Source organism: Streptomyces sp. NPDC002926 (assembly GCF_053591755.1).
The window spans coordinates 1-81,760 of sequence record NZ_JBSFUK010000025.1; the positions used below are offsets into that span (position 1 = coordinate 1).

Below are 81,760 nucleotides of genomic sequence, written 5' to 3' on the forward strand. Positions count from 1 at the left end.
CGTGGACTTCCGCCCCGGGACGCCCGATCTCTCGCTCTTCCCGCGCGCCGCGTGGGCCGCCGCGCACAAATCCGTACTCGCGCGGCTGCCGCACCGTGCGCTCGGCTATCCCGATCCGCGTGGGCTGCCGGAACTGCGCACCGCGCTGGCCTCGTTGCTCACCCGGCGGCGCGGCGTGGTGGCCGATCCGGAATGCCTGGTGGTGTGTTCGGGCGTTGCGCAGGCGATGACGCTGCTCGGTTTCGTACTGCATGGGCGCGGATTGCGGACAGTGGGGGTCGAGGACCCCGGGAGCCATGAGCACGGAGCGCTGTTCTCGGCGGCCGGGCTGGACATGACCGCGTTGCCGCTCGACGGCGAAGGGCTGGCGACCGGGCCGCTCGAGGGCACCGGCATACGCGCGGTGGTGACCACACCGGCCCACCAGTTCCCGACCGGAATCGCCTACTCCGCTCAGCGTCGCACCGAACTCCTCGACTGGGCGCGCGCCGTGGACGGTCTGATCGTGGAGGACGACTACGACGGCGACTTCCGCTACGACAGGGCTCCCGTCGGCGCCCTGCAGGGTCTCGACCCGGATCGCGTCGCGTACACCGGGTCGGTGAGCAAGTCACTCGCACCGGGGCTGCGACTGGGCTGGCTGCTCGTACCGTCCCGCCTGACGGACGAGGTCGTCGAGCGCAAACGCACCATGGATCTCGGCAACCCGGCCCTGGACCAGGCGCTCCTTGCCGACTTCATCGACCGGGGCGGGTACGACCGGCAGCTGCGCCGCTGCCAGCGCGCCTACCGGGAGCGGCGCGACGCACTCGTCGGCGCCCTCACCGACCACTTCCCCGGCACGGAGGTCAGCGGTATCGCCGCCGGTCTGCACATCATCGCGCGGCTGCCCGAGCGGTGCGGTCCCGAGCCGCGCTTCGTGGATCTGGCGGCGCGGTCCGGGGTGGCCGTGCGTCCGCTGGCCGACTACAGGATGGCCGACGCGGGGGACGCCGGAGTGCGGCTGGTCCTCGGATACGCGCATCTGGCGCCGACCGAAATCCGGCGCGGCGTGCGGCTGATGGCGGAGGCGGTGCGGAAGGCGCCCTGAAGTGCCCCGGTCCTGCGGGCCGTTGGACTGTCCTCGTACGCCGCGGACTGTCCTCGTACACCGCGCAGGGCCGGCTGTTCACCCGGGGTTCGCGTGGCCGCCGCAGCCGGGCAGTAGGCATGGCACGGCACACCGGCCGACCTGCCCTGGAGGCACAGCGATGTCACACAGCCCGCGGATACCCTCCCCCGACCGCCGTTCCGTGCTGCGCGGCACGGTCGCCGCCTCGGCGGCACTGGCTCTGCCCACGATGACAGCGGCGCCCGCCCTCGCGCTGTCCGGCCGCCCGCGGGCCGCATGGGGTGTGCAGACCGGCGATGTGACCTCCTCGTCCGGTCTGGTCTGGGTGCGCTCCGACCGGCCCGCCCGGATGATCGTGGAGACGTCCGCGACGGAGTCCTTCCGGCATGCGCACACATGGCACGGCCCGCTGGTCGGGGCCGACACGGACTTCACCGGACGGACGGCGCTGCGCGGACTGCCCGCCGGTGAGCAGGTGCACTACCGGGTCAAGCTCGCCGACCCGGAAGACCCCCGCCGCACCGGAGAACCGGTCTGCGGGACCTTCCGTACGGCGCCCGCGAAGCGCCATGAGGGAGTGCGCTTTCTGTGGTCGGGCGACATAGCGGGGCAGGGCTGGGGCATCAACCCGGACATCGGCGGCTATCGCGCGTACGACGAGATGCGCCGCCTCGACCCGGACTTCTTCCTCTGCAGCGGGGACACGATCTACGCGGACGGCGTGATCGAACCGAGCGTGACGCTGCCGGACGGCCGGATCTGGCGCAACATCACCACCGAGGAGAAGTCCAGGGTGGCACAGACCTTGGCGGACTTCCGCGGAAACTTCCGCTACAACCTGCTCGACGAGAACGTCCGGCGCTTCAACGCTCAGGTACCCACGGTCGTGCAGTGGGACGACCACGAGGTACGCAACAACTGGTACCCGGGCCAGATCCTCGACGACCCGCGCTACACCGAGAAGAACGTGAATGTGCTCGCGGAGCGCTCGAGCCGCGCCTTCGGGGAGTACTTCCCCATCTCGACGCTCGCCGCCGCCGGGCGCGAAGGCCGTGTGCACCGGGTGGTGCGCCACGGACCGCTGCTCGATGTGTTCGTCCTCGACATGCGCTCGTACCGCAATGCCAACTCCCCCGGCCGGCAGCCCGACGACGCACAGGGCATCCTCGGCGCCGAGCAGCTGGCCTGGCTCAAGCGTGAGCTGTCGCGGTCGCGCGCGGTGTGGAAGGTGATCGCCTCGGACATGCCGCTCGGGCTGGTCGTAGCGGACGGGACGGCGAACTTCGAGGCCGTCGCGCAGGGCGATCCGGGGGTGCCGCTCGGGCGCGAGCTGCAGATCGCCGAGCTGCTGAGGTACATCAAGCACCGCCGGATCACCGGCACGGTGTGGCTCACCGCGGATGTGCACCACACCTCGGCGCAGCACTACGACCCGTCGCGGGCGGCTTTCAAGGACTTCGCACCCTTCTGGGAATTCGTCTCGGGGCCGCTGGCCGCCGGCGGCTTCCCCGCCAACGCGCTCGACGCCACCTTCGGCCCTGAGCGCGTCTTCGTCCGGGCGCCGGAGCGCGCCAATGTCTCGCCGATGGAGTCGCCGCAGTACTTCGGAGAGGTCGACATCGACGGCGGCAGTGGCGAATTGACCGTCCGGCTGCGGGCGGAGGGCGGAACGGTCCTGTTCAGCAAGGTGCTGCAGCCCGGGCGCGTGGGGCAGTAGGACACGCGCCCGGCAATTGCTTGCCACTGTGGAAAGTACATGCCACTCTCGCAAGCATGAGTGAACAGACGGATGCCGCGGCGGCGTTGAAGCGCGCGAACCTCGCGGAGAGCGCCACACGCCGCCGCGGCAGCGGTTGGTACGCGCGGTATCTCGTCGTCTTCGCCGCCGGCCAGCTGCTCCTGGTACCGATGGCGGTGCTCTGGCAAGGGCGGTCCGCGGCACTCGTCTTCGCGGTCGTCAATGCCGTACTCGTCGGGGGGCTCAGCATGTACGCCGCCCGGCAGCGCGTCATCCGCCGGGGGTTCGGCGCCCGGCACGGCACTCTCATCGGCAGCTGGGCGGTGGCCTACTCCCTCACGGTCGCGCTCAGCGTCTCCGCCTTCAGGGGCAGCGCGGTCTTCGCCGTGGTCGGTGCCGTGTGGTGCGCACTGCCGCCGGCGGTCGGCGCCTGGCAGGAGACGCGGCGGTCGGCATGACGGGGAGAGCGCAGCAGACCGGGCAGGCCGGGAAGGAGTCGGGTACGCATCCGCGCCATGCGCTCGCCCCGCTGCTCACCTCGCCCGTCCGGCTGTCGATCGTGGCGGCCCTGGCACCGCTGGACAAGGCCGAGTTCGGATTTGTGCGCGACCTGGTCGAGGTCACCGACTCGGCGCTGTCCAAGCAGGTCGCGGCCCTCGAGGAAGCCGGCTGGCTCGGGGTGGACAAGGGCAGGGTGGGGCGGCGGACGCGGACCTGGCTGTCTCTGACGGACGAGGGGCGCGCCGTCTACCGGCGGCATCTGGACGCGCTACGGGCCATAGCCGGCGCCTGACCGCTCGGCACGGTGAAGCGCGATCGGCCCGGCCGAGTCCGCGCATGCGACCGCCGCGACCGGTGCGTACGCGACGGCCCGGCCCGTTCAGGCCGCCGCACCCGCCGGACCGCTGACCGCCGGGGCACCGGCGCGTCCCGGCCGTCGGCCGCGTTGTGTCAAGGAAGCGATCACTCCACGCCAGAAACGGCTAAAAACAACCGATAGCCGTCCACAATGACGCTTAACCCGTCAGTCACAAGCCGTTCGTGATCACGCAACACCGTTCGGTCACAGTGTTGGCATGACAGATGTGACTTCTGCGAAGAGTGCCCGCCGTCCACACCACTGGCGGCGGGATCTCGTCGAACTGGCAGCCATGTTCACCGCCGTCGCGGTCGCCGACGCCATCGCGAACATGATCGGGCACGGACCGGACGGCCCGTTCCTGCTCATCGCCTCGGCCGTGGCCCTCGTCGGCACGGCCGCCTTCCACACATGGTGGGCACGACGCCACAGTCATGCCCCACCGGCGACCCACACCCGCAACAGCGCCGACGTCATCGCGGACGCCGGGGCGACGGCGTCCCCCGCGACCAGGATCGCGGCGCCCGGCGAGCTGAGCGAGACGGCGCTGTGGCGGATGCGGACCACCGTGCGGGACACACCCGGCAGCCTGGCCGCGCTGTGCACCGCCCTGGCACGGCACCGGGTCGACATCCTCACCCTCCAGACCCATCCGCTGGCCGAGGGCACGGTGGACGAATTCCTGCTGCGCGCCCCCGCGTCCCTGCAGGCACAGCAGCTCACCCGGGAGATCTCCAGGGCGGGCGGCAGCAGCACCTGGATCGAGCGGGCCGACGCCCACGATCTCGTCGACACCCCTACCCGGGTGCTCGGCCTCGCCACCCGTACCGCCCTTGACGCAGCCGAACTGCCGCTTGCACTGCGCCAGTTGCTGGGCCGCTGCACGATCCACTCGCTGCCCGCGGTCTCGCTGACGGGCCGGCCCACCGGAGAGCTCCCACCGGTGGAAGGCGTGCTGGAGGAGACGGTAATGCGGCTGCGCGACCCGAGCGGTGGCGCGATCACCGTCGAGCGGCCCTATCTTCCTTTCACGCCCACCGAGTTCGCACGGGCCCGCGCCCTGGTGGAACTGGACGCGCGCCTCGGCCCCCGTATCCCCCGCAGCCAGGACGTCCTCACCCTCCCCGAGGGAAATGAGATCACCGTGCGCCGCGTCGACCAGAGTGACGTCGAAGCCGCCGTGGCCATGCACGACCGCTGCTCCGAGCGCACCCTGAGCCTGCGCTACCACGGCCCGGTCGGCGACGCCGACCGTTACCTCAACCACCTGCTCAGCCCGCGCTTCGGCCGCACCCTCGCCGTCCAGACCGCCTCCGGCCGTCTCGTCGGCCTCGGACATCTCCTCTGGGACGGGGACGAGACCGAGGTCGCGCTGCTCGTCGAGGACGAATGGCAGGGCCGCGGCATCGGCTCGGAGCTGCTCGGCCGACTGGTCGCCCTCGCTGTCGAGGCGGGCTGCGGCAGCGTCTACGCCGTCACCCGCTCCTCGAACACCGCGATGGTGGCCGCCATGCGCGGGCTGAGCCTGCCGCTCGACTACCAGATCGAGGAGGGCACGCTGGTCATCACCGCCCGACTCGACGCGACTCCCGTACGCCCGCTCTTTCCGTACGAACAGGCTGAGCGCTGAGGGCCTCGGTCAGATCACGCCATAGATCCTCGACGTCCTCAAGACCGACCGACATCCGCAGCAGCCGGTCGCTGACGCCCGCCGAGCGCCGGTCTCCCTCAGCCACGATGCGGTGGCTGATGGAGGCCGGGTGCTGGATCAGGCTGTCGACACTGCCGAGACTGACCGCCGGCGTGATCAGCCGTACGGCCGAGATCACGCTGCGCGGGTCCCCGTACACCTCGAAGGAGACCATCGCCCCGCCCACACTCGGGTAGTGCACCCGGGCGATCCGCGGGTCGGCGCCCAGCCGGCGGGCCAGGTCGGCCGCGGTGGTGGATGCGGCCCGTACCCGTACCGGCAGTGTGGACAGTCCGCGCAGCAGGAGATATCCGGCCATCGGATGGAGGACGCCGCCGGTCGCGAACCGCACCTGCCGGAGGCTGCGGGCGAACTCCTCGTCGCAGGCCACCACTCCGCCCATCACATCGCCGTGCCCGCCCAGGTACTTGGTCGCGCTGTGCAGCACGATCCGCGCCCCGTGCTCCACCGGCCGCTGCAGCACGGGCGTGGCGAAGGTGTTGTCGACGAGCAGCGGCACGGAGCCGCAGGCATGCCGGACGGCTCGCAGATCGACCTCGGCGAGCGTCGGGTTGGCGGGCGTCTCCACCATCACAAGGCCTGTTTCCGGCCGGATCGCCTCCGCGATGCCCGCGGGGTCGGTCCAGGTCACCTCGGTCCCGAGCAGCCCCGCGTTCAGCAGATGGTCGCTGCACCCGTACAACGGCCGGACAGCGACCACGTGGCGCAGTCCCATACTCGCCCGTACCAGCAGTACGGCGGTGAGCGCGGCCATCCCGCTGGCGAACGCGACCGCGCTCTCGGCACCTTCCAGCCTGGCGAGCGCTGTCTCGAAACGGGCCGTGGTCGGGTTGTCGAGCCGGGCGTAGACCGGCGGTCCGTCCAGTCGCGCGCCGGTGGCGGCGAAGGCGTCGATACGGGCGGCCTCACCTGCGGCGTCGTACGACGGGTAGGTGGTGGACAGGTCCAGCGGCGGGGCGTGCACGCCGAGCTCCGCGAGGTCCTCACGTCCGGCGTGTACTGCTTCGGTGGCCAGGGCCCGGGGTGCGGGAGTGACCGAGACTGCGTTCTCCATGCCCGCACTGTGAACACCTACCGGGAAGTAATGGCCAAAGGCCGTGTTACGTTCGGCGAATGGCTGAATCTGTCGCACTCGACCCGGTAGATCTGCACATACTCCGCCTGTTGCAGAACGACGCCCGGACCACCTATCGCGAGCTGGCCGCGGAGGTCGGAGTGGCAGCTTCCACCTGCCTGGACAGGGTGGCGAGGCTGCGCCGCTCCGGCGTGATCCTCGGGCATCGGCTGGCCCTGGATCCCGCCCGGCTGGGGCGCGGGCTGCAGGCGCTCCTCTCCGTGCAGGTCCGGCCGCACCGGCGCGAACTCATCGGCCCGTTCGTGGAACGGATCCGCGCGCTGCCCGAGTCCCGGGCGCTGTTCCATCTCACCGGTCCCGACGACTATCTCGTGCACGTGGCCGTGGCGGACACGGCCGATCTGCAGCGTCTGGTGGTGGACGAGTTCACCTCACGGCGAGAAGTCGCCAGGGTCGAGACGCGACTGATCTTCCAGCAGTGGGACTGCGGACCGCTGCTGCCTCCGGTGCCGGACTGCACCCAGGATGCTTGACAGGCCACTGTCAGGCCACTGACAGGCGACTGAGATCCAATGATGGTGACGCGGAGGCCCCAGTCGTATGAGGATGTGCGCATGCCAGTCTCTTCCAGCAGCGCGCTGCCACGACAGGTCGCCGACTCCTACGTCGACGCACTCATCGAACTCGACCCGACCATCGGCACGTATCTGGGACTCAAGGAGAGCTCGGGCCTCCTTCCCGACTACTCACCTGCCGGGCAGGAGGCTTTCGCCGAACTCGCCCGCGAGACACTCGCCAGGCTCGACGCCGCCGAGAAACAGCCGGCCGCGGAGAACGATGCGGAACGGCGCTGCGGCCGACTGTTGCGAGAGCGTCTGACAGCTGAACTCGCCGTGCACGAAACGGATGAGGGGCTGCGCACGGTGAGCAATATGCGCTCCCCGGTGCACACGGTGCGCGAGGTGTTCACCGTGACGCCGACTCAGACCGATGAGGACTGGGCAGCCGTGGCGCAGCGGCTGCGAGCGGTGCCGCGGGCCCTGGAGGGCTACCGCGCCTCGCTGGCGCTGGGACTCGAGCGGAAGCTGCTGGGCGGCCCGCGCGCGACCCGGACCAATATCGACCAGATGACGGAGTGGCTCGGCACGGACCGCAGCTGGTTCCAGGAGTTCGCGGCGGGCGGCCCCCTCACGCTCCGCACCGAACTCGGCGAGGCGGCCCGCAGTGCGACCGAAGCGCTCGCGGAGCTGCGGGACTGGATGCGCGACGTCTACGCCCCCGCCGTCGCGGACGCCCCCGACACGGTGGGCCGCGAGCGCTACGCCCGCTGGTCGCGCTATTTCAATGGCACCGACCTCGATCTCGACGAAGCCTACGCGTACGGCTGGTCCGAATATCACCGGCTGCTGGCCGAGATGAAGACCGAGGCCGACAAGATCCTTCCAGGCGCGGGGCCCTGGGAAGCGCTCGCACACCTCGACGAGCACGGCGAGCACATCGAAGGCGTCGAGGAGGTGCGGGTCTGGCTGCAGACGATCATGGACGAGGCGATCGAGGCGCTGGACGGGACGCACTTCGAACTGGCCGAGCGGGTACGGAAGGTGGAGTCCCGGATCGCTCCGCCGGGCGGCGCGGCGGCGCCGTACTACACCGGCCCGTCCGAGGACTTCAGCCGCCCCGGCTGTACCTGGCTGCCGACCATGGGCGCCACCCGATTCCCTGTGTACGACCTGGTGTCGACCTGGTACCACGAGGGCGTTCCCGGCCACCATCTGCAGATCGCGCAGTGGGTGCATGTCGCGGACCAGCTCTCCCGCTACCAGGCGACGATCGGCGGGGTCAGCGCCAACGCCGAGGGCTGGGCGCTGTACGCGGAGCGGCTGATGGACGAACTGGGCTTCCTTCCCGACCCGGAGCGCAGGCTGGGCTATCTGGACGCGCAGATGATGCGGGCCTGCCGGGTGATCGTGGACATCGGCATGCATCTGGAGCTGGAGATCCCGGCGGACTCGCCGTTCCACCCGGGTGAGCGCTGGACACCGGCTCTCGGGCAGGAGTTCTTCGGCAGCCACAGCGGCCGTCCGGAGGACTTCGTCGAGAGCGAGCTGACCCGGTATCTGTCGGTTCCGGCACAGGCCATCGGCTACAAACTGGGTGAGCGGGCGTGGCTGCTGGGCCGGGAGAACGCCCGCAAGGCGCATGGCGACGCGTTCGACGCGAAGGCCTGGCACATGGCGGCACTGTCGCAGGGCTCCCTGGGGCTGGACGATCTGGTCGATGAGCTGTCGAAGCTCTGACCGCGGGTGGCCGGACCCGTGTACGGCCTGCGCGGGGGCCGGGCTCAGCCGAGAGGCATGAGCCCGGCCGCCGTCGGCCCGGAAACCCGCGGCGCCCGGACACCGCAGCGCCCGGACCACCGCAGCGTCCGGACCACCGCAGCGGGCGCAGCAGGAAATTCCTGCGCCCCTCCCCTCGTCCGTCGTGCGGTAGCGGGCGGCCGATACGGATCAGCAGCCGCAGTCGTCCGTGCCGAGAGGCGCGGTCAGCGGGTCGACGTCGCGCTTGCGGCGGCCCTCCCACGTATCGAACTCGAAGCCCTCGCGGGCCCAGTACTCGAAGCCACCGAGCATCTCCTTGACCTGGTAGCCGAGTTCGGCGAGCGCCAGAGCCGCGCGGGTCGCGCCGTTGCAGCCGGGGCCCCAGCAGTACGTGACGACCGGCACCAACCTGTCCAGCAGCTGCCCCGCCTGCTCTGCGATCAGCGCGGTCGGCAGATGGACCGCACCGGGCACGTGCCCCTGGTCCCAGGACTCGGTGGAACGGCAGTCGAGGACCACGAAACCCGGGTCGCCGCCGGCCGCCAGCGCCGAGGCGACATCGGAGACATCAGCGTGAAAGGCCAGGTGGGAGGCGAAGTAGGCGGCGGCGGCCGCGGGCGGGGCCGACGACCCGCGAAGGACGGGGTTGGTGTGGAGCTGCGTCGTAGTCACGAGTGAAAATCTACGGTCGCCGCTCGATTCCCTGAAGTGAGATTCCCCGGCACCTCTCTTGATCGGCCGGGGATTTCCCTGCTATCTCTCGACCATGACCGGATATTCACCGGACGCCACGGACTGGCGCATCCTCGAGGCCCTGCAGAGCCAGGGCCGGGCCAGCTTCGCCGAGCTGGCGAGGGTCGTCTCCATGTCGTCGAGCGCCGTGACCGAGCGGGTCCGCAGGCTGGAGGAGGCCGGGGTGATATCCGGATATACCGCGGTGGTGGAACAGGAGCGGCTCGGGCTCCCGATCCTCGCGTTCGTGCGACTCCGCTATCCGAACGGCAATTACAAGCCGTTCCACGATCTGCTGGAGACCACGCCCGAGATCCTCGAGGCCCACCATGTGACGGGCGACGACTGCTTCGTACTCAAGGTCGCCACCCGCTCGATGAACCATCTCGAGGAGGTCTCCGGGAAGATCGGCGCGCTCGGCTCGGTCACGACGAGCGTCGTCTACTCCTCACCACTGCCGCGCCGGGCGATCAGCCGCTGAGCGGCGCGGCACGCAGCCGCACCGCAGATCCGTGCCGGTCCTTGACGACCTCCAGCTGGGCGGGGATCCGCCGGCGCAGATCGGCGACATGGCTGACGATGCCGACGCTGCGGTCCCGCTCGCGCAGCGAGTCGAGCACGTCGAGCACGTCGTCCAGGGTCTGGTCGTCCAGGCTGCCGAAGCCCTCGTCGATGAAGAGGGTGTCCAACTGCACGCCGCCGGCCTCGTCGGTGACAACGTCGGCGAGACCGAGCGCGAGCGCGAGCGAGGCGAAGAAGGTCTCCCCGCCGGAGAGGGTCGCGGTGTCGCGCTCGCTGCCGGTCCAGGCGTCGACGACATGGAGTCCGAGACCGGAGCGCTTGCCCCCGACCCTGGCGTCGGAGTGCACCAGGGTGTAACGGCCGGACGACATGCGTTGCAGCCGTGCGGTGGCGGCGGCCGCGACCTGTTCGAGGCGGGCCGCGAGGACATACGACTCGAGCCGCATCTTGCGCTCGTTGTCCGCGGAGGTGCCCGCGGTGAGGCCGGCGAGGCGGGCCACCCGGTCGTACTCCTCGCGCAGCGGGCCGAGCCTGCGGACTTCCGCGACGGCCTGCCGGGAGAGCCGGGCCAGCTCGGCGCACCTGTCGCGGGCGGCGGCGAGCCCGGACGCGGCGTCTCGCAGAGCACGCTCGGCGGCATCATGGGCGGCCCGAGCGGCTTCGGGGTCGGCAGCGGTGTGCCCGGCGGCGCTCCGGGTGTCCGCTTCGGCCAGCCGGTCGGCGACCGCGGCGGCCTCGGTCTGCCAGGCATCAATCCGGTGCTGCAGGTCACGCTGCTGCGCGTCGCCGAGCAGCGCGGCGGCCGCGGCGCGCGGTGTGTCGAACCCGGCCCGGAACGCCGCGTCGGCCAGCCGGTCGTCGGCCTCCCTCAGGCGCTGCGCGGTGGCCTCGGCAGACCGCACGGCCTCGGCCGCCTCGGCGAGCAGCCGCACCCTGCGCTCCAGCAGCGCGGCGTGCTCGGCCACGCTGCCCGCGCCGCCTCGGGCCCTGGCCAGTTCGCTTTCCAGCGCGGCCTGTTCGCGGTCGAGCGCTTCCCGCCGCGAGGTCCGCGCGGCGGCGCGCCGCTCCGCCTGCTGCTGCGCGCCCAGCCGCTCCTCACGCTCCCGCTCGGCCCGGTCGAGCGCCTCGCGGGCGGCATGCATACCGGCGGCGAGGCCGTGCGCTTCGGTGTGCTCGCGCTCCATCTGCTCGACGAGCGTACGCAGTTGGCCTGCGTCGGGATCATCCTCCTCAGCGGTCACGCCTGCATACGGCGCGGAGCTGTCGGCACGGTCCGGCCCCATGACGCCATCGAGACCGGCGCTCTCCACGCCGCGGCCGACGTCACCGCGCGCGACACCCGAAGGCCCGGCGTCGTCCTCGGCGGCCACGTCGGCACGCCGCACCGAGCTGCCGGCCGTGTCCCGCCCGTCGCCGGTCACGGACTCGGCTCGACCCACCCCGCCGCGACTCGTATCGAGCTCCCCATCGGCGGGCCCCCGTCCGGCGTTCGCCCGCTCGATCGCGCCGCCGGGCCCCGCGCCCTCCGGCCCTCCGGCAGCCCGGCTCCCCGCCTCGCCCCGCGCCCCGGCCGCCGTCGGCGTGAGCCGCGCTGCGTGCCGGGCGGTCGTGAACGCCTCACGTACCACCGCCAGTTCACGTTCGGCGTCCGCCTTCGTCCCGTCCGCCCGTGCCGAGTCCTGGTACGCCGCCTCTTCCGCCGCGCGGTCGACATGCCCGTCCCCGGCGCGGGCCGGCGCAGGGTGTTCGGCCGAGCCGCAGACGGCGCACGGCCGACCGGTTACCAGTCCGGCTGCCAACTCCGCCGCGATGCCCCGGAGTCGGCGCTCCTTCAGGTCGAGCCAGTTCTCCCGTGCGCTGTTCGCGCGGTCCCGGGCCGTACGCAGCTGTTCCTCGGCCTCCTCGGTGCGCGTCGCGAGCCGGTCCCGTTCGCTCGCCGCCCGCAGCCTCCGGCGGGCCGGTTCGAGCCGCCCGGCCAGACTTTCGGCGCGGGTGGCGGCCTCCTGCGACGCCACGATCCGCTCCTGGTGGCTTCGCCGGACGCCCTCCCAGCCGGACAGCCACCCCGCCGCGTCCTGGATGATGTCGTCGTCCGCACGGGCCTGGCGGTCCAGGTCCGCCCGTTCTCGGGTGATCTCCGCGCTCCGGCGCTCCGCGCGCCGGGCGGCTTCGAGGCCGCCCAGGTCCTGGCGCAGCTTGCGTTCGAGCCCGGCCAGCTGTTCCGCACCGGCCTCCGCGAGGTCCGGCGGGAGTGCGGATCGCGCGCGCTCCCGGTCGGCGTCGGCGCCGCGGTGGTCCCGTTCGGCGTCTTCGCGCAGCCTCAGCGCGGGCTCCACCAGCTCCGCCTTGCGGGCCCGCGCGAGCCGGGTCTGCAGTTCTTCCCGCTCGGGGCGCCGCGCCTCGAGCGCCTCGGCCCGCTGCCGTGCGTCCTCGTACCGCTGCTGCAGCCGAGCGAGTTCACGCTCGGCGTCCAGGGCGTGCCGGGCCGCTGCCTGCCGGCTCTCCGTCGCGGACAGCGCGCAGTCGGCGATGTCCAGCGCTTCCCTCGCGCCCCCGCGGGCGACGGCCGCCCAGGCGAGGACGGCATCGGCGAGCCCGGGGTCGCCCGGCTGCCGCTGCGGCAGCGGCCAGTCGCCGGCCGCCGCGCCCGCGGCCTGTTCCATCCGGTGGGCTATCGCGAGCAGCCGCTCGTCACCGGCGCGTACCTGCTGCTCGGCCACGCGCCGCTGTTCGGCGAGGCGCTCCTCGACGGCGGCGAAACGGCGGGTGTCGAAGAGCCGTCCGAGCAGCCTGCCGCGCGCCTCGGCGTCGGCGCGCAGGAAGCGCGCGAAGTCGCCCTGGGGCAGCAGCACCACCTGGCAGAACTGATCGCGGCTCATCCCGACGAGCTGCGTGATCTCCTCGCCGATCTCCTGGTGCGAGCGGCTCAGCGACTGCCACTCTCCGGTCCCGGCGTCGTACTCGCGCAGCCAGCTCTGGGCCCGCTCGGTGGTGAAGCCTTTGCCGTTCTTCTTGCGACGGGGCTGGGCCGGACGGCGTTTGATCTCCAGTCGCCGTCCGCCCACGGTCAGTTCGAGGCACACCTCGGTGGAGGTGCCCGGCGGGGCGTGGTCGCTGCGCAGCGAGGCGCCAGGGCTCTGCCGTGCGCCCGGCACCGCGCCGTACAGGGCGAAGCAGACCGCGTCGAGGACGGAGGTCTTGCCGGCGCCGGTCGGTCCGTGGAGCAGGAAGATCCCGGCGGTGGACAGCGTGTCGAAGTCGATCTGCTGGCTGGAGCCGAAGGGGCCGAAGGCGGTGACGGTCAGCTGGTGCAGTCTCACCGGGCCACCTCGCGCACGCCCTCGTCCACCCGTACGTCCTCGAAAACTCCGCGCAGCACGGTGCGTTCCCGGTCGTCGGGTCCGCTGCCGCCGCGCACATGAGCCACGAAGTCCTCCGCGATCTGCTGGTCGCTGCGTCCCTTCAGCCGCTGTGCGTACGAAGTGACGGTGTCCTCCTCGGAGCGCTCGGGCTCGAAGACGAGACTCAGGGTGTGCGGGAACCGCTCGGTGAGGCGCGCCATCGGTTCGGCCGGGCGCACCGGATCGGTGAGGGTCGCTTCCACGAACGACTGCTCGTGCCGGACCAGCGCCGGTTCGCCGAGCAGTTCGTCGAGGGTGCCGCGCAGCCGGGCGAGGGCCCGCGGCACGGGACAGTCGATGCGCTCGGCGGTGAGTTCACCCTGCGCCCCGAGGTCGATGAGCCACATCGTCTTGCGGTGGTGGGTCTCCGAGAAGGAGTAGGCGAGGGGTGATCCTGAGTAGCGCACGCGCTCCGTGATGGTCTGGCAGCCGTGCAGATGCCCGAGCGCGACATAGTCGACGCCGCGGAACACGGCGGAGGGCACGGCGGACACCCCTCCGACGGTGATGTCCCGCTCACTGTCGCTCTCTTCACCGCCCGCGACGAAGGCATGCGCGAGGACGACGGATCTGGTGCCCTCCTCACGCGTCGAGAGATCGGCCCGTACGCGCTCCATCGCCGCACCGAGTACGGCTTCGTGTGCCGCCTTCTCCGTCCTGAACTCCCTCTTCACCAGGGAGGGTTCGAGATACGGCAGTCCGTAGCAGGCGACCGTGCCGTGCGCGTCGCCCAGCAGCACGGGGGTCCCGCACCCCGCCGGATCGGTGCGCAGATGTATTCCGGCGCGCTCGATCAGCCCCGCGCCGACGCCGAGTCTGCGCGCCGAGTCGTGGTTCCCGGAGATCATCACGGTCGGCACGCCCGCAGCGGCCAGCCGGTGCAGCGCCTCGTCGAAGAGCTCGACGGCCGCGAGCGGCGGCACGGCCCGGTCGTAGACATCTCCTGCGACCAGCACCGCGTCCACGTCGCGTGCGCGCACCGTCGCCACCAGGTGGTCGAGGAACGCGGCCTGGGCGTCGAGCATGCTCACCCGGTGGAACGACCGCCCCAGGTGCCAGTCCGACGTATGCAGGAATCTCATGATCCTCGAGAGTAGTGGTGAGGTCGGACATCACAGGCGGCTTCAGGCATCTCCGTACGCTTCACCGCCGAGCTCCAGTCCCGCCGTCCCCGCCGTGGCGTCGGCCAGCCAGGAACGGAAGTCGTCGATGCCGGCGTCGGGCAGCCCGATCTCGACGGTGACGGACTCCGCGTACCGCACCTCGCGCACATCCCGCCCGGTCGCCCGCAGATCGTTCTCCAGTTTCCCCGCCCGCTGGTGGTCGACGGTGACGGTGGCCAGGCGGAAGCGCTGCCTGGTGAGGGTGCCGAGCGCGTCCAGGGCTTCGCCGACCGCCCCGCCGTATGCCCTGATCAGCCCGCCCGCGCCGAGTTTCACACCGCCGTAGTAACGGGTGACGACAGCAACGACATAACGGACTTCTCGCCGCAGCAGCATCTGCAGCATGGGTACGCCCGCCGTGCCGCCCGGTTCACCGTCGTCGCTCGCTTTCTGCACGGCGGCGTCGGCACCGATGACGTAGGCGAAGCAGTTGTGGCTGGCGGCCGGGTGCTCCTTGCGGATGCGTGCGACGAAGGCCTGCGCCTCCTCCTCGGTGGCGGCCGGGGCGAGCGCGCAGATGAAGCGCGATCTGTTGACCTCGGTCTCGTGCACGCCCTCGCGGGCGACCGTCCGGTACTGCTCCTGCATTCCGCCACCCTATGCGCCGCCCGGAGGGGAATGCTCCGCGCCGGCCGTCCGTTGTCCCGGGCATGCACGCAGACGCAGAGACGATCCGCAGAATCCTTACCTCGACGGGCGACACCTGGGCGGTGGTCGGCCTCTCCAGCAACGAGGCGCGGGCGGCACACGGGGTCGCCGACGTCCTCCAGCGCTACGGCAAGCGCATTGTGCCGGTGCACCCCAAGGCCGAGACGGTCCATGGCGAGCAGGGTTACGCCACGCTCGCCGACATCCCCTTCGAGGTCGATGTGGTCGATGTCTTCGTCAATTCCGGCCAGGCGGGTCCGGTCGCGGACGAGGCCGCCGCGATCGGCGCGAAGGCGGTCTGGTTCCAGCTGGGTGTGATCGACGAGGATGCGTACGAGCGCACCCGCGCGGCCGGACTCGACATGGTCATGGACCGCTGCCCGGCCATCGAGATCCCACGGCTCGGCTGAGCGCCGACCGGCGGAGGGGGAACCGCATTTGAGCACGATCCACAGCACCGGGCAGCTGGCCGCACAACTGGCGGGGCTGGGTGTCGAGCCGGGCGGCGTCCTGATGGTGCACGCGTCGCTGCGCACGGTGGGCGCGGTGGAGGGTGGTTCCGTGGGGGTGGTCCGCGCCTTGCGCACGGCCCTCGGCCCGCAGGGCACGCTGGTGGTGCCCTCCTTCACCACGGAGAACTCCGACACCTCCCCCAGCTACCGGGAGCGGGTGCGCGGTCTCGGCGAGGAGGACCTGGCGGCCGTACGGGCGAGCATGCCGCCGTTCGACAGGGCGGCCACACCCGCACCGCTGATGGGCGCGCTCGCCGAGACGGTCCGGCTGTCTCCTGGGGCACTGCGCAGCGGCCATCCGCAGACATCGTTCGCGGCGCTCGGACCACGCGCCGGGCGGATCGTCGCCGACCACGACGCGGACTGTCACCTCGGCGAACGGTCGCCGCTGGCCCGGCTGTACGACGTGGGGGCCCAAGTGCTGCTCCTGGGTACGGGCTTCGACACCTGCACCGCCTTTCATCTCGGCGAGTACCGGCTGCCGGGGCCGCCGAGGCGCAGCTACCACTGTGTGGTGTCCGCGAACGGCGGACGCCGGTGGTGGGAGTACGAGGACGTGGATCTGGACGACAGCGATTTCGCGGCTCTCGGGGCGGACTTCGAACGCGGCCCGAGCGGCTCGGGCGTACGGACGGGTCCGGTGGGCTCGGCGCACAGCCGACTGCTGCGGCTGGTCGACGCCGTCGACTTCGCGCAGGGCTGGCTACGGGAGCACCGGACGGCGCGGGCGGTGCCGCCGACGGGCTGAGCCGGCTGAGCAGGGGGCCCGCGGAACCCCATCGGGGTTGTGGGGGGGTGTATACCAAGCCCCCGGCGTGCGCCCATACTTGCCGCACATCGGTCCTCGTACGGGGGAGGCACCAGTTGGGCCAGCTGATTCGCACCCGGGACGGCCGCGACCTCGCGGTGGAGCAACGCGGCAATCCCCGCGGCAGACCCGTGTTCCTGTTGCACGGCACCCCGGGCAGTCGGCTGGGACCGGCTCCGCGCAGTGCCGTGCTGTACCGGCTGGGGGTACACCTGATCACCTTCGACCGTCCTGGGTACGGCGCTTCGGACCGATTACCGGGGCGGCGGGTGGCCCATGTCGCGGCCGATGTCGAGGCGATCGCCGACGAGCTGGGGTTCGGTGAGTTCGCCGTCGTCGGACGGTCCGGCGGCGCGCCGCACGCACTCGCCTGTGCCGCCCTGATTCCGGAGCGCGCCGTACGGACGGCGGCGCTCGTCGGCCTGGCGCCGCGGGACGCACAGGGCCTCGACTGGTTCGAGGGCATGACCGAGTCCAATGTCCGCGAGTACGTCAACGCGGCAGCCGGGCATCACCAGCTGACCGCCGCGCTGGAGTTCCGTACGGTGACGATCCGGGCGGACCCGACGGGCTCGGTCGCCGATATGCGCCGCGGACTGACGGAATCGGACCGCGAGATCGTCGCCGACGCGGGCATCCGGGCGATGCTGGTGCGCAACTTCGCGGAGGGGCTGCGCAGTTCCGCGGACGGCTGGATCGATGACGTCATGGCGTTCAGTACCGACTGGGAGTTCAGGCCCGAGGACATCAGCTCACCGGTGCTGCTCTGGCACGGCGAGGACGACGTCTTCGCACCGGTGCAGCACACCCGGTGGCTCGCCGAGCGTATTCCGGGTGCGCAGTTGGTGGTGGAGCCCGGAGCGGCGCACTTCGCGGCCCTGCGGGTGCTCACCCGCATACTGAGCTGGGCCACTTCGTGAGCAGGCTGGCCCGCTTCGACGCGGACCGGCCGCCCCTCAGACCGGCTGTGGCTCGAGGTCGCGGTTGACGCGCCGCCAGGCGCGGGCCGCCTCGGTGATCGGATGCTCGATACCCAGCTGCTTGGCGGTCAACTCGAGAACTTCAGCCCGTAGTTGCCTGCTCTCCTCCTCCCGGCCGGCCGAGCGCAGGGTGATCGCGAGGTTGGACCGGCAGGCCAGTACATCCGGGTGAGTCGGCTTGTACCGCCGCAACAGTCCCTCCAGCGCGGCGCGTTCCCAGAGCTCTGCCCGGTCCTGCTGACCGAGGTCGCCATAGGCGTTGGCGAGGTTGATCGCGGTGCACAACGTGAAGGGATGACGCGGTCCCAGTGCTGCCTCGAGCGCAGTACGGACGAGTTCGCCGGATTCCGCTGCCTCTGCCGCCGCACCGAGGCCGCGCTGATAGATGGTCACATTGTTGCGGCAGGCCAGCGTGAAGGGGTGGTCCTCGCCCAGCGTCTCCCGGTACCCGTCCAGGATCTGGTGGGCGAGATCCAGGGCCGCCTGCTTGTCGCCGACCGCCGAGTAGTCGGCGGCCAGATTGAGACCGCAGGCGAGGGCGTCGGGCACCTTCGTTCCGTACCGCTCCCGGTAGCGGCTGTACGTCTCCTCGGTGATGCGCTTCGCCTCGTGCGGGTAGCCGGCCTTGCGAAGGGAGACCGCGAGGCTCTTGGCGGTACGCAGCACCTCGGGCACATCCGCGTTCAGCACCCGCTCGAACGCGGCCACCACCTCCCGCAGGACCTGCACGGAGGACTGGTACTCGCCGGTCTCCCGCAGGTCACGGGCGAGATGCCCCTTGGTCGTCAGGGTGAATGGATGGTCCACACCCAGCAACTCGCTGCGGCGCTCCACCGTTTCCTCGTCCAGCCGTCGTGCTCTCTCGCTGTCGCCGGTGAGCCGGTAGTCGATCGCGAGGTTGTTGGCCGCGATCAGGGTCCGCGGATGGTCCTCCCCGAAGATCCGGCGTAATCCGCGGTAGATCCGCTGGTCCCGTTCCAGCGCCTCGTCGAACCTCCCGAGGGCCCGCAGATCGGCGGCCAGGCTGCCCGTGGTGATCAGAATGCTCGGGTGGTCGTCGTTGGGGTGGGTCTCGTGGAGCACACGGGTCTGCCGGGCGAGTGTGTCCTCGTCCATTTCGCGGGCCTCTTGATACTTGCCCTGTGCCCGCAGCGCGTTGGCGAGTTCGAAGCGGATGTTCAGGGTCTGGAGGTCGTTCTCTCCCAGCTCACGGGTCCAGGTCTTGTTCAGCTGCAGGCCCAGCAGCCGGGCGCCCTCCAGTTCACCGCGCTTGAGCAGATAGCGGATTCGGTCGACCATCAGCTGCCGTACGTTCTCCTCGTCGCAGTCCGCGATACCGGACGGACCGAGATGGGGCCAGATCAGGTCGAAACTCGGCCAGCTCTTCGGGTCGTTCACCGGATTGTCCCGTTCCACCTCCTCCGCGGGCCGGGCCTCCGCGAGAACGCGGTGCACTTCGTGCTTGGCCAGATCCTGTTCCTCCGGCGTGAGTCCGGCCCGCACGGCCGCCTGCACGAGCCGGTGGACCTGGATGCTGCTGTCCGCCGGGTCCACCTTGGCCAGTGCGAACCGGTTCAGCGTCTGGATGACCTTGCCCAGCATGTACCTTTCGCGAAGGTCGGGGTCGTAGGGCAGGAGCGACTGGAACATGGAGTCACTGCCGATGAGCTTCATCGAGATCGGCTCCGCGGAGAAGAAGGAGCAGAGCTCCAGCAGCCGCACCGCCGCCCTGGACTCCTTGCGGAGCCGCGCGATGGAGATGTTCCAGGTCGCGCCGATCTGGTCCTCGGGATCGCCGAGGGACAGCACTTTGGTGCTCTGCTCCCTCAGCTGCTCCACATAGGAGTCCACCGGAGTGGCCGTCTCGGCGAGCCAGGCGGCCGCCACTTCCACCGCCAGCGGGAGGTCACCGACCGCCTCGGCGACCCGGTCGGCGTCCCGGGCAGGCAGTTTCGACACTCTTCGGCACAGGTGCTCCACGCTCTCGGCGCGGGTGAAGACCTCCACCTCCATCGGTTCCAGCCGCGTCGACACCGGCTTGTTGCGGCAGGTGGCGAGGATATGGCCGTAGACGCCGTCGGACAGCGGGCCGGTCTCCTCGGGCAGCAGGTCCAGCGCCCGGTCGAGATCCTCCACGTTGTCGAAGATCAACAACCAGCGGGAGTACGGCACTCCGCGCCGCAGTGCCAGCAGCGCCGCCTGGGCCGCCTCGGCGACCACATCGCCGGCCCGCAGATCCAGCTCGGTGGCCAGCTCCGCGAGCGACGAGACCACTCGGTCGGGCTGTTCCGCCTCCACCCACCACACAAGGTCGTAGTCGGCGCGGAATCGGTGCGCGTACTCTCTGGCCACTTGCGTCTTGCCCACGCCACCCAGCCCGTACAGGACTTGGGGGAACCGCCGGGCGGAGCGGATGTCGCCGCGCAGCTGGTCGCGCAGCCGGTCCAGTACGGGAGCACGGCCGGTGAACCAGGCATGGCGGGGCCGCACATTCCACACCTTGGGTACGGCCCCCGGGTAGCGCACCCCGGAGTCCGTGTCCGTCGGCAGGGGCGAGCCGGCCCTATCCCCGCGGTCCAGCGCGGACAGCAGGGCCGTGGCCGCGTCGGCCTCGTCCAGCCGTACGAGGTCGACGACACCCCGGCTGCTGATGGGCAGACTCAGCCGTACGTCGCCGACGCGTATCGGGAGCAGCTGACGGCGGCTGCCGGAGGAGTCGAGGCTCATGAACGACTCCCAGAGGTTCCCGGCCCGGCGCGAGCTGAGGAAGGCCTGCGAGACGACGGGGAGCACGCGGTACGCCCCGCCCGACGCGAATTCCCTTTCGACCAGGGCCGGATCCGCCGAACGGACGTCCACGGACATCACCTGGACCCCGTCGCGGGTGAGCACCCATTCCAGCCAGTCGGCCCACATCTGGTCCTCGGCCACATACGGCACCACCACATTCGCCGGCGGCACCGGCCGTCGCCGCGTATAGGCCGCCACATGGGTGAGCCGTTCCGCCTCGTCGATCGGCGGCAGCGTACTCACCAGCCCGTCGGTGAGCACGGAGGCCAGCCGTTCGCAGGCGGTGAGCATCGAACTGGAGATGTTCGGAGCGTCTCCGAAGGTCGCCAGAATCTCTTCGTAGGCATAGAACGGGCGGTACGGAACCTCCACCGATCCCCAGTAGCCGGCGAGTTCTTCTCTGCTCAGTCCGGCGGGAAGCCCGGGAAAGCTCTCCCTGGCCAGCGCCCGTCCGGCATCGGCCTTCTCCTTCTCGCCGTCGTCGATCCGCATCGGCACCGGCAGGATGCGGATGCGTTTGTCGTGGAAGCGCTCTTCGATGTCCCGGGCCACGGCTGAGGCACCGTCGATACTCTGGTCGCTCAGGGTGAAGCAGACCACCAGGACCTGCGGCATCTGAACGGTACAGATATCGGCGATATCGCTGAGTCCGGTCCTGCTGTCGATCAAGGTGTAGTCGTAGTGCCGGCGCATGTCCGCGCGCATGGCGTCGAAGAACTGGCCGCCTCCGAAACGCTCGTAGAAGTCGTCCCAGTCCATCCTGCCGACGGTCGACGAATAGTCACGATTGCGCCGGCCGGCGGAGAGGAAGTCCAAGCTGCCGCCTTGCGGGAAGGCCCAGTTGAGGGAGGTCGCATGTGGCCTGACCCGCGCGTATTCACGGTGCCAGTCGGGTTCACGCTCCGCGGCCCGCCGGGCCTCCTCCTGGTATTCGGTGATCAGATTGATCAGCCCGGGAGTGGCCTCCAGGTCGGAAAGATCGAGGAACGGGTGGAAGAAGCGGTGCAGTCCCGGTGCTTCCAGGTCCCAGTCGACGGCCAGTACCCGATAGCCGTTCGCCGCCAGAATCCAGGCGACATTGGCCAGCGCCATGGTGCGGCCCGTGCCGCCCTTGTACGAGTAGAAAGTGACAATGGTCCCTTGACGGTTCTCCATCATGACGACCCCTCCCCGTTGTCGGCGTTGTCCTTTGCCTGGTCACCTGGACGAGCGGTGGATGCGCGAACTCCGGAGCCGTAGCCGATTCCCGACGGAAGAACGCGTGGGATCGGATCGCTGGGCCCTTCCGGCGGATAGGTCGGCGCATGAGCCGCGTAGTGTCTGCCCGCCGCGTTCACCGCGCCCGGCAGCTCCTGGCTGAAGGCCTCCAGGGTGGGGAGTCCGCCACCCGGTGACCGGTGGCCGCCGCTCTCCTCCGGCCGCGGCGCCAGGGACTCCTCGGTCGCCGCACGTAACTCGTCCTCCCGCTGCCGGGACACCGGGTCCTCGCGGTTCCAGGGGATCATGACGCTGATCCACGGCCGCTCCTCGGCACACAGCCGCCGCACCAGTTCTCTGCGATGCGGGGAGTCGAGCGCCCAGCGGTCCAGCAGCAGCAGTCCTGGCGCCTGCGGCGGGCCGGGGGCCAACAGCCGCTCGGCCTCGGCCTCGAACTCCCCGACACGCACCCGGTAGTCCAGGTTCCGGACGAGATCGACGGCGTGGTCGGCGAGCGGCCTGGACGACTTCGGATGGTACGGATTCCAGTCGCGCGGGCGCGGGCCATAGCAGTCGGGGCCTCGGTCCTCCGGCAGATCCGACCGGGAGCAGGCGAGTACCGATACCTCCATCTCCCGTGCCGGTCCGGGCGGCCCGAACGCGCTCGGCATCGCGCCGTAGTCCTGGTGCGGGTCACCCTCGGTGATGCGGGTCTGCTCCGCCACGCTGACTATGCGCTTCGCCAGGAGGTAGACCGCGCGCTCGTACTGGTCGCGGAGGTATCTGAGCTTGATCAGCCCGTAGAACCCCTCGTCGGCGTAGTCGTCACCGAAAGCCGCATGGTTGAACTGCAGCCGCTCCGCGGGCTGCGGCAGCTGCCTGGCCGGTACCGGCACCCAGAGCGCCGGAACGATCCCGCTCACCGAGCTGCCATTGCTCCGCGCCTGGTGGTGCGCCGCCCGCGTCGAGAACACGAACCATTCCCGGCCGCACTGCTCACTGAGGAAATAGCGTGGCGAATAGAGCGGCACAAAGACCCTGCAGGAGGCCAGAGCCTCCGAAAGCCGCTCCTGCCATCCTTCGCCGGGCTGCATCTGCTGGTCCATGAAACCGGCCGGCACCCCGGCCGGAAGCGACGTCAGCTGCAGCACATGGGCGCACAGATCACGATAGAACCTCTCCACCCAGATGTTCGGGTCTTTGTCCTTCGGATGATTCTTCGGCGTATGCGCATAGCTGAGGAAGAAGTACGGTTCTGCCCCAACTCCCCCTGCCCCCATGGCTCCAAGCACCAACATCTCCCCCGGTCCATGTGAATGGATCCTCAGTGTAGGAAACGTCGATTACTCGGCGGAACAGCGCGAACACGCCTGCTCCTCAAGGGGTCACGTTCCGAGCCTGCCAGTCGGCGCGATGGGACTCGGCCGCGCGCCGAGCCTCGGACAGGGCGTCGGCCGAGACCGGTTCCGCCGACCACCCCTGCGCCGTGCTCGCCATCCCTGCCACGAATCGCTCCCCGAGGGGCGTCAGGAGACCGGACGTGGCCAGCACTTCGACCGCCTCGGAGGTCTGCTGCCGCCAGCGGGCGAACTGCGCCTCCGCCGTTCGCGCCGCTTCGCCCTGCGCCGTGTGCCGTCGTACGCGCCAGAAGTCCGTCACCGCGATATGCGCGTACGTCCCCTGGATCAGCCCGGCCAGTGGTCTTGGATCGTAGCGCCACGGGGCGTAGAACGTCCGGGTGTCCGCGGGATCGTAGAGATCGTGACTGTCCAGTACCGCACCCAGCTTCACATGCTGGAATTCATGGACGATGAGCAGCGCCAGCAGATCCGGGGAATCGGGCCGGGCCGCCCCGACGGCTCCGAAGGCTTCTCTGGAAGCGGCACTGACATCGCTGCCGTCCGGTGAGTGCAACGGCGTGATGGCCCGGAGACCGGCGGCCACGCCCGGCGCGTACACGGGCAGTTCACGCCCGATGAGCGACCATGCCTCGGTCAGGTCCTCCGCCCACATCTTGGCCTCACCCGGGGAGAGACGGGGCGCGACGGGCCATTGATGGGAGTCGCGCAGTGGGTCGGTGTCCTCCAACGCCACCGTCCAGCCGGGCAGTTCGACCAGTCGTACGGGCTGCCAGTGCGGAGTGAGTCCGTCCACCCCTTCGTCCCATCCGATCCACAGCTCACGACCCGCGGCCCGCACGGAGAAACCTTCGGCGCCCGCGGTGACTTCGGCGTGGTCCGCACATGTGGTGAGTGACACCGAGCCGAGGCCGGGAAGGCGCAGCATTCCCTCCCGCAGCGGGACGACGACACTGTCGCCGCGTCGGGCCCGGAGCGCGGCGGCAGCAGCGAGCTCCGCAAGACCGCCCACGACGGTCGCCGGTGCCGAACCCTCCAGGATTCGCAGGGCCCACGGCCGCAGGTAGGGATGAGCCACCACCGCGTCCAGCGCGTCGGGCGCGGCGGCATCAAGTTCAATCAGCAGTTCCCCGGCCTGCGCGGCGATGCGGTCTTCCCGGGGGGCATGCTCCAGCACAGCCGCCAGCAGATCGCCGTTGAACTCGAGTTGAGCGGCCGCCAGCCGCCCCACGGTCTCCTCGCCACCGAAACCGGCGGCCAGCTCCTCGAGATCACCGGTGTGAACGGAGAGGCCGGTGTCCGCCGGCCGCGCCGGGGCGGAGGCTTCCCTGTCACGGATATTCATGATGAGTTCCATCAGGTCGGGGCAGAACACGGAGGGATTGTCGAAGCCGCTGCCGCTTCGATAGCGATGGGCGTAGAGGCCCCCGCCGCAGGACTCGACCACCGGGCAGGCACGGCACTCCTGGCTCAGCTGCTCGGCTCCCTGCTGGCGGGCGAGCATTCCGGGATGACGCAGAACCTCGTCAAGCGAGTGCGCAAAGACGTCCATACCCGTCACAGGCGCGCCGTCGTAGGCCGTTTTGAGGCTGTCGGCCTGCTCGAATGTGCCGTCCGTCTCGATCACCACGAGATCCGCCGGCGCCAGCCCCAGGGATTCGGTGAGACTGCTTTCACCGCGCAGCGTGCGCAGTACGGAGTCGAAGATCCGCACGGGGACCGGACGGCCCGCGTCGTCCCAGCGCCGGTATATGACATCCAGCCAGTCCGCGTAGGGAGTCGCCGATCCGTCGGGGCGGGGCGGCGGTGCGTCCCACGTCGCGTGCGGCAGGAGGAAGTCGAGACGCGGTGGATCGAGAGCGACCAGAGCGTCGTACACGGCCACCGGATCATTCTCGACATCGATCGTGCACAGCAGCCCGGCGAACAGGTGCCTGTATCGGGGCTGATTCAGCAGAGCGACCGCACGCAACACCTGCGGGTGGCTGCTGCGGCCGTCGGCATAGCGGCGATGACGGTCGTTGGAGGCCTTGTCACCGTCCAGGGAAACGCCGACCTTGATGCCTGATTCAACAAAGAGATCGCAGAACTGCTCGTTGAGGAGGACGCCGTTCGTGTGAATCCTGAGATCGAGCGCACTGACACCGCGTAACGCGCGCTGGAGCTCCTCCGCCGCCTTCCGCAGCCGGCCGGGACCGGCGAGCAGCGGCTCCCCGCCGTGGAGTACCACGTGGACCGTCGGCAATCGGTGAGCCCTGGCGTGTTCGGCGATCCGGTCCGCCGCTTGCTCCAGAACAGCTTCCGGCACCGCCTTGGGCCGGCCACGCCAGCTCGTATCCGCGTGTTCGTACACATAACAGTGGTCACATGCAAGGTCGCATCGACTGTGCACCTTGAGTACGAACTGTGTAAGAGCTGGCAATGGCCGGTCCATGATGTGGATCTATCCGGCCACTCAGATCGAAGACTGGAAGGTCGCGACCACCGGACTCGACCCCGTACCGGTCGACAGCAACCGGCTGACAGTCGCCGGCAGCTCCCTGCCATGGACGGGGGCCCGCTTGGCCAGCGGCACACGAGAGGCCGCCTGCCGGAGGGGTGCGGGCCCGGGCCTACCGGCCGCGGAGACAAGAGCGGTGTTCATTGAGCCCCTTTTCGGGTGAGTGACATAGACGGGCGCCAGTGCCCGACATAGAAATACGACCCACCCATCCCATTTTGCACAAATTCGGGCTTTTCGGGCGGACTGCATACGCGCGATCCCCCCGGAGCCAGAACGAAAGTCGACGGTCTCAGGTACGCCGGCACCCGCACAAGCCACCCTTTCGGTCGACCCGTCCGGACGCCGGCCGGCCCATCTGTCGCATTCGGCGTACGCCACTCAATCACGCTGCCCGGTGGGCCGAGAGCAGGGAATGGGTGACCGTAGACAGAATCCCTCGACGTCGTCAAGGATGGCTACTCTTCGGCGAGTTCGGCAAAAAAATGGTGCTGGATCGAGATCTTCAGCCCCTCTCCCCGCGACGGCTATACACCCAAGCCCGCGAGAACCACCGCTCCCGGAAGCGCCGCGAAGGCCTTGCCCGGGAGGATCAACTTGCCGCGGCGCCGCCCACTGCCGATCAGGACCCACTCGGTGTCGACGACGGCCGAGTCCACCAGCAGCGGCCAGTCGGCCGGCAGCCCGATCGGTGTGATCCCGCCGTACTCCATACCGGTCGCGCCGGTCGCTGTGTCCATGGAGGCGAACGAGGCCTTGCGTGCGCCCAGTTGCCGGCGTACGACGCCGTTCACGTCGACGCGCGTCCCCGAGAGGACGACGCAGGCAGCCAGCGTGGACCCGCCGCCACGCCTGCCCGCCACGACCACGCAGTTCGCCGACTCGTCGAGCAGCTCCTGCCCGTAGTGCTCCACGAAGGCCGCGGTGTCAGCGATCTCCGGGTCGGTGTCGACGTAGATCAGCTGCTCGAGGGGGACCTCGCCACTCCAGCGGCCGACCGCGTCGACGACCGGCCGGGGCAGTAGGCCGAGACAGTCGACGGCGGCCCGGGCGTCGTCGAAGCTTCCGATGGGGGCGCGCATGCGCGCAACGCTAACAGCCGTCGTACCGCCCGCGATTGGCCGTCTCAGCGTACGGGCGGGATGGAGACCGCCATGGTCATCTCGACCGTCTCCTCGCCGTCGTTGCGGTAGGCGTGCGGCACGTTCGCCTCGAAGGTCGCGGACGTCCCGGCCGGCAGGGAGTGCGGCTCGCCGTCGACGAGGAGGGTGAGCTCGCCCGCGGTGACATGGAGCAGCTCGACCGTCCCGTCGGGATGCGGATCGGAGGCGCTTTCGTCGCCCGGCATCAGCCGCCAGGCCCACAGCTCCAGCGGCCCGCGGCGCTCGGTGCCGACCAGCAGCGTGGTGTAGCTGCCGGTCGAAGTGGACCACATGCGTACGGCCTGCTCCGGAGGTACGACGCGGACCTGCGGGCCCTGCTCGTAATCGAGGAGCGTGGTGATGCTGACGCCCAGAGCGTCGGCGAGTTTCACTGTCGTACCGACGCTCGGATTCGTACGCGCCTGCTCAATCTGAATGATCATGCCGCGACTGACCCCCGCCCGAGCGGCGAGGGCGTCGAGAGTGAACCCCCGCTCGCCGCGCCAGCGCTTGAGATTACGGGCGAGCGACTGCGTGAGCTGGTCGAGGTCCGACACTTTACGTCCAATATCATGGATGGCAGAGTTCAATAGACTGCACTACGGTGTGGTGCACCCAAACGTTCACTGCACTGTACTGCGAGGGCCTGTCATGACCGCACTCTTCGCCCTGGCCACCAGCGTCCTCTGGGGGCTGGCCGACTTCGGCGGCGGGCTGCTGACGCGACGCGTCCCGGCACTCACGGTTGTCGTCGCCTCGCAGTCGATCGCGGTCGTGGTGCTGGGTTCGATCGTCCTCGCGACCGGCGGCAGGCAGGAAGCGGGACCGCAGCTCTGGTACGCCGTCGCGGCAGGCACGGTCGGCCCGGTGGCGATGCTGTGCTTCTACAAGGCACTCGCGCTGGGCCCGATGGGCGTGGTCTCACCGCTCGGATCGCTGGGCGTCGCCGTGCCCGTCAGTCTCGGGCTGATCATCGGCGAACGGCCCGGACTGCTCCAGTTCGCCGGTATCGCGGTGGCCGTGGCCGGCATCGTACTGGCGGGCGGCCCTCAGCTGCGCGGCGCACCGGTGCAGCGGCAGGCGATCCTGCTGACGCTGCTCGCCGCCTTCGGTTTCGGCGCGGTGATGGCCCTGATCTCCGAGGCCTCGACCACCATCACCGGGCTCTTCCTCGCGCTCTTCGTCCAGCGCGTCACCAATGTCACGGTCGGCGGCACGGCTCTGTACGTATCGGTGAAGCGCGGCGCCCGGGCCCTGCCCGAGAACGGCGGGATACGGGTCGTCCGGTCCTCGCTGCCGGCTCTCGCCTTTGTCGGCCTCGCCGATGTCGCGGCCAACGGCACCTACTCCATCGCCGCTCAGCACGGGCCCGTCACCATCGCCGCCGTCCTCGCGAACCTCTACCCGGTGATCACGGTGCTCGCCGCACTCATGATCCTCAAGGAGCGTCTGCGCGTGGTCCAGGCGACCGGCGCCGGTCTCGCACTCGTGGGCACAGTGCTGCTCGCGAGCGGCTAAGAGCCGTCCGGCTCCAGGTCCCCGAGCGCCAGCAGCTGCTCCGGAGTGACGCCTTCCGGAATCGGTACGGGAGTGGGGGTACGCAGCGGAGGCTCCCAGCCGCGAACCGGATCCCAGCTCCGTACGACCCGGGCGGGCGCGCCGGCCACCACCGAGTGGTCGGGCACCTCGCCTCGTACCACCGCGCCTGCGGCCACCACCACATTGCGGCCGAGCCGCGCGCCGGGCAGCACCACCGCGCCGGTACCCAGCCAGCAACCAGGGCCGATTTCTACGGCTTCGGTGCGCGGCCACTGCTTGCCGACCGGCTGGTGCGGGTCGTCGTAGCTGTGGTTGGTCGAGGTGATGTAGACGTACGGGCCGCAGTACGTGTCCGAGCCGATGATCACCCTGGTGTCGGCGATCACATGGCTGCCGCGGCCCAGGACCACACCGTTGCCCAGGGTCAGGATCGGGTCGGCGCCCAGATCGAGTCCCGGCATCATCCCCGCGGTGAGGGTGACCTGCTCGCCGATGATGCAGTGGTCGCCGAGCTCGATCCAGGCCTCACCGAAGACGGTGCCCTGCGGGAAGGCGAGCCGGGTGCCGGAGCCGAGCCGGCGGAAACGCAGCCGTCCGGGGTGCTCGGCGGTGACGGCGCCCGCCTCCTGCACCCAGCGCCAGCCGCGGTGGACGGCGGACGCGAGGACGCGACGCCGCCAGGTGGTGAGCGATGAGAACGTGTTTCTGTTCTTCGGCACCCGCACACGGTAGTCGGTGCACGTGAACTGATCATCACGGCGTGCTGTGATCTTCCCCCCACGCGTCATCCGGTGTGGCGGACGACCGATCCGGTGCCCTCGTGCCGAGGCGCGGGCGAGTGTCTCCCCGGGCCGGCCGGGTACCCCTCCCGTGAGTGCCGCCCGACCGGTCGCCTACGGTGCATCTACGCGCGACCGGTGAGCACCAAGGAGCAGGCATGGCGGAGCGGGCTTTGATTTCAGGCGTGGGCGGCCGGACCCCGAAGGTCGACCCGGGGTCGTTCACCGCACCGACGTCCGTGGTCGTCGGCGATGTCACCCTGGCCGCCGGGTCGAGCGTCTGGTACCAGACCGTGCTCCGCGGCGACGGCGGGCCGATCACCATCGGCGCCGGCAGCAATATTCAGGACAATTGCACCGTGCATGTCGACCCTGGGTTCCCGGTCACCGTCGGCGAGCGCGTCTCGGTCGGCCACAACGCCGTACTGCACGGCTGCACCGTCGAGGACGACGTACTGGTCGGCATGGGCGCCACCGTGCTGAACGGCGCGCACATCGGTGCCGGTTCGCTGATCGCGGCTCAGGCACTGGTGCCGCAGGGGATGCGCGTCCCACCGGGATCGCTGGTCGCGGGCGTACCGGCCAAGGTCAAGCGGCAGCTGACCGAGGAGGAGCTCGAGGGCATCAAACTCAACGCCGCGGTCTATGTGGATCTCGCCGAGGAGCACCGCGCGGCCCACGAGGCCTGACCGGTCCGGCCGCGGGACCGGTTCAGTCGGCGGTGGGCACGGGCTCCGGCTCGGTCCCTGCCGGCTGGGTCTGCGACTGCGCGGCGGCCTTCTTGGCGCGGTTCTTCAGGACGAGCATCGAGGTGAGCCCGATCAGGACCGCGAGGACCAGCCCCAGCCAGGAGAACCGCTTGAGCCAGGCTTCCGCGACGACACCGACGGAGTAGATGACGGCGGTCGTGCCGCCGGCCCAGAGGATCCCGCCGAGGACATTGGCGATGAGGAACTTCCAGTACGGCATGCGCAGTACGCCCGCGAGCGGCCCCGCGAAAATGCGCAGCAGCGCGACGAAGCGGCCGAAGAAGACGGCCCACATGCCCCACTTCTCGAACGAGCGCTCCGCCATGGCGATCTGGGCCTCGCCGAAGTGCTTGGGGAACTTCCCGCCGAGCCACGCCAGCAGGGGTCTTCCGCCCTTGCGGCCGATGGCGTACCCGATGGAGTCACCGATGATGGCGCCGGCGGACGCGCAGCCGCCGAGGATGTACGGATTGATGTCGCCGTGCTGGGAGGCGAGCAGCGCCGAGCTGACAAGGACGATCTCGCCCGGCAGCGGGATGCCGAGGCTCTCGAGCCCGATGACCACCCCCACCAGGAGATAGACGCTCACCGCGGGGACGGTCTCGAGCCACTCCTGGACGTGCAACGCCGGTTCCTCCTGAGTTCGCAGGGCATCGGCTGCCCGGCGTGCGCCCCGTCGGCACACGCCGGGAAGCCTACCCGGTCGGCATGTGACCAGCCTCAGGCGTTGGGGCGCAGCGTCCAGACGATGGTCATCTCACCGGTCACCGCGCCGTCCTCGCGCTGGATGGCGATGACGACCGGGAACTCGGGGCGCTTGCCCGCGTCCAGTTCCGCGACAACGTCCGCGACGGGACGGCCGAGGGTGGCGGTCGCCGTGACGACGCCCATCGCCAGCTTCTTGTAGCCGATTTCCGCCCTGACGGCGAGCGGCACGGCACGGGTCATCTGGTCGCCGAAGGCGGCGATGACGATGGCGCCGCTGGCGGTCTCGGCGAGCGTGAACATCGCTCCGGCGTGCGGTCCGCCGACGTGGTTGTGGAAGTCGGCCTGGTCCGGCATACGGACGACGGCACGCTCGGCCGTGGTCTCGAGGAACTCCAGGTTCAAGGTCCTGGCCATGGGAACCGTCGCGGCGAGCATCTCGCCGACGGACATCTGATCAGCGCTCATGGAAGGCGATGTTACCCATGAGTAGCTCGGCTTGGCCATCCCCTGCCGGGGGCGGCCGTGGCAACGGTGGGGCGGCACCTCTATCGTTGCTCGCCATGTGGCCAGGACAGCAGCCGCCCGGGGGCGAGCAGAACCCGCAGGACCAGAACCCGTACCAGCAGCCGGGGTACCAACAGCCGAATCCCTACCAGCAGCCGGGATACCAGCAGCAGGGGTATCAGCAGCCCAACCCGTACCAGCAGCCGACCGCGCCGCAGTACGCCGTGCCCGGGCAGCCGCCGGGTGGGCCGCAGCCGCCGCAGGACAACAAGAAGACGACGACGATCGTCGCGATCGTCGCGGCCACCGCCGTCGTCGCGGCCGCGGTGATCACCGGCGTCTTCGTGCTGAACGGCAAGGACGAGGGCACGACCGACAAGGGCGGCAAGGAGGCCGGCGCTTCCAAGACGCCGGGGTCCGCGAACCCCGGTCAGGTTCCCGCTTCGCCGACCGAGAACCCGCGCGGGAGCGAGGAAGCCAAGCCCACCATCGCGGGCTGGAAGGTCGTCACCAACCCCAAGCACGGTACGCAGTTCGACGTCCCGCCCGCGTGGGAGGTGTCCGGATCAGGCACGAGCACGTTCTTCGAGGACGAGAAGAAGAAGGACGGCAGTCCGGTCGTCGTCATGTCGTCCCCGGCGCACTACAAGAGCAAGTGGTGCACGTTCGACACGGACAAGGACGGCAAGCCCGAGCAATGGGGCCTGGGTACGGTCGGCACCAAGGGGGGCAAGGGTGCCACCGACAGTGCCACGGCCGCCTACAACGAGGCCGGCAACTGGGTGTGGGCCGGCTATGCGCAGACGGAGCCCAAGGGCACGGTCAAAATCACCAAGGCCAAGCCCTACACCTCCAAGTCCGGTCTCTCCGGCAGTGTCGCGACGGCCACCGCCCTCGGCGTCAAGAAGGACAACAAGTGCGAGACCGACGGTAAGTCGATCGCGTTCTCCTTCAAGAACAGCAAGGGCGACTTCACCAGCTGGGTCCTCTACGCCAACAAGGGCGTCCCGGACGAGGTTCCGGACGCGACCATCGCACAGATACTGAGCACCGTGCGGCTGGCGGACACTCCGGCCGGGTAAGTCGGGAGCGCCACCGGAACCGACGTCCGGAGCGCCATCGGAACCGACGTCCGAAGCGCCGTCGGAGCCGACGTCGGCCTGAGGTCCGAACGGGCGCGGGGTCACGTGACTTGCCCGCACCACCCGCGCCCGCCCCGGACCTACCGGTCCGGCTCGCCGTCCTCAGCCGTCCTCCGGCATCGGTGCGGGCCGGGCCTGCTTCGTCCGTTCCGGCGTCCAGTAGTCCCGCACCTCGTCGGGGCTCTGCCGCACATCGCTGCTGGTGGTCCCGGAGTCCGGCTTCGGCTTGGGGGCCTGGGCGGCCGCGGCGCTGCGCCATGCGGCCGCCGCCACGACAGCGGCGAGCAGGACGAGGGCGGTGCCCCATCGGCTCAGGCTACTGCGACGCATCGGACTGCTCCTGTCGGGTTGTCAGGTGACGCCGCCCTGGGCGTCGAACATCGCCTTGACCGCGTCATCGAAGTACGAACTCCGGTTCCAGCCGCCCGTGGCGAGCGTGCTCATCGCTCCGTTGACATACCCCAGGCCGTTGGAGTCGTTGAACTCCCGCAGCCACGGGCCGCCGCTCGATCCGCCTCCGAAGTCACACTGGAGTTCGATGCGGCCGTCGCTGACCGCTCGCGTCGTGCCCGTACAGGCCCACTGGAGCTCGCCGCCGTCGCGGTTGCCCGGGTAGCCCATCACGGTCATGGCCTGGGTACGCGAGTAGTTCCAGCTCAGTCCGTGACCGCCGGTGACATTGACGATCTTGTTGCCGTTGAGCGGCCAGGTGGTCACCATCGCCACGTCCCGGCCGAGGTCGCTGCTGCTGATCCAGGAGTTGAAGGTGCGGAACTGCTTGGCGGAGAAGGTGCCGAACGGACGGGCACCGGAGCGGTAGCGCGGGGCATACGTCCAGTTCGTCATCCACGTGCCGCCGCTGCCGCCGTGTACGCAGTGCCCGGCGGTGATCAACATCTGCTTGGAGGCGCTGTTGAGGGCACTGGCGGAGCAGGTGTAGTTGAGTCCGTTGCTGGGGTTGGTGAAGAACACCTTGCCCACCGCGGCGGATTCGTTGATCAGCGTCCTGACCGTGTCCGACCGCCCGCGGGCGGGCGGGGTCGATCCCGGCTTTCCGGTGGGTCCGGCCTTGCTCTCGGCGGCGCGCGGCAACCCGGCTGTCCGGTCGAGCGAGATGGCTGTTCTCATCCGCTCCGGTGTCCAGTAGCGGGCCAGTGCCGCGGCGGCGGCCGGCGAGTCGACCGGCGCACCTCCTGCAAGTCGCGGGGTGGAGGTGGTGGTCGCGGCTCCGGCGGGGACCGCGGCGGAGCCGGGCCCGGCGGGGGCGGGTTCCGCCATGGTGGGACCCGCCCCGACCAATGCCAGCAATGCGGCAGTGGCCAACGGCAGAAGTGCGTGTCTCAGACTGCGCACGGGTGAAACCCCCAAAGGTCGATTCGGACGCGCATTGCCGGAATTCGCCGGTCAATGGCGGAGCAGTTGCGACCGTAGGTCTGTCAACTGCCCCCGAGACAGTCCGAAATCAGTCCCTCCGCTATGCGCAACCGCGCCGCGGATTTCGGTCAGTTCGGATACACCGCTTGATTGCCGAGTATTTGTGTGCGGGGTGTTGACGAGTACCGATGACGTACGGAGCCCCGGAGCGGCGTCAGCAGACAGGGCGGGCCGCCTCTCTCCGGCCTTCGCGGCACTGTGTGAAAACCCGCTGCACAGTGGGCATTTCCGCGATGCGCCGCCGGGCGTGGCGGCCGAGGGGGCGCAGAATGCTTTCAACTCCACCGGAAAGCGTGACACTTGCCGGGCGCGCGATTCAGGTGACGCGCGGCTAATTCAGCAGCCCCGTGGCTATTCGACCTTGTGCCACTCGATTGGTCATCGCCGCAGGCACGGCCGCGGCTCGCAGGCACGGCCGCCCGGAGGCTCTCAGCCGATACTGAAGGCGCCGTCGGGCGGCTCGGGTGAGGCCACCGCGTCCGTGTCCCGCACCGCCGTCGCGTTCCCGATCAGCCGCCTCAGCGACGGTCCGTGCTCGACCCGGGCCGGGAAGGCGTCAGAGGCGGTGCGGCGGGCCAGGGCCGCCGTGTCGATGGGGGCCTGCGAGGCGAGCAGCACGGCGTTGCCGAAGCGGCGGCCGCGCAGTACGGCAGGTTCGGCGATCAGCGCGATCTCCTCGAACACGGCGGCGAAGGTGGCCAGTTGGGAACGGAGAAAAACGAAGGGCGCGCCGTCGGCGAGGTTCGCGGCGTAGACACCCTCCGGCCTCAGCACCCGTTCCGCCGCCCGCGCGTACGCGACCGAGGTGAGATGGGCAGGCACCCGGGAGCCGCCGAAGACATCGGCGATCAGCACATCCGCCGAGTCCTCAGGAGCCGCTTCGACCCAGGCGCGGGCGTCCGCGCCGTGCACCTCGATGCCCGATCCGTCCGGCAGAGGCAGCTGCTCGGCGACCAGCGCCAGCAGCCCCCGGTCCACCTCCACCACGTCCTGGCGCGAGCCGGGGCGGAGCCGGGCCACATAGCGGGGCAGCGTCAGCGCCCCGCCTCCGAGGTGGAGCAGATCGAGCGGAGCGCCCTCGTCCGCGACGGAGTCGACGATATGGGCGAGCCGCCGTACGTACTCGAACTCCAGATGCGTGGGCGCGTCCAGGTCGACGTACGACTGGGGCGCGCCGTCGACGGTCAGCAGCCAGGCCCGTTCCCGGTCCACATCGGGCATGAGCTTGGCGGTGCCTCCGTCGACCTCGCGGATGACGGGTATTTGCTCGTTCACGCTCTCATTGTGCCCAGAGCGCGGGGCCCGCCCCGACGGCCCCGGCGGTCTGGGCCGGCCCCCCGCGGGCGGCGCCCGCCCCCGGGGCCGTATCCGCCATCCGGTCAGTCCGGCGCGCAGCGCAGTACCCGCCTCCCGTGCGGTACGGGAGGCGGGTGCGGCAGGTCGGACCAGCGGGTAGGCAGATCAGACCAGCTCGACCACCGTGCCGGCGCCGACGGTGCGGCCGCCCTCACGGATCGCGAAGCCGAGCCCGGCCTCCAGCGGCAGGTCACGGCCCAGCTCGACGGTCATGGTGACCGTGTCGCCGGGGCGCGCGACGGCCGTCCCGCCGAGGTCGACGTCGCCGACGACGTCCGCCGTGCGGATGTAGAACTGCGGCCGGTAGCCGGTGGAGACCGGAGTGCTGCGGCCGCCTTCCCGCGCCGACAGGACGTACACCTGCGCGGTGAAACGGCGACTCGGTACGACGCTGCCGGGCGCGGCCACCACATGGCCGCGGCGCACCGCGTCCCGTGGCACCCCGCGCAGCAGCAGCGCGACATTGTCGCCCGCCTCGGCGGAGTCCATCGGCTTGCCGAAGGTCTCAAGCCCGGTGACCACCGTCTCCGTGTCCGCGCCGAGTACCTGCACGCGGTCGCCGACGCGGACGGTGCCGCGCTCGATGGCGCCGGTGACGACCGTGCCGCGCCCGGTGATGGTGAGGACGTTCTCCACCGGGAGCAGGAACGGCGCGTCCGTGTACCTGACGGGCATCGGCACATAGGTGTCGACGGCGTCGAGCAGCGCCTCGACAGCGGCGGTCCAGCGGGGGTCGCCCTCCAGCGCCTTCAGCCCGGAGACCCTGACGACCGGCGCGGCGTCACCTCCGTAGCCGTTGGCCGTCAGCAGCTCGCGTACCTCCAGCTCCACCAGGTCGGTGAGCTCGTCGTCGCCCGCGTCCGCCTTGTTGAGGGCGACGACGATGTGGTCGACGCCCACCTGGCGGGCGAGCAGGACGTGCTCGGCGGTCTGCGGCATGACACCGTCGAGCGCGGAGACGACGAGAATTGCCCCGTCCAGCTGGGCGGCTCCCGTCACCATGTTCTTGACGTAGTCGGCATGGCCTGGCATGTCCACATGCGCGTAGTGCCGGGTGTCGGTCTCGTACTCGACGTGCGCGATGTTGATGGTGATGCCGCGCAGGGCCTCCTCCGGGGCCCGGTCGATGCGGTCGAAGGGCACGAAGGTGCCGGTCCCGCGCTCGGCGAGGACCTTGGTGATGGCGGCGGTCAGCGTGGTCTTGCCGTGGTCGACGTGGCCCATGGTGCCGATGTTGAGGTGCGGCTTGGTGCGTACGTATGCCGTCTTGGGCATGGCTGATTCCCTCGGAACTCGAAGCGTGATGGGAACCCCTGGGCCTTGCCGACCCTCCCCCTGCGGGGTCCGCCGGACGATCCGGGAAGGGTCAGCTTCGGGCGCCGCCGAGGGGCGCTGCGACAGCGGCCGCGGCCGCTGCGGGGAATGCGGCAGCCTTCGGCGCGCCCGCGACTGCGGACGGCGCTGCGAGGAAGGCGTACCGGAACATGTCGTTGATATTCGCTCACGGCCGTGGCTGCGTCGAATGGTTTTCCGCGTACGGGAGTTCAGCAGGTCACAGGTGCTTCATGGCTTCCCGGACGGACAGCGGCGAAAGGCGGTCGCGGGCGCCGTCGACGAAGTCGCGTACCGCGTCCGGATCGATCTTGGCGTACTCGCGCAGACACCAGCCGATCGCCTTGCGGATGAAGAAGTCCGGGTCGTCGGCGCGGGTCAGGCAGTAGCCAAAGAGCCGCTCGGTGTCGGTCGCGTCCTTGTAGCGGAGCTGGTGCAGCAGCGCGGTGCGTGCGACCCACAGGTTGTCGTCGTCGATCCAGGTGTCCATGGCGGACTTCAGCTCGGTGTCGGCTGTCACCAGCGGGCCGACGACGTGCGAGGCGAGCGCGTCGACGGTGTCCCACCAGGAGAGGGTGACGACGAGCCGGCGAACGACCGGCAGGAAGCCGGACGAGCAGCGCCCCACATACCGGCGCAGGTAGTCGACGGCGAAGTACTGGTACTCCCGCTCGGGCAGCTCCCAGCAGCGCAGCGCGATCGCCGTGCAGTCCGCCTCGTCGGGGCGCGGGGTGCCCCGGAGGACAGTGCGTGAGAGGGCGCGGCGGGCCGCTGTGTAGATCCCGAGGTGGGGCGCGATGTCCTTCATATAGGCGGCGGCCTCGGCGGCCCGCGTCGGGTCCGCGCCGGTCGGGTACACCGCGGTCAGCCGCACCATGACGGTGTCGGCGAGATCGCTGCGGGGGACGGCCGGGCTCATGAGGCTCACATTACGGCGATCAGGACCCTGTGTCGGTTAGTCTCCCCGGATGCTCGAGCCCGTCCCCAGACCGTCCTCCGGCCTCGCCATCCGCTGTACCAGGGCGCTGTTCTCGCCGTGGTCGCGGCTGTCGCTGCTCGTCGCCGTGCTGGCCGCGGCGGCGGTGACGGTGGTGCTGTACGAGCCGCAGCGGCTGCTCTCGGCAGGCTGGCCGCCGCAGTTGAGCGGCGGCGCCGCGGTGGTGATGTTCGGTGTCGCGTACGGGGCGTGCACGGCGGCGTTCGTACCGAGGCCGCTGCTGAACCTGGCGGCAGGAGCGCTCTTCGGCTCCCAGGCCGGTTTTGTCTCGGCGCTGGCGGGGACGGTGCTGGGGGCAGGTATCGCGTTCGCGCTCGGCCGGGTGCTGGGCCAGGACGCGCTGCGGCCGCTGCTGCGGGGCCGCTGGCTGAAGGCCGCCGACACTCAGCTGAGCCGGCACGGCTTCCGTTCGATGCTGGCGCTGAGACTCTTCCCGGGTGTGCCGTTCGCCGCGGCCAACTACTGCGCGGCCGTGTCCCGCATGGGCTGCATGGCCTTCCTGCTGGCGACGGGCCTCGGCTCGGTCCCGAACACGGCGGCGTATGTGGTGGCCGGCAGCAGGGCGGGTTCGCCGACGTCACCGGCATTCCTGATCGCGATGGGTTTCATCGTGCTGACCGGTGCGGGGGCTGCCGTGGTCGCCTGGCGCAAGCGTCACGGGCTGCGCGGCGCCGCTCCCGCCGAAGATCACCGAGCCGTGGGCGCAGCCGCGTTGGAGGCATCCCGGCGGACGGGACCGGGCACCGGCTGAGGTGCCGTCCGCCGGATCCCGCAGGGGCTGCCACATTGCGCGTAACCCAAGGACGCTACGCTCCTCGCAACTGGCGCATGATCGGGAACGCTACGCGCCGTCAGACCGTGATCTTTTCTTGGGTGGCGTAGTTTTCGATGTCTTGGTTCGAATCATTCATCCTCGGGCTCGTCCAGGGGCTGACCGAGTTCCTTCCGATCTCCTCCAGTGCACATCTGCGGCTCACCGCCGCGTTCGCCGGCTGGCAGGACCCGGGCGCGGCATTCACGGCGATCACCCAGATCGGCACGGAGACGGCCGTGCTCATCTACTTCCGCAAGGACATCGTCCGGATCGTCTCCGCCTGGTCGCGTTCGCTCACGAACAAGGCGATGCGCAGCGATCATGACGCCCAGATGGGCTGGCTCGTCATCGTCGGCTCGATCCCGATCGGTGTGCTCGGCGTCACCTTCAAGGACCAGATCGAGGGACCCTTCCGTGATCTGCGGCTGATCGCCACGACCCTGATCGTGATGGGCATCGTCCTCGGCATCGCCGACCGTCTGGCCGCCCGCGACGAGGCGGGCGGCAAGCACCGCGCCGCCAGGGAGCGCAAGACTCTCCAGGAGCTGGGCGTCAAGGACGGTCTGATCTACGGCCTCTGCCAGGCGATGGCCCTGATCCCCGGCGTCTCCCGCTCGGGCGCCACGATCAGCGGCGGTCTGCTGATGGGCTACACCCGTGAGGCGGCGGCCCGCTATTCGTTCCTGCTGGCCATCCCGGCCGTCCTGGCCTCCGGCGTCTTCGAGCTGAAGGACGCGAGCCAGGGCGGGCATGTGTCCTGGCCGCAGACGATCTTCGCGACGGTCATTGCCTTCGCGGTGGGCTACGCGGTGATCGCGTGGTTCATGAAGTTCATCACTACGAAGAGCTTCATGCCGTTCGTGATCTATCGCATCCTGCTGGGAATCGCGCTGTTCATCCTGGTCGGAAGTGACGCGCTGAGCCCGCACGCGGGTGAGTCGGCCGGTTGACGCCCGCGGTCGCGGTGAAGACGGCCGTGGTACCGAGGCCGTACCTTGTGGGCATGTCCCCCTCTCCTCGCCCGTCGGAAACCGTGTTGTCCGCCACCGAGCTGAACGCCCGGATCCGTGAGCTGTGGGCGGACGGGGAGCTGCCCGACGACCGGCGTCAGGAGTACGAGGCGCTCGTGGTGGAGTGGGCCGCGGTGGCGCTCGATGACGTCCACCCCGCGGCATGACCATGGACCCGCACCGCGCGCGCACCCCTCGACCTGCGGTCCCGGCGGCTCCGGGGCACTCTGGGGACATGGCCTGGCAGGCACCGATCGTCGTGGATCCGCCGTCCCCCGGAGGTGGGCGGCGTGTCACGGTGCGCGGAGAAGACGTCGGTCTCGCGCACAGCGACAAGGACCTCATCGAGTTCCTGCGGCGGGCCGGGCTCGAGGACGCGGACATGATCCTCGACGATCCGCACCTTGTCGAATGGCGCGGCGGCCGCGCGCACCAGGGGTACGCGGCTTGAGGAATCACTCGGCTAGCCTGAGCGCACAATGAACCGTTTGACGACGTCATGGGGCGGGTTCGACCTCGCCCGCTTCCCCGAGGACCCTCGCGACCAGCTCCGGGCCTGGTCCGCCGCCGATGAGTACCTTCTCCGGCGGCTCGAGGGGATCGACGACGCCGGACCCACCGACCTCTCGGGCACCGTGGTCGTCGTCGGCGACCGGTGGGGCGCCCTGGTCACCTCGCTGGCGGAGCACCGTCCCGTACAGATCACCGACTCCTTCCTCGGCCAGCAGGCGACCCGGGCGAATCTGGAGCGCAACGGGATCGACGCGGACGCGGTGCGGCTGGCGTCGGTCAGGGACCTGCCGCCGGAGCGGATCGACGTACTGCTGATCCGGGTGCCCAAGAGTCTCGCGCTGCTGGAGGATCAGCTGCACCGTCTCGCGCCCGCCGTCCACCCGGACACCGTCGTCATCGGTACGGGGATGGTCACCGAGATCCACACCTCCACGCTGAAGCTGTTCGAGCGCATTCTCGGTCCGACACGGACCTCGCTGGCGGTGAAGAAGGCGCGGCTGATCTTCTGTACGCCCGATCCGCAGCTCGCCCGGGTCCCCAGCCCCTGGCCGCTGCGGTATGCGCTGCCTGCCGACGTCGGCGCGCTCGCGGGCCGGAGCGTCACCAACCACGCGGGCATCTTCTGCGCCGAGCGTCTCGACATCGGCACGAGGTTCTTCCTCCGCAGCCTGCCGGAGCGCCGCGGCACCGAGCGGGTTGTGGATCTGGGCTGCGGCAATGGCGTGATCGGGACGGCCGCCGCGCTGGCCAATCCGGAGGCCACGGTGACGTTCGTCGACGAATCGTTCTCGGCGGTGGCCTCGGCCGAGGCCACCTACCGGGAGAACGTCACTTCGGACGCCGAGGCGGAGTTCGTGGTGGGCGACGGGCTGTCCGGTGTGCCGGACGCGACCGTGGACCTGGTACTGAACAATCCGCCGTTCCACTCGCACCAGGCGACGACGGACGCGACGGCCCGCCGGATGTTCGGCGGATCGCGCCGTGTGCTGCGTCCCGGAGGCGAGCTGTGGGTCGTCGGCAACCGCCACCTCGGCTACCACGCGAAGCTGCGGCGCCTCTTCGGCAACTGCGAAGTCGTCGCGAGCGACCCGAAGTTCGTCGTCCTGCGAGCGGTCAAACGCTGACGGAGGCTGCGGGTCCGGTCATCGGGCCGCGTCCTCCGCGTCCTCCTGCCACTGCTTGTAGGGGACACGGGCGATCTCACGTACGCCGCCGAACGTGCCCCACTCGTTCTTGCCCAGCCGGGTGAGCGGCGCGAGCCTCGTCACCTCGGGGTGCCCGTCCACGACGGCCTCCTCCCTGATCGCCGCGTGCACCACCCGGCCGAAGACGACGGTGGAGTCGCCCAGCCGTACGGTGCTGTGCAGCTCGCACTCGAGCGCCACCGGCGAGGCGGCGACACGCGGCGGCTTCACGCGCAGGCTCGCCTCGCGGGCGACGCCGACCGCGTCGAACTCGCTGATGCCGCGCGGGAAGTCGGTGGCTGTCGCATTGATCTGCTCGAAGAGCGGTTCGGGCGCGAAGTTGACCACGAAGGCGCCGGTGTCCTCGATATTGCGCAGCGAGTCCTTACGGCCGACCGACGTGAACTGCACGATGGGCGGCGACACGCACGAGATGGTGAAGAAGGAGTGCGGGGCGAGGTTGTCGGTTCCCTCGGCGGACGTGGTGGAGACCCAGGCGATCGGCCTCGGGACGACGGTGGCGGTGAGCAGCCGGTAGAAGGTGTCGCGGTCGCACTGGGCGGGGTCGTAATCGATGCGCATGGGGGCAGTATGGCGGGTGCCGCGCACGATCCGCGGGTCCGCGAGGGGCCGCCGGTGGCCGGGGGCACGGCGGATGACGTACCTCCCCCGAGGACGACCGGCGCGCCGGAACGGCCTGGTCGGACTCCCGCCTCTCGCGCGGCGGGCAGTTGACCGACCGTCGCGTAGCGGCAGTTGACGGACCCCTTGTCCCACCGGAGTGCCGGCCGATTCGCGGATGGCCGCCGGACGCTGTCCGACCCCCGATGTCCTCACGGATGAACGGCGGGAACCGCTGCGGGCCCTGAAGGCCTCGACGCGCCCGGCTTCCCGGACGCCGAACCGACAGAGATCGACCGTTTGCCGACCAAGTGCGGGTGACTGGCGTGCACAGCCCTTGGCGTGGGGCCCGCGCTGCCCGAAACTGACCCGATGACGCAGCGCGTGGATCTCGCGACCGTGATGGACCGGCTGACCATCGATGAATTGATCACCAGTTACGCGGTGGCCGTGGACGATGCCGACTGGGGCGCCTACCGGGCCCTGTTCGCAGACGAAGGGCGTGCTGACTACCGCAGCTCGGGCGGTATCGAGGGCCCGGCCGCCGACGTCGCGGACTGGATGGCGGAGACGATGCGGCTCTTTCCCGTACGCCAGCACCTCATCGTCAACCGGCGGCTGCACATCCAGGACCTGGGCGGCTATCCGGGCGACCGTGCCGAGGTGCAGGCGGACTATGTGAACCCGATGCGGCTGGAGTCGGGCGACGACTTCGTCTCCGGCGGGCGGTATGCCTTCAGCCTGCTGCGTACGGACGCGGGCTGGCGGCTGCGCACCGTGGTGATCCACGAGAAGTGGCGGCGGGCCGCCGGGGCACCCGCGGGGAGCTGACACACCAGGGCGCACTGTCGGTGCCGGTCCCGCTCCCGCACACTGGAGGGGACACTGCTCGCGGGCCCTTCCAGGCAGGACGAGGAGGCGCGGCATGCGGATTCCGCCCGCCCGGCGGGAGCGGTTCGATGGGCGCGACCGGTGGGAGCGCCCGCTGCAGAAGCTGTCGTCTCCCTGGTGGCGCGGCGCGGCCGCGGTGGCGGCAGGGTCGCTGCCGGTGCTTGCCTTCCCGGAGCCGTCCCTGTGGTGGTTCGCGTACATCGCGCTGGTGCCGTGGATGCTCCTTGTCCGGTCCGCGCCCACAGGTCGCCGTGCGGCGGTCGACGGCTGGCTGGGCGGCATCGGTTTCATGATCGCCGTGCACCACTGGCTGGCGCCGAGCCTGCATGTGTTCCTCGTGGTGCTGGCGGCGCTGCTCGGGCTGATGTGGGCTCCGTGGGGGTGGCTGGTGTGGCGGCTGCTCGGCGGGTCGCCGTCGCCGGTCCGCGCAGCGGCCGCCCTCGCCGCTGTCCCCTCCGGCTGGCTCATGATCGAACTGGTCCGGTCCTGGGAGGGTTTGGGCGGCCCCTGGGGTCTGCTCGGGGCCAGTCAGTGGGAGGTCTCTCCTGCTCTACGGCTCGCTTCGGTGGGTGGCGTGTGGCTGGTGAGTCTTTTGGTGCTCGCGGTGAATACGGCGTTCACCGTGCTGGTGGCGGTGCCGCGGGCCCGTACCGCGGCGGTGGGCGGAAGCGTCATCTGCGCACTCGCCACAACCGCGGTCTGGATCTGGGTCCCGCAGCCCGAGCAGTCGGGCCGGGCACGGATCGCCGTCGTGCAGCCGGGGGTCGTCGTCGACGGCATCGGCAGCACTGACCGGCGCTTCGCCCGCAGCGAGGAGCTCACCCGCCAACTGGTGGGCCAGGACGTCGATCTGGTCGTCTGGGGCGAGAGCAGTGTCGGCGCGGATCTGCGCGAACGGCCCGATCTCGCGGCACGGATCGCCGTTCTCTCACGCGCCGTCGGCGCCGATGTGCTGGTCAATGTGGACGCCCGCCGTCAGGATGCTTCCGGCCGGACCGGCATCTTCAAGAGCTCGGTCCTCGTCGGTCCCCAGGGCCCGACGGGCGACCGCTACGACAAGATGCGGCTCGTCCCCTTCGGTGAGTACATACCGGCCCGTGCCGTCCTGGGCTGGGCGACCTCGGTGGGCAAGGCCGCGGGCGAGGACCGGCTGCGCGGCAGCCGCCCGGTGGTGATGGTGCTGCCGGGCGCCGGTGAGAGCGGGCTGCGGCTCGGGCCCCTGGTCTGCTTCGAGTCGGCGTTCCCCGACATGAGCCGGCGGCTCACCCGGGACGGCGCGCAGCTGCTGATCGCGCAGTCGGCGACCTCGTCGTTCCAGGGGAGTTGGGCGCCGGAGCAGCACGCCTCGCTGGCGGCGCTCCGGGCGGCGGAGAGCGGTCGTCCGATGGTCCACGCGACGCTCACCGGCGTCAGTGCGGTGTACGGTCCCGGCGGCGGCCGGGTCGGCCGGCCGCTCGGCACGGACAGCAGCACCAGCGCCGTCTACGACGTCCCACTGGCCGGCGGCAGGACGCTGTACGTCAGGTTCGGCGACTGGCCGGTCTACGGAGCGCTCGCCGTCCTCGCCGCCCTGTGCGCCGCCGAGGGCACGCGGTCCTTCAGGCGGCCCGGTCCAGGGACCGCCGTACCACCTGTTCACACAACTCGTGAGTCCGCAGCGCATCCTGCGCGGTGAGCAGCTTTCCGGCCCGCACGGCGTCGAGGAAGGAGAACACCGACTGCTCGATGCCGCGCTGCCTGGCGACGGGCACCCAGTCGCCGCGCCGCCGTACGCTCGGCTGACCCTTGTGGTCGACGACCTCCGCGAGGTTGCGGACCTCCCGCTTGGTGTCCTGTCCCGACACCTCGAGGATCTCCTCGGTGGAGCCGCTCATACGGTTCATCGTCCCGATGGCGGTGAATCCGTCGCCGGACAGCTGCAGCACGACATGGTGCATCAGCCCGTCGACGATCCGCGCCCTCACGTCGGTGTGGTCGACCGGTCCCGGCACCAGGAAACGCAAGGTGTCGACGACATGGATGAAGTCGTCGAGGACGAGGGTGCGCGGGTCCTCGGCGAGGCCCACGCGGTTCTTCTGCATCAGGATCAGCTCGCGCGGGTGCTCCAGGCACTGGGCGTAGCCGGGCGCGAGACGGCGGTTGAAGCCCACGGCCAGGCTGGTGCCGCGTTCCTCGGCGAGGCCCACCAGCCGCTCCGATTCGGCCAGTTCGTAGGCGAGCGGCTTGTCGACGTACGTCGCCACTCCCGCCTCCAGGAGCCGGGTGACGATCCCGGCGTGCGCGGAGGTCGGAGCGTGCACGAAGGCGGCGTCCAGGCCCGCGGCGAGGAGGGAGCCGAGGTCTGCGTGGCGCCGCTCGGCGGGGATGTGATGGGTATCGCCGACCCGTGCCAGGGTGGCCGGAGTGCGGGTCTGCAGGTGCAGTTCGACCCCGGGCAGGGTGGTGAGCACCGGCAGATAGGCCTTCTGCGCGATGTCGCCGAGCCCGATGCAGCCGACCTTCACAGGGGCCTCCCTTGGCGCTGTGCCGATTGTCCTTCTGCTGCGTCCTGTGCTCCGGCAGCATACGTGCGCTGCGGCGGCTGCCAGTCTGCGATGCCGTCGAAGGTCTGCAGGACGAGGCCGGGGGCGAGCCGGGAGACCGTGGACATCAGGGTGTCGCGCACCGCGACGGCCGGGGTGCCGGTCAGGGACACCAGCCGGGCGATCCGGGCGGACTTGCGGACGACGGCGGTGGTGCGCGGCAGCCGTTCGGCGCTGTAGGCGGCCAGGCCGGCGGCCAGGTCGCCGTCGGGCACCGCGTGGTGGGCGAGGACGATGCCGTCCTCGATGGCCTGGTTGCCGCCCTGGCCGAGCGTGGGCGCCATGGCGTGGGCGGCGTCGCCCAGGAGCACGGTGCGGCCCCGGTGGAAGGCGGGCAACGGCTCGATGAGGTGGTGGACGTCGTGGCGCAGTACGAGGCCGGGTTCGGCGGCCGAGATGATCGCGGGGATCGGGTCGTGCCAGGAGCCGAAGCGGCGCAGCAGCTCTGCCTGCTCGTTGTCGGCGGCGCGGACTCCGGCAGGGGCCACGGCCGCCGCGTACGCGTAGATCCGGCCGTCCTTGAGCGGCTGGGTGCCCCAGAGCGCGCCGGGTCCCCAGGTCTCGTGGGGTTCGAAGGGCAGGTCGGGCGCGGGGACGACCACTCGCCAGGTGGTGAGTCCGGAGTAGGAGGGTCCAGGGTGCCCCGGGAACAGAAGACGGCGTACGGCGGAGTTGATGCCCTCGGCGCCGATGACCAGGTCGGCCTCGATCTCTTGGCCCGCAGTGGTGACCCGGGCGGGGCGGCCGCCCGCGACTCCCGGGTCGGCGAGCGCGGCGGGGCTGTCGGTGCGCACGGCGTCGGCGGGCAGCCGGGCAGCGAGCCGGTCGATCAGGGTGGCGCGGTGGACCATGACCAGGGGTCCGCCGAAGCGTTCGGCCGCGGCGGCGCTGTTCGTACGCGAGAGCCGGCGGCCGCCGGGACCGAACATGCCTCCGTCGCCCTGCCAGGCGGCCAGATCGCGGATGTCGTCGCCGAGGCCGATGACGTCGAGGGCGCGCTGGGCGTTGGGGGCCAGACCGATGCCGGCGCCGACCGGTTCCAGGGATGCGGCGCGCTCCAGGACGGTGACCTGCCAGCCGCTCTGGCGCAGGGCCACGGCGGCGGTCAGTCCACCGACTCCGCTTCCGATGACGACGGCTCGCGGTGCGGACATCGGCTCCTCCTCGATGCGTTGAGGCGCATGACGCACGTGATGACCGATGCGCCAACTACATCTGTAGTGTCCCACACTGTACTACAGCTGTAGTCGAAGGGGTAGGTTGAGCTCATGGCCGCACGCACCACGAAGAGCACCTCCCGTGCCGAACTGATCGCCGACGCCGCGCTGGGACTGCTCGCCGAGCGCGGGATGCGCGGACTCACCCACCGGGCGGTGGACGAGGCCGCCGGGCTCCCGCAGGGCTCGACGTCCAACCACGCACGCACCCGGCAGGCGCTCCTCGAAGCCGCGGTACGGCGGCTGGCGGAGCGTGAGGCGGCCGTCCTGACCCCGGACAGGCTGCCGGTACCGGACGGCGGCACGGACGGCCTGCCCGACGCGCTCGCGCTCGCGCTCCACCGCTATCTGACCCGCCATCGCGAACTGCTCGTCTCCCGCTACGAACTGGCCCTCGAGGCCACACGCCGGCCTGAGCTGCGAGAGTTCTACGACGCGGCCGGCAGGCAGTTCCGCGAGCAGCTCACAGCACTGATGGCCGCGGCGGGCTCCGCCGAACCGGACCGCCACGCACTGTCGTTGACGGCCTGGTGCGAGGGGCTGATGTTCTCCTGCGCGGCTGGGTCGTACCACGCGGCCGTCCCGGAACCGGCGGAGCTGCGCACCGGATTCCGTGAGCTGCTGCGCGGGATGCTCGGCGGATAAACCCGTGGCGGCACGAGGTCCGGTGGTTCAGGATGACCGCCATGACGACACCTGAACGCACCGAACCTTCGACCAACGCGGGCGAGCGCGACATGCTGGAGGGCTGGCTCGACTACCACCGCGGGACCTTGGCAGTGAAGTGCGCCGGGCTGGACGACGAGCAGCTGCGGCAGCTGTCGGTGCCGCCCTCCGAGATCTCGCTGCTCGGACTCGTACGGCACATGGCGGAGGTCGAGCGGGGCTGGTTCCGCAACGTCCTTGCCGGGGAGGGTGCCGAGTACCTCTACTCCAACGACGACCGGGACGGCGACTTCCACGTCACGGAGCAGGACACCTATGCCGAGGCGTACGCGACCTGGCAGGCCGAGATCGCACGGGCCCGTGAGCTTGCCGCGTCCCGGACGCTCGACGATGTGGGTGCAGGCAAGCACCACAGCGGGGAGACCTTCAGCCTGCGGTGGATCATGACGCACATGATCGAGGAGTACGCGCGCCACAACGGACACGCCGACCTCGTCCGCGAGAGGATCGACGGCGCCACCGGCGAATGACGCCGACCCGACCTGCGGCGTACGACCCGCACGGACCGGTGTCACCCGTGCGGACCACAGAGTGCCGGTCCGCCTTTGAAAGTGCCCCCGCGCACAGCAGAGTTGCGCGGGTGCACCGAACGAGAATCGCCGCAAAGGTCCTGGTAGCAGCGGCCGCCTGGGCTGTCACCGGCTGTGTGGCCGTCGAGCCGCGGCCGGCACCCGCACTTCCGCCACCGCCGCCGAGTGGCAGCCCGGCACACGTCGTGGAGGCGCAGATCGCGCAGGGCCCCGCCCGCGAGGTCCTTGAGCCCCCGTCCCCGGCCGCGACGCCTGTGGCCCGGAGCGCCGCTCCCCCGCCGCCGCCCGTCGCCGGACAGCTTCCGCGCGAGCGGCCGGAGCCCCGGCCGGCGAAACCCGGGACCGCGAAGCCGCCCGCCCCCGTACCCGCACCACCCGCACCGTCGGCCGCCCGCCCGGACGTCTGCGCGCTGGGCGAGGACTACGCCCACTTGCCGCCCGACAGCCTCGAGGCCCGGATCTGCCGCGAGGCCTACGGGAATTGAGTCTCACTCGGCGCGCAACCCGCGCTCCAGCCGGTCGATGGCGGCACGGACGCCGTTTCCGTATCCGTCGTCCCCCAGGGCGTCCGTCGCCGCGCGCGCCCGGTCGAGGTGGACCCGCGCCGCCCCCGGGCGCTGCAGCTTCACATAGTCGGCCGCGAGATTGAGATGCAGCGAGGGATAGAAGGCCCGCACCGCGAGCGCCTCCTGGTGCTCGGCCAGCCGCTGTTCGCTCAGCCCGTCGGCCGCCGACAGCGCCCGCAGGTCCCAGGCGAGCTCGTCGCCGGGGTCGTCCTGGGTGTCCGCCATGTAGTGCGCGAGCGTACAGCGGTGGAGTGGATCACCGTCCTCGCCGATCTCCGCCCAGAGCGCGCCGAAACGATTGCGCGCCTCTTCGCGGTCACCGCCGTGCAGCAGCATGATCGCCTGCCCGATCCGGGTCATGACGGCGTCCCCCGATGCCTCCTGCCGCTCCCTCACTTGGCCTCCCACGTCCGTGCAGCGAATTGCGACCCGCGGGGTCAGCCGCTGATGCCGACGCCGCGGATCACGACGCTAGCCGCCGCCACGGACATTGCCGCACAGGCTCGGGCACCTGCCCGAGCCTGTCAGCCGGGTGCGCGAACGCTCAGCCGAGGTCCGGGATCCGCCAGTCGATGGGCTCGTGCCCCTGGGCCGCGACCGCCTCATTGATCTGCGTGAACGGACGGGAGCCGAAGAACTTCTTCGCGGACAGGGGCGAGGGGTGCGCACCCTTCACCACCACATGCCGCTCCTCGTCGATCAGCGGCAGCTTCTTCTGCGCGTAGTTGCCCCAGAGGACGAACACCGCCGGGTCGGGCCGGGAGGCAACGGCGCTGATCACCGCGTCCGTCACCTTCTCCCACCCCTTGCCCTTGTGCGAGTTGGCCTCGCCGGCCCGCACCGTCAGCACCGCGTTGAGCAGCAGAACACCCTGCTCGGCCCACGGCATCAGATAGCCGTTGTCCGGGACGGGGTGGCCGAGCTCCTCCTTCATCTCCTTGTAGATGTTCCGCAGGGAGGGCGGGGTCTTCACACCCGGCCGCACGGAGAAGCAGAGGCCGTGCCCCTGCCCCTCTCCGTGGTACGGATCCTGGCCGAGGATCAACACCTTCACCCGCTCGTACGGGGTGGCGTCGAGCGCGGCGAACACCTCTTCGCGCGGCGGGTAGACCGGCCCCTTCGCCCGCTCCTCCTCCACGAACTCGGTGAGCTCCTTGAAGTAGGGCTTCTGCAGCTCTTCGTCGAGGACGCCACGCCAGGACTCGGGCAGCATGTCGGTGTCGGTCACGTCAACAACCTCCGGTTATGCGATCAGTTCTCGACCACAGAACCTACTGGGGGCCACTGACAACGGGGTCTACCAGCTGGCCTTGCGGTACAGCTGCCACATCTGCATGAAAGTCTGCGGGTTGATCGCGAGCTCGCCGCCGCCGATCTCCTCGCTGGAGGCGACGTACATCTTGCCCTGCCACAGCGGCAGCAGCCGGACATCGTCGCCGATGATCTCCTGTGCCCGCTCGAACTGCTTGGTGACCGCACCGCGGTCGCTCTGGCGCCGGGAGGCGGGCAGCAGCTGGTCGGTGATCTCGGGGCTCTGGTACGGCATGCTGAGCGCGTTCTTCTCGCCGACGAACGGCGCCACAAAGTTGTCCGGGTCCGGGAAGTCGGGGAACCAGCCGCGTCCGAAGGCGGGGTACTCGCCGGCCTTGTAGGCCTTCTGGAAGTCCTTCTCCGGCCTGCCCTCCACCGTTATCTTGAACAGGCCGGAGGCGTCGAGCTGCCGCTTGAGCTCTTCGAACTCGGGCTTGGAGGCGGAGCCGTAGCGGTCGGAGGAGTACCCGAACTTCATCGGCACCGGGGTGGTGATTCCGGCGTTCTTGAGGATGGCCCGCGCCTTGTCCACATCCGGCTCGCCATAGCGGTCGAAGAACTCGGTGGTGTGGCCGAAAATGCCCTTGGGGACCATGGAGTACAGCGGCTCGGCCGTGCCCTGGTAGACCTTGGCCACCAGCGCGCCACGGTCGACGACCTGGGCGATCGCACGGCGTACGGCGAGCTTGCCCGCCATGGGGTCCTTGGAGTTGAAGACGAGGTACCGGATGTCGGCGCCGACCGTCTCGACGAGCTGGAGGCTGTCGTACTCCGGCTGCTTCGTCTGGAACTTGACGACCTCCGCCGCGGTCAGACCACGGTAGATCGCGTCGATCTCCTTCTTCTTGAGGGCTCCGACCATCACGTCGGAGTCCTGGAAGTAGCGGATGTCGACGGCTTCGTTCTTGAGCTTGGCGAACCCTACGTACTTGGAGTTCTTGGTCAGCTCGGCCCGGTCGCCCTTCTTGTACGAACTCAGGACATACGGGCCCGAACCGGTCAGCCCGCCGTCCTCGCGGAGCTTGTCCGCCGGGTACTCCTTGGGCGGGACGATCGACATGGCGGGCGTGGCCAGGATGAACGGGAACGTGGCGTCCGGTGTCTTGAGGCTGAACTTCACGATGCGGTCGCCGGCGGTCTGGACGCTGCCGAGCGAGCCGAGCAAACCGTTCGGGCCACCCTTCGCATCGATCTTCTGGATGCGCTCGATGGAGTACTTGACCGCCGCAGCGTCGAGCTTGTCGCCGTTGGAGAAGGCAAGGCCGGGCTTCAGCTCGCACTCGAAGAGCTTGTTGCCGGCGTCGGTGAAGCGGCAGGATTCCGCGGCATCGGGCTGCGGCGCCGCGCTGCCCGACGGGAAGCTCACCAGCGTCTGGAAGACATTACTCAGCAATTCCCATGAGCCGTCCCAGGCTGCGGCCGGATCGAGGGTGGTGGGCTCACTCATCGTACCGACCGTAATCTTCTGCTCGCGCTCGGTGCTCTCACCCGAAAACAGGCTGCATCCGGCCAGCAGAGATATGGACGCTAGGGCTGCAGCGGCCTGCAGACAGGTCCGGTAGAACACGTGCACGCTCCTCGTTCAGCCATGGGTCGGCCGACCATACCGCAGCACCCCGCCGGGTCAACCTGGTGGCCCGGCGGGGCACTTGGCTCAATCAGGAACAAACCGGCTCAGTGCGCCTCTGTGCGCGTCAGTGCACACCGGCATTCAGGAAGATACCCCCATCGACCACCAGTGTCTGCCCCGTGATCCAGTCCGACTGCGCGGACGTGAGAAACGCGGCCGCTCCACCGATGTCCTCAGGCACTCCGAGCCGCCCCAGCGGATAGGCCGCGGCCGCCTCGGCCTCACGGCCCTCGTAGAGTGCCTGGGCGAACTTGGTCTTGATCACTGCGGGTGCGATCGCGTTGACCCGTACGGCCGGGGCGAACTCGTGCGCCAGTTGCAGGGTCAGATTGACCATGGCCGCCTTGCTCATGCCGTACGCGCCGATGAAGGGCGAGGCGGAGACGCCGGCGATCGAGGCGATGTTCACGATCGCGCCGCCGTTCTCCTTCTGCCAGGCCTTCCAGGTCTGCTGCGCGAAGCCGAGCGCCGAGATCACATTGGTCTCGAAGACCTTGCGCGCCACATTCAGGTCGAGCTCGGCGATCGGGCCGAAGACCGGATTCGTGCCGGCGTTGTTGACCAGGAAGTCGACGCGGCCGAACGCCTCCATGGTGCGCTCGACGGCGGCCGCCTGGTGGGCCTCGTCATGGGCCTTGCCCGCGACGCCGATCACCCGGTCCGAGCCGAGCTGCTCCACGGCCTCCTTGAGCGCGTCCTCACCCCGACCGGTGATGCACACCCGGTCGCCGCGGGCGACGAGCGCCTCCGCGATGCCGTAACCAATACCGCGGCTCGCGCCCGTGACCAGGGCGACCTTTCCGCTGTCCTGTACCTCTGCGGTCATGTTCGTCGTCTCCCGATTCAGTTGAGCGGTCCGCCGGCCACGTACATGACCTGGCCGGAGACAAAGCCGGCCTCCTCGCCCGTGAAGAAGGCGATGGCGTTGGCGATGTCCTCGGGCCATCCGACGCGCTGGACCGGGATCTGGGTGGCGGCGGCGGCCTGGAACTCCTCGAAGCCCATGCCGATGCGGGCGGCCGTCTGAGCCGTCATCTCGGTGACGATGAATCCGGGGGCGACGGCGTTGGCGGTGATGCCGAACTTGCCGAGCTCCTTGGCGAGAGTCTTGGTCAGGCCCTGCAGGCCGGCCTTGACGGCGGAGTAGTTGGCCTGGCCCCGGTTGCCGAGCGCCGAGCTGGAGGACAGCGAGACGATACGGCCGAATCCGGCATCCACCATGTGCTTCTGACAGGCCTTGGCCATCAGGAAAGCGCCCTTGAGGTGCACGTTCATCACGATGTCCCAGTCGGACTCGCTCATCTTGAAGAGCAGGTTGTCGCGCAGCACGCCCGCGTTGTTGACGAGGATCGTGGGCGCGCCGAGCTCGGCGGCGACGCGCGCCACGGCGGCCTCCACCTGGGCGCTGTCGGACACGTCGCAGCCGATCGCGAGGGCCTTGCCGCCCGCCGCGGTGATCTTCTCGACGGTGTCCTTGCAAGCGGCCTCGTCGAGGTCGAGCACGGCTACGGCGCGGCCTTCCGCCGCCAGCCGTACCGCGGTGGCGGCGCCAATGCCGCGCGCGCCCCCGGTCACGACGGCGACGCGCTGCTCGGTGGTGGACATGCTGGTTCTCCTCGTCCTGGAAACTCTGGAAACCCTCTGCCGTCGGCTCTCGATCGCTGAGCAACCGCTTAGTACCTTCAGCAGTCGAGACGCTAGAAGCCCTGGCACGCGGTGTCAACGGCGCCGGGGATCAACGGCGCATGTCACATCCCCGCGAGCCCTTCCTCAGCACCCCGTCGGCGCACCGTCAGCGCACCAGCAGGTCGAGCAGCCGCTCCACCTCGGCCTCCGGATCGGCGGTCAGCCCGGTGTGGACCGGGCCCGGCTGTACGACGGTGGAGCGGGGCGCGATCAGCCACCGGAAGCGGCGTCCGGCGTCGTCACGCGCGGCCTGGCCGGCGTCCTCGCCGCCCCGGCAGACGCCCTCGACGGCGTGGAGTGCGGCACGCACACCGATGACATCGGCGCGGGGGTCCAGCGCCTTGAGTTTCACCTCGTCCAGATGGGTGCGGGCGGCCACGAAGGACTTGGCCCGGCAGTAGACCACCACACCCGCGTTGAAGCATTCGCCGCGCTCGACCCGCGGGACCACGCGCAGCAGCGCGTACTCGAAGACATCGCGCTCACTCACTTGGCGCCGCCCCGGTCCTTCTTGGTGGCGTGCGGCCACGGCGTGAGGTGATCGGTCAGCCAGCCCGGGGCCTGCGAGGGCCTCTCCTTGGCCGGAGCATCCAGGCTGATGCGCGTGTGGATCGTCGCGGCGCGCGACAGCAGCGCCTCGACATAGGCACGGCGCAGCGCGCCGGTGGACTCAAAACCCGGCTCGTCGACCAGCCACTCGTCGGGGACGTCGGCGGCGATCTCGGTCAGGAGCTCCTCGGTGACGAGCGGAGCGAGTTCGGCGGCGGCCGACGCGATGTCGGGGCGGAACGGAGCGAGAGCATGGTCCGAGGCGTCGTAGGCCTTGGCGGCGGAGGCCTGGGCGCCCGGCCAGTTGTGGTGCCAGATCATGGTGGCGCCGTGGTCGATGAGCCACAGGTCGCCGTGCCACACCAGCATGTTGGGGTTGCGCCAGGAGCGGTCGACGTTGTTGATCAGCGCGTCGAACCAGACGACTTTGCCGGCCTCGGCCGCCTCCACCTCGTAGGCGAGCGGATCGAAGCCGAGCGAACCGGGCAGGAAGTCCATCCCGAGGTTCAGCCCGCCGCTCGCCTTCAGCAGCTCCTGCACCTCCTGGTCGGGCTCGCCGAGTCCGATGACCGGGTCCAGCTGGATACTGACCAGGTCGGGCACGCGCAGCCCGAGCCTGCGGCCCAGCTGTCCGCAGATGACCTCGGCGACGAGCGTCTTGCGGCCCTGTCCCGCGCCGGTGAACTTCATGACGTACGTTCCGAGATCGTCGGCCTCGACGATCCCCGGGAGCGAGCCGCCTTCACGCAAGGGCGTGACGTAGCGGGTCGCTGTGACTTCGGAAAGCATTGCCCCACAGTACGTGGGGACGGTCCGGTGATCACTCCGTAATCCCGCTCCCGGAGGGAGCCGTCCGGTCACTCAGGAGCACACAGTTGCCGGACTTCTGTCGTTCGAGGCCGGCTTCCTCCAGGAATTCCTTGAGAATGTGAACGTTGCAGCTCTCCGTCGCGTACAACGTCAAGAACCGGCCGACGAGGGGCCGGCCGTTGAAAGGGAGCCGGCATGACCGGATCGCAGGGACCCGCGCGGATCGTCGCACGCCGTACCGTCGTCGCCGCGGTGGGCGGAGCCGGTCTCGCCGTCGCGCTGACCGCGTGCGGCGGCTCGGACGACGGCGGGCAGACGGTGGGCGAGCAGCCGGCCGGCGGCGAAGCAGGCGGGGACGCCGGCGGCAAGGTGCTCGCCAAGACCACGGACATCCCCGAGGGCGGCGGCAAGGTCATCGGCAATGTGGTGGTCACTCAGCCGAAGCCGGGCGAGTTCAAGGCGTTCTCGTCCAAGTGCACTCATCAGGGCTGCGCGGTGAAGGACGTATCCAACGGCGTCATCCACTGCCCGTGCCACGGCAGCCAGTTCGACGCGTCGGACGGCAGCGTCAAGACCGGGCCGGCCACTACTGCGCTGCCCGCCGCGTCGATCACGGTCGACGGAGGCTCGATCAAGCTCGCCTGACGCGGCGCGGCCTCTTCCAGCAGGCGAGCACATCGTCGGTGGTGGTGATCGTGGCAACGAGCGCGAGCGTGTTACGGATCATCGCGGGGGTGTAGTCGGAGGGGACCCCCGCGATGGCGTCGCCCGGAACGACCGCCGCATAGCCGAGGTTGACGGCGTCGAAGACGGCGTTGGGGATGGCGATATTCGCCGAGACCCCTGTGATCAGCAGGCTGCGGCAGCCGAGGTTGCGCAGCAGGGCGTCGACATCGGTGCCCGCGATGGGTGACAGGCCGTGCAGTCTCCGTACGACGAGGTCCTCGTCGGCGACTTCGATCGGCGCGGCGATACGGACGGCCGTCGAGCCCGTGTGCTGCTGGACGGGCAGCCGCCCGGCAGCCCGGAAGAGCCGGGCGTTGTGGTTGGCGCCTCGGCCGTCGGGGCGCCGCTCGGCGACGGCGTGCAGCACCTGTACGCCTGCTTCATGAGCTCCCGCGACCAGACGTGCCACGTTGTGGAGCGCGCCGGACGAACGGGCCTCGGCGGCGAGTTCGGGCAGGGCGCTGTCCTTGCCCACGACACCCTGCTGGCACTCGACGGTGAGCAGCGCCGTGCTGGCCGGGTCGAGTTGCTCCGCCAGCTGTTCGAAGGTCGGCACAGCTCCCCCTCGTGTCACCGGGACCCGGACCATCACTGGACCTGCCACTGAGTCAGGGCGGCGAGAGTAGCCACCATTGCGTGATGAAGGAAGAGCCCCCATGATTTCTGACACTTGGTCAGTTACAGGGAGGGGCCGCACATGGCCGTCACACAACGCCGGGGCCGTCGCATCATGATGACGCCCGGCGAGCTGGACGAGTTCCTGGCCGAGCAGCGCACCTGCCGGGTGGCCACCGTCTCCGCGGACGGCCGTCCGCATGTCAGCGCATTGTGGTTCGCCTGGGACGGGACCTCGCTGTGGCTGTACTCCATCACGCGCAGCCGGCGCTGGGCCGAGCTGCGGCACGATCCGAGACTCGCCGTCGTGGTCGACGACGGCGAGGAGTACGGCGAACTGCGCGGCGTCGAGCTCTCCGGCACCGCCGTCTTTGTGGGCGAGGCCCCGCGCACCGGTGAGCCGCGCTCCGAACTGGACGTGCCCGAAAGGCTGTTCGCGCGGAAGAACTTCGGCATGGACGAGATGCCGCACGACGGCAGGCACGCCTGGCTGCGGCTGACTCCCGACACGATCGCGTCCTGGGACTTCAGGAAGCTGTCAGCCCTCTGACCTGCCTCACGCCGCCGACCCGCCGGATCCCTCGGATCCGGCCGAACCGGCGGCCTCGCGCAGCGCCTCGACGCCGCCCGGTTCGAGGGGCGGCGGTCCGCGGCGGCACACCGCGTAGAGGTGCCTGCGCCTCCGCTGCCGTACAGGCACCATCCGTACGCTCTCGGGCACCCGGTCGCGTCCGAGCCCGGGCGTGACGGTGCCCCGGGCACCGGCTTCGCGCTGCTCCTCCAGTACGGCCCGGTCGCCGAAGTCGGCCCGGCGACCGCACAGATGGTCACCTGCTTCGTCCCGGTCATCGCCACCACGGCCGGCCTCGCGGTCCTGGACGAGCAGTTGGGCCGGAACACATCGGTGGACACACTGATCGTCCTCGGGGGCGCTGCGCTCACCCAGAGCCGCCCCAGGGCGCCCGCACGTGCGGCTCAGCCGTAACTGCGGGCGGGCGCCGGGCCGGTCGCCGATGCCACCGCGTCGGCGACCGGCCCGATGTCGTCCATCGTCAGGCCCGAGACGGTGATCCGCACGGCGGGAGGCGCCGCCATCCTGAACCGCGCCCCCGGCGCGACGGCCCAGCCGGCATGCAGCAGACGCGCCACAGCCCCCGTCTCGTCCGGGACCGGCACCCAGACATTCATCCCGCTGCGCCCATGGGCCTCGATCCCCCGCTCCGCGAGCGCCCGCACGAGCGCGTCACGCCGTTCCCCGTACGAGCGCGCGACGGCATGCGAATCCACCGCATGCGACGTCCACAGGTGCACGACCGCGCGCTGCAGCAGCCTGCTGACCCAGCCGGGTCCGAGCTGCTGCCGTCCCATGACCCGGTCGACGGTGACGGCATCGCCGGTCAGCACGGCGACACGCAGATCAGGGCCGTAGGCCTTGGCCGTGGAGCGTACGAGGGCCCAGCTGTCCGTCACTCCGGCGAGAGGGTGCAGCGGCAGATCGACGATGGCGTGGCCGTGGTCGTCCTCGATGAGCAGGGTCCGGGGGAACCGGGCGAGTACGGCCCGCAGTTCACGCGCGCGCTCCGCGCTCACCACGGCGCCGGTCGGGTTCTGCGCCCGGTCGGTGACGATCAGCGCCCTGGCCCCGGCGGTCAGCGCCTTCTCGACCTCGCTCGCCAGCGGCCCGTCGTCGTCGAGCGCCACCGGCACGGGCTTCAGCCCCAGCGCCGGCACCAAGTCCAGCAGGCTTCCCCAGCCGGGGTCCTCGACGGCGACCGCGTCACCGGGCCTGAGATGCGCGGCGAGGACACGCTCGATGGCGTCCAGCGATCCGGAGGTGACGGCGACCTGCCCGTCGGGTACGCCGTCGTCGTCCATTGCGGCTCGCGCGAGCCGGGCGAAATCCGCGTCGACGGGCGCCTGTCCGTACAGTCCGGGCTCCTCCGCATTGCGCCTGGCCGCGGCGGCGAGCGCGTCGTGCAGCGGTGGCAGCAGCGCGGGGTCGGGATTGCCCTGGCCCAGGTCCCGTACGCCCGGTGGCGCCTCGACCCGGATGGTTCCACGCGACGTGCTGGCCGGCCGCGGGCGGACCCGACTGCCCTTGCGCCCCGAGGTCTCGATCACTCCCCGGTCGCGCAGGGTCCGGTACGCGGACGCGACGGTGTTCGCGTTGACGCCGAGGTCGGCCGCCAACTCCCTCATGGGTGGAAGCAGTTGCCCTGGTTCCAGCTCACCAGCGCCGACCGCGCGCTCGACGCTCGCGGCAATCTCCGATGCACCCCGGCCAACGATCCGATACTCTCCTAGCACAAAGATGATTATGCACTAGTGCAATGGAGTACGCAATGCCGGACGCCTACGAGCCGACCGATCGCACCCTCCCCACCCGTGCTCGGGAGCGGGCCGCGTACGACCATGAGCTCGTCCACTCGATACTCGACGAGGCATACGTCTGCCATCTCGGCTTCGTACGCGACGGCGCGCCCGTCGTCCTGCCGACGCTGTACGCCCGGGTCGACGGTCACCTGTACGTCCACGGGTCGACGGGTTCGCGGCCGCTGCGCATGGCGGGCGAGGCCGACCCGGGCCTCGCCGTCTGCCTCACGGTCACCCATGTCGACGGCCTGGTCCTGGCCCGCTCCGCCTTCCACCACTCGCTCAACTACCGCTCGGTCGTGGTCCACGGTACGGCCCACCAGGTCACCGACCCCGAGGAGAAGCGCTCTGCCCTGGACGCCCTGGTGGACCACGTCGTGGCGGGCCGCTCACGCGACTCGCGCCCGGCGAACGCGAAGGAGCTCGCGGCGACGGCGGTTCTGCGCCTGGACCTGACGGAGGTCTCCGCCAAGATCCGCACCGGCGGCCCGAACGACGACCCGGAGGACGCGACGCTCCCCCACTGGACGGGAGTGGTCCCACTGCTCACCACGTACGGCACCCCGATCCCGGCGCAGGATCTCGACGGCTCGATCGCGGTCCCGGAGTACCTCTCGGCACGCTGACGGGCGGCCCGGTCGGCGTGCGCGGTGCACGGTGCAGGGGTGTTTGCCTCCGCACCCCGCACCGTGCACCGTGCACCGTGCACCGGCCGTTATGCCTGCACCGCCGTCCTTCTCCGTACCACCGCGACCCGTGCCTCCGCCGCCGCGAGCCCGGCCACCGCCGCCAGCAGCAACAAGGTCCCCACCACCGTCGCCGCCGTGAGCCGCTCGTCCAGCGCCGTCACCGCGATGACCGCCGCGCTCACCGGCTCCAGCAGCATGATCACCGAAACCGTCGCGGCACGGACGACGGCCGCCCCCGCGAAGTAGAGCGCGTACGCAAGAGCCGTCGGCACCGCCGCCACGTACGCCAGCAGCCACACCACACGCGCCAGTTCGGCCGTGTGCGGCAGCAGCCCTTCTCCGATCGCCATCGGCAGCAGCCCCACCGACCCGATCGCGAAGGCCCATGCCGTCGTGGAGAGCGAATCGCCGCCGCCGTCACGGCCGAGCCACCGCGTCAGCAGTGTGATCGCCGCATACCCGGCGGCCGCGAGAACCGCGAGCGCGATCCCCACCGGTCGCACCGTCCCGCCCTCGCCGCCCAGCACCAGGACCATCAGACCCACCAGCGCGCCGGTGACGGCGATGACGCCGCCCCGCCCGAGCCGCTCCCCCATCGTCAGCCGCGCGCCCACCGCGATGAGCACGGGGCCCGCGCCCAGCGTGACGACGGTGCCCACCGCGAGGCCCGTCGCCTGGACGGCCGCGAAGTAGGCGCTCTGGAAGACGGTGAGCCCGATACCCGTAGCGAGGATCCGCAGCAGCCGTCGGCGCCGCGGTTCCGCGGGACCCCCGGCAGCGGCACCGGCCTTGGCCCGGCGCGACCGCCACACCAGCGCGCCGAGCAACAGCACCAGTCCGCCCGCGCAGCGCCAGAACGACAGCGCCAGCGGACCCATGTCGCTCACCTGGAAGACCAGCGAGGCGGCCGCGCCGGCGGTCCCCCACGCCACTCCGGCGACGATCAGATAGAGGAGGCTCCGCCCGACGGGCGAGGGCACGCCGACAGCGGAAGCGGAAGAAAGAGGGGTGGAAAGATCCGACACGTGACTTCTCCGTGTGAAGAACGGGATGGTGGTCGCTTCGCTCCGCCACGCGGGCAGCGACAAACCGCTCGGGGACACCCCGAGCCCGGTCTTCGTCAGAGAACTGCCGCCCGCGCTATGCGGCAGGCGGCGGAAGTACGGTCGAATGCATGATCGCCACCCTACGGGGCCCCGTGCGGGACGGACAACTCCGCCCCGGCCCCGGCCGACCGGGCCGGCCCGCCCTCCGGCCCACCGCCCGCCACCGGCCGCGACGGCGCCTTCGGTGCCTGCGACTGCGCGATGAACGCCCCCACCAGGACCAGCGCGCCGCCGATGATCTGCGGCGCCGACAGATGCTCCCGCAGCAGCACCCACGCCAGCACGGTCGCGATGACCGCCTCCAGGCACGCCACCACGCCCGCCACCTGTGGCGACAGCTTGCGCACCGAGATGACTCCGGTGACGTACGCGACCACCGTGGCGATCAGTACGACCCAGCCGAGCAGCAGCACCGCGGGCACCTGCGTACCGCCGAGGTCGGCGCGGCCGCCCAGCAGCGACCAGTCCATGCCCCACGGCCGCGCCACAGCGGTCAGCACCGCCGTGCCGATGAGCAGTCCGTACGCGATCACACCCAGCGGATCCGCCGGGTCTTCCCCGTCGCTGCCCTGGTCCGCGAGGACGAAGTAGCCGACCTGGCAGCATGCCGCGGCCAGCGCGAGCATCAGTCCGAAGGCGTCGAAGGTGAGCCCCGCCCACACCTCCACGACACAGGCGAGACCGCCGACGGCGAGGACCACACCGACCGCCGCGGCCCGGGTGACGGGTCGGCGCTGTACGAAGCGGACCCAGCCGAGGACGAGCGCGGGTGCGAGGTATTCGACGAGCAGCGCGACACCGACCGGGATCCGGGAGATCGCCGCGAAGTAGCAGGCCTGTACACCCGCGACGGCGAGGAGCCCGAAGCCGACCAGCAGCGCCGGCCTGCGCAGCACCAGGTCACGGTGACGCCAGGCGACCGGCAGCATGATCAGCGCGGAACCGGCCACGCGCAACCACACCACATGCAGCGGGTCGAGACCCGCTTCGATCAGCGGCTTGGCCGCGACACCTGATCCACCGAATGCGAACGCCGAGCCCAGGGCGAGTCCCAGGCCGGCGCTCTTTCCCAAAGGCGCGTGCATCGGCACATCATGTCAGCGCGAGTCAGCACCGTCATCCCTGTGACACATGTCGAGACATCTCGGCTATCCGCCCGGCCAGCAGCGCCGCGTCCACTCCGGCCCGCCCGAGCACCTCCACCGCCCTGCTCTCGCGATCCGCGGCGAGACAGGCGAGCAGATCGATGCCGCCGGCCTGCGCGTCGCCGCGGAGCCGGGCCCGCTCCAGCGCGCCCTCCATGGCGGTGACCGCCGACGGCGACCACCCCGAGGCATCCGCATCCGCCTCCCGCACAACGGCAACCGTGCCGGAATCCTCCACCGAACCCTGCCAGCGCAGGCCGTAGCCGATGCTCCGCTGGACGAGATAGCCGAGCACCCGCGCGACCTGCGGCCCGTCGCCGACGACGGTCCGCACCTCGGGGACCGACTCGATCAGCGAGTGCAGGAGATGGGCCGTGTCGATCTGCCGGTCGCCGTCGCGCAGCGCCCTTCTGCGCGCACCCTCTACCACCAGGGCCAGCTCCGCGGTGAGTCTGGCGTCGGTCTCTGTACGGATGGCGGTCGGCTGCCGGGGCACCCGCGGGGTAGGGCTTTGCACGTCTCCCACCCCATCACTTCGCCAGGGCTCGAGCGTCCCCGCCGGGTCCCATTCGTACATCCCGCAGAAGTTGGGCACGCACGACAGGCTCTCCTCCTTACGGATGAGATCGAGCCAGATCTCCCCGAAGACCGCGCGCCGCCTTGCCATTCCGACCGGTCGAGAGGATCTGACTATTCATCAGTATTGAATGTTCGGGAAGGTACGGCTACGTTCCGCGACACCGTAATCCGACGAGAAGGGGTGGTCATATGGCCGAGGTCAGTGCCGAGGCCCGCATCGAAGCGCCGGCCGAGAAGGTCTGGGCCCAGCTGACGGACTTCACCGCGTACGGCCAGTGGAACGCCACCCACACGAGCTTCCCCCAGGGCGGCCCGGCGACGCTGGAACTGGGAGCCACGTACGAGGAGAACATGAAGCTCATGGGCTTTCCCGCCGAGGTGGCCTGGACCGTGGACGAGTTCGAGGCCGGCCGGGTGCTGGGGATCAGGGGCAAGGGGCCGATGGGCGTCAGTGTCGGCAACCGTTACACGCTCACCCCTGACGGAGACGCGACGCAGGTCCGGATCGACGGTGCGTTCACCGGCGCCGCCGTGTCGCTGATGGCCGGCAGGCTCAAGGACTCGGCGACCGCCGCGCTGAACGAATCGCTGCGAAAGCTGGGCGGACTGGTGGCCTGACACCGGACATACGAGAAGGGCCCCGCGCGACTGCGCGGGGCCCTCGTCGCGCCGACGAGTCAGTGCTCGCCGGCGAGGATCAGATAGAGCTTCTTGCGGGCTTCATTGATAACGGCGACGGCCTTCTGCCGCTGCTCGGTGGTGCCGGTCTTCCAGACCTGGCCGAACGCCTCCATCAGGCCGAACCCGGCCTGCCGGATCTCGTTGACCGTCTCCCAGTCGACTCCGCGCCCGGCCTCTTCCCACGGAGCCTCCGGCCCCGATTCGGCCTCGGTACGCCCCGAGTCGGTGAGCGTGAACAGCTTCTTGCCGCCGTCGCTCGCACTGGTGATCAGACCTTCGTCCTCCAGCAGCTGGAGCGTCGGGTAGACCGAGCCGGGGCTGGGCCGCCAGGCCCCGCCGCTGCGCTCGCCGATCTCCTGGATCATCTCGTAACCGTGCATCGGCCGGTCCTTCAGCAGCGCCAGGATCGAGGCACGCACGTCACCGCGCCGCGCCCTCCCCCGGCCGCCGCCACGACCGCGTCCGCCCCCGAAAGGCCCGCCGAACGGCGGCCCGAACGGACCGAATGCCGCGCGCCGCCCCTCGAAGTCGCCCCGACCCTGATGGCCGGGCCCGCAGTGCCCATGCCCGTGTTCCTGTCCTTGACCGTGTCCATGTGAACGCATCGCTACGCTCCTTCCATCGTTGATCTGTCGCGATGCGTCAACGATATATCGGAATGCATCGCCTGGCAACGCCCAATCGGTCCAACAACCCCGAATTGGCCTTGGCCTGCGGCTTTGGCCGGCCCCTACGGTCACGGCATGCGGATTCGAATCGTCGACGCTTTCACCGACCGTCCCTTCGCCGGAAACCCCGCCGGAGTCCTGCTGCTGGACTCCGACCGCTTCCCCGCCGACTCCTGGCTCCAGCAGGTGGCGACGGAGGTGAACCTTTCGGAGACCGCCTTCGCCCATCCCCTCCCCTTGGGCGGCGAGGCCGACTGGGCGCTGCGCTGGTTCGCACCGGCCGCCGAGGTCAGCATGTGCGGACACGCCACGCTGGCCACCGCGCATGTCCTGCACACCACGGGCACCGCGAGCGGCACGGTGCGCTTCGCCGCGCGCTGCGGCATCCTGTCCGCCACCGCCCACGAGGACGGCACGCTCACCCTTGACTTCCCCACGTCCCCGCTCACCCCGGTCGACATCCCGGACGGCGTCGCCGACGCCCTGGGCGCGAAGGTGGTCTCCGTCCATGACACGGGCGAACACATCGGCGATCTGGTGGTCGAGCTGGCCGACGAGCGGACCGTGCGCACGCTGACGCCGGACTTCCCCGCTCTCGTGGCGCACTCGGAGCGCGGCATCATCGCCACGGCCGCCGCCGAGGACCCCGCCTCCGGCTACGACTTCGTCTCGCGCGGATTCTTCCCGCGGGTCGGCATCGACGAGGACCCGGTGACCGGCAGCGCGCACACGGCCCTCGCGCCGTTCTGGTCGGCGCGCCTCGGCCGCGGCGAACTGACCGGCCTCCAGGCCTCCGCCCGCTCCGGCCTGGTCCGCACCTCCCTGCGCGGTGACCGCACCCTGCTGACCGGCCGGGCCGTGACCGTCATCCACGGCGAACTGCTCACCGCACCCTGACACCGGCAAACGCCAGGCCGCGCGCAGCAAGGGGGATACGGGAACAGGGTGTACGGGAAAGGGGCGTACAGGCACTCGCCGTACGCCCCTCGAGCCCGCCCCCGGTCACGGAGTGGGCAGCCACCCCACCTTCCCGGCCAGCAGCCCGTAGCCGACGAAGGCCACGATGTCCAGCAGCGCATGGGCCACCACCAGCGGCCCGACCCGGCCCCACCGCCGGTAGAGCAGCACAAACACCACACCCATCACCATGTTGCCGACGAAGCCGCCGATGCCCTGGTAGAGGTGGTACGAACCGCGCAGCACCGAACTCGCCACCAGCGCGGCCATCGGCGTCCAGCCCAACTGCCCGAGTCTGCGCAGCACATACCCGACGACGATCACTTCCTCCAGTACGGAGTTCTGGATCGCCGAGAGGATCAGCACCGGGTACTTCCACCACACCTCGGGCAGCGCTTCGGGCACCACGGTGAGGTTGAACCCGGCGGCGCGCGCCCCAAGGTAGAACGCCAGCCCGGCGCTGCCGATGCCCGCCGCGATCAGCGCGCCCCGCCCCAGGTCGGACCAGGGTCTGGTCCGGTCGAAGCCGATCGAGCGCAGACCGGCGCCCTCCCGCAGCAGCAGATGCGCGACGAGAAGGACAGGCACCAGTGCCGTCGCGATATCGAAGAGCTGCCAGGTGAGATCGAGCCACGGCCGCCCGGGGGCGTACGACTTGTTCAGCGTCGCCGCCTGGTCCTTGAGTCCGCCCGGTTTCGTCACCGACCCGATAAAGCTGATCAGCGACGAGACTCCGCTCGCGCCCAGCGAGATGGCCAGTACGAGGAGCGTCTCGGACCGCAAGATCCTCCGCGACATGCCCTCTTGAGGAAGAGAATCAGCCACGCGTCCCGCCTCCGCCTGCACGCCTGCCTCCAGTTGAGTAATCCCGCCTCATCCCCATCCTCGCCCCGCCAGGGTCTCGAAAGCAGGTGCGAAATTCGCGTGCGACAGGCCGGGGGACGAGCGTCACCGAGATGACGCCGGTCCCCTTTTCCTCAGCTCACCGTCCAAGGAGGGGCGTCACCGCATGGGACGTCACAGCTTGCCCGACGACGAGACGACGGACGCAGGCAGGTCCCGACCGCGCGTGCGCCGCCGCACGGTCCCCATCGCCACGATGCTCGTCGTCGCGGTGGCGGCGGGGGCGCAGGTCGCCGCGCGGCGCGGCCGAATCTCCCGGCTGAAGGAGCTCACGGACCCGAAGCGCCCGGTGCCGCTGATCGCCATCGCCGGCGGCCCGGCACCGGCCGACAGGACGTCGACCCGATCGCCGGATCGCCAGGGCGGCGGGCGGCGATGGCCGGCGGCGGGCGTACCAGGTGAGCGACCTCGCCGAGATCCATCCGGGCCGTGGTCCTCACGGTGATCGTCGCGGTCGGGCAGACGGGGGGACGAGCCGCTCAGGAGTGAGGGCCGGGGAAGCCGACCGGCCAGGTATGCACCGGATCGCCCTCGTGCATCAGCTCGCAGTAGCGGCGGGTGGTCGCGGCGAGGGCGGCGTCCCGCTCCAGCCCGGCCTCCAGCGCCCGGTGGTAGGTATCCGCCTGCCACGAGGCCCCGTTCACACGCAGTCGGCACCGCTCCTCGATCACGCCGAGGTAGAAGTCGCGGTCCGCGGGCTCCACGTGCCATGCGTCGAGCCCCGCCGCGGCGAGCGGCAGCAGTTCGTCGCGTATGAGCTTGACGGCCGGCACCCGTGTGATGCCGCCGCCTCGGCCGGGACGCGGCCACAGAAGCTCCGCGTCGATGCCGCGGTGGCACGCGGTGTCGAAGTTCTCGGCCGCGACGGCGAAGGGCAGCCGGGTCCACACCGGCCTGGCCTCCTCGGCGAGGGCGCGCACCAGCCCGTAGTAGAAGGCGACATTGGCGATCACATCGGTGACCGTGGGGCCGGCTGGCAGCACGCGGTTCTCCACCCGCAGATGCGGTACGCCGTCGGCGACTCCGTACACCGGCCGGTTCCAGCGGTAGACCGTGCCGTTGTGCAGGACGAGTTCCTGCAGCCCGGGCACACCGCCGTCGTCGAGCACCCGCAGCGGGTCCTCGTCGTCGCAGATCGGCAGCAGCGCCGGGAAGTAGCGCAGATTCTCCGCGAAGAGGTCGTAGGCGGAGTCCACCCACCGCTCGCCGAACCAGGTCCGGGGCCGTACGCCCTGTGCCTGGAGCTCGGGCGGGCGGGTGTCGGTGGCCTGCTGGAACAGCGGTGGGCGCGACTCGCGCCACAGCTCCTTGCCGAACAGGAAGGGCGAGTTGGCGCCGACCGCGACCTGTACCGCGGCCACCGCCTGCGCGGCGTTCCACACATCGGCGAAGCGTCCGGGTGTCACCTGGAGGTGCAGTTGCACGGAGGTACAGGCGGCTTCGGGAGCGATGGACGTCGAGGTACAGCTCAGCCGCTCCACGCCCTCGATGTCGAGCGCGAAGTCCTCGCCGCGTGCGGCGACGATCTGGTCGTTGAGCAGCGTGTACCGGTCGACGTCCGAGAGGTTCGCGGAGACCAGGTCGTGCTGGGCGAGCGTCGGAAGAATTCCGATCATCACGATCCCCGCGCCGACCTCGTTCGCTTTTCGGTGGGCATATCCAAGGCCGGTGCGCAGCTCTTCGGCGAGTTGATCGAGCACGCGCCCGGCCAGCCGGTGCGGAACGATATTTACTTCCAGGTTGAACATTCCGAGCTCGGTCTGGAAATCATGGCTCGCGATCCGCTCCAGCACTTCCTTATTAATCATCCGCGGCAGTCCGTCGGCACCTGCGAGATTCAGCTCGATCTCCAGACCCATGAGATTTTTGGGCCGGTCGAACCTCTTCTCGGCCAGCAGCCGCCCCAGTCCCGCGAGGCACTGCTGCAGCTTCCTCCGGTACCTTTGCCGATCGGACAGGTCAGCTCCGCCTGCCACGACCTTCTCCCCCATCGAAGCGTCCCTCCTCGAGTGGGCACCACAGAGCATCGACCGCTCGCCTCACCGACGATAATGCCCAGACTGACTGATCTATAACGCCCCGCGTTCAGCGCGCGACCGGTAGTGTGGGCAGAGGCTCCAGTGGCACATTCCTTAGGCATGGTGCAGTACGCAGTTACCACTGCCCGATGCCTGGTGAAAAACACCGACCGGTTCCAGCCGTCCGCGCCGAAGAGAAAATCCCAGGCCGCGGCCCCGCCTTCACGAAATATCGGTAGAAAGGCCGCCGGAGAAGGGCCTGATACCACCTTGCCGGAAATACGTGCGACCGCTAGCAGAAACACTGTGAGAACACGTGTCGTATAAACTCGGCAAACGAGGTAGAGAGTTGGCGCCCGGTGGCCTTTCCGGCCCCCCTCTGGCCCCGCACGCTGACAGTGCCGTCCGCACCTGCCCACGCTCCAACGTGTCTCCGAAGTGAGAGGCGACCCACCATGCCGCTGCATGTCCCCCCGGCTCCCGCGCCTGCCCTGCGCACCGTCCTCACGGCGCTCGGTTCTCCCACCGCCGTCCGCGAAGCCCGCACACCCGCTCTCAGGTCCGCCCAGGGCCCGCTGAGCCCCGAACTCCCGCTACCCGTCCACGTACTGGACCAGATCGTGCCGAGCGGCGGCGCCCCCTACACCCGCCTCGCCGGCTGGCGCTTCCTGATCCGCAGCGGCGAACGAGCCGTGGCCGCTGCGGAGACGATGCTCACCCCCGACGGCTGGGCCTTCTCGCACTTCTTCGAAGGCCCCTACCTCAGCTCCACCGAACGGGCGCTGCGCCAGGCCGAGTCGATGCACACCCCTTTCCAGCCGCGCCTGCTGTCCATTCCCGAGCTCTACATGCTCACCCTCTGGCTGCACGGCGACACGGACGCCGACGCCTCGGCCGGCACCCCCCGGCCGACGGACGTACTGGTGCCGCTGGCTCCGGCGCCACCCGGCATCGCGGCACACCGTCCGCACCGCGTCGCCGATCTGCTGCCCGTGATGACACTGCGGCTCGCGCCTGCCCCGCTGCTCGGCTCACCCGCCTGAAAACCGCACGTCGCGCCCCGTGACCAGCCGGTCGCGGGGCGCACGTCTGCTCCATCCGGACTAGCCCATACCGGCCCCCCTGAACCACCCGAAAGGACAGTGGAGTTGAGCTGAACCGTCCGCCTGGGTGATACGTCCTTAACCAGTAAGAAGAGCTGCCGCGAAATCCCTGCGGATTGACGCCCGTGGGGCAACACTGGGAGCCGACCGACAGATACGGGGGGCGGCCATGAACACCTCATCAAGCCGCAGGACACTCACTACAACGCAGCGAGAGAACCCACCCATGTGCCAGCACCAGCCACTCTGCCCTACATCCGACTCAGCCGACCGGGAAGCGGCCCGACTCGTGGCGCACCACCCGGAGCAGGGCTGGAGCCTGCTGTGCAACGGCGTCCTGCTCTTCGAGGACACCGGTGAGCTTCTGCCGGACGGGCAGATCATCGCTCCGCACCGGGCACGGGAGACCGGGCAGGTGATGACGGCCGCCTGAGGCGCCGTCGGTACGACAAGGGGGCCGGCCGGAGACTTCTCTCCGCACCGGCCCCGACGCATGCGCTCCCCGCGTCAGTTGTCGTACTCGTCCAGCGGCGGGCAGGAGCAGACGAGGTTACGGTCGCCGAACGCACCGTCGATCCTGCGCACCGGCGGCCAGTACTTGTCCGCGGCGCTCACTCCGGCCGGGAAGACGGCCTCGTCCCGGCTGTAGGCGTGCTCCCACTCCCCGCCGAGCGCCGCCGCCGTGTGCGGGGCGTTGCGCAGCGGGTTGTCCTCCGCGGGCCACTCGCCCGAGGCGACCTTCTCGATCTCGCCGCGGATCGCGATCATCGTGTCGCAGAAGCGGTCGATCTCGTTCAGGTCCTCACTCTCGGTGGGCTCGATCATCAGTGTGCCGGCCACCGGGAAGGACATCGTCGGCGCGTGGAAGCCGTAGTCGATCAGACGCTTGGCGATGTCGTCGACGCTGACGCCGGTCGCCTTCGACAGCGGCCGCAGGTCCACGATGCACTCGTGCGCGACCAGGCCGGCCGGGCCCGTGTAGAGCACCGGGTAGTGCGGCTCAAGGCGCTTGGCGATGTAGTTGGCCGCGAGCACGGCGACCTGCGTCGCGCGCTTGAGGCCTTCGCCACCCATCAGACGTACGTACGCCCAGGAGATCGGCAGGATGCCCGCCGAGCCCCACGGCGCGGCCGAGATCGGCCCTACGCCCGTTTCCGGTCCCGCGGTCGGCTGGAGCGGGTGGTTCGGGAGGTAGGGGGCGAGGTGCGCCCGTACCCCGACCGGGCCGACGCCCGGACCGCCGCCGCCGTGCGGGATGCAGAAGGTCTTGTGCAGATTGAGGTGCGAGACGTCGCCGCCGAACTTGCCCGGCTTGGCGAGACCCACCAGCGCGTTGAGGTTGGCGCCGTCGACGTACACCTGGCCGCCGGCGTCGTGCACCTGCGCGCAGATGTCGGCGACGTGCTCCTCGAAGACACCGTGCGTGGACGGGTACGTGATCATCAGCACGGACAGCTCGTCGCGGTACTGCTCGATCTTGGCGCGGAGGTCCTCGATGTCCACCTCGCCGTCGTCGGCGGTCTTCACCACGACGACCTTCATGCCCGCCATCACGGCGCTGGCGGCGTTGGTGCCGTGCGCGGAGGAGGGGATGAGGCAGATGGTGCGCTGGGCGTCGCCGTTGGCGCGGTGATACGCGCGTACGGCGAGCAGGCCCGCGAGCTCGCCCTGCGAACCGGCGTTGGGCTGGATGGACACCGCGTCGTACCCGGTGACCTCGGCGAGGCGCTCCTCCAGCTCATGGATGAGCGTGAGATACCCGGCGGCCTGCTCGACCGGGGCGAAGGGGTGCATCTGCCCGAACTCCGGCCAGGTCACCGACTCCATCTCGGTGGTCGCGTTCAGCTTCATGGTGCAGGAGCCGAGCGGGATCATGCCGCGGTCCAGCGCGTAGTCACGGTCTGCGAGCCTGCGCAGGTAGCGCAGCATCGCGGTCTCGGAACGGTGCTCGTGGAAGACGGGGTGCGTGAGGTAGTCGTCGGTCCTCAGCAGGGCCTGAGGCAACGTTTCCGCGGTGGTCGCGTCGAGCGCCTCGACGTCGCCCTCGACACCGAAGGCGGACCAGACTGCGGACAGCTGCTCACGGCCGGTGGTCTCGTCGCAGGAGATGGAGACCTGGTCGGCGTCGACGAGGTGGAGGTTCACTCCGCCCTCGCGTGCGGCGGCCACGACCTCGGCGGCCCTGCCCGGCACCCGGGCGGTCACCGTGTCGAAGAAGGAACCGTGCACGACCTCCACACCGCCGGCCCGCAGTCCCGCCTCGAGCAGCGCGGCATAGCGGTGAGTGCGCTGTGCGATCGACCGCAGGCCCTCGGGACCGTGGTAGACCGCGTACATCCCCGCCATGACGGCGAGCAGCACCTGCGCGGTGCAGATGTTGCTGGTGGCCTTCTCCCGGCGGATGTGCTGCTCACGAGTCTGCAGCGCGAGCCGGTAGGCCCTGTTGCCGTCCGCGTCCACGGAGACGCCGACGAGGCGCCCCGGCAGGCTGCGGGCGAACTTGTCACGTACCGCCATGTAGCCGGCGTGCGGACCGCCGAAGCCCATCGGGACACCGAAGCGCTGGGTGGTGCCGACGGCGATGTCGGCACCCAGTTCGCCGGGTGACGTGAGAAGGGTCAGGGCCAGCAGATCGGCGGCGACCGTGACGATCGCGCCGAGCTCGTGCGCCTGCTCGACGACGGGCTTGAGGTCCCGTACGGCACCGGAGGCACCCGGGTACTGCAGCAGTACGCCGAAGACGCCGCGCTCGGCGATCTCGGCCGGAATGCCCTCGCTCAGATCCGCGGTGACGACCTCGACACCGGTCGGCTCGGCGCGGGTCCGGATCACCGCGATGGTCTGGGGCAGCGCGTCGGCGTCGACCAGGAAGACACCGTCCTTGACCTTGCCGACGCGGCGGGCGAGCGACATGGCCTCAGCGGCGGCGGTGGCCTCGTCGAGCAGCGATGCGCCGGAGGTGGGCAGGCCGGTCAGATCGGCCACCATCGTCTGGAAGTTCAGCAGTGCCTCGAGCCGCCCCTGCGAGATCTCCGGCTGGTACGGCGTGTAGGCGGTGTACCAGGCCGGGCTCTCCATGACATTGCGCAGGATGACCGGCGGCGTGAAGGTGCCGTAGTAGCCGAGGCCGATCATCGGCGCCAGCACCTGATTGCGGTCGGCGAGGGTGCGCAGCTCGGCGAGAACGTCGGCTTCGGTGCGGGCGCCCGGGAGGTTCAGCGCCTCGGCGCTCTTGATCACATCGGGCACCGCGGCGGAGGTCAGCTCGTCGAGCGAGCCGTAGCCCACCTGCGCGAGCATCTTGGCCTGAGCCCCGGCGTCGGGCCCGATGTGGCGCTGCTCGAAGGGGGTGCCTCGCTCCAGTTGGGAGAGCGGAATGCGGTTGGCGGTCATTAAGGAGGCCTCCTGGTCAGACACGACCTACGAGGGGCACCACGGCGCGGATGCCCGGACGGCCTCCCCCTCTGTCATCTCAACCTGAGAGCTTCACCGACGCGCACAGGGCACGCCGACTTTCACCGTCGGTGAGAGCGGATGCCGTCCGACGCCCGCCCTGCTTTCCAGAGTGACCTCGTCCGTGCGGTACAGGGGCCTGAGAGATTCCGGGGAGGATTTGCTCCTTCGGCGCCGCCGGTACTTTCACCGGAGGACTCTCCCGCACGGGGTCAGCAGCCGTTAGCCAGCCTACCAGCGCGCCTCGTCGTCGATCGCTCGAGTGGCCGATACCTCCGATGTGCACTTTTGTAGTATTTAAACACCAGTTGCGACCTATTGGAGGGACCGTGCAGACCGATATCGATCCGCGCAGCCTGATCGGCCGCAAGGCGTTCGACAGCCATGGCACCAAAATCGGGACTGTGGACGAGGTGTATCTGGACGATGCGACAGGGGCGCCCGAGTGGGCGGCCGTGCGCACGGGCCTCTTCAGCCGGGACGCCTTCGTCCCGCTCGAGCCCAGCAAGGTCGTCAACGACACCCTGCGCGTCCCGTACGAGCGCGCGCTGATCAAGGATGCCCCCGACTTCGGTGTCGGCCGCCATCTCTCCCCCGAGCAGGAGCTCCAGCTCTACCACCACTACGGACTCGAACTCCCCGAAGCTCCCGAGACGCCTGCCGCCTCCTCCGACCCCTCGGGCCCGTCCGACGGGGACTCCGGCTCCGGCCCCGGCTCCCGACCCGACCGGGACTTCGGCCGGCTGGCTGGCCGGGAGGACTGAGCGGCGTCCGCTGCCGCAGGCGGTGCCACCAGCGGCAGCGGATCGCCCGGCTCCAGGTCCGGGTCGTCGACCATGAAGGTGCGCACCCGCCCCGGCCGCCGCGACCACGGCTCCTCGAACCGCACCGTCACCCGCCCCACCCCGCTGCCCTGCACCCACCCTGCCCCGTACTCGGCATGCCGTACGTCATGCCCGGCCGGCCAGCGCCGCTCGGCGGGCGGCTTTTGTTCCGCACCTACGGTGCCGGCCCCTTCGCCGGCCCGTTCGCCGGCCTCGTGCGGCTCCGGATCGCCGTCCGGCTCCCCGGCCTCGGCCTGCTCACCGGCTGCGGCCTGGGCGAACAGATCCTCCTGCGTGTAGTCGGCGAGCCCGGTCACGCCCACTCCCAGCAGCCGAACCCCGCCCGTGGTGTCCACAGCCTCCAGCAGCCGCCCGGCGGCCTCCCGCACCACCGCGGGGTCGTCCGTCGGCCCGCGCAGCGTCTCGGAGCGCGTCAGCGTCGAGAAGTCGTACCGCCGTACCTTCAGCACGATGGTCCGCCCCGAGTGCCCGGACGACCGCAGCCGCTGCACGCACCGCTCGGCAAGCCGCTCCACCTCGATCCGCACCCGTACCCGGTCGTGCAGATCCACATCGAAGGTGTCCTCCACCGACACCGACTTCGCGTCCCTCTCGGCCACCACCGGCCGGTCGTCGCGCCCCACCGCCATCCGGAACAGCGAGGCTCCGTGTGCCTTGCCCAGCAGACGTACGAGCTCGTCCTCGCCCGCCTCCGCCAGATCGGCCACGGTCGTCATTCCGGCCCGCCGCAGATGCTCCCCGGTCGCCGGCCCGACCCCGGGCAGCGTACGCACGGACATCGGCCCGAGCAGCTCTCGCTCCGTGCCGGGCTCGATGAGGACCAGGCCGTCGGGCTTTGCCTGCTCGGAGGCGATTTTGGCGAGCATCTTGGACCCCGCGAGCCCGACCGAACCAGTGAGCCCCGTGACCGCTCGGATATCGGCGCGCAGCCGCTCACCGGTGGCCCTGGCCGACGCCGAGTCGTCGGCCGAGCCGCCCGCCTCCAGGTCCACAAAGGCCTCGTCCAGGCTCAGCGGCTCCACCAGCGGCGAGAGTCCGCCCAGCAGTTCCATCACCTGCTCGCTGACCGCCCGGTAGAGGGAGAAACGCGGCACGAGATACGCGGCGTTCGGCGCCAGCCGCCTGGCCTGCGCCATCGGCATCGCGGAGTGCACACCGAACCGTCTGGCCTCGTACGAAGCGGTGGCGACGACTCCGCGCGGCCCGAGCCCGCCGACCACCACCGGCTTCCCGCGCAGACTCGGCTTCGCCGCCTGTTCGGCGGCGGCGAAGAAGGCATCCATGTCCAGATGCAGAATCGTCGGCGCGGTTCTCACATCTCCGATGCTGCCCTACGCCACTGACAACGGAGGCGTCAGACGGCCCGGTCGCGCCTGCGTCTGGCCAGCTCGTCGGCGGGATTGTTCCCGACCAGGGTCTCGCCGGTGTCGACCCGCTCGCCGTGCAGTTGCGAGAGCGCGGCCTCGACATCCCGCCACACCACGCCCACGGCGATCCCGAAGACGCCCTGGCCGCCCTGCAGCAGATCGACCACCTCGTCGGGCGAGGAGCACTCGTAGACCGTCGCGCCGTCGCTCATCAGCGTCATACGTTCGAGATCGGTGAAGCCGCGGGCTCTCAGATGCTGCACCGCGGCACGGATGTTCTGCAGCGCGACGCCGGTGTCCAGGAAACGCTTGACGATCTTGAGGACGACCACGTCGCGGAAGCTGTAGAGCCGTTGGGTTCCGGAGCCGTACGCCGACCGCACACTGGGCTCGACCAGGCCCGTACGCGCCCAGTAGTCGAGCTGCCGATAGGTGATGCCCGCCGCCGCACACGCGGTGGGCCCGCGGTAGCCGATCGTCTCCGTAGAGAGGTCGGCCGCGCTGTCGTGAAGCGGGTACGGCCCGCCTGCCGCCGTACCGTCGCCGCTGCTGCTCACGCCGACCTCCGTCCTTGACCTGCCATCTCGACGGTAGGCAGTCGCCCGGGGTGCGTCAACGATCGCCACACTCGGCACGCCGAGTGATAATCACCCTGAGAGTGGTTTCCCGTGCCCCTATTCGGGGAAAGGCTGCTCGAATGCGCCAACAGAGCCCGGCTGGGCGGTCACTGACTGTTGGTGCCGAAGTCCTCCGGCGAGATCTGATCGAGGAACTCGCGGAACTTCTCCACCTCGTCCTCCTGCTCGTCCGGGATCGCGATTCCCGCGTCGTCGAGCACCCCGTCACTGCCGTAGATCGGCGTACCGGTGCGCAGGGCCAGCGCTATGGCGTCGGACGGTCTGGCGCTCACCTCGACTCCGCTGGCGAAGACCAGCTCCGCGTAGAAGACCCCTTCACGCAAGTCAGTGATGCGGACCTCGGTGAGCTCCTGCCCCACCGCCTCCAGCACATCCTTGAAGAGGTCATGGGTCAGCGGCCTGGCAGGAGCCATGCCTTGCTGGGCAAAGGCAATGGCGGTCGCCTCCCCGGGACCGATCCAAATGGGGAGGTACCGGTCGCCTCCCACTTCACGCAGGAGCACGATCGGTTGGTTCGAGGGCATTTCGACCCGGACACCCACAACGTCGAGCTCGTTCACACAGCAACCCTAGGACGTGCCCGACCGGTTTGGGTAGTCGGGCTCCCCCATGATCAGTGGAGCCGTACCCCGAGTGCCGTCTGCACAAGGGCCGCATGGAGCCGTACGGAAAGGGCCGCAAGCTCCTTCGTGGTCGCCTCGGCATGGGCCCTGGTCTGCGGATTGCGGTGCCGCCGCAAGGGTGCAACCACCTGTTCCACGAGCCCGGCCTCACGCTCGGCAGCGGCTTTCATGGCACGCAGATGCCGCGGCTCGAGTCCGAATCTCCCCAGATCCGCGACAAGCCTGGCCACGGTGACCGACTCGGCGTCGTAGGCGCCGTCCTCGTCCGCCGCGAGAAGGCCGTACGACTCCCACTCGGCCACCTCCTCCTCGCTCACCTCGGCGGACGCGAGAAGCTCCGCGCGACCCACCCGGGCAGCGGTCGGACGTTCGGACTCCGCATCCCAGGGGCCGTCGAGCAGTTCCCGCTGCGCGCCCTGCGCGGGCAGCTGCACCTGCTCACCGCGCCCCAGGGCGTCGAGATGCTCCCGGATGACCTTCAGCGGAAGATAGTGGTCCCGCTGCATCCGCAGCACCTGTGCCAGCCGCTCCACGTCCTCCGGGCTGAACTTGCGATACCCGGACGGCGTCCGCCGCGGCTCGACCAGTCCTTCGGCCTCCAAAAAGCGGATCTTGGAGATGGTGACTTCGGGAAACTCGTCGCGCAGCTGACTGAGCACCGTGCCGATACTCATCAGCCGGTTGCCCGCGGTGGCGGTGCCGTGACCGGCACCGCCCGTCGGTGTTCGCCGCATGTGCCTTCCTGGGGTCCCCCCGGACGGAGTCTGGGGAGGGTCACACGCCCCGCTGGCTGGCGTAGAAGACCAGCCGGTACTTGCCGATCTGGACTTCGTCGCCGTTCGACAGGAGGACCGAGTCGATCCGCTCGCGGTTGACGTACGTGCCGTTCAGACTGCCGACGTCGGCGACGCCGAAGCGGCCGTCCGGCCCTCTGCGGAACTCCACATGACGCCGCGAGACCGTCACGTCGTCGAGGAAGATGTCGCTCTGCGGGTGGCGGCCGGCCGTGGTCAGCTCACCGTCCAGCAGGAACCGGCTGCCGGAGTTCGGACCGCGGCGCACCACGAGAAGTGCCGAGCCGAGCGGCAGCGCGTCGACGGCCGCCTGAGCCTCGGGCGACAGCGAAGGAACCGCGGTCTGTCCGGTCACCTCGGCGTCGTAGGCCTCGATGCCGGAGATGGAGATCGTCGAGGTCGTCTCCGAGGCGCGCTCCGCCGGCGCTCCGCCCCGCAGCGGCGCACCGCAGTTGGAGCAGAACCGGCTGGCCTCGGCATTGCGGTGCCCACACCTCGTACAAACCAAGGCCGACATGGACGGGTCCTCCTGCCGCGGCTGCCCCGCGTGGGGATTGGTCGCATACGGGTCGGAGGTAAACCCTCCACCCGTACTTGAGGTTGATGGTTCCCCGAAACCTATGCGGCCGGGACCGGCAGGGTCAACAGATGACGCGCCCTGACCGCCCGAAATGTCACCACCCGGACCACCCACCTCATCCCGGAAGAGCGGCCGCTCCGCGCCCTGCTCCTCACTCTGGCCGTGGCGTGGCGCGCGGTGCCGGGCGTTGCCGCCGTCCTCGCGTGCGCTCTTGCCGAACAACTTCCCAAACAACTTCACGGGCGATTCCCCTTGACCGAAATAGACCCGCCCGTGGGGCAGGACGAACCCTCAATGATCAGACCTGCCGACCCGGACATCATCACAACGTCCGAAACCGCAAGACAGTTTCCACCACGCACCACGCTTGTGATGTGCCGACCCCCCGAACCCTCATGCCCTCGTCCGCCGGACCTCATACTCCCCGCCTCACTGCGATGACGACCGAGCGTAGTCAGGCCGCTTCGCAGGTCTCAACGCATCCACAACGATCTTCTCCGACCGCGCTACCGTGGCCGTGGCCTGCTCCTTCTCCAGCGTCTGCACCACACCGCCCGGGATGTTCAGGGCGGGCTCCAGATCCTGCGGCTTGCCGATGACCTTGAACGTGTACGGCGCGGTGATCCGCTTGCCGTCCACCTCGATGTCGCCGCCGGTGCCGGTGAAATACGTGTCCGCCACGACCCTGGTGTCGTTGACCTGGATCGCCTCCGCACCCGCGGCGCGCAGCTCCTGGATCGCGTCGAGCAGCATGTCCGACTCGACGGTGCCGGACGGGTCCTGGATGGTCAGCGTGATGCCCGGTCCCTGCGCCGCGACTGTGCCGGCCAGGATGCCCAGCTGCTGTTCCTTCTGCAGTGTCTGCTTGCGCGCTTCCTCGGCCTGGTCCGAGCTGCTCTCCAGCTCGGTGCGCTGGTCCTCCAGACGCTGCTTCTCGTCCTCGAGCCGCTGGGTGCGGTTGTCGAGCTCGTCCAGGATGCGCACCAGGTCCTCCTGGCGGGCGCCACGCAGCGCACTGTTGTCACTGTTCGAACGGACCTGGATGGCGAGTCCAAGACCGAGGACGAACAGCAGCAGGGCGACGATGAGTTGAGCGCGCGTGACCCGCGGCGGCCACAACACCGCGACGAGCCGCTGCCGGCCGGTCTGCTCCCCGAGGTGCTCGCCGGTCTGCTCTTCAGGCTGCTCGCCGACCTGCTTCCCGGGCTGCTCGCCGGCCTGCTCTTCAGGCTGCTCGCCGGCCTGCTCTTCAGGCTGCTCGCCGACCTGCTTCCCGGGCTGCTCCTCCGCAGGGGGCGTCACCGACTCCGGCTCCTCGCCCTTCGGGTTCTCTTCGCTGTTCATCGGCCTCACGCCCGGAACACATGCCGGCGGATCGCGGCAGCGTTGGAGAAGATCCGGATACCGAGCACGACCACCACACCCGTGGACAGCTGGGCACCGACGCCCAACTTGTCGCCCAGGAACACGATCAGCGCGGCCACCACCACATTCGACAGGAAGGAGACAACGAAGACCTTGTCGACGAAGATGCCGTCAAGCATGGCCCGCAGGCCACCGAATACGGCGTCGAGAGCCGCGACGACGGCGATCGGCAGATAGGGCTCGACCACCGCCGGTACTTCGGGTCGGACCAACAGTCCGACCACGACTCCCACGACGAGGCCCAGTACGGCGATCACGATGTGCCCTTCCCTGTGTCAGCCGTATCCTGCCCGTTGCCCTTTCCGGCGTCGGCGGTCTTCGGCTCTGCTGTACGTACGATCAAGCTGGGCGCCGCCGGCAGACGCACCTTTTCCTGGTCGGAAATGCTCGTGCGGATACCGAAGTTCTCCTGCAGCGCGTGCAGATACTGCCCGTCGGCACTGTCCTGGAAGGCGGTGCTCAACTTCTTCCCGTCCCCCACCGCAAGCACCGTGTACGGCGGCACCAGCGGTTTGTTGTCCACCAGTATGGCGTCGCCCGCCGCACGGATCGCAGACAGGGCGGTCAACCGCTGACCGTTGATGGCGACAGCCTCCGCGCCGGACTCCCACAGGCCGTTGACGATCCGCTGCATATCGCGGTCCCGCACCCGGCCCGTGTCGTTGAAGCCGCTGCTCGCCCGCGGTCCGTCGCCGCCCTGCTCGGTGTCCTTCGCGTCATCGACGACGAGCTTCACGCCCGGCCCCTGGACCTCTGTGGCACCGGAGAGCAGCGCGACCAGTTCCCCCTGCCCCCCGCCTCCGGTCTTGAGCGCCTTCCGCTGCCGGTCCCCCACCTGCTCACGGAGCGTGTCGACACTGCGTTCGAGCTCGTCCGCAGCAGTGGTCTCCGCGTCGATACGGTCGATGAGCTCCTCGCGCTCCTTCGCCACGACCGGTGCGGATATCCGCGCCTGCGCGGCTCCGACGGTCACGACCAGGGCCGCGAGTACCAGGCCGGCGGCGAGACCGAGCTTCGCACGCAGCGGACGGGGCAGCCCGCCGCCTTCCGCCGCCCGGCGGGCCGTCGCCTCCGCGTATCCGTCGTCGAGGCTGTGCTCCATGACATTCGTCAGCAGCGACATGGACGCATCGGGACGCGGAGGTGGAGAGCCGGTGCTCCGAACGGGGTGCTGCTGCGACATGCCGCACATCGTCGCACGTCGCGGCTGCTACCGCCGAATGGCCCCACCGGTGTGCCGGAAGCCGTCCACAGACAACTCCCGACACACCGGCCCCAGGCTAGAGACCTGCGCTGTCCAGGACGGCGGACCACTCGTCGAGCAGCGCCTGCGCCGAGGCGTCGTCCGGGCCCTCGGCCCACAGATGAGTGACGGCCTCCGCGGGGTCGGGAAGCACCATGACCCAGCGGCCGTCGGGCTCGACGATCCGCACACCGTCGGTCGTATCGACATCCCGGTCGCCGGCCGCCTCGACGACACGTCGCATCACGAGTCCCTTGACCGCCCACGGCGTCGCCAGATCACGCCGCAGCACATGCGCCCGCGGGATCCGGGCGTCGATCTGGCTCAGCGTGAGCTGCGTACGAGCCACCAGGCCGACCAGCCGGACAAAGGCCGCGAAGCCGTCGAAGACACTGCTGAACTCCGGAACGATGAAGCCACCACGGCCGTCTCCGCCGAAGATGGTGGTTTCCTCCCGGCACACACGCGTCAGATCGTCGGGCGATGTGGTCGTCCATTCCACCTGAGTGCCGTGGTACGCCGCCACCTGCTCGGCGATCCTGGTGGTCGTCACCGGCAGGGCCACCCGCCCGCTGCGCCGTTCGGCCGCGACCAGGTCGAGCAGCACCAGCAGCGCGCGATCGTCCTCGACGATCCGCCCCCGCTCGTCAACGAGGGACAGCCGCTCGCCGACGGGGTCGAAGCGCACGCCGAAGGCTGCCCGCGCGGAGGCCACGATCTCGCCCAGCCGCACCATCCCGGACCGGCGGGTGTCCGCCGTTTCGGTGGGCCGCGACTCGTCGAGCCCCGGGTTGATCGTCAGGGCGTCCACACCGAGCCGTCCGAGCAGGTTGGGCAGCACAAGTCCGGCACTGCCGTTGGATGCGTCGATGACGACTTTGAGCCCCGATTCGGCGATGCCCGAGGTGTCGACATTGCGCAGCAGTGAGCCGGTGTACGAGTCGAAGACGCTGGACGGGAAGTGCAGATCCCCGATCTCGCCCGGGAACGCACGCCGGTACTCCTGGCGCGCGTACACCCGGTCCAGCTTTCGCTGTCCGCCCTGCGAGAGGTCCGCTCCGCGCTCGTCGATGAACATGATGTCCACGGAGTCCGGCACACCCGGCGACGTACGGATCATGATGCCGCCGGCGCTTCCCCGCGCGGTCTGCTGTCGGGCGACCGGCAGCGGCACGTTCTCCAGATCTCGTACATCGATGGCACTGGTCTGCAGCGCCGAGATCACGGCCCGCTTCAGCGCGCGGGCACCCCGGGAGTGGTCACGCGCCGTGGTGACCGTCGCCCCCTTCTTGAGAGTGGTGGCGTACGCACCCGCCAGCCGCACCGCCAGCTCGGGCGTGATCTCCACATTGAGGATGCCGGTGACTCCGCGAGCTCCGAAGAGATGCGCCTGGCCCCGCGACTCCCAGATGACGGAGGTATTGACGAAGGCGCCGGCCTCGATCGTCTTGAACGGGTAGACCCGCACATTGCCCTGGATGATCGATTCCTCGCCCACGAGGCACTCGTCACCGATCACGGCGCCGTCCTCGATGCGCGCGGCACGCATGATGTCGGTGTTCTTGCCGATCACGCAGCCCCGGAGATTGCAGTGGTCACCGATGTAGACGTTGTCGTGGATCACGGCCCTGTGGAGAAAGGCGCCGCTCTTGACGACCACGTTGGACCCGACGACGGTGTGCTCGCGGATCTCCACATCGGCTTCGACCTTGGCGTAGTCGCCGATGTACAGCGGACCGCGGAGCACGGCGTCGGGGTGTACTTCCGCGCCTTCCGCGACCCAGACACCCGGCGAGATCTCGAATCCGTCGATCTCCACATCGACCTTGCCCTCGAGGACATCCGCCTGTGCCTTCACATAGCTTTCGTGCGTGCCCACGTCCTCCCAGTAGCCCTCGGCGACATAGCCGTAGATCGGCTTGCCTTCCTTCATGAGCTGCGGGAACACATCACCGGACCAGTCCACGGAAACATCGGCCTCGACGTAGTCGAATACCTCGGGCTCCATGACATAGATGCCCGTATTGACGGTGTCCGAGAAAACCTGTCCCCAGGTCGGCTTCTCCAGGAAGCGCTCGACCTTTCCGCCTTCGTCCACGATGGTGATACCGAATTCCAGTGGATTCGGCACCCGGGTCAGACAGACCGTGACCAGTCCGCCCTTCTCCCTGTGGAAGGCGATCAGATCGGTGAGGTCGAAGTCGGTCAGCGCATCACCGGAGATGACGAGGAACGTATCGTCCTTCAGCGCCTCCTCGGCGTTCTTCACGCTCCCCGCAGTGCCGAGTGGCTTCTCCTCATTGGCATAGGTGAGCTCCATCCCGAGCTCTTCACCGTCGCCGAAGTAGTTCTTGACGAGCGAGGCGAGAAACTGCACGGTTACGACGGTCTCATTGAGCCCATGCCGCTTGAGCAACCGCAGCACATGCTCCATGATCGGCCGGTTGACCACCGGCAGGAGCGGCTTGGGCATACTCGAGGTCATGGGGCGAAGTCGAGTTCCTTCGCCACCGGCCATCACGACGGCCTTCATGTCGGAAGCGTCCTCCTTGAAGAGACGACGGTCTAGCCGACTTCACCCGTCCAAAGAGCCGCTTTGGCGTCATGCGCGGCCGGCAACACTGCGCGGCAACACATCGACGAGGTCAATCGGCCACTGCATCCGCCTTGACGAGGCGGCGGACCTGGACCACATAGAGGATCCCTGCCCACCAATACAGTGTTGTACCCCATACCGCGAACGCCCATCCGAAAATAGCAGCGAGTGACGCAAGCCACCCCTTGCCGTCGCTGAGGAGCAGCAACGGGAAGGCATACATCAGGTTGAACGTGGCTGCCTTGCCCAGGAAGTTCACCTGGGGCGGCGGATAACCGTGCCTGCGGAGGATACCCACCATCACCAGCAGCATCAGTTCCCGAGCCAATAGGGCCGCGGTGAGCCAGATGGGTAGGATCTCGCGCCAGGTCAGTCCGACGAGGGTGGAGAGGATGTAGAGACGGTCGGCGGCGGGATCCAGAAGCCGGCCGAGGGTGCTGATCTGGTTCCATCGGCGGGCAAGCTTGCCGTCGAGATAGTCGGTGACACCGCTGAGCATCAGCACCAGCAACGCCCAGCCATCGCTCTTGGGGCCCCCGAACTCGGGGCGGAGAATCAGCCACAGGAAGAGAGGCACGCCAAGCAGGCGCGCCATGCTGAGGATGTTGGGGATGGTGAGTACCCGGTCCGTCTGAACGCGGGTCTCCTGGACCTCCACCCGGGAGCCTCCTGTGCGGAACGTGCCAACGATGCCCCCTGACCCTACCCTCAGCCATGCGCTGGTCCTACACAGGGGTTGGCGCAATGGGTTCCGAACGCAGAAAAGCCCCGCACCATGACGGTGCGGGGCTTTCCCACAATGATTGTTCGGCGGTGTCCTACTCTCCCACAGGGTCCCCCCTGCAGTACCATCGGCGCTGAAAGGCTTAGCTTCCGGGTTCGGAATGT

79 protein-coding genes, 1 rRNA gene, 2 pseudogenes and 1 riboswitch are annotated in these 81,760 nt (G+C 69.9%); of the genes and pseudogenes, 34 read left to right on the plus strand and 48 right to left on the minus strand.

Annotated features, from left to right (window positions below; genetic code table 11):
• From ACWDZ6_RS26930 to ACWDZ6_RS26950, 5 genes are all read left to right on the plus strand, one after another.
• Positions 1-1,090: aminotransferase-like domain-containing protein (locus ACWDZ6_RS26930; protein WP_451504890.1), on the plus strand; the 1,090-nt coding region annotated here is incomplete at its 5' end.
• Between the two features lie 160 nt (positions 1,091-1,250).
• Positions 1,251-2,828 carry an alkaline phosphatase D family protein gene (locus ACWDZ6_RS26935; RefSeq protein WP_451504891.1) on the plus strand — a complete coding sequence of 526 codons (1,578 nt, stop codon included), beginning with the start codon at positions 1,251-1,253 and terminating at the stop codon, positions 2,826-2,828.
• Between the two features lie 56 nt (positions 2,829-2,884).
• Positions 2,885-3,307, plus strand: a complete 423-nt coding sequence (locus ACWDZ6_RS26940) for a hypothetical protein (protein WP_366734738.1) — start codon at positions 2,885-2,887, stop codon at positions 3,305-3,307.
• The gene (locus tag ACWDZ6_RS26945; protein WP_451504892.1) at positions 3,304-3,642 is read left to right on the plus strand and encodes a winged helix-turn-helix domain-containing protein; all 339 of its coding nucleotides are present in this window, start codon (positions 3,304-3,306) and stop codon (positions 3,640-3,642) included. The genes ACWDZ6_RS26940 and ACWDZ6_RS26945 overlap by 4 nt, the downstream gene beginning before the upstream one ends.
• Positions 3,643-3,925: 283 nt before the next feature.
• The gene (locus tag ACWDZ6_RS26950; protein WP_451504893.1) at positions 3,926-5,338 is read left to right on the plus strand and encodes a GNAT family N-acetyltransferase; all 1,413 of its coding nucleotides are present in this window, start codon (positions 3,926-3,928) and stop codon (positions 5,336-5,338) included.
• On the opposite strand, the gene ACWDZ6_RS26955 is transcribed toward ACWDZ6_RS26950, so the two are convergent.
• Positions 5,274-6,473 carry a trans-sulfuration enzyme family protein gene (locus ACWDZ6_RS26955; RefSeq protein ID WP_389183566.1) on the minus strand — a complete coding sequence of 400 codons (1,200 nt, stop codon included), beginning with the start codon at positions 6,471-6,473 and terminating at the stop codon, positions 5,274-5,276. The genes ACWDZ6_RS26950 and ACWDZ6_RS26955 overlap by 65 nt on opposite strands.
• Before the next feature lie 59 nt (positions 6,474-6,532).
• On the opposite strand from ACWDZ6_RS26955, the gene ACWDZ6_RS26960 reads away from it, so the two are divergent.
• Positions 6,533-7,027, plus strand: coding sequence for an Lrp/AsnC family transcriptional regulator (locus ACWDZ6_RS26960; protein WP_366734742.1), 495 nt, complete (start codon positions 6,533-6,535; stop codon positions 7,025-7,027).
• Positions 7,028-7,108: 81 nt separating this feature from the next.
• Positions 7,109-8,791 (plus strand): DUF885 domain-containing protein, encoded by a 1,683-nt coding sequence (locus ACWDZ6_RS26965; protein ID WP_451504894.1) that lies wholly within the window; start codon positions 7,109-7,111, stop codon positions 8,789-8,791.
• Positions 8,792-9,001: 210 nt separating this feature from the next.
• Here ACWDZ6_RS26965 and ACWDZ6_RS26970 read toward each other — a convergent pair whose 3' ends face one another.
• A complete protein-coding gene (locus ACWDZ6_RS26970) occupies positions 9,002-9,484 on the minus strand; it encodes a rhodanese-like domain-containing protein (protein ID WP_451504895.1) in 483 nt (160 codons plus the stop codon).
• 94 nt (positions 9,485-9,578) lie between these two features.
• Between ACWDZ6_RS26970 and ACWDZ6_RS26975 the strand changes: the two genes are divergently transcribed.
• Positions 9,579-10,025, plus strand: a complete 447-nt coding sequence (locus tag ACWDZ6_RS26975; RefSeq protein WP_389183557.1) for an Lrp/AsnC family transcriptional regulator — start codon at positions 9,579-9,581, stop codon at positions 10,023-10,025.
• On the opposite strand, the gene ACWDZ6_RS26980 is transcribed toward ACWDZ6_RS26975, so the two are convergent.
• From ACWDZ6_RS26980 to ACWDZ6_RS26990, 3 genes are read right to left on the minus strand one after another with little or no spacing between them, the layout of a single operon-like run.
• Complete coding sequence (locus ACWDZ6_RS26980) at positions 10,015-13,386, minus strand: AAA family ATPase (protein ID WP_451504896.1); 3,372 nt, start codon at positions 13,384-13,386, stop codon at positions 10,015-10,017. The two genes, ACWDZ6_RS26975 and ACWDZ6_RS26980, sit on opposite strands and share 11 nt — an antisense overlap.
• A complete protein-coding gene (locus ACWDZ6_RS26985) occupies positions 13,383-14,549 on the minus strand; it encodes an exonuclease SbcCD subunit D (RefSeq protein ID WP_451504897.1) in 1,167 nt (388 codons plus the stop codon). Before ACWDZ6_RS26985 ends, ACWDZ6_RS26980 begins: the two co-directional genes overlap by 4 nt.
• A 42-nt stretch (positions 14,550-14,591) precedes the next feature.
• A complete protein-coding gene (locus ACWDZ6_RS26990) occupies positions 14,592-15,218 on the minus strand; it encodes a YigZ family protein (protein ID WP_451504898.1) in 627 nt (208 codons plus the stop codon).
• A gap of 62 nt (positions 15,219-15,280) precedes the next feature.
• Here ACWDZ6_RS26990 and ACWDZ6_RS26995 point away from each other — a divergent pair, with 62 nt between their 5' ends.
• From ACWDZ6_RS26995 to ACWDZ6_RS27005, 3 genes are all read left to right on the plus strand, one after another.
• Positions 15,281-15,688, plus strand: a complete 408-nt coding sequence (locus tag ACWDZ6_RS26995) for a CoA-binding protein (protein WP_366734749.1) — start codon at positions 15,281-15,283, stop codon at positions 15,686-15,688.
• 28 nt (positions 15,689-15,716) lie between these two features.
• Positions 15,717-16,538 carry an aminoglycoside N(3)-acetyltransferase gene (locus ACWDZ6_RS27000; RefSeq protein WP_451504899.1) on the plus strand — a complete coding sequence of 274 codons (822 nt, stop codon included), beginning with the start codon at positions 15,717-15,719 and terminating at the stop codon, positions 16,536-16,538.
• Between the two features lie 116 nt (positions 16,539-16,654).
• Positions 16,655-17,518 (plus strand): alpha/beta fold hydrolase, encoded by an 864-nt coding sequence (locus ACWDZ6_RS27005; RefSeq protein WP_366734751.1) that lies wholly within the window; start codon positions 16,655-16,657, stop codon positions 17,516-17,518.
• Positions 17,519-17,554: 36 nt separating this feature from the next.
• Here the strand turns inward: ACWDZ6_RS27005 and fxsT are convergent, their stop codons facing one another.
• The 5 genes from fxsT to ACWDZ6_RS27030 all read right to left on the minus strand — a co-directional run bounded on the left by fxsT (position 17,555) and on the right by ACWDZ6_RS27030 (position 27,122).
• Entirely contained in the window at positions 17,555-21,526 is a 3,972-nt protein-coding gene (gene fxsT / locus ACWDZ6_RS27010) for an FxSxx-COOH system tetratricopeptide repeat protein (RefSeq protein WP_451504900.1), read from the minus strand.
• The gene (locus ACWDZ6_RS27015; protein ID WP_451504901.1) at positions 21,523-22,863 is read right to left on the minus strand and encodes a TIR-like protein FxsC; all 1,341 of its coding nucleotides are present in this window, start codon (positions 22,861-22,863) and stop codon (positions 21,523-21,525) included. The genes fxsT and ACWDZ6_RS27015 overlap by 4 nt, the downstream gene beginning before the upstream one ends.
• 79 nt (positions 22,864-22,942) lie before the next feature.
• On the minus strand, positions 22,943-25,357 hold the full coding sequence (locus ACWDZ6_RS27020) for an FxsB family cyclophane-forming radical SAM/SPASM peptide maturase (protein WP_451504902.1): 2,415 nt from the start codon (positions 25,355-25,357) through the stop codon (positions 22,943-22,945).
• A 593-nt stretch (positions 25,358-25,950) separates the two neighbouring features.
• Positions 25,951-26,505: a YbaK/EbsC family protein gene (locus ACWDZ6_RS27025; protein WP_451504903.1), complete on the minus strand. Its 555-nt coding sequence runs from the start codon at positions 26,503-26,505 to the stop codon at positions 25,951-25,953.
• A gap of 44 nt (positions 26,506-26,549) precedes the next feature.
• On the minus strand, positions 26,550-27,122 hold the full coding sequence (locus tag ACWDZ6_RS27030) for a helix-turn-helix domain-containing protein (protein WP_326648432.1): 573 nt from the start codon (positions 27,120-27,122) through the stop codon (positions 26,550-26,552).
• Positions 27,123-27,216: 94 nt separating this feature from the next.
• On the opposite strand from ACWDZ6_RS27030, the gene ACWDZ6_RS27035 reads away from it, so the two are divergent.
• Positions 27,217-28,083: an EamA family transporter gene (locus ACWDZ6_RS27035; RefSeq protein ID WP_451504904.1), complete on the plus strand. Its 867-nt coding sequence runs from the start codon at positions 27,217-27,219 to the stop codon at positions 28,081-28,083.
• Here the strand turns inward: ACWDZ6_RS27035 and ACWDZ6_RS27040 are convergent.
• The gene (locus ACWDZ6_RS27040) at positions 28,080-28,823 is read right to left on the minus strand and encodes an acyltransferase (protein WP_366734756.1); all 744 of its coding nucleotides are present in this window, start codon (positions 28,821-28,823) and stop codon (positions 28,080-28,082) included. The genes ACWDZ6_RS27035 and ACWDZ6_RS27040 overlap by 4 nt on opposite strands.
• 218 nt (positions 28,824-29,041) lie before the next feature.
• Between ACWDZ6_RS27040 and ACWDZ6_RS27045 the strand changes: the two genes are divergently transcribed.
• Positions 29,042-29,572 carry a gamma carbonic anhydrase family protein gene (locus ACWDZ6_RS27045; protein ID WP_451504905.1) on the plus strand — a complete coding sequence of 177 codons (531 nt, stop codon included), beginning with the start codon at positions 29,042-29,044 and terminating at the stop codon, positions 29,570-29,572.
• Between the two features lie 22 nt (positions 29,573-29,594).
• On the opposite strand, the gene ACWDZ6_RS27050 is transcribed toward ACWDZ6_RS27045, so the two are convergent.
• Entirely contained in the window at positions 29,595-30,257 is a 663-nt protein-coding gene (locus ACWDZ6_RS27050; RefSeq protein WP_326648437.1) for a DedA family protein, read from the minus strand.
• Positions 30,258-30,352: 95 nt separating this feature from the next.
• A complete protein-coding gene (locus ACWDZ6_RS27055; protein WP_366734782.1) occupies positions 30,353-30,790 on the minus strand; it encodes a DUF4442 domain-containing protein in 438 nt (145 codons plus the stop codon).
• 110 nt (positions 30,791-30,900) lie between these two features.
• Between ACWDZ6_RS27055 and ACWDZ6_RS27060 the strand changes: the two genes are divergently transcribed.
• Entirely contained in the window at positions 30,901-31,926 is a 1,026-nt protein-coding gene (locus ACWDZ6_RS27060; protein WP_451504906.1) for a hypothetical protein, read from the plus strand.
• Positions 31,927-32,088: 162 nt separating this feature from the next.
• Here ACWDZ6_RS27060 and ACWDZ6_RS27065 read toward each other — a convergent pair whose 3' ends face one another.
• The 5 genes from ACWDZ6_RS27065 to ACWDZ6_RS27085 all read right to left on the minus strand — a co-directional run bounded on the left by ACWDZ6_RS27065 (position 32,089) and on the right by ACWDZ6_RS27085 (position 37,027).
• Entirely contained in the window at positions 32,089-32,316 is a 228-nt protein-coding gene (locus ACWDZ6_RS27065) for a hypothetical protein (protein ID WP_389183512.1), read from the minus strand.
• A 21-nt stretch (positions 32,317-32,337) separates the two neighbouring features.
• Positions 32,338-33,264 (minus strand): trypsin-like peptidase domain-containing protein, encoded by a 927-nt coding sequence (locus ACWDZ6_RS27070; RefSeq protein ID WP_451504907.1) that lies wholly within the window; start codon positions 33,262-33,264, stop codon positions 32,338-32,340.
• Between the two features lie 585 nt (positions 33,265-33,849).
• On the minus strand, positions 33,850-34,695 hold the full coding sequence (locus ACWDZ6_RS27075; protein ID WP_451504908.1) for a spermidine synthase: 846 nt from the start codon (positions 34,693-34,695) through the stop codon (positions 33,850-33,852).
• 186 nt (positions 34,696-34,881) lie between these two features.
• The gene (gene tuf, locus ACWDZ6_RS27080; protein ID WP_451504909.1) at positions 34,882-36,051 is read right to left on the minus strand and encodes an elongation factor Tu; all 1,170 of its coding nucleotides are present in this window, start codon (positions 36,049-36,051) and stop codon (positions 34,882-34,884) included.
• 277 nt (positions 36,052-36,328) lie between these two features.
• A complete protein-coding gene (locus tag ACWDZ6_RS27085; RefSeq protein WP_451504910.1) occupies positions 36,329-37,027 on the minus strand; it encodes a DNA alkylation repair protein in 699 nt (232 codons plus the stop codon).
• 49 nt (positions 37,028-37,076) lie between these two features.
• Between ACWDZ6_RS27085 and ACWDZ6_RS27090 the strand changes: the two genes are divergently transcribed.
• From ACWDZ6_RS27090 to ACWDZ6_RS27110, 5 genes are all read left to right on the plus strand, one after another.
• A complete protein-coding gene (locus ACWDZ6_RS27090) occupies positions 37,077-37,856 on the plus strand; it encodes a TVP38/TMEM64 family protein (RefSeq protein ID WP_451504911.1) in 780 nt (259 codons plus the stop codon).
• 137 nt (positions 37,857-37,993) lie between these two features.
• Positions 37,994-38,869 carry an undecaprenyl-diphosphate phosphatase gene (locus tag ACWDZ6_RS27095; protein ID WP_451504912.1) on the plus strand — a complete coding sequence of 292 codons (876 nt, stop codon included), beginning with the start codon at positions 37,994-37,996 and terminating at the stop codon, positions 38,867-38,869.
• Between the two features lie 53 nt (positions 38,870-38,922).
• Positions 38,923-39,096 carry a hypothetical protein gene (locus ACWDZ6_RS27100; protein WP_351450278.1) on the plus strand — a complete coding sequence of 58 codons (174 nt, stop codon included), beginning with the start codon at positions 38,923-38,925 and terminating at the stop codon, positions 39,094-39,096.
• Between the two features lie 68 nt (positions 39,097-39,164).
• On the plus strand, positions 39,165-39,380 hold the full coding sequence (locus ACWDZ6_RS27105; protein ID WP_389183493.1) for a hypothetical protein: 216 nt from the start codon (positions 39,165-39,167) through the stop codon (positions 39,378-39,380).
• A 28-nt stretch (positions 39,381-39,408) separates the two neighbouring features.
• On the plus strand, positions 39,409-40,566 hold the full coding sequence (locus ACWDZ6_RS27110) for a methyltransferase (RefSeq protein WP_451504913.1): 1,158 nt from the start codon (positions 39,409-39,411) through the stop codon (positions 40,564-40,566).
• Between the two features lie 18 nt (positions 40,567-40,584).
• On the opposite strand, the gene ACWDZ6_RS27115 is transcribed toward ACWDZ6_RS27110, so the two are convergent.
• The gene (locus tag ACWDZ6_RS27115; protein WP_366734766.1) at positions 40,585-41,208 is read right to left on the minus strand and encodes a flavin reductase family protein; all 624 of its coding nucleotides are present in this window, start codon (positions 41,206-41,208) and stop codon (positions 40,585-40,587) included.
• Positions 41,209-41,619: 411 nt separating this feature from the next.
• On the opposite strand from ACWDZ6_RS27115, the gene ACWDZ6_RS27120 reads away from it, so the two are divergent.
• Both ACWDZ6_RS27120 and lnt read left to right on the plus strand, forming a co-directional pair.
• On the plus strand, positions 41,620-42,078 hold the full coding sequence (locus ACWDZ6_RS27120; protein ID WP_451504914.1) for a nuclear transport factor 2 family protein: 459 nt from the start codon (positions 41,620-41,622) through the stop codon (positions 42,076-42,078).
• Positions 42,079-42,172: 94 nt separating this feature from the next.
• Positions 42,173-43,813, plus strand: a complete 1,641-nt coding sequence (gene lnt / locus ACWDZ6_RS27125; protein WP_451504915.1) for an apolipoprotein N-acyltransferase — start codon at positions 42,173-42,175, stop codon at positions 43,811-43,813.
• Here lnt and ACWDZ6_RS27130 read toward each other — a convergent pair.
• Both ACWDZ6_RS27130 and ACWDZ6_RS27135 read right to left on the minus strand, forming a co-directional pair.
• On the minus strand, positions 43,737-44,642 hold the full coding sequence (locus ACWDZ6_RS27130) for a Gfo/Idh/MocA family protein (protein WP_451504916.1): 906 nt from the start codon (positions 44,640-44,642) through the stop codon (positions 43,737-43,739). The genes lnt and ACWDZ6_RS27130 overlap by 77 nt on opposite strands.
• The gene (locus tag ACWDZ6_RS27135; protein WP_451504917.1) at positions 44,639-45,874 is read right to left on the minus strand and encodes an FAD-dependent monooxygenase; all 1,236 of its coding nucleotides are present in this window, start codon (positions 45,872-45,874) and stop codon (positions 44,639-44,641) included. The genes ACWDZ6_RS27130 and ACWDZ6_RS27135 overlap by 4 nt, the downstream gene beginning before the upstream one ends.
• Positions 45,875-45,988: 114 nt before the next feature.
• On the opposite strand from ACWDZ6_RS27135, the gene ACWDZ6_RS27140 reads away from it, so the two are divergent.
• The 3 genes from ACWDZ6_RS27140 (at position 45,989) to ACWDZ6_RS27150 (ending at position 47,678) form a co-directional block, all read left to right on the plus strand.
• The gene (locus ACWDZ6_RS27140) at positions 45,989-46,582 is read left to right on the plus strand and encodes a TetR/AcrR family transcriptional regulator (RefSeq protein WP_451504918.1); all 594 of its coding nucleotides are present in this window, start codon (positions 45,989-45,991) and stop codon (positions 46,580-46,582) included.
• A gap of 41 nt (positions 46,583-46,623) precedes the next feature.
• Entirely contained in the window at positions 46,624-47,133 is a 510-nt protein-coding gene (locus tag ACWDZ6_RS27145; RefSeq protein WP_451504919.1) for a DinB family protein, read from the plus strand.
• A 110-nt stretch (positions 47,134-47,243) separates the two neighbouring features.
• A complete protein-coding gene (locus ACWDZ6_RS27150; protein WP_451504920.1) occupies positions 47,244-47,678 on the plus strand; it encodes a hypothetical protein in 435 nt (144 codons plus the stop codon).
• A gap of 3 nt (positions 47,679-47,681) precedes the next feature.
• On the opposite strand, the gene ACWDZ6_RS27155 is transcribed toward ACWDZ6_RS27150, so the two are convergent.
• The 7 genes from ACWDZ6_RS27155 to ACWDZ6_RS27185 all read right to left on the minus strand — a co-directional run bounded on the left by ACWDZ6_RS27155 (position 47,682) and on the right by ACWDZ6_RS27185 (position 53,724).
• Positions 47,682-48,155, minus strand: a complete 474-nt coding sequence (locus ACWDZ6_RS27155; RefSeq protein ID WP_451504921.1) for a hypothetical protein — start codon at positions 48,153-48,155, stop codon at positions 47,682-47,684.
• 148 nt (positions 48,156-48,303) lie between these two features.
• The gene (locus ACWDZ6_RS27160) at positions 48,304-48,987 is read right to left on the minus strand and encodes a uracil-DNA glycosylase (protein WP_451504922.1); all 684 of its coding nucleotides are present in this window, start codon (positions 48,985-48,987) and stop codon (positions 48,304-48,306) included.
• Positions 48,988-49,056: 69 nt separating this feature from the next.
• Entirely contained in the window at positions 49,057-50,637 is a 1,581-nt protein-coding gene (locus ACWDZ6_RS27165) for an ABC transporter substrate-binding protein (RefSeq protein WP_451504923.1), read from the minus strand.
• A 127-nt stretch (positions 50,638-50,764) separates the two neighbouring features.
• Positions 50,765-51,526, minus strand: a complete 762-nt coding sequence (locus ACWDZ6_RS27170) for an SDR family oxidoreductase (RefSeq protein WP_451504924.1) — start codon at positions 51,524-51,526, stop codon at positions 50,765-50,767.
• Positions 51,527-51,543: 17 nt separating this feature from the next.
• Entirely contained in the window at positions 51,544-52,305 is a 762-nt protein-coding gene (gene fabG, locus ACWDZ6_RS27175; RefSeq protein ID WP_326648463.1) for a 3-oxoacyl-ACP reductase FabG, read from the minus strand.
• 187 nt (positions 52,306-52,492) lie between these two features.
• Entirely contained in the window at positions 52,493-52,876 is a 384-nt protein-coding gene (locus tag ACWDZ6_RS27180) for a DUF3037 domain-containing protein (protein WP_366734778.1), read from the minus strand.
• Positions 52,873-53,724 (minus strand): HipA family kinase, encoded by an 852-nt coding sequence (locus ACWDZ6_RS27185; protein ID WP_451504925.1) that lies wholly within the window; start codon positions 53,722-53,724, stop codon positions 52,873-52,875. The genes ACWDZ6_RS27180 and ACWDZ6_RS27185 overlap by 4 nt, the downstream gene beginning before the upstream one ends.
• Before the next feature lie 216 nt (positions 53,725-53,940).
• Between ACWDZ6_RS27185 and ACWDZ6_RS27190 the strand changes: the two genes are divergently transcribed.
• Positions 53,941-54,390 carry a Rieske (2Fe-2S) protein gene (locus ACWDZ6_RS27190; protein WP_451504926.1) on the plus strand — a complete coding sequence of 150 codons (450 nt, stop codon included), beginning with the start codon at positions 53,941-53,943 and terminating at the stop codon, positions 54,388-54,390.
• On the opposite strand, the gene ACWDZ6_RS27195 is transcribed toward ACWDZ6_RS27190, so the two are convergent.
• Positions 54,377-55,027 carry an isochorismatase family protein gene (locus tag ACWDZ6_RS27195; protein ID WP_451504927.1) on the minus strand — a complete coding sequence of 217 codons (651 nt, stop codon included), beginning with the start codon at positions 55,025-55,027 and terminating at the stop codon, positions 54,377-54,379. The two genes, ACWDZ6_RS27190 and ACWDZ6_RS27195, sit on opposite strands and share 14 nt — an antisense overlap.
• 141 nt (positions 55,028-55,168) lie before the next feature.
• On the opposite strand from ACWDZ6_RS27195, the gene ACWDZ6_RS27200 reads away from it, so the two are divergent.
• Together ACWDZ6_RS27200 and ACWDZ6_RS27205 are read left to right on the plus strand one after the other, a co-directional pair.
• The gene (locus tag ACWDZ6_RS27200; protein WP_451504928.1) at positions 55,169-55,636 is read left to right on the plus strand and encodes a pyridoxamine 5'-phosphate oxidase family protein; all 468 of its coding nucleotides are present in this window, start codon (positions 55,169-55,171) and stop codon (positions 55,634-55,636) included.
• A 198-nt stretch (positions 55,637-55,834) separates the two neighbouring features.
• Positions 55,835-56,071: pseudogene (locus tag ACWDZ6_RS27205) on the plus strand (EamA/RhaT family transporter); the annotation flags it as partial.
• On the opposite strand, the gene ACWDZ6_RS27210 reads toward ACWDZ6_RS27205, so the two are convergent.
• Positions 56,062-57,393 (minus strand): aminotransferase class I/II-fold pyridoxal phosphate-dependent enzyme, encoded by a 1,332-nt coding sequence (locus ACWDZ6_RS27210; RefSeq protein WP_451504929.1) that lies wholly within the window; start codon positions 57,391-57,393, stop codon positions 56,062-56,064. The pseudogene ACWDZ6_RS27205 and the gene ACWDZ6_RS27210 sit on opposite strands and share 10 nt — an antisense overlap.
• A 23-nt stretch (positions 57,394-57,416) precedes the next feature.
• Between ACWDZ6_RS27210 and ACWDZ6_RS27215 the strand changes: the two genes are divergently transcribed.
• Positions 57,417-58,085 (plus strand): pyridoxamine 5'-phosphate oxidase family protein, encoded by a 669-nt coding sequence (locus ACWDZ6_RS27215; RefSeq protein WP_451504930.1) that lies wholly within the window; start codon positions 57,417-57,419, stop codon positions 58,083-58,085.
• Positions 58,086-58,174: 89 nt separating this feature from the next.
• Here ACWDZ6_RS27215 and ACWDZ6_RS27220 read toward each other — a convergent pair whose 3' ends face one another.
• From ACWDZ6_RS27220 to ACWDZ6_RS27230, 3 genes are all read right to left on the minus strand, one after another.
• Positions 58,175-59,128, minus strand: coding sequence for a DMT family transporter (locus tag ACWDZ6_RS27220; RefSeq protein WP_451504931.1), 954 nt, complete (start codon positions 59,126-59,128; stop codon positions 58,175-58,177).
• A 206-nt stretch (positions 59,129-59,334) separates the two neighbouring features.
• The gene (locus tag ACWDZ6_RS27225) at positions 59,335-60,339 is read right to left on the minus strand and encodes an EamA family transporter (RefSeq protein WP_451504932.1); all 1,005 of its coding nucleotides are present in this window, start codon (positions 60,337-60,339) and stop codon (positions 59,335-59,337) included.
• A gap of 31 nt (positions 60,340-60,370) precedes the next feature.
• The gene (locus ACWDZ6_RS27230; protein ID WP_451504943.1) at positions 60,371-60,916 is read right to left on the minus strand and encodes a Clp protease N-terminal domain-containing protein; all 546 of its coding nucleotides are present in this window, start codon (positions 60,914-60,916) and stop codon (positions 60,371-60,373) included.
• A 251-nt stretch (positions 60,917-61,167) separates the two neighbouring features.
• Between ACWDZ6_RS27230 and ACWDZ6_RS27235 the strand changes: the two genes are divergently transcribed.
• Complete coding sequence (locus ACWDZ6_RS27235) at positions 61,168-61,596, plus strand: type II toxin-antitoxin system Rv0910 family toxin (protein ID WP_451504933.1); 429 nt, start codon at positions 61,168-61,170, stop codon at positions 61,594-61,596.
• Between the two features lie 59 nt (positions 61,597-61,655).
• Here ACWDZ6_RS27235 and ACWDZ6_RS27240 read toward each other — a convergent pair whose 3' ends face one another.
• Positions 61,656-62,264 (minus strand): PadR family transcriptional regulator, encoded by a 609-nt coding sequence (locus ACWDZ6_RS27240; protein WP_351450223.1) that lies wholly within the window; start codon positions 62,262-62,264, stop codon positions 61,656-61,658.
• Between the two features lie 138 nt (positions 62,265-62,402).
• On the opposite strand from ACWDZ6_RS27240, the gene ACWDZ6_RS27245 reads away from it, so the two are divergent.
• Positions 62,403-63,224 (plus strand): PhzF family phenazine biosynthesis protein, encoded by an 822-nt coding sequence (locus ACWDZ6_RS27245; RefSeq protein ID WP_451504934.1) that lies wholly within the window; start codon positions 62,403-62,405, stop codon positions 63,222-63,224.
• A gap of 105 nt (positions 63,225-63,329) precedes the next feature.
• Here ACWDZ6_RS27245 and ACWDZ6_RS27250 read toward each other — a convergent pair whose 3' ends face one another.
• Positions 63,330-64,130, minus strand: coding sequence for a CPBP family intramembrane glutamic endopeptidase (locus tag ACWDZ6_RS27250; protein ID WP_451504935.1), 801 nt, complete (start codon positions 64,128-64,130; stop codon positions 63,330-63,332).
• A gap of 163 nt (positions 64,131-64,293) precedes the next feature.
• Here ACWDZ6_RS27250 and ACWDZ6_RS27255 point away from each other — a divergent pair, with 163 nt between their 5' ends.
• A complete protein-coding gene (locus tag ACWDZ6_RS27255; RefSeq protein WP_451504936.1) occupies positions 64,294-64,632 on the plus strand; it encodes a hypothetical protein in 339 nt (112 codons plus the stop codon).
• Positions 64,633-64,666: 34 nt separating this feature from the next.
• Here ACWDZ6_RS27255 and ACWDZ6_RS27260 read toward each other — a convergent pair whose 3' ends face one another.
• Positions 64,667-66,178: a glutamate-cysteine ligase family protein gene (locus tag ACWDZ6_RS27260; RefSeq protein ID WP_451504937.1), complete on the minus strand. Its 1,512-nt coding sequence runs from the start codon at positions 66,176-66,178 to the stop codon at positions 64,667-64,669.
• A gap of 482 nt (positions 66,179-66,660) precedes the next feature.
• On the opposite strand from ACWDZ6_RS27260, the gene ACWDZ6_RS27265 reads away from it, so the two are divergent.
• Together ACWDZ6_RS27265 and ACWDZ6_RS27270 are read left to right on the plus strand one after the other, a co-directional pair.
• The gene (locus tag ACWDZ6_RS27265) at positions 66,661-67,248 is read left to right on the plus strand and encodes a hypothetical protein (RefSeq protein WP_326648481.1); all 588 of its coding nucleotides are present in this window, start codon (positions 66,661-66,663) and stop codon (positions 67,246-67,248) included.
• Between the two features lie 286 nt (positions 67,249-67,534).
• Positions 67,535-67,741: a DUF5999 family protein gene (locus tag ACWDZ6_RS27270; protein WP_326648482.1), complete on the plus strand. Its 207-nt coding sequence runs from the start codon at positions 67,535-67,537 to the stop codon at positions 67,739-67,741.
• Between the two features lie 74 nt (positions 67,742-67,815).
• Here ACWDZ6_RS27270 and gcvP read toward each other — a convergent pair whose 3' ends face one another.
• On the minus strand, positions 67,816-70,701 hold the full coding sequence (gene gcvP / locus ACWDZ6_RS27275; RefSeq protein WP_451504938.1) for an aminomethyl-transferring glycine dehydrogenase: 2,886 nt from the start codon (positions 70,699-70,701) through the stop codon (positions 67,816-67,818).
• Positions 70,702-70,878: 177 nt separating this feature from the next.
• Positions 70,879-70,976: riboswitch (glycine riboswitch) on the minus strand.
• 114 nt (positions 70,977-71,090) lie between these two features.
• On the opposite strand from gcvP, the gene ACWDZ6_RS27280 reads away from it, so the two are divergent.
• Entirely contained in the window at positions 71,091-71,525 is a 435-nt protein-coding gene (locus ACWDZ6_RS27280; RefSeq protein WP_366735809.1) for a PRC-barrel domain-containing protein, read from the plus strand.
• Here ACWDZ6_RS27280 and ACWDZ6_RS27285 read toward each other — a convergent pair.
• The 11 genes and pseudogenes from ACWDZ6_RS27285 to rrf all read right to left on the minus strand — a co-directional run.
• A pseudogene (locus ACWDZ6_RS27285) lies at positions 71,456-72,922 on the minus strand (DNA polymerase IV); the annotation flags it as partial. The gene ACWDZ6_RS27280 and the pseudogene ACWDZ6_RS27285 overlap by 70 nt on opposite strands.
• 38 nt (positions 72,923-72,960) lie before the next feature.
• Positions 72,961-73,530, minus strand: coding sequence for a MerR family transcriptional regulator (locus ACWDZ6_RS27290; RefSeq protein WP_389183412.1), 570 nt, complete (start codon positions 73,528-73,530; stop codon positions 72,961-72,963).
• A 167-nt stretch (positions 73,531-73,697) separates the two neighbouring features.
• Positions 73,698-74,171: a bifunctional nuclease family protein gene (locus ACWDZ6_RS27295; protein ID WP_006123076.1), complete on the minus strand. Its 474-nt coding sequence runs from the start codon at positions 74,169-74,171 to the stop codon at positions 73,698-73,700.
• Between the two features lie 53 nt (positions 74,172-74,224).
• Entirely contained in the window at positions 74,225-74,968 is a 744-nt protein-coding gene (gene ftsR, locus ACWDZ6_RS27300) for a transcriptional regulator FtsR (RefSeq protein WP_451504939.1), read from the minus strand.
• A gap of 40 nt (positions 74,969-75,008) precedes the next feature.
• Positions 75,009-75,890 carry an FHA domain-containing protein gene (locus ACWDZ6_RS27305; protein ID WP_451504944.1) on the minus strand — a complete coding sequence of 294 codons (882 nt, stop codon included), beginning with the start codon at positions 75,888-75,890 and terminating at the stop codon, positions 75,009-75,011.
• A gap of 147 nt (positions 75,891-76,037) precedes the next feature.
• The gene (locus tag ACWDZ6_RS27310; RefSeq protein WP_451504940.1) at positions 76,038-76,952 is read right to left on the minus strand and encodes a DUF881 domain-containing protein; all 915 of its coding nucleotides are present in this window, start codon (positions 76,950-76,952) and stop codon (positions 76,038-76,040) included.
• 5 nt (positions 76,953-76,957) lie between these two features.
• Positions 76,958-77,290 carry a small basic family protein gene (locus ACWDZ6_RS27315; protein WP_003970459.1) on the minus strand — a complete coding sequence of 111 codons (333 nt, stop codon included), beginning with the start codon at positions 77,288-77,290 and terminating at the stop codon, positions 76,958-76,960.
• Positions 77,287-78,216: a DUF881 domain-containing protein gene (locus ACWDZ6_RS27320; protein ID WP_451504941.1), complete on the minus strand. Its 930-nt coding sequence runs from the start codon at positions 78,214-78,216 to the stop codon at positions 77,287-77,289. Before ACWDZ6_RS27320 ends, ACWDZ6_RS27315 begins: the two co-directional genes overlap by 4 nt.
• Before the next feature lie 97 nt (positions 78,217-78,313).
• Positions 78,314-80,809 carry a sugar phosphate nucleotidyltransferase gene (locus ACWDZ6_RS27325; protein WP_451504942.1) on the minus strand — a complete coding sequence of 832 codons (2,496 nt, stop codon included), beginning with the start codon at positions 80,807-80,809 and terminating at the stop codon, positions 78,314-78,316.
• A gap of 112 nt (positions 80,810-80,921) precedes the next feature.
• Positions 80,922-81,530, minus strand: coding sequence for a CDP-alcohol phosphatidyltransferase family protein (locus tag ACWDZ6_RS27330; RefSeq protein WP_366735815.1), 609 nt, complete (start codon positions 81,528-81,530; stop codon positions 80,922-80,924).
• Between the two features lie 147 nt (positions 81,531-81,677).
• Positions 81,678-81,760, minus strand: a 5S ribosomal RNA gene (gene rrf, locus ACWDZ6_RS27335); the annotation flags it as partial.

Excerpts from the sequence above, each read along its gene's own strand:
- ACWDZ6_RS27215 (WP_451504930.1), top strand. The coding sequence starts at position 57,417 with ATGGAGTACGCAATGCCGGACGCCTACGAGCCGACCGATCGCACCCTC.
- ACWDZ6_RS27310 (WP_451504940.1), bottom strand. The coding sequence starts at position 76,952 with ATGAACAGCGAAGAGAACCCGAAGGGCGAGGAGCCGGAGTCGGTGACG.
- ACWDZ6_RS27095 (WP_451504912.1), top strand. The coding sequence starts at position 37,994 with ATGTCTTGGTTCGAATCATTCATCCTCGGGCTCGTCCAGGGGCTGACC.
- ACWDZ6_RS27015 (WP_451504901.1), bottom strand. The coding sequence starts at position 22,863 with ATGTTGGTGCTTGGAGCCATGGGGGCAGGGGGAGTTGGGGCAGAACCG.
- fabG (WP_326648463.1), bottom strand. The coding sequence starts at position 52,305 with ATGTCCACCACCGAGCAGCGCGTCGCCGTCGTGACCGGGGGCGCGCGC.
- ACWDZ6_RS26990 (WP_451504898.1), bottom strand. The coding sequence starts at position 15,218 with ATGCAGGAGCAGTACCGGACGGTCGCCCGCGAGGGCGTGCACGAGACC.
- ACWDZ6_RS26975 (WP_389183557.1), top strand. The coding sequence starts at position 9,579 with ATGACCGGATATTCACCGGACGCCACGGACTGGCGCATCCTCGAGGCC.
- ACWDZ6_RS26945 (WP_451504892.1), top strand. The coding sequence starts at position 3,304 with ATGACGGGGAGAGCGCAGCAGACCGGGCAGGCCGGGAAGGAGTCGGGT.
- ACWDZ6_RS27240 (WP_351450223.1), bottom strand. The coding sequence starts at position 62,264 with ATGCGTTCACATGGACACGGTCAAGGACAGGAACACGGGCATGGGCAC.
- ACWDZ6_RS27020 (WP_451504902.1), bottom strand. The coding sequence starts at position 25,357 with ATGGACCGGCCATTGCCAGCTCTTACACAGTTCGTACTCAAGGTGCAC.
- ACWDZ6_RS27270 (WP_326648482.1), top strand. The coding sequence starts at position 67,535 with ATGTGCCAGCACCAGCCACTCTGCCCTACATCCGACTCAGCCGACCGG.
- ACWDZ6_RS26965 (WP_451504894.1), top strand. The coding sequence starts at position 7,109 with ATGCCAGTCTCTTCCAGCAGCGCGCTGCCACGACAGGTCGCCGACTCC.
- ACWDZ6_RS27085 (WP_451504910.1), bottom strand. The coding sequence starts at position 37,027 with ATGAGCCCGGCCGTCCCCCGCAGCGATCTCGCCGACACCGTCATGGTG.
- ACWDZ6_RS27070 (WP_451504907.1), bottom strand. The coding sequence starts at position 33,264 with ATGGCGGAACCCGCCCCCGCCGGGCCCGGCTCCGCCGCGGTCCCCGCC.
- ACWDZ6_RS27065 (WP_389183512.1), bottom strand. The coding sequence starts at position 32,316 with ATGCGTCGCAGTAGCCTGAGCCGATGGGGCACCGCCCTCGTCCTGCTC.
- ACWDZ6_RS27025 (WP_451504903.1), bottom strand. The coding sequence starts at position 26,505 with ATGCGCGCCCCCATCGGAAGCTTCGACGACGCCCGGGCCGCCGTCGAC.
- ACWDZ6_RS27235 (WP_451504933.1), top strand. The coding sequence starts at position 61,168 with ATGGCCGAGGTCAGTGCCGAGGCCCGCATCGAAGCGCCGGCCGAGAAG.
- ACWDZ6_RS26955 (WP_389183566.1), bottom strand. The coding sequence starts at position 6,473 with ATGGAGAACGCAGTCTCGGTCACTCCCGCACCCCGGGCCCTGGCCACC.
- fxsT (WP_451504900.1), bottom strand. The coding sequence starts at position 21,526 with ATGATGGAGAACCGTCAAGGGACCATTGTCACTTTCTACTCGTACAAG.
- ACWDZ6_RS27060 (WP_451504906.1), top strand. The coding sequence starts at position 30,901 with ATGTGGCCAGGACAGCAGCCGCCCGGGGGCGAGCAGAACCCGCAGGAC.
- ACWDZ6_RS27245 (WP_451504934.1), top strand. The coding sequence starts at position 62,403 with ATGCGGATTCGAATCGTCGACGCTTTCACCGACCGTCCCTTCGCCGGA.
- ACWDZ6_RS27255 (WP_451504936.1), top strand. The coding sequence starts at position 64,294 with ATGGGACGTCACAGCTTGCCCGACGACGAGACGACGGACGCAGGCAGG.
- ACWDZ6_RS26935 (WP_451504891.1), top strand. The coding sequence starts at position 1,251 with ATGTCACACAGCCCGCGGATACCCTCCCCCGACCGCCGTTCCGTGCTG.
- ACWDZ6_RS27225 (WP_451504932.1), bottom strand. The coding sequence starts at position 60,339 with ATGCACGCGCCTTTGGGAAAGAGCGCCGGCCTGGGACTCGCCCTGGGC.
- ACWDZ6_RS27325 (WP_451504942.1), bottom strand. The coding sequence starts at position 80,809 with ATGAAGGCCGTCGTGATGGCCGGTGGCGAAGGAACTCGACTTCGCCCC.
- gcvP (WP_451504938.1), bottom strand. The coding sequence starts at position 70,701 with ATGACCGCCAACCGCATTCCGCTCTCCCAACTGGAGCGAGGCACCCCC.
- ACWDZ6_RS27260 (WP_451504937.1), bottom strand. The coding sequence starts at position 66,178 with ATGGGGGAGAAGGTCGTGGCAGGCGGAGCTGACCTGTCCGATCGGCAA.
- ACWDZ6_RS26940 (WP_366734738.1), top strand. The coding sequence starts at position 2,885 with ATGAGTGAACAGACGGATGCCGCGGCGGCGTTGAAGCGCGCGAACCTC.
- ftsR (WP_451504939.1), bottom strand. The coding sequence starts at position 74,968 with ATGCGGCGAACACCGACGGGCGGTGCCGGTCACGGCACCGCCACCGCG.
- ACWDZ6_RS27045 (WP_451504905.1), top strand. The coding sequence starts at position 29,042 with ATGGCGGAGCGGGCTTTGATTTCAGGCGTGGGCGGCCGGACCCCGAAG.
- ACWDZ6_RS27145 (WP_451504919.1), top strand. The coding sequence starts at position 46,624 with ATGACGACACCTGAACGCACCGAACCTTCGACCAACGCGGGCGAGCGC.
- ACWDZ6_RS27090 (WP_451504911.1), top strand. The coding sequence starts at position 37,077 with ATGCTCGAGCCCGTCCCCAGACCGTCCTCCGGCCTCGCCATCCGCTGT.
- ACWDZ6_RS27170 (WP_451504924.1), bottom strand. The coding sequence starts at position 51,526 with ATGACCGCAGAGGTACAGGACAGCGGAAAGGTCGCCCTGGTCACGGGC.
- ACWDZ6_RS27190 (WP_451504926.1), top strand. The coding sequence starts at position 53,941 with ATGACCGGATCGCAGGGACCCGCGCGGATCGTCGCACGCCGTACCGTC.
- ACWDZ6_RS27140 (WP_451504918.1), top strand. The coding sequence starts at position 45,989 with ATGGCCGCACGCACCACGAAGAGCACCTCCCGTGCCGAACTGATCGCC.
- ACWDZ6_RS27105 (WP_389183493.1), top strand. The coding sequence starts at position 39,165 with ATGGCCTGGCAGGCACCGATCGTCGTGGATCCGCCGTCCCCCGGAGGT.
- ACWDZ6_RS26950 (WP_451504893.1), top strand. The coding sequence starts at position 3,926 with ATGACAGATGTGACTTCTGCGAAGAGTGCCCGCCGTCCACACCACTGG.
- ACWDZ6_RS27110 (WP_451504913.1), top strand. The coding sequence starts at position 39,409 with ATGAACCGTTTGACGACGTCATGGGGCGGGTTCGACCTCGCCCGCTTC.
- ACWDZ6_RS26985 (WP_451504897.1), bottom strand. The coding sequence starts at position 14,549 with ATGAGATTCCTGCATACGTCGGACTGGCACCTGGGGCGGTCGTTCCAC.
- ACWDZ6_RS27120 (WP_451504914.1), top strand. The coding sequence starts at position 41,620 with ATGACGCAGCGCGTGGATCTCGCGACCGTGATGGACCGGCTGACCATC.
- ACWDZ6_RS27265 (WP_326648481.1), top strand. The coding sequence starts at position 66,661 with ATGCCGCTGCATGTCCCCCCGGCTCCCGCGCCTGCCCTGCGCACCGTC.
- ACWDZ6_RS26995 (WP_366734749.1), top strand. The coding sequence starts at position 15,281 with ATGCACGCAGACGCAGAGACGATCCGCAGAATCCTTACCTCGACGGGC.
- ACWDZ6_RS27055 (WP_366734782.1), bottom strand. The coding sequence starts at position 30,790 with ATGTCCGTCGGCGAGATGCTCGCCGCGACGGTTCCCATGGCCAGGACC.
- lnt (WP_451504915.1), top strand. The coding sequence starts at position 42,173 with ATGCGGATTCCGCCCGCCCGGCGGGAGCGGTTCGATGGGCGCGACCGG.
- tuf (WP_451504909.1), bottom strand. The coding sequence starts at position 36,051 with ATGCCCAAGACGGCATACGTACGCACCAAGCCGCACCTCAACATCGGC.
- ACWDZ6_RS27035 (WP_451504904.1), top strand. The coding sequence starts at position 27,217 with ATGACCGCACTCTTCGCCCTGGCCACCAGCGTCCTCTGGGGGCTGGCC.
- ACWDZ6_RS27115 (WP_366734766.1), bottom strand. The coding sequence starts at position 41,208 with ATGCGCATCGATTACGACCCCGCCCAGTGCGACCGCGACACCTTCTAC.
- ACWDZ6_RS27200 (WP_451504928.1), top strand. The coding sequence starts at position 55,169 with ATGGCCGTCACACAACGCCGGGGCCGTCGCATCATGATGACGCCCGGC.
- ACWDZ6_RS27185 (WP_451504925.1), bottom strand. The coding sequence starts at position 53,724 with ATGCTTTCCGAAGTCACAGCGACCCGCTACGTCACGCCCTTGCGTGAA.
- ACWDZ6_RS27135 (WP_451504917.1), bottom strand. The coding sequence starts at position 45,874 with ATGTCCGCACCGCGAGCCGTCGTCATCGGAAGCGGAGTCGGTGGACTG.
- ACWDZ6_RS27320 (WP_451504941.1), bottom strand. The coding sequence starts at position 78,216 with ATGTCGCAGCAGCACCCCGTTCGGAGCACCGGCTCTCCACCTCCGCGT.
- ACWDZ6_RS27100 (WP_351450278.1), top strand. The coding sequence starts at position 38,923 with ATGTCCCCCTCTCCTCGCCCGTCGGAAACCGTGTTGTCCGCCACCGAG.
- ACWDZ6_RS26960 (WP_366734742.1), top strand. The coding sequence starts at position 6,533 with ATGGCTGAATCTGTCGCACTCGACCCGGTAGATCTGCACATACTCCGC.